Source organism: Brevundimonas sp. SS2672 (genome assembly GCF_059579685.1).
In genome coordinates this window covers 1,463,868-1,573,439 of record NZ_CM184201.1, presented here as the reverse complement: position 1 = coordinate 1,573,439, position 109,572 = coordinate 1,463,868, and the positions used below count along the sequence as shown (strand labels likewise).

Annotated in this window: 109 protein-coding genes, 3 tRNA genes and 3 pseudogenes (2 of these 115 running past the window's edge); 62 read left to right on the top strand and 53 right to left on the bottom strand. The window is 66.3% G+C overall.

Annotated elements, in window-relative coordinates:
- From AC52GN_RS08055 to AC52GN_RS08045, 3 genes are all read right to left on the bottom strand, one after another.
- A protein-coding gene (locus AC52GN_RS08055; protein ID WP_496528720.1) for a translocation/assembly module TamB domain-containing protein crosses the window boundary here: on the bottom strand, positions 1 to 253 show its 5' portion. It extends 3,986 nt beyond the left edge of the window; only the first 253 of its 4,239 coding nucleotides appear in the window; the start codon lies at positions 251 to 253; its stop codon lies off the left edge, out of view.
- On the bottom strand, positions 250 to 1,998 hold the full coding sequence (locus tag AC52GN_RS08050) for an autotransporter assembly complex protein TamA (protein WP_496528719.1): 1,749 nt from the start codon (positions 1,996 to 1,998) through the stop codon (positions 250 to 252). The genes AC52GN_RS08055 and AC52GN_RS08050 overlap by 4 nt, the downstream gene beginning before the upstream one ends.
- 95 nt (positions 1,999 to 2,093) lie before the next feature.
- The gene (locus tag AC52GN_RS08045) at positions 2,094 to 2,570 is read right to left on the bottom strand and encodes a hypothetical protein (RefSeq protein WP_496528718.1); all 477 of its coding nucleotides are present in this window, start codon (positions 2,568 to 2,570) and stop codon (positions 2,094 to 2,096) included.
- Positions 2,571 to 2,604: 34 nt separating this feature from the next.
- On the opposite strand from AC52GN_RS08045, the gene AC52GN_RS08040 reads away from it, so the two are divergent.
- A tRNA-Lys gene (locus tag AC52GN_RS08040) sits at positions 2,605 to 2,681 on the top strand.
- A gap of 24 nt (positions 2,682 to 2,705) precedes the next feature.
- On the opposite strand, the gene AC52GN_RS08035 is transcribed toward AC52GN_RS08040, so the two are convergent.
- On the bottom strand, positions 2,706 to 2,912 hold the full coding sequence (locus AC52GN_RS08035) for a hypothetical protein (RefSeq protein WP_496528717.1): 207 nt from the start codon (positions 2,910 to 2,912) through the stop codon (positions 2,706 to 2,708).
- A gap of 83 nt (positions 2,913 to 2,995) precedes the next feature.
- Here AC52GN_RS08035 and AC52GN_RS08030 point away from each other — a divergent pair, with 83 nt between their 5' ends.
- Entirely contained in the window at positions 2,996 to 3,544 is a 549-nt protein-coding gene (locus tag AC52GN_RS08030) for a hypothetical protein (protein WP_338574738.1), read from the top strand.
- Here the strand turns inward: AC52GN_RS08030 and tgt are convergent.
- Positions 3,541 to 4,653, bottom strand: coding sequence for a tRNA guanosine(34) transglycosylase Tgt (gene tgt / locus AC52GN_RS08025; protein ID WP_496528716.1), 1,113 nt, complete (start codon positions 4,651 to 4,653; stop codon positions 3,541 to 3,543). The genes AC52GN_RS08030 and tgt overlap by 4 nt on opposite strands.
- 197 nt (positions 4,654 to 4,850) lie before the next feature.
- Here tgt and AC52GN_RS08020 point away from each other — a divergent pair, with 197 nt between their 5' ends.
- Positions 4,851 to 7,457: a TonB-dependent receptor gene (locus tag AC52GN_RS08020; protein ID WP_496528715.1), complete on the top strand. Its 2,607-nt coding sequence runs from the start codon at positions 4,851 to 4,853 to the stop codon at positions 7,455 to 7,457.
- Positions 7,458 to 7,464: 7 nt separating this feature from the next.
- Here the strand turns inward: AC52GN_RS08020 and AC52GN_RS08015 are convergent, their stop codons facing one another.
- Entirely contained in the window at positions 7,465 to 7,941 is a 477-nt protein-coding gene (locus AC52GN_RS08015) for a hypothetical protein (protein ID WP_338574746.1), read from the bottom strand.
- Positions 7,938 to 9,032, bottom strand: coding sequence for a tRNA preQ1(34) S-adenosylmethionine ribosyltransferase-isomerase QueA (gene queA / locus AC52GN_RS08010; RefSeq protein WP_346487056.1), 1,095 nt, complete (start codon positions 9,030 to 9,032; stop codon positions 7,938 to 7,940). Before queA ends, AC52GN_RS08015 begins: the two co-directional genes overlap by 4 nt.
- Before the next feature lie 114 nt (positions 9,033 to 9,146).
- Here queA and AC52GN_RS08005 point away from each other — a divergent pair, with 114 nt between their 5' ends.
- The 3 genes from AC52GN_RS08005 (at position 9,147) to AC52GN_RS07995 (ending at position 12,323) form a co-directional block, all read left to right on the top strand.
- A complete protein-coding gene (locus tag AC52GN_RS08005; RefSeq protein WP_343829681.1) occupies positions 9,147 to 9,605 on the top strand; it encodes a MaoC family dehydratase in 459 nt (152 codons plus the stop codon).
- A gap of 49 nt (positions 9,606 to 9,654) precedes the next feature.
- Positions 9,655 to 11,328 carry a lysine--tRNA ligase gene (locus tag AC52GN_RS08000; protein WP_496528714.1) on the top strand — a complete coding sequence of 558 codons (1,674 nt, stop codon included), beginning with the start codon at positions 9,655 to 9,657 and terminating at the stop codon, positions 11,326 to 11,328.
- A gap of 515 nt (positions 11,329 to 11,843) precedes the next feature.
- Entirely contained in the window at positions 11,844 to 12,323 is a 480-nt protein-coding gene (locus AC52GN_RS07995; RefSeq protein ID WP_496528713.1) for an SH3 domain-containing protein, read from the top strand.
- 63 nt (positions 12,324 to 12,386) lie between these two features.
- Here the strand turns inward: AC52GN_RS07995 and AC52GN_RS07990 are convergent, their stop codons facing one another.
- The 5 genes and pseudogenes from AC52GN_RS07990 to AC52GN_RS07970 all read right to left on the bottom strand — a co-directional run bounded on the left by AC52GN_RS07990 (position 12,387) and on the right by AC52GN_RS07970 (position 14,937).
- Positions 12,387 to 12,947: a S24 family peptidase gene (locus AC52GN_RS07990; protein WP_496528712.1), complete on the bottom strand. Its 561-nt coding sequence runs from the start codon at positions 12,945 to 12,947 to the stop codon at positions 12,387 to 12,389.
- Positions 12,948 to 13,082: 135 nt separating this feature from the next.
- The gene (locus AC52GN_RS07985; protein WP_343829686.1) at positions 13,083 to 13,517 is read right to left on the bottom strand and encodes a hypothetical protein; all 435 of its coding nucleotides are present in this window, start codon (positions 13,515 to 13,517) and stop codon (positions 13,083 to 13,085) included.
- 91 nt (positions 13,518 to 13,608) lie between these two features.
- On the bottom strand, positions 13,609 to 13,956 hold the full coding sequence (locus tag AC52GN_RS07980; RefSeq protein WP_343829688.1) for a hypothetical protein: 348 nt from the start codon (positions 13,954 to 13,956) through the stop codon (positions 13,609 to 13,611).
- Positions 13,957 to 14,061: 105 nt separating this feature from the next.
- Positions 14,062 to 14,470: pseudogene (locus tag AC52GN_RS07975) on the bottom strand (PaaI family thioesterase).
- Positions 14,467 to 14,937: a PaaI family thioesterase gene (locus AC52GN_RS07970; protein WP_496528711.1), complete on the bottom strand. Its 471-nt coding sequence runs from the start codon at positions 14,935 to 14,937 to the stop codon at positions 14,467 to 14,469. Before AC52GN_RS07970 ends, AC52GN_RS07975 begins: the two are co-directional and overlap by 4 nt.
- A gap of 72 nt (positions 14,938 to 15,009) precedes the next feature.
- Between AC52GN_RS07970 and AC52GN_RS07965 the strand changes: the two genes are divergently transcribed.
- A complete protein-coding gene (locus tag AC52GN_RS07965; RefSeq protein WP_496528710.1) occupies positions 15,010 to 16,044 on the top strand; it encodes a ligase-associated DNA damage response exonuclease in 1,035 nt (344 codons plus the stop codon).
- A 19-nt stretch (positions 16,045 to 16,063) separates the two neighbouring features.
- Here AC52GN_RS07965 and AC52GN_RS07960 read toward each other — a convergent pair whose 3' ends face one another.
- Entirely contained in the window at positions 16,064 to 17,659 is a 1,596-nt protein-coding gene (locus tag AC52GN_RS07960; protein WP_312217880.1) for a response regulator, read from the bottom strand.
- A 205-nt stretch (positions 17,660 to 17,864) separates the two neighbouring features.
- On the opposite strand from AC52GN_RS07960, the gene queC reads away from it, so the two are divergent.
- Both queC and queE read left to right on the top strand, forming a co-directional pair.
- Complete coding sequence (queC, locus tag AC52GN_RS07955) at positions 17,865 to 18,575, top strand: 7-cyano-7-deazaguanine synthase QueC (RefSeq protein WP_430824318.1); 711 nt, start codon at positions 17,865 to 17,867, stop codon at positions 18,573 to 18,575.
- Entirely contained in the window at positions 18,572 to 19,207 is a 636-nt protein-coding gene (queE, locus tag AC52GN_RS07950) for a 7-carboxy-7-deazaguanine synthase (protein WP_496528709.1), read from the top strand. Before queC ends, queE begins: the two co-directional genes overlap by 4 nt.
- A gap of 3 nt (positions 19,208 to 19,210) precedes the next feature.
- On the opposite strand, the gene AC52GN_RS07945 is transcribed toward queE, so the two are convergent.
- The 4 genes and pseudogenes from AC52GN_RS07945 to AC52GN_RS07930 all read right to left on the bottom strand — a co-directional run bounded on the left by AC52GN_RS07945 (position 19,211) and on the right by AC52GN_RS07930 (position 21,896).
- Complete coding sequence (locus tag AC52GN_RS07945) at positions 19,211 to 19,474, bottom strand: hypothetical protein (protein ID WP_496528708.1); 264 nt, start codon at positions 19,472 to 19,474, stop codon at positions 19,211 to 19,213.
- A gap of 96 nt (positions 19,475 to 19,570) precedes the next feature.
- Positions 19,571 to 20,266 (bottom strand): pirin family protein, encoded by a 696-nt coding sequence (locus AC52GN_RS07940; protein ID WP_496528707.1) that lies wholly within the window; start codon positions 20,264 to 20,266, stop codon positions 19,571 to 19,573.
- A gap of 86 nt (positions 20,267 to 20,352) precedes the next feature.
- Positions 20,353 to 21,439 (bottom strand): annotated as a pseudogene (gene aroC / locus AC52GN_RS07935) (chorismate synthase).
- A gap of 10 nt (positions 21,440 to 21,449) precedes the next feature.
- A complete protein-coding gene (locus AC52GN_RS07930; RefSeq protein WP_496528706.1) occupies positions 21,450 to 21,896 on the bottom strand; it encodes a hypothetical protein in 447 nt (148 codons plus the stop codon).
- A gap of 400 nt (positions 21,897 to 22,296) precedes the next feature.
- Between AC52GN_RS07930 and pdxH the strand changes: the two genes are divergently transcribed.
- Positions 22,297 to 22,965: a pyridoxamine 5'-phosphate oxidase gene (gene pdxH, locus AC52GN_RS07925; protein WP_496528705.1), complete on the top strand. Its 669-nt coding sequence runs from the start codon at positions 22,297 to 22,299 to the stop codon at positions 22,963 to 22,965.
- Between the two features lie 9 nt (positions 22,966 to 22,974).
- Here the strand turns inward: pdxH and AC52GN_RS07920 are convergent, their stop codons facing one another.
- Positions 22,975 to 23,589, bottom strand: coding sequence for a TetR/AcrR family transcriptional regulator (locus AC52GN_RS07920; protein WP_338574772.1), 615 nt, complete (start codon positions 23,587 to 23,589; stop codon positions 22,975 to 22,977).
- Positions 23,590 to 23,677: 88 nt separating this feature from the next.
- Entirely contained in the window at positions 23,678 to 24,322 is a 645-nt protein-coding gene (gene udk / locus AC52GN_RS07915; RefSeq protein ID WP_496528704.1) for a uridine kinase, read from the bottom strand.
- A gap of 173 nt (positions 24,323 to 24,495) precedes the next feature.
- Between udk and AC52GN_RS07910 the strand changes: the two genes are divergently transcribed.
- Positions 24,496 to 26,127 (top strand): long-chain-fatty-acid--CoA ligase, encoded by a 1,632-nt coding sequence (locus tag AC52GN_RS07910; RefSeq protein WP_291774948.1) that lies wholly within the window; start codon positions 24,496 to 24,498, stop codon positions 26,125 to 26,127.
- 16 nt (positions 26,128 to 26,143) lie between these two features.
- Positions 26,144 to 26,824: a DUF1499 domain-containing protein gene (locus AC52GN_RS07905; protein WP_496528703.1), complete on the top strand. Its 681-nt coding sequence runs from the start codon at positions 26,144 to 26,146 to the stop codon at positions 26,822 to 26,824.
- A gap of 3 nt (positions 26,825 to 26,827) precedes the next feature.
- Here the strand turns inward: AC52GN_RS07905 and AC52GN_RS07900 are convergent, their stop codons facing one another.
- Together AC52GN_RS07900 and AC52GN_RS07895 are read right to left on the bottom strand one after the other, a co-directional pair.
- Positions 26,828 to 27,745, bottom strand: coding sequence for an MBL fold metallo-hydrolase (locus tag AC52GN_RS07900; protein WP_496528702.1), 918 nt, complete (start codon positions 27,743 to 27,745; stop codon positions 26,828 to 26,830).
- Positions 27,746 to 27,781: 36 nt separating this feature from the next.
- A complete protein-coding gene (locus AC52GN_RS07895; protein WP_343829705.1) occupies positions 27,782 to 28,324 on the bottom strand; it encodes a hypothetical protein in 543 nt (180 codons plus the stop codon).
- 274 nt (positions 28,325 to 28,598) lie between these two features.
- Between AC52GN_RS07895 and AC52GN_RS07890 the strand changes: the two genes are divergently transcribed.
- Both AC52GN_RS07890 and AC52GN_RS07885 read left to right on the top strand, forming a co-directional pair.
- On the top strand, positions 28,599 to 31,430 hold the full coding sequence (locus tag AC52GN_RS07890; protein WP_496528701.1) for a TonB-dependent receptor plug domain-containing protein: 2,832 nt from the start codon (positions 28,599 to 28,601) through the stop codon (positions 31,428 to 31,430).
- A complete protein-coding gene (locus tag AC52GN_RS07885; RefSeq protein WP_496528700.1) occupies positions 31,402 to 31,635 on the top strand; it encodes a hypothetical protein in 234 nt (77 codons plus the stop codon). Before AC52GN_RS07890 ends, AC52GN_RS07885 begins: the two co-directional genes overlap by 29 nt.
- A 202-nt stretch (positions 31,636 to 31,837) precedes the next feature.
- Here AC52GN_RS07885 and AC52GN_RS07880 read toward each other — a convergent pair.
- The 3 genes from AC52GN_RS07880 to AC52GN_RS07870 form a co-directional block, all read right to left on the bottom strand.
- A tRNA-Asp gene (locus tag AC52GN_RS07880) sits at positions 31,838 to 31,914 on the bottom strand.
- A 102-nt stretch (positions 31,915 to 32,016) separates the two neighbouring features.
- On the bottom strand, positions 32,017 to 32,574 hold the full coding sequence (locus AC52GN_RS07875) for a GNAT family N-acetyltransferase (protein ID WP_496528699.1): 558 nt from the start codon (positions 32,572 to 32,574) through the stop codon (positions 32,017 to 32,019).
- A complete protein-coding gene (locus tag AC52GN_RS07870) occupies positions 32,571 to 34,793 on the bottom strand; it encodes a S9 family peptidase (RefSeq protein ID WP_496528698.1) in 2,223 nt (740 codons plus the stop codon). Before AC52GN_RS07870 ends, AC52GN_RS07875 begins: the two co-directional genes overlap by 4 nt.
- Before the next feature lie 73 nt (positions 34,794 to 34,866).
- On the opposite strand from AC52GN_RS07870, the gene AC52GN_RS07865 reads away from it, so the two are divergent.
- Positions 34,867 to 35,700, top strand: a complete 834-nt coding sequence (locus tag AC52GN_RS07865; RefSeq protein ID WP_496528697.1) for a trypsin-like serine peptidase — start codon at positions 34,867 to 34,869, stop codon at positions 35,698 to 35,700.
- Here the strand turns inward: AC52GN_RS07865 and AC52GN_RS07860 are convergent.
- The 3 genes from AC52GN_RS07860 to AC52GN_RS07850 form a co-directional block, all read right to left on the bottom strand.
- On the bottom strand, positions 35,655 to 36,371 hold the full coding sequence (locus tag AC52GN_RS07860) for an energy transducer TonB (RefSeq protein ID WP_496528696.1): 717 nt from the start codon (positions 36,369 to 36,371) through the stop codon (positions 35,655 to 35,657). The genes AC52GN_RS07865 and AC52GN_RS07860 overlap by 46 nt on opposite strands.
- A 21-nt stretch (positions 36,372 to 36,392) precedes the next feature.
- The gene (locus AC52GN_RS07855; RefSeq protein ID WP_496528695.1) at positions 36,393 to 37,160 is read right to left on the bottom strand and encodes an energy transducer TonB; all 768 of its coding nucleotides are present in this window, start codon (positions 37,158 to 37,160) and stop codon (positions 36,393 to 36,395) included.
- A 65-nt stretch (positions 37,161 to 37,225) separates the two neighbouring features.
- Positions 37,226 to 39,010, bottom strand: coding sequence for an acyl-CoA dehydrogenase (locus AC52GN_RS07850; RefSeq protein WP_496528694.1), 1,785 nt, complete (start codon positions 39,008 to 39,010; stop codon positions 37,226 to 37,228).
- 137 nt (positions 39,011 to 39,147) lie between these two features.
- Between AC52GN_RS07850 and AC52GN_RS07845 the strand changes: the two genes are divergently transcribed.
- Complete coding sequence (locus tag AC52GN_RS07845) at positions 39,148 to 40,086, top strand: L-threonylcarbamoyladenylate synthase (RefSeq protein ID WP_496528693.1); 939 nt, start codon at positions 39,148 to 39,150, stop codon at positions 40,084 to 40,086.
- Here the strand turns inward: AC52GN_RS07845 and AC52GN_RS07840 are convergent.
- The 4 genes from AC52GN_RS07840 to AC52GN_RS07825 form a co-directional block, all read right to left on the bottom strand.
- A complete protein-coding gene (locus AC52GN_RS07840; RefSeq protein WP_496528692.1) occupies positions 40,083 to 41,108 on the bottom strand; it encodes a patatin-like phospholipase family protein in 1,026 nt (341 codons plus the stop codon). The two genes, AC52GN_RS07845 and AC52GN_RS07840, sit on opposite strands and share 4 nt — an antisense overlap.
- A 40-nt stretch (positions 41,109 to 41,148) precedes the next feature.
- Positions 41,149 to 41,946, bottom strand: coding sequence for a 3-hydroxybutyrate dehydrogenase (locus AC52GN_RS07835; protein WP_496528691.1), 798 nt, complete (start codon positions 41,944 to 41,946; stop codon positions 41,149 to 41,151).
- 66 nt (positions 41,947 to 42,012) lie between these two features.
- Positions 42,013 to 42,786, bottom strand: coding sequence for a peroxide stress protein YaaA (gene yaaA, locus AC52GN_RS07830; protein ID WP_312217891.1), 774 nt, complete (start codon positions 42,784 to 42,786; stop codon positions 42,013 to 42,015).
- 95 nt (positions 42,787 to 42,881) lie between these two features.
- The gene (locus tag AC52GN_RS07825) at positions 42,882 to 44,285 is read right to left on the bottom strand and encodes an FAD-binding oxidoreductase (protein ID WP_496528690.1); all 1,404 of its coding nucleotides are present in this window, start codon (positions 44,283 to 44,285) and stop codon (positions 42,882 to 42,884) included.
- Between the two features lie 77 nt (positions 44,286 to 44,362).
- Between AC52GN_RS07825 and AC52GN_RS07820 the strand changes: the two genes are divergently transcribed.
- From AC52GN_RS07820 to AC52GN_RS07810, 3 genes are read left to right on the top strand one after another with little or no spacing between them, the layout of a single operon-like run.
- Positions 44,363 to 44,815, top strand: a complete 453-nt coding sequence (locus AC52GN_RS07820) for an NUDIX hydrolase (protein ID WP_496528784.1) — start codon at positions 44,363 to 44,365, stop codon at positions 44,813 to 44,815.
- Positions 44,816 to 44,867: 52 nt separating this feature from the next.
- Positions 44,868 to 45,836 carry an SPFH domain-containing protein gene (locus AC52GN_RS07815; protein WP_434735051.1) on the top strand — a complete coding sequence of 323 codons (969 nt, stop codon included), beginning with the start codon at positions 44,868 to 44,870 and terminating at the stop codon, positions 45,834 to 45,836.
- Positions 45,837 to 45,839: 3 nt separating this feature from the next.
- Positions 45,840 to 46,298, top strand: a complete 459-nt coding sequence (locus AC52GN_RS07810) for an NfeD family protein (protein WP_291774997.1) — start codon at positions 45,840 to 45,842, stop codon at positions 46,296 to 46,298.
- Here the strand turns inward: AC52GN_RS07810 and rnhA are convergent.
- Positions 46,295 to 46,747, bottom strand: coding sequence for a ribonuclease HI (gene rnhA / locus AC52GN_RS07805; RefSeq protein WP_291775001.1), 453 nt, complete (start codon positions 46,745 to 46,747; stop codon positions 46,295 to 46,297). The genes AC52GN_RS07810 and rnhA overlap by 4 nt on opposite strands.
- 113 nt (positions 46,748 to 46,860) lie before the next feature.
- On the opposite strand from rnhA, the gene AC52GN_RS07800 reads away from it, so the two are divergent.
- From AC52GN_RS07800 to AC52GN_RS07785, 4 genes are read left to right on the top strand one after another with little or no spacing between them, the layout of a single operon-like run.
- Complete coding sequence (locus AC52GN_RS07800; protein ID WP_003166998.1) at positions 46,861 to 47,076, top strand: twin-arginine translocase TatA/TatE family subunit; 216 nt, start codon at positions 46,861 to 46,863, stop codon at positions 47,074 to 47,076.
- A 23-nt stretch (positions 47,077 to 47,099) separates the two neighbouring features.
- A complete protein-coding gene (gene tatB / locus AC52GN_RS07795; RefSeq protein WP_496528689.1) occupies positions 47,100 to 47,693 on the top strand; it encodes a Sec-independent protein translocase protein TatB in 594 nt (197 codons plus the stop codon).
- Positions 47,690 to 48,577 carry a twin-arginine translocase subunit TatC gene (gene tatC / locus AC52GN_RS07790; protein WP_496528688.1) on the top strand — a complete coding sequence of 296 codons (888 nt, stop codon included), beginning with the start codon at positions 47,690 to 47,692 and terminating at the stop codon, positions 48,575 to 48,577. The genes tatB and tatC overlap by 4 nt, the downstream gene beginning before the upstream one ends.
- A 52-nt stretch (positions 48,578 to 48,629) precedes the next feature.
- The gene (locus AC52GN_RS07785) at positions 48,630 to 49,277 is read left to right on the top strand and encodes a CatB-related O-acetyltransferase (RefSeq protein WP_312217847.1); all 648 of its coding nucleotides are present in this window, start codon (positions 48,630 to 48,632) and stop codon (positions 49,275 to 49,277) included.
- A gap of 55 nt (positions 49,278 to 49,332) precedes the next feature.
- Here AC52GN_RS07785 and glnA read toward each other — a convergent pair whose 3' ends face one another.
- Positions 49,333 to 50,742 carry a type I glutamate--ammonia ligase gene (gene glnA, locus AC52GN_RS07780; RefSeq protein ID WP_343829726.1) on the bottom strand — a complete coding sequence of 470 codons (1,410 nt, stop codon included), beginning with the start codon at positions 50,740 to 50,742 and terminating at the stop codon, positions 49,333 to 49,335.
- Positions 50,743 to 50,802: 60 nt separating this feature from the next.
- Positions 50,803 to 51,141, bottom strand: a complete 339-nt coding sequence (locus AC52GN_RS07775; protein ID WP_121482972.1) for a P-II family nitrogen regulator — start codon at positions 51,139 to 51,141, stop codon at positions 50,803 to 50,805.
- A 118-nt stretch (positions 51,142 to 51,259) separates the two neighbouring features.
- Between AC52GN_RS07775 and AC52GN_RS07770 the strand changes: the two genes are divergently transcribed.
- Complete coding sequence (locus tag AC52GN_RS07770) at positions 51,260 to 52,087, top strand: NAD(P)H-hydrate dehydratase (RefSeq protein WP_496528687.1); 828 nt, start codon at positions 51,260 to 51,262, stop codon at positions 52,085 to 52,087.
- A gap of 6 nt (positions 52,088 to 52,093) precedes the next feature.
- Here the strand turns inward: AC52GN_RS07770 and AC52GN_RS07765 are convergent.
- Both AC52GN_RS07765 and AC52GN_RS07760 read right to left on the bottom strand, forming a co-directional pair.
- Positions 52,094 to 52,178, bottom strand: a tRNA-Leu gene (locus AC52GN_RS07765).
- Positions 52,179 to 52,323: 145 nt separating this feature from the next.
- Positions 52,324 to 53,982, bottom strand: a complete 1,659-nt coding sequence (locus tag AC52GN_RS07760) for an amino acid permease (protein WP_453988620.1) — start codon at positions 53,980 to 53,982, stop codon at positions 52,324 to 52,326.
- 158 nt (positions 53,983 to 54,140) lie between these two features.
- Here AC52GN_RS07760 and hrpB point away from each other — a divergent pair, with 158 nt between their 5' ends.
- Positions 54,141 to 56,576 (top strand): ATP-dependent helicase HrpB, encoded by a 2,436-nt coding sequence (hrpB, locus tag AC52GN_RS07755; RefSeq protein ID WP_496528686.1) that lies wholly within the window; start codon positions 54,141 to 54,143, stop codon positions 56,574 to 56,576.
- A gap of 63 nt (positions 56,577 to 56,639) precedes the next feature.
- Positions 56,640 to 57,929 carry an MFS transporter gene (locus AC52GN_RS07750; protein WP_496528685.1) on the top strand — a complete coding sequence of 430 codons (1,290 nt, stop codon included), beginning with the start codon at positions 56,640 to 56,642 and terminating at the stop codon, positions 57,927 to 57,929.
- Here AC52GN_RS07750 and AC52GN_RS07745 read toward each other — a convergent pair.
- The 4 genes and pseudogenes from AC52GN_RS07745 to AC52GN_RS07730 form a co-directional block, all read right to left on the bottom strand.
- A complete protein-coding gene (locus AC52GN_RS07745; protein WP_496528684.1) occupies positions 57,926 to 58,738 on the bottom strand; it encodes a TrmH family RNA methyltransferase in 813 nt (270 codons plus the stop codon). The two genes, AC52GN_RS07750 and AC52GN_RS07745, sit on opposite strands and share 4 nt — an antisense overlap.
- On the bottom strand, positions 58,738 to 59,634 hold the full coding sequence (locus AC52GN_RS07740; RefSeq protein WP_496528683.1) for an RsmD family RNA methyltransferase: 897 nt from the start codon (positions 59,632 to 59,634) through the stop codon (positions 58,738 to 58,740). Before AC52GN_RS07740 ends, AC52GN_RS07745 begins: the two co-directional genes overlap by 1 nt.
- Before the next feature lie 17 nt (positions 59,635 to 59,651).
- Entirely contained in the window at positions 59,652 to 59,963 is a 312-nt protein-coding gene (locus AC52GN_RS07735; RefSeq protein WP_496528849.1) for a hypothetical protein, read from the bottom strand.
- A gap of 307 nt (positions 59,964 to 60,270) precedes the next feature.
- Positions 60,271 to 60,891: pseudogene (locus tag AC52GN_RS07730) on the bottom strand (glycosyltransferase); the annotation flags it as partial.
- A gap of 299 nt (positions 60,892 to 61,190) precedes the next feature.
- On the opposite strand from AC52GN_RS07730, the gene AC52GN_RS07725 reads away from it, so the two are divergent.
- Genes AC52GN_RS07725 through AC52GN_RS07710 form a run of 4 tightly spaced genes read left to right on the top strand, consistent with a single transcriptional unit; the run spans position 61,191 to position 64,364 of the window.
- A complete protein-coding gene (locus tag AC52GN_RS07725; RefSeq protein ID WP_496528682.1) occupies positions 61,191 to 61,823 on the top strand; it encodes a TetR/AcrR family transcriptional regulator in 633 nt (210 codons plus the stop codon).
- A gap of 5 nt (positions 61,824 to 61,828) precedes the next feature.
- On the top strand, positions 61,829 to 62,623 hold the full coding sequence (locus AC52GN_RS07720) for an ABC transporter substrate-binding protein (RefSeq protein ID WP_496528681.1): 795 nt from the start codon (positions 61,829 to 61,831) through the stop codon (positions 62,621 to 62,623).
- Positions 62,620 to 63,609, top strand: a complete 990-nt coding sequence (locus AC52GN_RS07715; protein WP_496528680.1) for a FecCD family ABC transporter permease — start codon at positions 62,620 to 62,622, stop codon at positions 63,607 to 63,609. The genes AC52GN_RS07720 and AC52GN_RS07715 overlap by 4 nt, the downstream gene beginning before the upstream one ends.
- Positions 63,597 to 64,364 carry an ABC transporter ATP-binding protein gene (locus tag AC52GN_RS07710; protein WP_496528679.1) on the top strand — a complete coding sequence of 256 codons (768 nt, stop codon included), beginning with the start codon at positions 63,597 to 63,599 and terminating at the stop codon, positions 64,362 to 64,364. The genes AC52GN_RS07715 and AC52GN_RS07710 overlap by 13 nt, the downstream gene beginning before the upstream one ends.
- Here the strand turns inward: AC52GN_RS07710 and AC52GN_RS07705 are convergent, their stop codons facing one another.
- On the bottom strand, positions 64,365 to 66,395 hold the full coding sequence (locus tag AC52GN_RS07705; protein ID WP_496528678.1) for a lytic transglycosylase domain-containing protein: 2,031 nt from the start codon (positions 66,393 to 66,395) through the stop codon (positions 64,365 to 64,367).
- Positions 66,396 to 66,509: 114 nt separating this feature from the next.
- Here AC52GN_RS07705 and dapA point away from each other — a divergent pair, with 114 nt between their 5' ends.
- The 4 genes from dapA (at position 66,510) to prfB (ending at position 71,545) form a co-directional block, all read left to right on the top strand.
- Positions 66,510 to 67,394, top strand: a complete 885-nt coding sequence (dapA, locus tag AC52GN_RS07700; protein ID WP_496528677.1) for a 4-hydroxy-tetrahydrodipicolinate synthase — start codon at positions 66,510 to 66,512, stop codon at positions 67,392 to 67,394.
- Positions 67,394 to 67,864 carry an SsrA-binding protein SmpB gene (gene smpB / locus AC52GN_RS07695; RefSeq protein WP_291775056.1) on the top strand — a complete coding sequence of 157 codons (471 nt, stop codon included), beginning with the start codon at positions 67,394 to 67,396 and terminating at the stop codon, positions 67,862 to 67,864. Before dapA ends, smpB begins: the two co-directional genes overlap by 1 nt.
- A 101-nt stretch (positions 67,865 to 67,965) precedes the next feature.
- Positions 67,966 to 70,356, top strand: coding sequence for a penicillin-binding protein 1A (locus AC52GN_RS07690; RefSeq protein WP_496528783.1), 2,391 nt, complete (start codon positions 67,966 to 67,968; stop codon positions 70,354 to 70,356).
- A gap of 75 nt (positions 70,357 to 70,431) precedes the next feature.
- Positions 70,432 to 71,545 (top strand): peptide chain release factor 2 gene (gene prfB / locus AC52GN_RS07685; RefSeq protein ID WP_496528676.1). Its coding sequence is split into 2 segments (ribosomal slippage): positions 70,432 to 70,500 and positions 70,502 to 71,545, totalling 1,113 coding nucleotides; the frame shifts between segments, so codons are not numbered across the junction.
- Positions 71,546 to 71,621: 76 nt separating this feature from the next.
- On the opposite strand, the gene AC52GN_RS07680 is transcribed toward prfB, so the two are convergent.
- The 3 genes from AC52GN_RS07680 to tyrS form a co-directional block, all read right to left on the bottom strand.
- The gene (locus AC52GN_RS07680) at positions 71,622 to 72,182 is read right to left on the bottom strand and encodes a bactofilin family protein (protein WP_496528675.1); all 561 of its coding nucleotides are present in this window, start codon (positions 72,180 to 72,182) and stop codon (positions 71,622 to 71,624) included.
- A 132-nt stretch (positions 72,183 to 72,314) separates the two neighbouring features.
- Positions 72,315 to 72,782, bottom strand: a complete 468-nt coding sequence (locus tag AC52GN_RS07675; protein WP_496528674.1) for a peroxiredoxin — start codon at positions 72,780 to 72,782, stop codon at positions 72,315 to 72,317.
- Positions 72,783 to 72,915: 133 nt separating this feature from the next.
- Positions 72,916 to 74,196: a tyrosine--tRNA ligase gene (tyrS, locus tag AC52GN_RS07670; RefSeq protein ID WP_496528673.1), complete on the bottom strand. Its 1,281-nt coding sequence runs from the start codon at positions 74,194 to 74,196 to the stop codon at positions 72,916 to 72,918.
- Between the two features lie 179 nt (positions 74,197 to 74,375).
- On the opposite strand from tyrS, the gene AC52GN_RS07665 reads away from it, so the two are divergent.
- The 3 genes from AC52GN_RS07665 (at position 74,376) to AC52GN_RS07655 (ending at position 77,556) form a co-directional block, all read left to right on the top strand.
- On the top strand, positions 74,376 to 75,515 hold the full coding sequence (locus AC52GN_RS07665) for an anhydro-N-acetylmuramic acid kinase (protein WP_496528672.1): 1,140 nt from the start codon (positions 74,376 to 74,378) through the stop codon (positions 75,513 to 75,515).
- A complete protein-coding gene (locus AC52GN_RS07660; protein ID WP_496528671.1) occupies positions 75,515 to 76,471 on the top strand; it encodes a DMT family transporter in 957 nt (318 codons plus the stop codon). Before AC52GN_RS07665 ends, AC52GN_RS07660 begins: the two co-directional genes overlap by 1 nt.
- 107 nt (positions 76,472 to 76,578) lie before the next feature.
- Positions 76,579 to 77,556 carry a TerC family protein gene (locus AC52GN_RS07655; RefSeq protein WP_496528670.1) on the top strand — a complete coding sequence of 326 codons (978 nt, stop codon included), beginning with the start codon at positions 76,579 to 76,581 and terminating at the stop codon, positions 77,554 to 77,556.
- Between the two features lie 11 nt (positions 77,557 to 77,567).
- Here the strand turns inward: AC52GN_RS07655 and AC52GN_RS07650 are convergent, their stop codons facing one another.
- Positions 77,568 to 78,218 carry an alpha/beta hydrolase gene (locus AC52GN_RS07650; protein WP_338574874.1) on the bottom strand — a complete coding sequence of 217 codons (651 nt, stop codon included), beginning with the start codon at positions 78,216 to 78,218 and terminating at the stop codon, positions 77,568 to 77,570.
- A 161-nt stretch (positions 78,219 to 78,379) separates the two neighbouring features.
- Between AC52GN_RS07650 and AC52GN_RS07645 the strand changes: the two genes are divergently transcribed.
- From AC52GN_RS07645 to AC52GN_RS07595, 11 genes are read left to right on the top strand one after another with little or no spacing between them, the layout of a single operon-like run.
- Entirely contained in the window at positions 78,380 to 78,847 is a 468-nt protein-coding gene (locus AC52GN_RS07645; RefSeq protein ID WP_291775083.1) for an Rrf2 family transcriptional regulator, read from the top strand.
- Positions 78,844 to 79,980, top strand: a complete 1,137-nt coding sequence (locus tag AC52GN_RS07640; RefSeq protein WP_496528669.1) for a cysteine desulfurase family protein — start codon at positions 78,844 to 78,846, stop codon at positions 79,978 to 79,980. The genes AC52GN_RS07645 and AC52GN_RS07640 overlap by 4 nt, the downstream gene beginning before the upstream one ends.
- A 3-nt stretch (positions 79,981 to 79,983) precedes the next feature.
- A complete protein-coding gene (gene sufB / locus AC52GN_RS07635; protein ID WP_338574876.1) occupies positions 79,984 to 81,450 on the top strand; it encodes a Fe-S cluster assembly protein SufB in 1,467 nt (488 codons plus the stop codon).
- A 21-nt stretch (positions 81,451 to 81,471) separates the two neighbouring features.
- Positions 81,472 to 82,221, top strand: coding sequence for a Fe-S cluster assembly ATPase SufC (sufC, locus tag AC52GN_RS07630; RefSeq protein WP_346486910.1), 750 nt, complete (start codon positions 81,472 to 81,474; stop codon positions 82,219 to 82,221).
- Positions 82,218 to 83,240: a Fe-S cluster assembly protein SufD gene (sufD, locus tag AC52GN_RS07625; RefSeq protein ID WP_496528668.1), complete on the top strand. Its 1,023-nt coding sequence runs from the start codon at positions 82,218 to 82,220 to the stop codon at positions 83,238 to 83,240. The genes sufC and sufD overlap by 4 nt, the downstream gene beginning before the upstream one ends.
- Positions 83,219 to 84,487: an aminotransferase class V-fold PLP-dependent enzyme gene (locus AC52GN_RS07620; protein ID WP_496528667.1), complete on the top strand. Its 1,269-nt coding sequence runs from the start codon at positions 83,219 to 83,221 to the stop codon at positions 84,485 to 84,487. Before sufD ends, AC52GN_RS07620 begins: the two co-directional genes overlap by 22 nt.
- 5 nt (positions 84,488 to 84,492) lie before the next feature.
- Complete coding sequence (locus tag AC52GN_RS07615; RefSeq protein ID WP_338574881.1) at positions 84,493 to 84,891, top strand: SUF system Fe-S cluster assembly protein; 399 nt, start codon at positions 84,493 to 84,495, stop codon at positions 84,889 to 84,891.
- Between the two features lie 10 nt (positions 84,892 to 84,901).
- A complete protein-coding gene (locus AC52GN_RS07610) occupies positions 84,902 to 85,300 on the top strand; it encodes a HesB/IscA family protein (RefSeq protein WP_291776127.1) in 399 nt (132 codons plus the stop codon).
- Between the two features lies 1 nt (position 85,301).
- On the top strand, positions 85,302 to 86,291 hold the full coding sequence (locus AC52GN_RS07605) for a methionine ABC transporter ATP-binding protein (protein ID WP_496528666.1): 990 nt from the start codon (positions 85,302 to 85,304) through the stop codon (positions 86,289 to 86,291).
- The gene (locus AC52GN_RS07600) at positions 86,291 to 86,947 is read left to right on the top strand and encodes a methionine ABC transporter permease (RefSeq protein ID WP_024352729.1); all 657 of its coding nucleotides are present in this window, start codon (positions 86,291 to 86,293) and stop codon (positions 86,945 to 86,947) included. Before AC52GN_RS07605 ends, AC52GN_RS07600 begins: the two co-directional genes overlap by 1 nt.
- Before the next feature lie 19 nt (positions 86,948 to 86,966).
- On the top strand, positions 86,967 to 87,776 hold the full coding sequence (locus tag AC52GN_RS07595; protein ID WP_496528665.1) for a MetQ/NlpA family ABC transporter substrate-binding protein: 810 nt from the start codon (positions 86,967 to 86,969) through the stop codon (positions 87,774 to 87,776).
- On the opposite strand, the gene AC52GN_RS07590 is transcribed toward AC52GN_RS07595, so the two are convergent.
- Positions 87,773 to 88,570 (bottom strand): lysophospholipid acyltransferase family protein, encoded by a 798-nt coding sequence (locus AC52GN_RS07590; RefSeq protein WP_496528664.1) that lies wholly within the window; start codon positions 88,568 to 88,570, stop codon positions 87,773 to 87,775. The genes AC52GN_RS07595 and AC52GN_RS07590 overlap by 4 nt on opposite strands.
- Positions 88,571 to 88,648: 78 nt before the next feature.
- Positions 88,649 to 89,791 carry a bifunctional 2-C-methyl-D-erythritol 4-phosphate cytidylyltransferase/2-C-methyl-D-erythritol 2,4-cyclodiphosphate synthase gene (locus AC52GN_RS07585; protein WP_496528663.1) on the bottom strand — a complete coding sequence of 381 codons (1,143 nt, stop codon included), beginning with the start codon at positions 89,789 to 89,791 and terminating at the stop codon, positions 88,649 to 88,651.
- A gap of 65 nt (positions 89,792 to 89,856) precedes the next feature.
- On the opposite strand from AC52GN_RS07585, the gene dusB reads away from it, so the two are divergent.
- The 7 genes from dusB (at position 89,857) to AC52GN_RS07550 (ending at position 98,741) form a co-directional block, all read left to right on the top strand.
- Entirely contained in the window at positions 89,857 to 90,906 is a 1,050-nt protein-coding gene (gene dusB / locus AC52GN_RS07580; protein ID WP_496528662.1) for a tRNA dihydrouridine synthase DusB, read from the top strand.
- Positions 90,906 to 93,158: a sensor histidine kinase NtrY-like gene (locus tag AC52GN_RS07575; RefSeq protein WP_496528661.1), complete on the top strand. Its 2,253-nt coding sequence runs from the start codon at positions 90,906 to 90,908 to the stop codon at positions 93,156 to 93,158. The genes dusB and AC52GN_RS07575 overlap by 1 nt, the downstream gene beginning before the upstream one ends.
- 10 nt (positions 93,159 to 93,168) lie before the next feature.
- On the top strand, positions 93,169 to 94,575 hold the full coding sequence (gene ntrX, locus AC52GN_RS07570) for a nitrogen assimilation response regulator NtrX (protein ID WP_291775116.1): 1,407 nt from the start codon (positions 93,169 to 93,171) through the stop codon (positions 94,573 to 94,575).
- Positions 94,575 to 95,435, top strand: a complete 861-nt coding sequence (locus AC52GN_RS07565; RefSeq protein WP_346486920.1) for a D-amino-acid transaminase — start codon at positions 94,575 to 94,577, stop codon at positions 95,433 to 95,435. The genes ntrX and AC52GN_RS07565 overlap by 1 nt, the downstream gene beginning before the upstream one ends.
- Positions 95,436 to 95,545: 110 nt before the next feature.
- Entirely contained in the window at positions 95,546 to 95,791 is a 246-nt protein-coding gene (gene hfq / locus AC52GN_RS07560; RefSeq protein WP_003164861.1) for an RNA chaperone Hfq, read from the top strand.
- Complete coding sequence (gene hflX / locus AC52GN_RS07555; RefSeq protein WP_346486923.1) at positions 95,792 to 97,105, top strand: GTPase HflX; 1,314 nt, start codon at positions 95,792 to 95,794, stop codon at positions 97,103 to 97,105.
- A gap of 7 nt (positions 97,106 to 97,112) precedes the next feature.
- Positions 97,113 to 98,741, top strand: a complete 1,629-nt coding sequence (locus tag AC52GN_RS07550; protein ID WP_496528660.1) for a Na+/H+ antiporter — start codon at positions 97,113 to 97,115, stop codon at positions 98,739 to 98,741.
- On the opposite strand, the gene AC52GN_RS07545 is transcribed toward AC52GN_RS07550, so the two are convergent.
- Genes AC52GN_RS07545 through AC52GN_RS07535 form a run of 3 tightly spaced genes read right to left on the bottom strand, consistent with a single transcriptional unit; the run spans position 98,738 to position 101,583 of the window.
- Positions 98,738 to 99,412, bottom strand: a complete 675-nt coding sequence (locus tag AC52GN_RS07545) for an HAD family hydrolase (protein WP_496528659.1) — start codon at positions 99,410 to 99,412, stop codon at positions 98,738 to 98,740. The genes AC52GN_RS07550 and AC52GN_RS07545 overlap by 4 nt on opposite strands.
- Positions 99,409 to 100,197, bottom strand: coding sequence for a nucleoside triphosphate pyrophosphohydrolase (mazG, locus tag AC52GN_RS07540; RefSeq protein WP_291775126.1), 789 nt, complete (start codon positions 100,195 to 100,197; stop codon positions 99,409 to 99,411). The genes AC52GN_RS07545 and mazG overlap by 4 nt, the downstream gene beginning before the upstream one ends.
- Positions 100,198 to 101,583 (bottom strand): MFS transporter, encoded by a 1,386-nt coding sequence (locus tag AC52GN_RS07535; RefSeq protein ID WP_496528658.1) that lies wholly within the window; start codon positions 101,581 to 101,583, stop codon positions 100,198 to 100,200. It lies immediately after the preceding gene.
- A gap of 119 nt (positions 101,584 to 101,702) precedes the next feature.
- Here AC52GN_RS07535 and AC52GN_RS07530 point away from each other — a divergent pair, with 119 nt between their 5' ends.
- The 4 genes from AC52GN_RS07530 to ygiD all read left to right on the top strand — a co-directional run bounded on the left by AC52GN_RS07530 (position 101,703) and on the right by ygiD (position 104,476).
- Entirely contained in the window at positions 101,703 to 102,560 is an 858-nt protein-coding gene (locus AC52GN_RS07530; RefSeq protein WP_496528657.1) for a D-alanyl-D-alanine carboxypeptidase family protein, read from the top strand.
- Complete coding sequence (locus tag AC52GN_RS07525; RefSeq protein WP_496528656.1) at positions 102,557 to 103,015, top strand: hypothetical protein; 459 nt, start codon at positions 102,557 to 102,559, stop codon at positions 103,013 to 103,015. The genes AC52GN_RS07530 and AC52GN_RS07525 overlap by 4 nt, the downstream gene beginning before the upstream one ends.
- A 98-nt stretch (positions 103,016 to 103,113) precedes the next feature.
- The gene (gene wrbA / locus AC52GN_RS07520; RefSeq protein WP_343829769.1) at positions 103,114 to 103,716 is read left to right on the top strand and encodes an NAD(P)H:quinone oxidoreductase; all 603 of its coding nucleotides are present in this window, start codon (positions 103,114 to 103,116) and stop codon (positions 103,714 to 103,716) included.
- A gap of 4 nt (positions 103,717 to 103,720) precedes the next feature.
- Complete coding sequence (gene ygiD, locus AC52GN_RS07515) at positions 103,721 to 104,476, top strand: 4,5-DOPA-extradiol-dioxygenase (protein WP_496528655.1); 756 nt, start codon at positions 103,721 to 103,723, stop codon at positions 104,474 to 104,476.
- Between the two features lie 21 nt (positions 104,477 to 104,497).
- Here ygiD and AC52GN_RS07510 read toward each other — a convergent pair whose 3' ends face one another.
- Both AC52GN_RS07510 and AC52GN_RS07505 read right to left on the bottom strand, forming a co-directional pair.
- A complete protein-coding gene (locus AC52GN_RS07510; RefSeq protein WP_291775137.1) occupies positions 104,498 to 104,908 on the bottom strand; it encodes a DoxX family protein in 411 nt (136 codons plus the stop codon).
- An 82-nt stretch (positions 104,909 to 104,990) separates the two neighbouring features.
- Positions 104,991 to 106,547, bottom strand: a complete 1,557-nt coding sequence (locus tag AC52GN_RS07505) for an AMP-binding protein (RefSeq protein ID WP_496528782.1) — start codon at positions 106,545 to 106,547, stop codon at positions 104,991 to 104,993.
- Positions 106,548 to 106,749: 202 nt separating this feature from the next.
- On the opposite strand from AC52GN_RS07505, the gene lipA reads away from it, so the two are divergent.
- The 3 genes from lipA to AC52GN_RS07490 are packed head-to-tail and all read left to right on the top strand — an operon-like array spanning position 106,750 to position 109,307.
- Positions 106,750 to 107,724: a lipoyl synthase gene (lipA, locus tag AC52GN_RS07500; RefSeq protein WP_291775141.1), complete on the top strand. Its 975-nt coding sequence runs from the start codon at positions 106,750 to 106,752 to the stop codon at positions 107,722 to 107,724.
- Positions 107,725 to 107,728: 4 nt separating this feature from the next.
- On the top strand, positions 107,729 to 108,181 hold the full coding sequence (locus AC52GN_RS07495; RefSeq protein WP_291775143.1) for a type II toxin-antitoxin system RatA family toxin: 453 nt from the start codon (positions 107,729 to 107,731) through the stop codon (positions 108,179 to 108,181).
- Positions 108,182 to 108,185: 4 nt separating this feature from the next.
- On the top strand, positions 108,186 to 109,307 hold the full coding sequence (locus AC52GN_RS07490; RefSeq protein ID WP_496528654.1) for an NAD(P)/FAD-dependent oxidoreductase: 1,122 nt from the start codon (positions 108,186 to 108,188) through the stop codon (positions 109,305 to 109,307).
- Positions 109,308 to 109,316: 9 nt separating this feature from the next.
- On the opposite strand, the gene AC52GN_RS07485 is transcribed toward AC52GN_RS07490, so the two are convergent.
- On the bottom strand, positions 109,317 to 109,572 hold the 3' end of the coding sequence (locus AC52GN_RS07485; RefSeq protein ID WP_496528653.1) for an NHL repeat-containing protein. 734 nt of this gene lie beyond the right edge of the window; only the last 256 of its 990 coding nucleotides appear in the window; its start codon lies beyond the right edge, outside the window — the gene reads right to left on this strand; the stop codon is at positions 109,317 to 109,319.

Genomic DNA, 109,572 nt, shown 5'->3' with positions numbered 1-109,572 from the left:
CGACGTTGATCCGGCCATAGCGGCTGATCTTCTTGCCCGCGACGAAACTGGTGATCAGTTCGCGCCCCGCGTCGGACACGAGGTACATCCGTCCTCCCACCAGGGCGACGACGATCAGGGCCAGCAGACCGGCGAAGGTCGCGCCCGCGATGAAGGCCGCCAGTTGCAGGCGCGTACGCTTGCGCTTGGCCTTCTTGGCCGGCGTGTCGGCGACGTCTGCGCCCGTTTCGTGAGGCGGAGGAGTGTCGGTCAAAACGCCTGGCCGATGCTGAGATAGAGCTGGAACCCGGAGTCGCCCTCGCGCTTGTTCAGCGGGAAGGCGATGTCGGCGCGGACGGGGCCGAAAGGCAGCTTGTAGCGGACGCCGACGCCGGCGCCGTATCGCATGTTGCTGAGGTTGGGCGTTTCCTGGAAGCCGACGGCGCCGCCGTCGACGAAGGCCACGGCCTGCAACTTCTCGCCAATATCGCGTCGCACCTCGACGGAGGTTTCGAACAGCGACAGGCCGCCGCGCGGTCGGTTGTTGGGCAGGCGCGGGTTGATGCTCTGATAGGAATAGCCGCGCACCGAGCCGCCGCCGCCTGAATAGAACAGACGATCCGACGGCACGGTCAGTTCCTCGCCGCCTATGATGGAGCCGATGCGCGCCCGCCCGGCCAGCACGGTCTTGGCCCCGTCCTGAAGCGGCAGATAGGCGGTCGCCTGGCCCTCGGTGCGCAGGAACAGCACCGTATCCTCGCCCGCCACTGCGGTCGGTTGCGTCGACAGCGACAGGCGATAGCCCGAAGTCGGGTTCAGAGGATCGTTCGAGCGATCCATGAAGGCGCTGCCGCGCAGGGTGACGATGGCGAGATCGCGGTCGAAGGTGATCGGCTCCTGCGTCACCGGGTCGAAGCGGTATTCGGTGTAACGGCCTGCGTCGACGCCCAGGCCGTAGCTGAACCAGGACGTCTTGCCGAGGCGCTGTGACAGGTCGGCGGCCGCAGTGATGGCGCTGCGGTCGTAGGCGTCGGTCTGCTCGTTGACGATGAAGGACGACAGCTTCAGCGTCCGTCCGGCCCTGCGCCAGTGCGGCTGGGACCATTCACCGCCGATGCGGCTGTCGATGCTGGCGATGCGCGCGCCGTAGCGCAGGGTGTCAGCCCGACCGAAGCGGTTGTATCGGGTGCGGAAGATGTCGACGCCGACGCCTTCATAGGTTGAATAGCTGGCGCCGGCCTCCAGCAGGCTGACCGGGCGATCCGCCAATGTGACTACGACGGGGCGAAGGCCGTCCGGGCGGACATCGTCCAGGGGAGATAGGGCCACGCCCACACCGTCATAGACTCCGGTGTCCAGCAGTCGGCGCTCCAGTTCGGCGACGTCTTCCGGATCGTAGCGGTCGCCCTCGGACCACGGGATGAGACTGTTGAGCCAACTCTCCTTGGTCGGCCCTCGGGTCCGAAGCTGGACGCCGTCCAGGCGTACCAATTCACCGGATTTGATGTTGAAGCCCGGCTGGACCAGGAAGGTGGCGTGATCCACCACCACGCGGCGGGGCAGGGCGGTGGCGTCGGCATATCCTCGGCGGGTCAGGTCGGCGACCACGCGGCCCTCCGCCTCCAGAATATCAGCCGCCCGGCCGGGCGCGCCGGGTTTCAGCCGAATGTCTTCAATGACGGCCGCGCTGGTTTCCGAATCGGGCTCGGGCGCCGTCCAATTGACCGAAGCCTCGCCCAGGACGAAGCGGCGACCCGGAACGACCTGCACTACGGCGACCGGATTTTCCTCGCCCTCCACCTGATCTTCCACGGTGGCTTGATAATAGCCTTCCGACCGGAGCAGGGCCTGGGCCGAGGTCAGGGCCGCGCGAGCGCGACGACGCGCCTCGAAGCGATTGGAAGGCGCTCCGTCGACCTGCCCGATAGCGCGTTCGAGCTGGCTCTTGAGGTCGCCGTCGATCTCACCGCGAATCTGAGCACGGGGTTCGGCGGCGGCCTGGCTTGCAAGGGCGCACAAGGCGGCGCCAGCAAGAAGGAGGGGGAGCCTCGACGTCAAATCCGAACCCTGGTTGCGAGACGATCAAGGGCGCTTAGCCCTGTTCGTCAGGAGAATCAGTAAAACAGCGTATCGCTCTCGGGTTGGACTGTCTCTTCGGAGGACCGTTGGTCCGGCGGCAGAGCCTCGACCGGCGCAGCCGTTTCGACGGGCGCGGGAGCTTCGGCGACAGTCGGCGCGGCGGCGTCTTCGGCGGCGGGCGCTTCGATCGGAGCGGGCGCTTCGACGGGCGTCGGTTCGCTGTAGGGTTGTTCACAGGCGGCAAGGAAGCCGGAGGCGGCCAGCGCCGCCCCGATCAACAGGCGATTCAACATGGATCGATTCATCGTGGGTCCCCCTTCTAGGGGTTGAAAACGTGGAGAAGCGAAGCCGGTTCCTTCGCCGGATCGTCTCCGCGCCTTAGCGAGTTCACGTGAACCTGCAATGAATCGACGCTGGCGGCGGTCGTTTTCAGGGGATCCAGGCTTCATCAGCGCCTTGTTTGCGCGTGGGAAAATTACCTGAAATTTCCACTTGCCCGTCCCGAAGCTCATCCGTATGTTCCGCGCCTCTTCGCAGACGCGATGTGCGCCCCTAGCTCAGTTGGTTAGAGCATCTGACTTTTAATCAGAGGGTCCTCGGTTCGAGCCCGAGGGGGCGTACCACTCCCTTAAAAATCCAAAACGCGTCTAGCGCCGCTGGTTCTTGTTGCGGACAGCGCGTTCGAGTTTTGTCAGGCGTTCGTCCAGCCAACTGACATATGAGGTTCCGACCCCACGCCGCCGCAAGGGGCCGTGGAGCCGCCAGGCGGCCGCGAGCAACGCCGCCAGTACGATTGCGGTGATCACGAAATCCAGCCACGTCAGATTATAAAGCGGGGCGTTCAGCGTGCGCATGACGTCAGCCTAGGCGGGCTTCGAACCTGGTGTCGAGGGAGGCAGGCTTGGCTTTGGGGAGCCGGGCGTGATTAAACGCGCTCATGCGCCAGATTTCCTTGTCCGCCATCGCCGTGTCCCTGTTGCTTGCCGGCTGCAACGCCGGCGCCTCCGCTCGGGATGGGGTGGATCAGGTGGGAACGGGGTTGGGCGACGCCGTGACCGCGCCGCTCGAGGATCTCAACCTCAAGCGTCAGGAAATTCCGACCGTTCTGTTACAGGCGGAATCCAATCCCTATGACGTGCGGAACATGACCCGTTGCTCTGTCATCGCCGCTGAAATAGCTCGGCTGGATGAGGCGCTGGGGCCAGATACGGACGCCGCGCCTACGGATGACGGCACGCTGGCGAGCGAGCGGGCCGCCGATGCTGCGGCTGGGGCGACGCTGGACGCCGTGCGCGGCACCGTGACGGATTTCATTCCCGCCCGCAGCTGGGTGCGCCGCCTAACCGGCGCCGACGCGCACAGCAAGCATGTCCAGTCGGCCATTCAGGCGGGGCTGCGCCGCCGGTCCTTCCTGAAAGGCGTGGGGATGCAGCGCAACTGCGCGCCGCCGGCGGCGCCGGCCGGCTTCGTGCCGCGCCGCGGCTAGGCCTTGAGATGCCGCGCGCGGAAGTCGCGGCGGAACTGGTCGAACCGACCTTCGGCGATGGCCGCGCGCATGGCGGCCGTCAGCGCCTGGAAGAAGGCGATGTTGTGCCAGCTGAGCAGTATCTTGCCGAGAATCTCATCGGCGCGGATCAGGTGGTGCAGGTAAGCCTTTGAATAGTCCTGCGAGGCCGGGCAGGGGACTTCCACATCCAGCGGGTCCTGATCCTCGGCGAAGCGGGCGTTCTTGAGATTCAGCGGGCCGTCCCAGGTCCAGGCCTGGCCGTGGCGTCCCGCGCGGGTCGGCAGGACGCAATCGAACATGTCGACGCCGCGATAAACCGCTTCGACCAGATCGATCGGCTTGCCGACGCCCATAAGATAGCGGGGGCGGTCCTTCGGCAGGAACTCGGGCGCATAGTCCAGCACCTCGCACATGGCCTCATGGCCCTCGCCGACGGCCAGGCCGCCGATGGCGTAGCCGTCGAATCCGATCTCCTGCAGGCGTTCGGAGGACTCGCGGCGCAGGTTTTCATAGGTCGAGCCCTGCTGAATGCCGAACAGGGCCTGCGCGTCGCGCGCGCCGAAGGCGTTCTTCGAGCGCTGGGCCCAGCGCGCGGACAACTCCATGCCTTCGCGGGCGCGCTTTTCCTCGGCGGGCCAGGCGACGCATTCGTCCAACTGCATGACGATGTCGGAGCCCAGGCGGTCGGCCTGAATCTGGATCGAGCGCTCCGGCGTCAGGACGTGCTTGGACCCGTCGATGTGGCTGGAGAAGGTGACGGCCTCCTCGGTGAGCTTGGAGATTCCCGACAGGCTCATGACCTGGAAGCCGCCGGAGTCCGTCAGGATCGGCTTGTCCCAGCGCATGAAATTATGGAGGCCGCCCAGGCGCTCCATCCGCTCGGGACCGGGCCGCAGCATCAGGTGATAGGTGTTGCCCAGAATGATGTCCGCGCCGGTCTGTTTGACCTGATCCACCGTCATCGCCTTGACCGTGGCGGCGGTGCCGACGGGCATGAAGGCGGGGGTGCGAATGTCGCCGCGCGTGGTTTTCAGCACGCCGGTGCGGGCGCGGCCTTCGACGGCGGAAATCTCAAACGGGAAAGGCATGGGCGTTCCTTGCAGGGACGCGCGTCTTAGGCCGAACGGCGAAAGGCCGCCAGCCCTGGGCCGGTTCCTGTCTCAAGGCGGTTCTGTGGCCGTAATCCGGCGCACACGCCTTTGTTTGAATAGCGACGGTTAGTTTGAAACCGAACGATCACGCGGCTGTTAGGGCAGCGCACGAAACCGTGAAAGTCGCCCGATTAATGTTGCTCCGTTCTGGAACCCTGGGTTCCGTTTCCCTGCTTGCGCTCGCCGTCGCTCACCCTGCCTGGTCCCAGGATTCCATTGTAGTCACGCCGCCCTCGACCGCCGCCGGCGGTCCTGTTCAGGTGCAGGATGTGGTGGTGACCGGACTACGCGGAAGCCTGCGCTCGGCCCAGGCGTTGAAACGCAACGCTGACGAGGTGATGGACGCTGTCGTCGCCGAAGACATCGGCAAGCTGCCGGACGTGAACGCCTCGGAATCCCTGGCGCGGGTCACCGGCATCCAGGTCGAGCGAGGTGGCGGGGAAGCGTCGCGCGTGATCGTGCGCGGACTGCCCGATGTGGCCACCACCTATAACGGCCGCGACATCTTCACGGACCAGGGGCGTTCGGTCGCCATGCAGGACTTCCCGGCGGCGGCCATCGCCGCGCTGGAGGTCTACAAGTCCAGTTCCGCCTGGCGGCTGGAATCGGGCATCGCCGGTCTGATCAATGTAAGGTCGCGGCGGCCGTTCGACTTCGACGGTTTCGAGTTGTCGGCTTCGGCGAAGGGCTCCTACGCCACCCAGTCGGAAAGCTATGATCCGAACGGCGACATCCTGATCAGCAACCGGTGGAACACAGGTGCGGGCGAGGTCGGAGCCTTGCTGAACCTGTCATACACCAGCCTGCGCTATCTCGACTCCGTGCGCTGGGACAGCGGCGGAATCGTCGCCGTGGACGGACAGTCGGCCGATCCGGCGGTTCAGGGGGCGCGTTATCCTGACGCCGTCGGCATCTTCTACGGAACCGGCGACCGCTGGCGTCCGTCAGCCAATCTGGCGCTGCAGTGGCGGCCGAACGACCAGTGGGAATTCTATGTCGACGCCCTTTACCAGGGCTATCGGGCAAAGATTTCGGACCGTCAGTTCATCGTGCCGCTGAACCATGAGACGACACGTTTTGACGACGTGACGCTGCGCGACGGCCGCAATGAAATCCAGAGCCTGACCCAGATCGCCGGCCGTCGTCCGGAGCAGTGGCAGGGCGCCTCGACCGGCAAGACGAACACCTGGCAGGCGGCCGTGGGCGGGAGCTACAACGCCGGGCCGCTTCAGATCGCCTTTGACCTGGCGCGCACTGACAGCACCTATGAGTTCTCGAACTACAGCTTCGATACGGCCTTCACCTATGCGCCGGTGACGCTGATCGACTTCGATACGCCGGGGGAGGATGGCGGAGCGACCTTTGACTTCCAGGACTTCGACGTCACAGACCCGAACAACTACGTCTATCGCGGCCTGTTCGACCGCCACTTCATCGGCGCGGGCGACGATTGGCAGGCGAAGGTCGACCTGACTTATGACACGGGCAACAGCCTGATCCCGCAGTTGAAATTCGGGGTGCGTTACGTCGACCGCAACGGCTCCTATCAGAACGGCGAGCGGTATCAGGATCAGGAAAGTCTCGGCTTGCCGTTGACCGCCATCCCGGTGGAGTTGGCCCTCATCCCGGCAGGTTTCAACGGCAGCGACATTCAGGACATGCGCGCCTGGGTGTCGCCGACCTATGGCGGCCTGCGTCAGAACATGGACGCCCTGCGCGCCCTGGCCGGGTTCGAGCCGGGTCGTCCGCCCATCAACCCAGTTCAAACCTATGAGGCGTCGGAGAGGGCCTACACCGCCTATGGTCAGGCGGACTTCGCCATCAACACCCGCATTCCGATCGAAGGCGAACTGGGTCTGCGGATCGTCGCCACCGATTTCAGCGTGCGCGGAACCAGCCGTTCGATTGAGGGCGAGGAAGAGGTGTTTACGCCGGTCGATCAGGGCGGGCGCTATACGGACCTGCTGCCCAGCCTGGGGGTCCGCTTCATGCTGGATGACGACCTGATCCTGCGCATGGCGGCGAACCAGACGCGGACGCGCCCGGCGTTCGGCCAGTTGAATCCAAGCCTGTTCATCAGCCCTTCGGCCGACACCTCGGGACGGCAGACGGCGTCGGGCGGCAACCCTGACCTGAAGCCGATCGAATCGACCAACTATGACCTGACGCTGGAACGCTACTTCGGTGATGCGGGCGCGGCGACGCTGGCGCTGTTCCGACGCGAGATTTCAGGCTTCATCGCCGATCAGACGATGGACATGGACGATCCTGTCTATGGCGTCCTGCGCGTCACGCGGCCCGTCAACCTGAACGACGCCGTGCTGCAGGGCGTGGAAACGTCCTTCACGACCTTCTTCGACTATGAGTTCGTGCCGGAATGGGCGCGGTCGTTCGGGGTGCAGGCCAACGCCACCTATATCGACGGGGCGCTGCCCTATGTGTCGAAATACTCCTACAACCTGACCGGCATGTATGAGAACGGGCCGTGGACGGCGCGGTTGGCCTATAATCTGCGGACCAAGTTCGGCAACGGCGTCATCGGCGAGCATGTGGACGACGTGGCGCGGCTGGACTTCTCGGCGGGCTGGTCGCCGACCGAGCGGATCACCGTGACCTTCGACGCCACCAATATCCTGGGGCAGCCGTTCCGATCGTTCTTCGACTATGGCGAGGGCGTCTATCCGCGCGACGTGCGTTACGAAGAGAGCCTTTATACCGTGGGGCTGCGCTTCCGGTATTGAGCCGGGATCAGCGCAGGAGCGTCTCGAGACGCTCCGCGCGTTGCAGGTCCTTGGGACGGCCGAACAGGCGGCATTTCTCGATCTGCTCGGCGACGCTGGGGATGTAGAGCGTCCCCCCGTCCAGTTCGATCGCCTGACGGGTGGTGAAGATGACCGGCGTCCAGTCGGCGCCTGCGCGAACGTCCATCATCGCCATGACCTCGACCGGGACCGGCGTGGTCAGGATCTGGCCGAAGACCTGCGACCGGAACAGGCCCTCGCCGGGGTCTTCCACGGTTTCGCCGTGGAGGGCCTCGATCAGGCGCCGGGCATCGCGAGGACTGGTCATCACGTCGACATCGGGCACGTGCCATTCCGACAGGCCCGACAGCGCCATGCCCGCGCCCCCGAACACCCACCAGGGATCCTGCAACTCGCTGGCCGCCGAGGCCAGGATGTCGAAGGTCGCGGCCAGGTTTTCGGGCAGGTCGTCGATGTGGCTCATTGGGCGTCTTCCCGAAACAGCAGGCTTCCGTCGCCATAAGAATAGAAGCGATAGCCGCTGTCGATGGCGTGGGCGTAGGCGGCCCGCATCGTCTCCAGCCCGGCGAAGGCGCTGACCAGCATGAACAGCGTCGATTTCGGCAGGTGGAAGTTGGTCATCAGCACGTCGCAGGCGCGGAAGCGATAGCCCGGCGTGATGAAGATGGCCGTGTCGCCGTGGAAGGGCTGGACCACGCCGTCTTCGGTCGTGGCGCTCTCCAGCAGGCGAAGCGAGGTGGTGCCGATGCAGACGATGCGCCCGCCCGCCGCGCGCACGGCGTTCAGGGCGGCGGCTGTCTCGGCCGAGACCTCGCCCCACTCGGAGTGCATCTTGTGATCGGCCGTGTCGTCCGCCTTGACCGGCAGGAAGGTGCCCGCCCCGACGTGCAGGGTCACGGCGTGGGTCGTAACGCCGCGCGCGCGGATGGCGTCCAGCAGGGCAGGGGTGAAGTGCAGACCCGCCGTCGGCGCCGCGACCGAGCCGTCATGCTCGGCGAAAACGGTCTGATAGTCTGATCGGTCCTGATCATCCTCGGCCCGTTTTGCTGCGATATAGGGGGGCAAAGGCATGACCCCGACCTCGCGGATGGCGTCGTCCAGCACAGGACCGGCCAGATCGAAGCGCAGGGTGACGAGGCCGTCCTCGCCCTTGGCGGTGATCTCGGCGTCGACCTGGCCCAGGAAACAGGCGTTGTCCTCCTCGCGCCCGAAACGCACTCGGTCGCCGACCTTCAGCCGCTTACCGGGCTTCATGAAGGCGCTCCAGACGTCGGGCGCGTCGCGGTGGTGCAGGGTCGCCTCGACCGGCACCGACAGAAGCTCGCCTTCAGGCCCGGTGCGGTGGCGCACGCCCGACAGACGGGCGGGGATCACGCGAGTGTCGTTGAAGACCAAGGCGTCGCCGGGCTGCAGGAAGTCCGGCAGGTCGCGGATGATCTTGTCCTGAAGATCGCCGCCCTTCACCACCAGAAGGCGGGCCGAGTCGCGCGGGTCGGCGGGGCGCAGGGCGATGCACGCCTCGGGCAGGTCGAAGTCGAAATCGGATGTCCGCATGAGGCGGGCAATGCTCACGCCCCGCCTTTGCGGTCAAGCGAGGCGCAGCCGAAAGTCGACTGGCGAAATTCGGCCCAGCCGCTATGTCAGGCGCAGCCAATGGGAGTTGAGTGCATGACCGACCGCTATCTGGACGACCTGACCGTCGGCGAAAGCTGGGACAGCGAACCCTTCACGATCACGGAGGATGAGATCATCGCCTTCGCGACCGAGTTCGACCCCCAGCCCATGCATGTCGACAAGGCGGCGGCCGAGGCGGGACGGTTCGGCGGCCTGATCGCCAGCGGATGGCATGTCTGTTCGCGCGTCATGCGCCAGTTCGTGGACGAAGCCTATTTCGGCAAGACGCCTTTGCTGGGCATGAACGTCGACGCGCTGTGGTGGGTGCGGCCCGTGCGGCCGGGCGACATCCTGACGGTGCGCCGCGAGATCATCGAAATCCGCCCGTCGAAGAGCCAGCCCGACCGCGGCGTCGTCCGCACCAAGACGACCGTCACCAACCAGGACGGCGACCTGGCCATGAGCTTCGAGAACCAGATGCAGCTGCCGAGGAACGCCGAAGCGCGACTGTAGAACGCCGCCGCTGTTGACCCCGGGCCCTCAAGGCGTCAAAGCCCGGTGCATGCTACAGAACCTCGAAACCCTGTCCCGTGAGGCCCGTTCGTGGCCGTTTGAGCAAGCGCGCAACCTGCTGGCCCACGTGCTCAAAAAACGGCTGTCGGACGCGGAGCGCGACGCTGCGAAACTGCTGATCGACGCCGGCAAGACGGACGAGGCTCTGGCGACCTTCGAGGCGCTGAACAAGCCGGTGATCCTGGAGACGGGTTACGGTCCGTCGGGCCTGCCGCACATGGGCACCTTCGGCGAGGTGGCGCGCACGACCATGGTGCGCAACGCGTTTCGCGCCCTGACCGGCGATCACTGGGCCACGCGCCTGATCGCCTTCAGCGACGACATGGACGGCCTGCGCAAGGTGCCCGAGGGCATCCCCAACCCGGAGATGCTGCGCGAAGACCTGCACTTGCCGCTGACCAAGGTGCGCGATCCGTTCGGCACGCACGACAGCTTTGGCGCGCACAACAACGCCCGCCTGCGCGCCTTCCTTGACAGCTTCGGCTTCGACTATGAGTTCATGTCTTCGACCGAGACCTATCGGTCGGGTCGGTTCGACGCGGCTCTGCTGACCATGCTGGAGCGCTTCGATAAGGTCATGGGCATCATGCTGCCGACCCTGGGCGAAGAGCGCCGCGCCACCTATTCGCCCTTCCTGCCGATCAGCCCGATCACCGGCCACGTGCTGCAGGTGCCGACGCTGGAGCGCAACGTCGAGAAGGGCACGATCGTCTTCGACGACCCGGCTGGCGGTCGCACCGAGGTTCCCGTCACCGGCGGTCATGTGAAGCTGCAGTGGAAGCCCGACTGGGCCATGCGCTGGACCGCGCTGGACGTCGATTATGAGATGTCGGGCAAGGACCTGATCGAGAGCGTGCGCGAGTCGTCCAAGCTGTGCCGCGCCATCGGCGGCGTCCCGCCTGAAGGCTTCAACTACGAGCTCTTCCTCGACATCGAAGGGAAGAAGATCTCCAAGTCCAAGGGCAACGGCCTGACGATGGAGGACTGGCTGCGCTACGGCACGCCCGAGAGCCTGAGCTGGTACATGTTTCAGTCGCCGAAGTCGGCCAAGAGCCTGCACTTCAACGTCATTCCGCGCGCGACGGACGACTATCTGTCCTTCATCGAGCAGTACAAGACGCAGGAACCGGCCAAGCGGATGGACAACGCCGTGTGGCACATCCACTCGGGGAACCCGCCTGAGAGCGCCTCGCCGGTGTCGTTCGCCCTGCTGCTGAACCTGGTGGGCGTGGCCAACGCCTCGACCAAGGATCAGCTGTGGGCCTATTTCGCCAAATATCTGCCGGACGCCTCGCCTGAGAGCGAGCCCGTGCTGGATCGGCTGATGGGCTATGCGCTGAACTACTACGAAGACTTCGTGAAGCCCTCGAAGACCTATCGCCTGCCGGACGACAAGGAAAAGGCGGCGCTGCTGGACCTGGCGGAACGCCTGAAGGGCTTGCCGGCCGACACGACCGACGGCGAGGCTATTCAGTCCGAAGTTTATGCCGTGGGCAAGGAGCACGCCTTCGACCCGCTGCGGGCCTGGTTCGGCGCCTTGTATGAGGTGTTGCTGGGCGCCTCTCAGGGGCCCCGTTTTGGTTCGTTCGCCGCCATCTATGGCTTGCCGCAGACGATCGAACTGATCGAAAAAGGCGCTGCCGGCGGCTTGGCCGAGGGCTGAGGGTATTCGGGCCGTCGACGTTCTCGGCGGCCCGTTTTCGTTCTGGCTGTCAGGCGGCGAGGATAGCGCCGGCCAGTGAAACGACAGCCAAGGTCAGAAGCAGACCCTCAAACGGGGACGGCAGCCAGATCGATCTTCGATGGCGTCGGGTTCTTGTGCTGGGGACCATGATTTTCTCTCGCATTCCATAATGATCTGCAAGGCGAGCTCGGGAGAGCCGGAGAGCGGCAGCGGCTGGCCGTAAAGGCTGCGCCACAGCACATCCAGCGCTACGTCTGCTTTTCCAAGTGCGCCCATGAGGGTCATAGCGCCCGATATTGCAGGTCTTGCCCATCCCCCGAATGGGGGAGGAAATGAACAATATCTGTTTTTTCATATGCACTTGGGCGCACGAATCATCGGACCCGCTGCGTTCGGCAAGGAAGATGAACGGCATATAACGATCAGGCTCGGGGAGCCTTCAGCTTGGCCGAGGCATTCTCATTTCATCGACAACTCGATGACAGGAGAGACTTATGTCGAAGACCTTCAAGGCGGGTCTGGCCGCCACCGCCCTTTTCGCTGCTCTGGGCTCCGCCGCCGTGCCCATGGCCGCCGCCGCCATGCCCCAGGCCAACGGCGTCACCAACTGTGATGCGCCCGGCGGTCGTCAGCAGGCGGGCGCCGCCATCGGCGCCGTGCTGGGCGGTCTGGCGGGCAGCCAGGTGTCCAAGAACGAGCGCGCCCTGGGCGCCGTGGTCGGCGCGGGGGCCGGTGCTGCGGCGGGTTCCTACATCGGCTGTAACCAGCAGCGCACGCGCGCTGCGGCCCAGGCTAACGCCAACATGTATCGCGCCACGTCCAACCTGCGTATCCGGTCGGGCCCCGGCACCCAGTATCGTCAGGCCGGCAGCCTGTCCGCCGGGCAGCCCTTCACCGCCGTGGGGTCGCAGGGTGAGTGGGTGCAGATCGCCGGCGGCGGCTGGGTCAACGCCCGCTATGTCGCGCCGAACTGATCGACGGCTTTCTCCCCCACGTTGATCAAGGCAAGGGCCGTTCCCGAAAGGGGCGGCCCTTCGCTATTGGCTGACCCACAGGATGCGGGCCATCCAGAGAAGCTGATGGCGGGGCAGGGTGCGTGGGTCATAAAGCGGATTGGCCGAACTCAGGGTCACTTCGCGGCTGTTCAGGGCGGAGATTTCCTTGGCCAGCGTCTCGCCGTCGATCGTGCGGACGACCACGCGATCGCCGCGTCGGACCTCGGTCGCGTCCAGATCGACGATCACCCGGTCGCCGGGACGATAGATGGGCTCCATCGAGTCGCCGTCGATGGTCAGGCTGAAAAGGCTGTCCTTGTGAGCCGGCAGTTCGGTCTGGTCCCAGCCGTCGGCCATGGGCAGACCGGCGTCATCGAAGAAACCTTCATCCCCTGCGCGTGCGAGGCCCAGCAGCGGAATGGGGCGCGGCTGGGATGAGGAAACATCGGCGAGGCCGGCGAACTCTCCCAGACTCAGGCCGCTCGTCGCCAGCACCTGCATCAGGCTTTCTGTCGAAGGCCAGCGCGGGCGCGGCGGGTCGCCAGGTCCCAGTCGTTTCGATGGATTGAAGCTGGTCGCGTCCAGTCCGGCTCGACGCGCCAATCCCGACGCCGAGAGGCCCTCACGTCGCGCCAAGGCGTCGATCGCTTTCCAAAGCTGGGAGTGGGACAGAGGCAAGGGCGCAAATCCCGAGGAAATATGCGCCTCAGTCTATTCGAATTGAGTAGGAATATCTACCTATTCATCCGCAATACCGGCCGCGCGGCGTTCCTGCCATGCGAAGAAGGTTCCTACGCCCAAGGCGATGATGATGCCGTAACCCGACATGTTGATCACGGTGTAGAAGGCGGAAATCTCCGGGCGCAACTTCATCAGCACCATGACATGGCTGGCGATCGCCAGGAGTTGAAAGGCGCTGGCCCATACGGGCCAGGTGCGAGGAGACTTCCAGACCAGGGCGACGAATATAGTCAAGGCGGCTACGTCAATCAGCAATACCGGCCATTGGGCTGAAGCATAGCCAATATAGTGCTGCGCAAGAATGGATAGGAACCAACCGCTCAGCACTACGGCTGCGCCGATTCGCTCGGGCGGTCCGCCCTTGGTCAGCGCAAAAAGGCACACGAGGAACACCGTCGCCGCGCCAATATATTCAGAAACAAATCCGAACAACGAAAGCCCCCATCGTCGTCGCGACAATGGGGGCGATCATATATCAGTTGCTCAGAAAATCGGAGCGTAGTTCCCGAAGGTTACGTCGAATTCACGCAACGCGCAGGTGGCGCTCCTGGCTGCCCATCGGGCGGCTGTCCCATTCGTCGGGCTTGGCGAGCGGACCAAGCGCATAGGCGCCGTAACCCAGACGACGGTGATCCTTTTGCAGTTCAGCGTGGCACGCGATGACGGCCTCGCGAGCGGTGCTGAGGGCGGCGATCGCCTCCATGGCCTTGGTCTGGGATCCCGACGCGGCGACGGCGGAGAGGGAAAGGGCCGTACGAGCGCCGATCATGGCCTGAACCAGGGTGGTGGCGTGGGTGATGGCGTCATCCAGCGCTTTTTCAGTGGCGTGCAGTTCACCGGCGACGCCGGCGATGACTTCGTTGCGATCCATGGCTTTACCCCTCGCTAAAAGAACGATGGGAAAGGGTTAATACATGTTAACTCTTTTGGGTAGGGATTTCTTTACAATGTTTACAGTTGCCCTGTCGCTTCGTGGTCAGGTCCCGGCGGTTTCCGGATCAAGCAGGAAGTGGGCGGTAAGCGAGGCGATGGGCTCATGCCGTGCGTCTTGCCAGGCTTCTGCGACCACATGGGCGACGCGGCGCCCGGCCTTGTTGATCTCGTGCGCGGGCGTAGACGTCAACCGGGCGGCCCGAACGGAGATAGGCCACCGTGACGTTGATGGGGCGAGGCAGACGAAGGCGCGGATAGGTGAGGGAGACCTGGGCCATGGCCGTCATCTCCAGCAAGGCCGCGGTCGAGCCGCCATGCAGGGCGGGCAGCATGGGATTGCCGATCAATTTGTCGGTGAAGGGCAGGACGACGGTCACTTCGTCGCCATTCGCCTGGGTTCGGAGGTTCAGGAAGCGCGCATACGGCAGGCTGTCGAGCAGGGAAGCGGTCATGCGGCGGTCTTCGGTTTCAGATTGGCGCCGGTCCGATGCTCGCCTTCTGCGCTGACCATATAGGCCGATTGGGCGGCGGCGACGGGGTCGGTCGGGTCATCCTCGAACGCCCAGGCGCGGACGAAGGCGAGATTGCGCGTCAGGCGATAGCATCGGGCTTCGGCCAAGAGATCGCGCCCCGGCGCCGCCGCGCGCATATAGTCGACGCGAAGATCGAGCGTCGCCACCGGGCGGAATGCGCCCAGCCCGACCCAGACGGCCAGACCGCCGACGTGGTCCAGCAGGGTCGTGACGAGACCGCCGGCCAGCACGCCGGTCTCGGGGTCGCCGACCAAGTCCTCACGATAGGGAACGCGTATCCGCACGCGGTCTCCGTCCAGTCCTGCGAAGGCGAAGCCGAGAGCATGGGTATGGGCGGCGCCCGAGGCCAGCTGAGGCAATAGGGTGTCTAGGAACAAATCCGTCATCAAGGCGTCCTGTGTCTTGTCCCGCCTTGGTCGCCCGTCGGGGGCGCTCTTGTCCAGCGGGCGGATGATTTGATGATCCGACCTCAAGATCTTCTGCGACCCGCGCCGGCGGGCCTCTATTGCCCGATCGGCGACTTCTACGTGGACCCTGTGCGGCCGGTAGATCGGGCGGTGATCACCCACGGCCATTCGGACCATGCGCGGCCGGGCCACGGCGCCGTGCTGGCGACCGCCCAGACCCTGGCCATCATGGCCGAGCGCTACGGCCCTGACTTTGCGGGACGCACTCAGGCCGCCGCCTATGGCGAGACGACGCAGATCGGAGGCGTGAGCGTGCGGTTCGCGCCTGCCGGACACGTGCTGGGCTCGGCCCAGGCTGTGGTTGAGCGCGGCGGCCTGATCATGGTGGCGTCAGGCGACTACAAGCGGCGTCGAGACCAGACCTGCCTGCCGTTCGAGCCCGTTCGATGTCATGTCTTTATTTCGGAGGCCACGTTCGGCCTGCCGGTCTTCGTCCATCCGCCGGATGAAGAGGAGATCGCGCGCCTGATCCATTCGCTGACGCAGTTTCCCGAACGCGCTCATCTGGTCGGCGCCTATGCGTTGGGCAAGGCGCAGCGGGTGATCCGGCTGCTGCGCGAGGCGGGCTGGGACCGGACAATTCATGTGCATGGCGCGTTGGAGCGTCTGAACCGGCTCTATCAGCACGAAGGGGTTGATCTCGGATCCTTGGCGCCCGCCACAGGGCTGAAGGCGGGGGCTTTGGGCGGGGAGGTGGTGGTCGCGCCGCCTTCGGCCATTCAGGATCGCTGGGCGCGCCGGTTCGCCGATCCTGTGGCCGCCTTCGCTTCCGGTTGGATGGGGGTGAGGGCGCGAGCGCGCCAGCGCGGGGTGGAACTGCCGCTGGTCATTTCGGACCATGCGGACTGGCCTGAACTGATCCAGACCTTCGAGGAACTGGCGCCGGAAGAAATCTGGATCACCCACGGCCGTGAGGAGGGCCTGCTGCGCTGGGCGGAGCTGAAGGGGGTTAAGGCGAGAGCCCTGCGCCTTGTCGGCTATGACGAGGAAGACGAAGAGCGGTCCGGAGACGAGGTCGTGGTCTGATTTGGCCGACTGACGTCCGTCAGGCGACGTCACGCGCGCGGGCGGAGGCGGCCGCCGCAGCAGGTTCCAGCGCGGTGTTCATGGCCAGGCGCAGTCGCTCCGGCTTGATGGGTTTCTCCACCACGGCGGCCATGCCCGCGGCCAGATAGGCCTTGGCGTCGTCCGGGTCGGCGTTGGCGGTCAGGGCGATGACCGGAATGTCGCGTTGAGGCCCTTCCAGGGCGCGAATGGCCCGGGTGGCGCCGACGCCGTCCAGGCGCGGCATCTTGATGTCCATCAGGATCAGGTCAAACGGGCGCGACTGGACCGCTTCGACGGCTTCCTGGCCGTCCTCGACGGTTTCGGAGGTGCAGCCGAACATTTCGCACAGGGCCTGGGCGACCACGCGGTTGGTGGCGTTGTCGTCGGCGATCAGCACATGGGGGCGCGCCTGGAGATGGAGGCTGTCCAGATCGGCGACATTGGTCGGCTCTTCGCGTTCGATGAAGGCGATCGGAGCGAACAGGTCAAAGGCGAAGGTGGCGCCGCGCCCGGTGTTGTTCTCGGCCCAGATACGGCCGTCCATGCACTCGACGAGGCGGCGGCTGATGGCCAGACCCAGCCCGGCGTCGTCTGTGGCCGGATCAAGCAGATCGGCGGCGCGGCGGTCGTCGACCGGGCCGTCGTCGCGAATGCGAGCCTCGATCAGGACGCGATCGCCCTGGGCCTGAGCCCTCAGGCTGGCTTCAACCATGCCGTGACGAGCGAACCTCAGCGCATTGCCGATCAGATTGTTGAACACCTGGCGCAGGCGATCAGCGTCGACCATCGCCGCCAGCTCGGTGTCGCCTTCATAGCCGACCATCAGGGTGACGCCGTCCTGAGCCGCGCGCGGCGACCAATGGCTCTGCAACTCATCCATCAGGGTGCGCAAGGGAGTGGCGGTCGCGGCGATCTGCAGTTCGCCAGCCTCGGCGCGCGCCAAGTCGAGAGCATCGCGCAGATTGTCCAGCATGTCCTCGGCCGAATCCATGATGGTCCGGGCGTGGGCCTTGGCCGCCTCGTTCAGCGGCTGGCGATGCAGCAACTCGGCGACGGCCAGCACCCCGTTCATGGAAGTGCTGAGTTCGCGGTTGAGCAGCCCCATGAAACGGCTTTTATCGCGCGCCGCCGTTCGGACGGCGCGCTCGGCGGCGTCGGACGCGCGGAGTTCTTCGACAAGGCGCTGGTTCTCGTGGCGCTGGTCTTCATTGATGGCGCGAAGCAGGGCCACCGCCGTGCCGACGCCCCGATAGGCTCCGCCGCGCGTGACGATGAAGCCTCGCATCAGGGCGCCTGGTCCGCTTTTCAGGATGATGGAGGAGAAGGCGTCCACGCGAACGCCGGCCTCGATCACCGCCGGCTCCGGGTCCATCACGTGGATGACTTCGCGGGCCCCGTACAGGCTCTGGCCCAGCGGACCCGCCAGCTTCAGCAGAAAATCCCCACGCTCGATCAGACCGATCGGACGGTCGCCGTCGACTACCGGTATCACCAGGGTGTCTGGCTCGCGCTGGAACCGCGCAAGAATCTCGCCGGTCATGGCGGTTTTCGCCACCGGCTCGACGCGGTCGGTCAGCACTTCGATCGTCGGCATTCGGCCGGCTCCTACTGAGGTTCTTTTACAATCTCAGAGAATCTTTTGCGGAAGGGTTAAGCCGCCGCGATTATTCTTCAGTCTCGCCGCCTTTGCCGAGCCTGCGTCTCTGGCGTATAGGAGGCGGCGTCCCATCTATCCGACCCCGGTTTCTTTTTTGAATGCGCGCGGCCTGCCGGCCGACCGCAGATTTGTCATGAACGCAATCGCGCAACATTCTGAAAAAACAGCTCTTGTTCTCTTTTCCGGCGGGCAGGACAGCGCCACCTGCCTGGCCTGGGCGCTGGAGCGGTTCGATCGGGTGGAGACGGTCGGCTTCGACTACGGCCAACGTCATGCGGTCGAGATGCGGGCGCGCCAGGCGGTGCGCCAGGAAGTGGTTAAGGTCCTGTCGCAGTGGGCGCACCGGCTGGGCGACGACCATGTCGTCGATCTGATCGGCTTCGGCGCCATCGGCGAGACGGCGATGACCACCGAGCGCGCGATCGAGGCGGACGCGCGGGGCTTGCCCAACACCTTCGTACCGGGGCGCAACCTGATCTTTCTGGTCGCCGCGGCGGCTCTGGCTGACCGTCGGGGGCTGGAGGTCTTGATCGGCGGCATGTGCGAGACCGATTACTCCGGCTATCCGGACTGTCGAAACGAGACCATTCAGGCGACGGCGCGCGCCCTGTCGCTGGGGTTGGACAAGTCCGTGCCAGTCGAAACGCCGCTGATGTTCCTGACCAAGGCCCAGACCTGGGCGCTGGCGGACCGTATCGGCGGCTCCGCCCTGGTGGAGGCGATCATCGAGTTCAGCCACACCTGCTACCTGGGCGATCGGACGCATCGTCACGCCTGGGGTTATGGCTGCGGCGCGTGCCCGGCCTGCGAACTGCGCGCGGCGGGCTATGCCGAATGGGCGGTCGGCGCATGACCTATTCGGCCAAGGAAGTCTTCCTGACGGTGCAGGGCGAGGGCGGGCAGGCGGGGCGTCCGGCCGTCTTCCTGCGCTTCGCCGGCTGCAACCTGTGGAGCGGGCTGGAGCGGGATCGCGCCACGGCCGTCTGCACCTTCTGCGACACAGATTTCGTCGGCGTGAACGGCGATGGAGGCGGCAAGTTCAAGACCGCCGACTTGATGGCAGACCATGTCGCCGGGATGTGGCGCGGACGCGAGGGCGATCCGAAGCTGGTGGTCTGCACGGGCGGCGAGCCCTTGATGCAGCTGGATGCGCCCCTGATCGAGGCCCTGCATGCGCGCGGCTTCGAAGTCGCCATCGAAAGCAACGGCACCCTGGCAGCGCCGGACGGCATTGACTGGATCTGCATCAGCCCCAAGGCCGACGCGCCTGTGGTCCAGACCTCGGGCCAGGAGCTGAAGCTGGTCTTCCCTCAGCCGCTGGCCATGCCGGATCGCTTCGAGGATCTCGATTTCGAGCGTTTCTGGCTCCAGCCCATGGATGGCCCTGATCAGGCCGCCAACACCGCCGCCGCCATTGAATACTGCCTGACCCATCCGCAATGGCGGCTCAGCGTCCAGACGCACAAATACATCGGGGTGAGATAGCGATCAGCAGGCCTTGCCCTGACGCTGCCTCTGTTCGCAGCGGCGTTGTTCGCGCTCGTATTCACGCTGTTCGCGCTCGCGTTTGGCCTTGGTTTCCTCGTCCGAGGTGGTGACCGCGTCGAATCCGGCGCCGACAGCCGCGCCGGTTACCTTGGCCGCGCCGCCGACCACGGCGGCCCCGGCGCCGACGACGGCGCCCGCGACGCAACCCTGGAGCAACAGGACGCTTGCCAGGAAGAGGGCGAGAGGGGTGAGGCGCTGGATCATGGGGACAGTCTGCCCGCGCTCCGCGGTCCTGTCAGCGCGCAAAGGAAAGGGAGCGCTTTTTCAAGCGCCCCCTGTGATCTTTCGATCAGTCGCCTCTTACAGGCTGTCGACCATCACCAGTTCGGCGTCCTGCTGGGCCGTGATGTTGATCGTCGGTTCGTCGACGATGCCGGCGCCGTCGCGGGCGTTCAGCGCCGCGCCGTTGACCTCCACCTGGCCGACGGCGGGCACCAGATAGGCGCGACGACCGGCCGCCAGGTCATAGGACAGGCTTTCGCCCGCCTTCAGCGTGGCGGCCAGAACGCGCGCATCGGCGTTGATGGTCAGGGCCTCGTCCGCAGGATCGCCCGAGGCGACGATGGTGAACCGTCCAGAACGGTCGCTCTTCGGAAACTCGCGCTGACCCCAGGACGGCTGAGCGCCGGGCCGATCCGTCTCGATCCAGATCTGGAACAGGGTCGTGAGCTCGTTCTCCATGTTGTACTCGGCGTGGCGCACGCCGGTGCCTGCGCTCATCACCTGAACGTCCCCGGCTGCGGTGCGGCCCGTGTTGCCCATGGAGTCCTGATGGGTGATGGCTCCGGTGCGGACGTAGGTGATGATCTCCATGTCCGCGTGCGGATGAGGCGGGAAACCCGATTGAGCGGCGATCTCATCGTCGTTCCAGACGCGCAACCGGCCCCAACCCATGCGCTTCGGGTCATAGTAGTTGGCGAACGAGAAGTGATGCTTGGCGTTCAGCCAGCCGTGGTTGGCGCCGCCGAGCGTCTTGAAAGGTCTGACGTCGATCATGTTGGTTCTCCCATCTGAGGAATGCTTGAGACCTAGATAGGATCGCCGAAATCAATTGGCAACCGCACCTGTTTCATATTGAGCAGCTAACCCACTTGGGCCCGATGCCGCAGCTTGGCGTCGGCCAGCACGATGGCGGCCATGGCTTCGACCACCGGGACGCCGCGCAACGCGACGCAGGGGTCGTGGCGGCCCTTGGTGCGAAGGTCGACCTCTTCGCCGTCGCGGTTGATCGTCTGTCGCAGGGTCAGGATGGAGGAGGTGGGCTTGAACGCCACGCGCGCCGTCAGCGGCTGTCCGGTGGAGATGCCGCCCAGCACGCCGCCCGCCTTGTTCGACAGGAAGACAGGCAGGCCGTCGTCGCCCAGGCGCATCTGGTCGGCGTTGTCCTCGCCCGACAGCTCGGCCGCGCCGAAACCCGCGCCGATCTCGACGCCCTTGACGGCGTTGATGGACATCAGGCCCGCCGCCAGTTCGGCGTCCAGCTTGGCGTAGAGGGGCGCGCCCCATCCAGCCGGGACGCCGGTGACCTCCAGCGCCACCACGGCGCCGATGGAGGAGCCGGCTTTTCGCACGCCGTCCAGATACTGCTCCCACGCGGGCACGACCTCGGCCGAGACGGCGAACAGGGCGTTGTCATACACGGCGTCGAAATCAATCGCTTCGTCAGGAATACGGTGCGGACCGAGTTGGACCACCCCGGCGCGGATCTCGAACGTCGTCGCCCAGCACCTTCCTGGCCACGGCGCCCGCCGCCACGCGGCTGGCCGTCTCACGCGCCGAGGACCGGCCGCCGCCACGAGGATCGCGCACGCCGTATTTGGTCTGGTAGACGTAGTCGGCGTGGCCGGGACGGTAGGCGCGGGCGATTTCGCCGTAATCCTTGGACCGTTGGTCGGTGTTCTCGATCATCAGGCTGATCGGCGTGCCGGTCGTGACCGGGCCGTTCCCGTCGTCGAAGACGCCGGACAGGATGCGGACCCGATCAGCCTCCTGCCGCTGGGTGACGAAGCGGCTGCCGCCGGGCTTGCGCTGGTCCAGCCAGGGCTGGATGTCGGCCTCGGTCAGCTGGATCAGCGGCGGGCACCCGTCGACGACGCAGCCGATGGCCGGGCCGTGGCTTTCGCCCCAGGTGGTGATGCGGAACAGATGGCCGAAGGTGTTGTGCGACATGGCCTCTCGCTTAGGCCGCCATACGCTCCGGCGTCCAGACCCGAGTGAATCGAAGCAGCATGTCTTCCGCCGCCGACGGCAGGTCGTCCGACGGGATCAGCTTGACGAACAGGTCGCCTGCGGCGCGCTTGCCTCGGGCGGGCAGGCCGAGGCCGGGAAGGCGAAGCCGAACCGGCTCGACCATGTCCGGCACCAGCCAGGCGCTCTGGAGGCCGGCGTGCGTGTCGATCCCTATACGTCCGCCGTCCCGCATCAGGCGCGGCGCTATCGGCCAGTCCATGAACAGGTCGGCGCCCAGAACCGATAATCCGTCGGCGGGCCGGATCAAGACGCGCAACAATGACGGACCATCCTTCAGCCGGATGCGATCAGCGGTCCGCACGCCCGGCGGGACGTGAACCAGAAGGCTGCGTCCCCAGGCTTTGACGATAACGCTGCCCCCGGTCAGAGCCTGCATCGGCGTCAACACGACGAGCGGAGGGGGAAGGGGGCGGAACGGGCGCCCTGAGCATGAGAGGTTTCGGACCGCTTGCGCGGCGCCGGCAGCGCGCGAGTCTCCGTCTGCAGCAGACGGTAGGCGGCGATGACGCGACGAAACCGATCTGCGTCTCCGCCGGGCTGATCCGGACGAGAGGCCTTTACGGCTATACGAAATGCGGCGGCCAACGCCTGCGGGCCTGCCGGACCGTCGAGGCCGAGCAGGCGTCGAGCGTCCATGAATGAGGGGCTGTCCGCGCGCATGGCGGCCACTGTGCAGACCACATGGTCAAGACAGGGTTAACCTTGTTGCAAAGGGCTGACGCAGGTTTGAACGGCGTGCATGTGACGTGGGCCTGAAGCGGGACTATAGGGTCGGCATGACCCAGTCCGTGATCCCGCCCAGCCCGTCTCGGGAAGACTACGCCGCCCAACTCGAGGCGAATGCGGATGAGACCATCTTCGAGCGGGACGACCCCATCGCGCTGTTCGTGGAATGGCTGGAGGTCGCGCGGGGATCGGAACCCAACGACCCGAACGCCATGGCGCTGGCGACGGTCGACGCCGAGGGCCATCCCGATGTGCGTATGGTCCTGCTGAAGGATGTCGATGCGCGAGGCTTCACCTTCTTCTCCAATCAGGAAAGCGCCAAGGGAGGCCAATTGTGGGCCAATCCAAGCGCCGCCCTGCTGTTCCACTGGAAGAGTCTGCGTCGCCAGGTGCGGGTCCGGGGGCCGGTGGAGCCGGTCAGTGTTGAGGAGGCCGACGCCTATTTCGCCAGCCGTGCGCGCGAAAGCCGCATCGGCGCCTGGGCTTCGGACCAGTCGCGTCCCCTGGCGGATCGAGCGGCTCTCGTGGCCAGAGTGGCCGAACAGACCGCGCGTTTCGACGGCCATGAGGTTCCGCGGCCGGATCGCTGGACCGGTTGGCGGGTCAGGCCGGTCCAGATCGAGTTCTGGCGCGATCGTCCCTTCCGCCTGCATGATCGTCTACGGTTCGACCGGACGGCGGAAGATCAGGCGTGGCGTCGCGGCCGGCTCTGGCCCTGATCAAGCAGGTCAGGCGGCGTAACGGGCCAGGAAGGTCTCCACCGCATCTTCGGCGATGGCCGCAGGCGAGCGGGCGGGAAGAACCCGATCCCCGGTCACCGTCGGCACGAAGAACAGCGGGTGTTCGACCATGCCCATCAACTGACTGGCGGCCCAGGACGGCTTGTGAAGCTTCAACTCGCCCTTTGCGTTCATGTCGGCGAGGGTTGAGACGAGCACCGCGCCGAAATCCTGCTTGGCCTGTTCATAGAAGGCTGTCGCCAGACTCTCGAAGCGACGACGCTCGGTCATGACCAGGCGAAAAATGGCCCTGACGAACGGGTCGCTGATGAATTCGGCATAGGCGGTCAGAAAGCCGTTCAATCGCGGCCGAGGCGCGCCGGCGCAGGTCTTCACCTTGGCCATCCGCTCGGCGAAGTCCGCGGAGGCTTCGTCGATGACGGCGGCGAACAGCGCCGCCTTGTTCTCGAACATGGCGTAGAGGGTCGCCGTGGATACGCCGGCCTCCCTGGCGATCGGCTCCATCTTGGTGCCGGCGTAACCTTCTTCGACGAAGTGCAGCCGAGCCTGGCGCACTAGGGCGTCGCGTCGGGGGTCTTCGAGGGCGTGGACCGAGACGGTCATCGGATTGTCACCCAATCATTGGACGACGATCCTGCCTTTAATTTGCCACGATTGCAACGATCACGGTTAACGTCGTCAGCGACGCCGGTTAGCTCAACCAGGGTTCAAGCAACGGGTGGGCCAACACCGGCGCCGCCAGGCGCACCACGGCTTGAGGATCTTCCAGGCGAACCGCGGCGGTGGCGTCTGCGACGATGAAATCGGCATGGACCCGGGATGGTTCCGTCAGCCGCTCATGGCCGGGACGGACCGTGGTGAGATATTGCTGGATAACGGATTCGGCCGTGCGTCCGCGCTCGGTCTGGTCGCGCAGAAGGCGGCGGATGAAGCGGATGTCTGCGGGGGTGTCGACAAAGACCCGAATGTCGAACAGGGCCGCCAGGGCAGGGGTGCACAGCAGGTGCGTGCCTTCGACCACCACCACCTCAGCGGCCGGCACCGGCTCGCCGCCCGGCTCGCGTCCGTGGTGAATGAAGGAATAAAGCGGAGCGGTCACGCTGCGTCCGGCCTTCAGGTCGCTCAGATCGGAAATCAGCAGATCGTGATCACGCGCGGCGACATCGTCGAAATCGTGCGTCGCCGCATCAAAACCGGGGACGGAAGCCGCGTCGAGATAATAGGAATCTTCTCGCAAAAGGGTGGCGACGCCCTCGGGCAGCGAGGAAATCAGGGCCTCGGCCAGGGTGCTCTTGCCGGAGCCCGAGCCGCCGGTGATGGCGATCAGAATGGTCATGAGCGGCTCATTCACCTGGATGGCGCGCGATGCAAGCCTTGATGACGTGCAGGAACGGCGATCTGTCGCGGCCAGCCTTCCCTTGCGTCACGTTGCCTGTCGCGGTTCACCTGTCTTAGCGTGGATGCAAGCGCCGCTTTCAACCAAGGCGCATGGACGAGGGAAGACGCCGAATGCTGGGTATGATGCAGGACTGGCCGTTGACGGTCGACAAGATCCTCGATCACGCGAAGAACTGGCACGGACGGCGCGAGGTCGTGACGCGTTCGGTGGAAGGGCCGATCGTCCGCACCACCTACGCCGCCATTCACGAGCGCGCGCGTCGCGTGTCGAACGCCTTGCTGGCCTGGGGAATCAAGCCGGGCGACCGTGTCGCCACCCTGGCCTGGAACACCGGAAATCATATCGAGACCTGGTACGGCATCATGGGCATCGGCGCCGTCTGCCACACGCTCAATCCGCGGCTGTTCCCAGAGCAACTGGCCTACATCATCAATCACGCCGAAGACCGGATCATCTTCACCGATCTGACTTTCGTGCCGCTGCTGGAGGCCATCCTCCCGCATTGCCCGACCGTCGAACGCGTCATCGTGATGACCGACGCCGCTCATATGCCTTCGGCCAAGCTGCCGAAGGGCGAGGCCTATGAGGCGGTGCTGGAGCAGGCGTCGAGCGACGTGGTCTGGGGCGGGTTCGACGAACAGACGGCCTGCGGTCTCTGTTACACCTCGGGCACCACAGGCAATCCGAAGGGCGTGCTGTATTCGCACCGCTCGAACTTCATCCACACCTTGCTGGGCCTTCAGTCCACGGTGATGGGAGCGACGCCCAATGAGGTGATCCTTCCGGTCGTTCCCATGTTCCACGCCAACGCCTGGGGCATCGCATTCGGGGGGCCGGCGGCAGGCTCGAAACTGGTCATGCCGGGCGCCAGGATGGACGGCGCTGCGCTCTATGAGCTGATCGAGACTGAAGGGGTCACCTTCTCGGCCGCCGTGCCCACCGTATGGCAGGGGCTGTTCGGACATATGATCGAGAACGGACTGAAGTTCTCCACCTTGAAAAAGGTTCTGATCGGCGGCTCGGCCTGCCCGGAGGCCCTGATCCGCGGCTTCCAGGAGAAGTTCGGCGTCGAGGTGGTCCATGCCTGGGGCATGACGGAAACCTCTCCGATCGGCACCATCGCCAACCTGACGCCCGAACTGAAGGCTCTGCCTTATGATCAGCAGATGGCCTGGCGCATGAAACAGGGCACGCCGCCGCTGGGGGTCGAGCTCAAGATCAAGAACTACGGCGGTCAGGAGATGCCGCATGACGGCAAGACCTTCGGCCGGGTGATGGTCAAGGGGCCGACCATCGCCGGCGCCTATTTCAAGGGCGAGGGCGGCGACATCCTGGATCACGAAGGTTTCTTCGACACGGGCGACATCGCCAGCGTCGACCCGGAAGGCTTCATGCAGATCACCGATCGCGCCAAGGACGTCATCAAGTCGGGCGGGGAGTGGATCAGCTCCATTGATATCGAGAACATCGCCGTCGGCCACCCCAAGGTCGCCCTGGCGGCCGTCATCGGCGCGGCGCACCCCAAATGGGACGAGCGGCCGGTGCTGCTGGTCAAGCTCAAGCAGGGCGAGGTCGAGGACAAGCAGGAACATCTCGACTTCCTGCAGGGCAAGATCGCCAAATGGTGGATGCCGGACGATGTGGTCTTCGTCGACGACATCCCTCTGGGCGCCACGGGCAAGATCGACAAGAAGACCCTGCGTGAGCGAATGACGGACTACCGGCTGCCCACAGCCGGTTGATTCGACGGAGGACGCCGTGTCGACAACCCGCCCCAAGGGCCAGTCTCTGGCCGTGCTGTTGCTTCTGGTTGCCCTGCTGGCGCCGGCCTTGTTGCTGATCGCGGTCTGCGGCGCGCGCCTGGGCGTGTGGAGCGCGGAATTCAGCCTGGGCGTGCTGGCCCTGAAAATCGGTCGGATCCTGGCCTTCGCGGGATTGTCGGCCGCTCTGGTCGCCTGCCTTCTGGCGTTCCGTGAGCGGCGCTTGGCCGGGATCGCCGGCGCGGCTTTGGCGATCGCCGGGGTGACGGTAGGGGGCTATCTGGTTCAGGAGCGGCGTTTCACCGCCGCTCCGCTCGACGTCGCGACGGACCCATCGGATCCGCCCGCCTTCGCCCGCATCCTGGCGGCGGAGAGGCGCCTGGCGGGCGTGACGGAAAGACAGCCTCAGGGCTGCGAGGGCCTGACCCACGCGCCGACCCAGGTTGCGCCGGAGACGGCGGCCTGGGCGCTCGAAAAGGCCGGGTTCACTGTTCTGGGCACCGCGCCCTTTCGTGTGGATGGGCGCAAGGAAGGGGCCTGGTTCGGCCTGACGTATGACGTCAGCGTTCGTATTCGCCCTGGCCGCACAGATGTGCGTGTCGCGGGACGCGACGACCTGGAGGTCGGGGATGAGGCCTGTCGTCTAGCCAGGGCCGTGGTCGCGCACCTGGCGCCTTAAGCTTCAGAGCGCCGGGTCGACCAACCGCCAGGTCGCGGCCAGTTCAGCCCCGGGCGAGGCGCGAACTCGGCCTTCCTTCTCCAGCTTGATCAGGTGCGCCAGCACCGAAAGGCCGGCGGCGGGCCAGAGGCGCTGGTCAACCCCGGCGTAGAGGGCGGGAACCATGTCGGCGACCATCTGATCCCCTGAGGCCAGTCGAGCCATGATCTGAGCCTCTCGTTCCAGGCGGTGGGCGCGATAGGCCTTCAGGAAGGGCGCGACCTGGGTGATCGCCGGGCCGTGCGTGGGCCAGATCGTCGAGAACCCACGGGCGAGAACGGCGTCCAGGCTCTTCATATAGTCCGCCATGTCTCCGTCCGGCGGCGCCACTACCGTCGTCGACCAGCCCATGATGTGGTCGCCGCTGAACAGGGCGTTTTCCTCGCGCAGGACGAAGACCATATGGTTGGAGGCGTGGCCCGGCGTCGCCAGGGCCTCCAGCGTCCAGCCGTCCCCTTCGATCCGCTCGCCGCCGACCAGGATTACGTCCGGCTGAAAGTCGGCGTCGTCGTCCTCATCCAGAGCGCCCGAGGCGTGCACGGTCCGGTCCGGCGGACGAGCCGCCAGGATGGGCGCGCCGCCGACCGCCTCGGCCAGGGGGCGGGCGAGGGGCGCATGGTCCCGATGGGTATGCGTCACCAGGATATGGCTGACCGTTCGGCCTTCAATCGCGCGAAGCAGGGCCGAAAGATGAGCCTCGTCCATCGGCCCAGGATCGATCACAGCGACCTCGGCGCCCGGCCGGTCGCGTCCGACGATGTAAACGCCCGTGCCGGTGAAGGTGAAAGGCCCCGGATTGTCTGCGATCACGCGCTGGATCAGAGGCGAGACCTGATCCCGACGTCCATAGGCGAAATCGAACTGGCGGAGGTAGGGGATCATGACCGACCTTTGCGCGCCGTGAGCCTTCGGTTCAAGCTACTGTCTTTTGACGCGTACGGCGCGGCTTTTGCCGGCGGTCAACAGGTAGCTCCCCAAGGATGCGCGACGGACGCGCACGTCTGTTCCGTTCCGGTTCTGAAAACGGACCGGGGCCGAATCAATCTGTCGCCATTCGCTGCCGTCGGCCAACCGGAAAGTCCATTTTCCTTCATGATCCTGCCCGGCGCCCAGCAGGGTCGTTTCCACGGAATCGACCTCGGGTTCGCGGTCTGCTCCATCTCCGCCGCGGCTAAAGAGAGCGGGTAGGGCGGGCGCGCTGAAGCCGAACAACTGGCGACGCGCTTCGCGAATCTGTTGGCGCTCCATCACCACCAGTTCGCCTTGGCGTTCGGCCGTGTCCAAGGCGTCTGCGGTCCTGTCAAAACAGTCCAGCCGCGCGGCGGAATCCGTCATGGCTCGACAGTCCGACAGCGCGTTCAACAAGGCCGAACGTTCGGAGGTTTGAACTTGCGCCATAACGTCGCAGCTGAGGCTGAACGCGCCGATTGTCGCGGCGCAAAGGGTCAACATCGATCGCATTCTGAACTCTTCTGGAATTGAAGGTTTGATGGTCGAATGATCATGACATGCAAGGTGGGCTTAAGTCATGCGTGTCGTGGCGTGGCGAAATTGCGACATAGGGGGCGCAATCGTAACGGTCATGTAATTTGCATGGCCTCTAGTTGACCATCGTGCCTACCCTGCTGGTTGGGTATCGGCCGAACGTCCAATCGGGACAGTGTCCGAGATTATCCGTGATCGACGGGTGGAGGGGGACTTCGCCAGAGTCGGTCACCACTCAGGAGGATGAATCTTGAATCTTCAGATCAAACGCGAGCGTCTGCTGACGTCGACGATGATCGCGGGTCTCGCCTTGGCCGGCTTCGCCGCGCCGGCGCTGGCCCAGACCGCGCCGGCCACTCAAGCTGACCAGCCGAGCCAGGTCAGCGACATCGTCGTCACGGGGTCGCGTCTGCGCCAGCCGAACCTCACCACGACCAGCCCCGTGACTCAGGTGACGGGCGAGGACATCGACGTCCAGGGCGTAACCCGCGTCGAGGACCTGGTATCGCAGCTGCCGCAGGCCTTTGCCGCGCAGAACTCGACCGTCGCCAACGGCGCCTCGGGTACGGCGACCGTGTCCCTGCGCAACCTCGGCTCGTCGCGCACCCTGGTGCTGATCGACGGCAAGCGGATGGGCTACGGCTCGCCTCAGGATGACGCGGCCGACCTGAACCAGATCCCCGGCCAGATGGTCGAGCGCGTGGAAGTTCTGACCGGCGGCGCCTCGGCCGTCTATGGTTCGGACGCCGTCGCCGGCGTGGTGAACTTCATCATGCGCCGCAACTTCGAGGGCATCGAAATCGACGCCCAGTACGGCTTCAATCAGCACAACAACGACTATGACGGCGTTGGCAATCTGCGTAATGTCATCGCAGGACGCGCCGCGACCAATCCGTCTCAGTTCCAACTGCCGGACGACAACGTCTATACGGGATTCAGCCGCGAAGTGAACGTGTTGATGGGGATCAACGCGCCTGACGACCGTGGCAATATCACTCTGTATGCGGGTTATCGCAAGAACAACAAGGTTCTGGGGCGCGACTACGACTACTCGGCTTGTTCTCTGGGCGGGCAAGATGGGAATTCCTTCACTTGCGGCGGTTCCGGCACCTCGTTCCCCGGGCTGTTTACGGACTTTGATCAGTACGAATATACGGTTGATGATAGCGGAAATTTCATCCCGTACGATTCCAACCTGCACGCGTACAACTTTGGCCCGCTGAACTACTTCCAGCGCCCGGATGAACGTTACACCTTGGGCGCCTTCGGTCACTATGATGTCACTGACAAGATCGAGGTCTACACGCAGCTGATGTTCAGCGATTATTCGACGGTCGCTCAGATCGCGCCGTCGGGTAACTTCTTCGGCGAATTCTCGGACGGCTTCCGCACGACGGACGGCAGCGCGACGATCCGCTGTGACAATCCGCTGCTTTCCGCACAGCAGCGGGCAGCAATCGCGTGCTCGGCCGGCGATATCACGTCGGGCGCCGCCAAGTCGATGTTCATCGGTCGTCGTAACGTTGAAGGCGGCGGTCGTCAGTCCGACATGCGCTTCCAGTCCTATCGGGGCGTCATCGGCGCTCGTGGTGATCTAAACGACGCCTGGAGCTACGATGTCGCGATGCAATATTCGCGGACCCAGACCCGCGAGATCTATCGCAATGAGTTTTCCAACACGCGCCTGGCGCGTGCTCTGGATGTCGTGACCGATCCGGTCTCGGGCGAAGCGGTTTGTTCGTCGGTCCTGGCGGGCATCGATGCGGAATGCGTGCCTTACAACATCTTCCGTTCAGGCGGCGTGACGCAGGAAGCGCTGGACTATCTGCAGGTGCCGCTGGTCGCCACCGGTTGGACTACGCAGCAGGTCGTTACCGGCTCGCTGACAGCGGATCTGGGCGCCTATGGCGTCAAGCTGCCGTGGGCCACGCGCGGGGTGCAGGCGGCGTTTGGCGCCGAGTATCGTCGTGATGCACTCGACTTTTCGCCGGACGTGTCGTTCACGAGCGGCGATGGTGCCGGTCAAGGGGGACCGACGCCGGGCTTGAGCGGCGCGAACCAAGTTTACGATGTCTTCGTCGAAGCCCAGGTTCCTATTGCTGAGGGGATGGCCTTTGCTGACCAGTTGTCGGTCGATCTGGCCTACCGTCACTCGGAATACGAACTGGGTGGTGGCACTGATTCCTGGAAGATCGGCGGCGATTGGGCCCCGGTTCCTTCTGTTCGCTTCCGTGCCAGCGCCCAGCGCGCCGTTCGTGCACCGAACGTGATCGAACTGTTCACCGCTCAGGGCTTCAACCTGTTCGACATGGACGCTGACCCCTGCGACAAGAACGCCTCTGCTACCTATGTGGGTGATGCGGCCTGTATCGGCACCAACCCTTGGCAGGTCTCGCCCAACCAAGCGGTTAGCCCGGGGATCTCCAGCCCCTCCGGCCAGTATAACTTCCTGCAAGGCGGCAACACGGCCTTGACTCCGGAAGAGTCTGACACCCTGACGTTCGGCGTGGTCTTCACGCCGGAGTTCCTGCCGGGCTTCAACCTGACGGTCGACTATTTCGACATCAAGATCGACAACCTGATTTCGAGCGTCGGCGCGCAAAACTCGCTGGACGCTTGTTATACGGCTGGTCTGGCGGCGGCGTGCGCCAACATTGAACGCAACGCCAACGGCCAACTGTGGGTCGGCACCGGCAACGTCATCGACCTCAACACCAACATTGGCGGCCTGTCGACGTCGGGTGTGGATGTCGCGGCCAACTACAGCATCGATCTGGCCGACTTCGGCTGGGAACGCGCCGGCACCCTGGGCTTCGCCATGGTGGGCACCTGGCTGAGCGAGTTGAAGACCGACACGGGTCTTGGCTTCGCCAACTCGGAGTATGACTGCGCTGGCTTCTACGCTAATCAGTGCGGCGTGCCGAACCCGGAATGGCGTCACCGCCTGCGGGTGGATTGGGGTACGCCGATCGAGGGCCTCAACATCAATGGCACGTGGCGCTACTACGGTCCTGCCGAGATCGCCGTGTTGGGCGCGGACGGCAGCTTGAGCAATGCTCCGGCGAGATCGTCTGGATCGTGAGTTGGATGCACAGAACTACTTCGATCTGGCGGGAACCTGGCAGATGCGGGACAATATTTCGGTGCGCGCGGGGGTGAACAACGTCTTCGACTCCGATCCGCCGCTGTCCTACTCGGTCGGCACGACGGGTAACAACAACACTTATCCGCAACTGTACAACGCCATGGGTCGCTACTTCTTCTTTGGCGTCACGGCGAACTTCTAACCTCCACGGAGGTTTGAAGCAGGCGGCGAGCTTTCGGGCTCGCCGCCTTTTTCTTTGAGCGCTGCGATGGTCCAGGCGCACGCCGCAGACCGTTTAGGCGGGAAATGCAAAATCGCGACGCTACGCAGCGTCGATGGCTTCATCTCGATTGTCAGAAGAAAAGGGAAGGGGGTGCGCCACTCCCTCAGATCCCTGAGAGGAGTGGCGCGAGTGACGGGGCTCGAACCCGCGACCTCCGGCGTGACAGGCCGGCACTCTAACCAACTGAGCTACACCCGCGTTTCTCTCCCCACGCGGAGGAGAGGAGGGGCGAATACGGTTCGTCGCGCTTGGGGTCAAGCGCATTGTGGCGCTTCTACAAAAAATCTGCGAATTCAGGCTCTAGCGGCCGCAATCCAGGCCAGCGGCGTCGGGCGGCGTCGCCCCTCCGGGACCCAGCGCCTTCTGCATGAAGACGACATCGCGCCAGCCGTCGAATTTCCAGCCGGCGTCGCAAAAGGCGCCGACGTGGACGAAGCCTGAAGCCTCGTGCAGGGCGATGGAGCCGGCGTTGGCGCTGTCGCCGATCACCGCCACAACCTGACGCATTCCCAAGGTCGTGCAGGTCTCGAGCAGGGCGTCCAGCAGGGCTTTTCCGACGCCACGTCCCCGGCATGCTCGGGCGACGTAAATCGAGTCCTCGACCATGAAGCGATAGGCGGCGCGCAGGCGATAGGGAGCGGCATAGGCGTAGCCGGCGACCTGTCTAAGTCCGTCGGGGCCGTCGATTTCAGCGACCAGGACGGGCAGGCCTAAGGCGGCCGGCGCGGCCAGGCGCGTCCGCATCTCGTCGGCTGAGGGGACGTCCAGTTCGAACGTCCCTGTGCCGTTCAGCACGCTGTCGGCGTAGATGGCCGTCACGGCCGCCAGATCGGCTTCCGCAAACGGTCGGACGATCACGCCTTTTCCCATCCCTTCTCCACCGCCCAGACGGCGAAGGCGTAGTCGTGGGCGATGTCCTTCAGATAATCGAACCGGCCGGACGAGGCGAAGTGGCCTGCCTCCATATTGATCTTCAGCAGCACAGGCTTGCCCGATGTGGAGGCCGGGCGCAGCTTGGCCACCCACTTCTCAGGCTCCCAATAGGTCACGCGCGGGTCGGACAGGCCCCCGGTCGCCAGCAGGGCGGGATAGGGCTTGGCCTCGATCTGATCATAGGGGCTGTAGGAATACATGTAGTCGTAGGCGTCGGCGTCCTCGATGGGATTGCCCCACTCAGGCCACTCGGGCGGGGTCAGGGGCAGGGTGGTGTCGGACATGGTGTTGATCAGGTCGACAAAGGGGACGCCGCCGATCACACCGGCCCACAATTCCGGCCGCATATTGGTGATGACGCCCATCAACAGTCCGCCGGCCGACCGGCCTTCGGCGACGATATTGCCCGACCGGGCGTAATTCTCGGCGATCAGATGATCGGCGGCGGCGATGAAGTCGGTGAAGGTGTTCTTCTTGGTGAAGCGCCGGGCGTCCAGGAACCAGTTCCAGCCCTTGTCCGAGCCGCCGCGGATGTGAGCGATGGCGTAGATGAAGCCCCGATCCACCAGAGACAGCCGGTTCGTCGCGAAGCTGGCCGCCATCGGAATGCCGTAGGAGCCGTAACCGTAGAGTAGAAGCGGCGCCGAACCGTCGACCGGCGTGTCCTTGCGGCGCAGCACCGTCACCGGCACCAGTTCGCCATCCGAGGCGGGGGCGTTCAGGCGCTCGACCACATAGTCGGCCGGGTTATGGCCCGAGGGGATTTCCTGGACCTTGCGCAGGGCGCGCTCGCGCGTCCTCAGGTCGTAGTCATAGGTCGAGGTGGGGGTTGACGGCGAATTGTAGCCATAGCGCATGACCGTGGTGTCGAACTCCGACGCTCCGCCCAGCGACAGGGCGTAGGCCGGTTCATCGACGGCGATCTCATGCTCGGCGCCGGCGCGGTCGCGGATGACGATCTTGGTGTTGGCGTCGGCGCGTTCCTGACGGCCGAGATAGTCCTTGACCAGGGCCACGCCCTCGATGAAGCGGCCCGGCGTATGCGGGATCAGGTCCTTCCAGTTCGCCTTGGCGGGGGAGGCGGTCGGCGCCTCCACCACCTTGAAGTCGATGGCGTCGTCGGCATTGGTGCGGATCACCCAGCGGTCGCCCCAATGGTCCAGGTCGTACAGGCGGCCCACATGGCGCGGCTCGACCACCACGGGCGTCGCCGTCGGATCGGAAGCCGGAATGATGCGGCTTTCCGAGGTCTCCTGATTGGCGATGTTGATGACCAGGAAGGCGTCGTCGGCGGTGCGGCCGATGCCCTGGAACATGCCCTCGTCGGCTTCCTCGTTGACCAGGGCGGTCTCGCCGCCGCGCGCCGGGCGACGGAAGATCTTGTCCGGACGACCGTTGTCGTCGCGGTTGGTCCAGAAGATCCATTGGCTGTCCGGCGAGAAGGTGAAGTTGGCGCTGGCCGATTCGATCGGGTTGGGCAGCACCTCTCCGCTGGCCAGGTCCTTCACATAGATCTTGTAGACCTCCGAACCCTGGGCGTCCTCGGCATAGGCGAACAGGGCGTGGTCGGGGCTGTGCTCGGTCGCCGAGACCTCGGAATAGGCCTTGCCCTCGGCCAGGGCGTTGCAGTCCAGCAGCAGCTCAGGCGTCGGGGCCTTGACGAAGTTCTTGGTCACGGGCTGACCGTCGACCATCCAGGTCCCCTGGCGCTCGACCCGCATATAGCGGGGATGCTGCTCGCCGGTGCGGTACTCGGTGAAGTATTCCCACGGGCCGTCAGCGGCGGGCACGGAGCTGTCGTCTTCCTTGATGTGGCCCTTCATCTCTTCGAACATCGCGGCCTGCAGCGGCAGGGTCGAGGCCATCATGGCTTCGCGATAGGCGTTCTCGGCGGTCAGGTGTTCCTTGACGTCAGCCTTGATCAGCGATGGGTCGCGCAGCACCGCCTGCCAGTTGTCGTCCTTCATCCACTGATAGTCGTCAGTGCGGACCCGGCCCAATTGTTCGATGCGAACGGGGACCTTCTTGGCGACGGGCGGCGTGGGTTTGGACATCGAGGCTCCGGTAGTCTGGCGGGCAAGGGCGGGGGAGGCGGCGACCACGCCGATGGCGGCGGTCGAGGCGATCAGTTCGCGACGGTTCATGATGATGGCGTGCCCCAAGCGTATGATTTGAGCTGGACCTTGTGCCCGGCGACGCCCGGCGTCAAATGGCGTCATGGTCATTCAGGATCTTCCGCCCGAACAACCGGCTGTCGTCGCCGCGCCGCCGCCCGAATGGGACCTGACGGTCGGCGTCATCAACGCCACGGTGCAATTGGACCAGCCGATCAGCGGCAGTCAGAGGAAGGTCGGCACAGGCTTCCTGATCGCCGCGCCTAGACCTGACGGTGCGCCGCGCGTCGTGTTGGTGACGGCGCGGCACGTTCTGGACGTCATGCCGGGCAATGAGGCGCGGATCGGCTGGCGCACGGCCGAGGCCGACGGCGCCTGGAAGTTTACGCCCGGCACCCTGACCATTCGCGACGCGGGCGGCGCGCCGCTGTGGACCGCGCACCCTGAGCGCGACGTGGCGGTGATGGAGATCACGGCGCCGCTCGCTTTCGCCCAGGCGGCGATCCCGGTCGGCTGGCTGGCCGAGGCTGACGCCTTCGACCGCTGGCGGATGGGGCCGGGCGACGAACTTCTGGCGCTGGGGTATCCGCACGGCCTGTCGGCGGATCGAGCGGGCTTTCCGATCCTGCGCCTGGGCCGGATCAGTTCCTGGCCGCTGACCCCGATCCGGCATTTCCCGATCTTCCTGCTCGATTTCGTGGTGGCCCAGGGCAATTCCGGCGGGCCGGTCTTCTGGACCCCGGCGGCGCGGCGCGTGCCTGGCGCGCCCGTACCTGACCATCCCTTCATCGCGGGGGTGCTGGTGCAGGAGGTGCAGGGCGGCGGCGAAGGCCTGGACCTCGGCGTCGTGGCTCACGCCGACTATGTGCGCGAGACCATAGCCTTGCTGGATCAGTCGGCTGCCGCACCAGAAGCGCAGTCGAACGCTTCACAATAGCGCCGGCGCATCTCGTTCCTGATCAGAGCCGGGTCTTCCGGGCTGGCCTGTGTGACTTGAGCGTACCAGACATCCCATCCGATGGGTTTCTGGGTCGGCAGATAGTCCAGGCCGTGTCGAGCCAGAACGCGAGCGACCCCCGCGGCGTACAAGGCCTTCTCGGCTTCAAGGTCAGGGTATAGCTCGGCCATCCAGGCGCGTAGAAGCGCTGCCTTCTCAGGCGGCATTTCGTTGACCTTCCAGTCACGGATCGAGCGTTCGGCCGCAGACCGGCTGCCGCCATAGAAGCTGTCGGTAAAGGCTTGGGCGGCCTGGATATGTTCTGGGCCTGGTTCAGGGCCCTCCCACGGTTGACGCAGCGGTTCGTCGCCTTCGGTCAGGATGTCGAAGGGCAGTTCGATCATGAAAGGAACGCCGGCGGGCCGGGCGACGCGCCCGCGGAACACGATCGCCAGCGCCGCTTGCTGGAAACCCATGTCGGCGGGTCTGGCGAACACGGCGCCGCAACGGGTCAAGGCGCCGTCGTCGTTGTTGACGCATTCGAGGGTGACGGTTCCGTTGACTCGCAGATCCTTGGCCATGGGCGGATAATCGTGGCGTTCAACGATGGGACGTGTCTCCCACTGAACAGGCTCCGCCAATAGGGCCAGGCTCGCCAAAAGCGTGATCATCTAGAGGTTCCCCGTGGGATTTCAGGGCGCGACGCCAGCCGTCGGCCCACAGTCATATCGGGCGCAGTAGCGGCGACGAAGTTCGATCATCGGCTCGCGAGGATAAATATCGCGTCCGGCCTCTCGCAACTGCGGAGTCCAGGCTTCGCTCCAGTCATCGGGCTGCTTGGGCGGCAAGGCGTCCAATTCGCGAAGAGCCAGGACGCGCGCCATGACCAGGCCCCGCCTTTGGCGCTCTGTTTCCAGATTGCCGAACAGTTCGGCGATCCAGCCTTCGGTCGTCCTGCGCATCTCGAGCGGCATCCGGTCCAGCCGCCAATGACGTCTCAGACGAACGACAGGCTCGACGCTGCGTCGGGCGAAACGGCGGCCGCCTTCCATTTGCGCGGCGTTGGGCGTCGGACCGGACCAGGGCGTCGGCGCCTCCGTGTTGAATGGCGAAACGTTGAAGGGCACGCGCACCGTGAACTCGCGTTTTTCAGGCGAGGCGTCGGGTGCGGCGGGCGTTAGCCTTGCGCGCTCGATGATGCGGACCGCGGCTTCGGCGAAGCCCAGCCCGTCCGGACGCGCGCGCATGGCGGTGCAGGCGTTCGGCAGCCCTTCCGGCGTCACCAGGCAGTTTACCTCGACCCAGCCGCCGATGTGCATGGCGGCGGCGAAGGGTGGGAAATCTTCTGGCGTCGGAACAGGGCGCGTGACCCAGGCGACCGGCTCTTCCGTTGTCGCGAAAGAGGCTCCGCTGAAAAAAGCAGCCAGGATAAAACTGGCAGCGCCGACCGCTCGATTCATACGAAAACGCCTCCCGAGCCTAGCTGACACGGGAGGCGCTTCACGCTCAAGCCATAGAACGGCGATCAGCCGGCCAGTGCCTCCACACTCATGCGTTGCAGCAGGTCGCCGCCCTGGCCGACAGCGGCCAGGCGACTGGAGACGTGGCCCAGGACGTTGGCGGCGTAGACTTCATAGAGGTCCAGCTTGCCCTGCAGCCAAGTGGAGTCGCCGTCGCCAGCCTCCAGCTTGGCCTTGGCGGCCAGGGCGCCCTTGGCCAACATCCAGCCGCCGACTACATCGCCCATCAGCTTCAGATAGGCGTCGGCGCCCGCCAGCACGTCGGCCGCGCGGGCGGCGTCCGACTTGGCGTCCAGCAGCCACAGGGTGGCGTCCTCGACTGCCTCGATGGCGGTGGCGAAACGCTCGACCGGCTTGCCGGTATAGAGGCGATCGATCTGGGCCAGGGTGGTCTTCATCTCGGCGATTAGGGCCTTGGCCGAGTCGCCGCCGTCCATCGACAGCTTGCGCCCCACCAGGTCCATGGCCTGAATGCCGTTGGTGCCTTCATAGATCGGCGTGATGCGGGCGTCGCGATAGTATTGGGCCGCGCCGGTTTCCTCGATGAAGCCCATGCCGCCGTGGACCTGAACGCCCATCGAGGCGACTTCGCAGCCGACGTCCGTGGACCAGGCCTTGGCGATCGGGGTGAACAGGTCTTCGCGACCCTTCCACGCCTTGCGCTCTTCCTCGGTGGCGGCGTGACGGGCCAGGTCGGCAGCGACGCCCGTGGACAGGCAGATGGCGCGCGCGGCGGCGACCTTGGCCTTCATCACCGACAGCATCCGACGCACGTCGGGGTGGTCGAAGATCGGCGCGTCCTTCTCGCCGGTCCAGACGCTGCGGCCCTGACGGCGTTCCAGCGCATAGGCCAGGGCGTGCTGATAGGCGCGCTCGGCGACGCCGACGCCCTCGACGCCGACGGCCAGACGGGCGGCGTTCATCATGACGAACATGTGGGCCAGGCCCTGGTTCGGCTGGCCGACCAGTTCGGCGCGGGCGCCCTCATAGCTCATGACGCAGGTGGGGGAGGCGTGGATGCCCAGCTTGTGCTCGACGCCGACCGGGCGGAAGGCGTTGCGCTCGCCCAGCGAACCGTCGGCGTTGACTGCGAACTTGGGCGTCAGGAACAGGCTGATGCCCTTCGGCCCCGCAGGGGCGTCGGGCAGGCGAGCCAGCACCAGATGGACGATGTTGTCGGCCGCGTCGTGGTCGCCCCAGGTGATGAAGATCTTCTGGCCAGTCAGGGCGTAGGTCCCGTCGCCGTTGGGAACCGCCGTCGCCGTCAGGGCGCCGAGGTCGGACCCTGCGTGCGGCTCGGTCAGCACCATGGCGCCGGTCCATTCGCCGCTGACCAGCTTGGGCAGGTAGGTGGCCTTCTGATGTTCGTTTCCGACCTGCTCCAGCGCTTCGATGGAGGCCAGCGACAGCATGGGACACAGGCCGAAGGCCATGTTGGCGGCGTGGACGGTTTCATAGGCCGCCAGCTCCAGCGCCTTGGGCAGGGCCTGCCCGCCGGCCTCGACCGAGGCGGTCAGGCTGGTCCAGCCGCCCGCCGCGAACTGTTGATAGGCGTCGGCGAAACCGGGGGCGGCGGTCACGGCGCCGTTGGCGTATTTGGCGCCCGCCAGGTCGCCGGGACGGTTCAGCGGAGCCAGAACCTCTTCCGAAAACTGGCCGGCGGCGTCCAGCACGGCCGAGGCGACGTCGGCGTCGTAATCGGGAAAGGCGCCGGTCGCCGCCACCTGACCGATCCCGGCCACGGCGTCGAGGGCGAAGGCGATGTCACGGACGGGGGCGCGGTAGCTCATCGGTTATCCTCAGAAAGACGTCGCGCTTCTGTCGGCCGCCGCGCTTCGGGGCGCAAGCCCGCTTGGACTTTGGTCGAGTTTCCGCGCACTCTACGCGCCTGTTTGAACGGCTGACGCCGCGTAAGGAAAGAGCGACCGTGCCCGCCGACCGACCCGCCAGGGGCGACAGCCCCGAAATCGCCGCCGAGGCGTTGAAGACGGGACGCCTGGTCATCCTGCCGACCGAGACGGTCTATGGGCTGGCGGCCGACGCCTCCAACCCCCAGGCGGTGGCGCGTATCTTCGAGGCCAAGGGCAGACCGCGCTTCAATCCCCTGATCGCCCATGTCGCCAATGCGCTGGACGCCGAAGCGATCGCGGTGTTCGACGCGCGCGCGCGGGCCTTGGCCGAAGCCTTCTGGCCGGGGCCGTTGACCATCGTGGCGCCGGTGCGGGATCGCGATCGGGTATGCGACTTGGCGCGGGCGGGGCTGGACAGCGTGGCCGTGCGCGTGCCGGGCCATCCGCGCGCGCGCGCGGTCATCGGCGCCTTCGGCGGGCCGGTCGTCGCGCCATCGGCCAATCGTTCAGGGCGGCCCAGCCCGACGACTTTCGACGACGCCATGGAAGAGACGGGCCATGCCGTGGGCGCGGCGGTTGATGGCGGGCCCTGCGCCGTGGGGGTTGAGAGCACCGTCGTTTCGGTGCTGGACGGGCAGGTGGCTCTGCTGCGTCCCGGTTCCGTCACCCGCGAAGAGATCGAGGCGGTCGCCGGGCCGTTGGTCGAAGGCGGGCAAGGGCATCGCTCGCCGGGCCGCCTGGCTCTCCATTATGCGCCTGACGCGCCGGTGCGCATTGAGGCGGAAGGCGCCAGGGAGGGCGAAATCCTGCTGGGCTTCGGCGCCGGCGTCGGCGACCCACGCTGGAGCCTCAGCCCAAGCGGCGACATCCGGGAGGCGGCGGCCAATCTGTTCCGCCTGTTGCGCGAGGCGGATCGCGCCAAACCCGCCGGGATCGCCGTGTCGTCCATTCCAGCCAAAGGACTGGGCGAGGCGATCAACGACCGTCTGCGCCGTGCGGCGGGCTTCGTCGGCTAGAGGAAGCGCGCCTTCACGTCCACGCTGGACGCTTTGCCGACCTTGGGCAGGCAGTTTTCAAGCCATGTGTCGGCGGCTGTCCGGCCGTGCTGCTTCAGCTCGTTCAGATAGCTCCACTCCGTATCGAATTTGGAATGTAGCGACTGGCCGCCCAGCCATTCGTCGGCTTCGATGACGTGGATGCGGACGCCGCGTCGGCGATCCTCACCGGGTTTCAGCTTGCCCTCGGCGATCAGGTCCTGAACGAAGGCGACGGCCCGCAGTTCGGCGACGAGCGGGGCGTTGAAGACGATCTCATTCAGCCGGTCGTTGATCTCGCCCGCCTCGCGCGGCGCCTCATTACGCTGGAACGGATTGAGCGGCAGCAGCAGGATATCGTCCGGCGTGTCCGTATAGAACAGCGGCCACAACGCGGGGTTGGCCAGATAGCCGCCGTCCCAATAGGGTTCGCCCTCGATCTCCACCGCCTGGAACAACTGGGGCAGGCAGGCCGAGGCCAAGAGCACCTCGGGCGCCATTTCGTCGGATTTGAAGATGCGGGAGCGACCTGCGCGCACCGCCGTCGTCGACACGAACATCTGGATGTCGGAGGCGCGCAGGGCCTCGAAATCCACCGCCGTCTCCAGCACCCGGCGCAGCGGGTTCAGGTTGAAGGGGTTGAAGGAATAGGGGCTCATTGACAGGGCCAAGGTCTGACCCGCCTGCCACATCGGCGTCCCCTTCAGCCATTCGGGCGTCAGGGCCTTGGACCAGACGGCGCTGTCGCCGAAGACGTTGCGGCCGCCGGACTGGTTCACCTCGCGCCACAGGTGGTCCAGCGCCTCGCGCCCGCCCTCGGCTCCGCCGCGTTCCAGTCCGGTGATCAGGGCGGCGGCGTTCATCGCTCCCGCCGAGGCGGCGGTGACGGCGCGCACGTCCAGAACATCAGCTTCCAGCAACCGGTCCAGCACGCCCCACTGAAAGGCGCCGTGAGCTCCGCCGCCCTGCAGGGCCAGACAGACCGGTTTGCGTTTCGCTCCCATCAGCCTCTCCGTCTTCCGACCCGTGTGGCCGCGGTGAAGCCTATTGGGCTGTCCAGCCGCCGTCGACGGAGAAGTGGGCGCCGTTGGCCGAGGCGCCGAGGTCCGACGCCAGGTAGAGGAAGACGCCCGCCAGTTCATCGGTCGTGACGAAACGCTTGGTCGGCTGCGAGCCGAGAATGACGTTCTTCATCACGTCTTCCTCGCTCATGCCGCGGGTGCGCGCCTGGTCCTGGATCTGCTTGGCGACGATCGGCGTCTCGACGAAGCCGGGGCAGATGGCGTTGCAGGTGATGTTGTCCTGCGCCAGTTCCAGCGCCACCGTTTTGGTGAAGCCGATCACCCCGTGCTTGGCGGCGACATAGGCCGACTTGAACGGGCTGGCGACCAGGCCGTGGGCCGAGGCGATGTTGATGATCCGGCCGCGTCCTTGCGCCTTCATGATCGGGATCGCCGCCTTGGTGGCGTAGAAGGTCGAGGACAGGTTGATGGCGATGATCTTTTCCCACGCGTCGGCGGGGAAGTTCTCGACGGCCTCGACGTGCTGGATGCCGGCGTTGTTGACCAGGATGTCGAGGCGGCCCAGTTCGCGATGCGCCGTGGCGATCATGTCCTCGATCTGATCCGGCCGGGTCATGTCGGCGGGGTGATAGAGGACGCGCACGCCGGTTTCAGCGGCCAGATCGGCGCGCGTCTTCTCGATGGCGTCCGCGTCGCCCAGACCGTTCAGCACCACATCGCCGCCGCACAGGGCCACGGCCCGCGCCAGCGCCAGCCCGATGCCCGAGGTCGAGCCGGAAACGACCGCGACGCGGCCCTTGAGATCGTTCATCGCGAACATGACAGAAAGAACCCGTTGGATGGTGATGCTGCAACGCAACCTAACCGCAGTCGTTCAATCTGGCGATCAGGAATTTCCTTCCCTGATGAATATCCAGTCCGTATCCGTCGAAAGATTTTTGTCGAAGCGGTAGCCGTCGCGGTCGTAGGCCTTCAGGTCCTCGACCTTTTCGAGGCGGTTCTCGATGGCGAAGCGGGCCATGCCGCCGCGCGCCTTCTTGGCGTAGAAGGAGATGATGCGGGCTTCGCCGTCCTTCTTTTCCTTGAAGTGCGGGGTCACGACCGGCAGCTTCAGCGCCTTGGCGTCCACCGCGCCGAAATACTCGTGGCTGGCCAGGTTCACCAGGGTGCGTTCAGACAGCTTCTCGGCGTCTTCGTTGAGGCGCAGGGAAATCCGCTCGCCCCAGAAATCATAGAGGGTGGCGCCGCGCTTGGTCTTCAGCCGGACGCCCATCTCCAGGCGGTACGGTTGGATCGCATCCAACGGCCGCAGCAGGCCGTAGAAACCCGACAGGATGCGCAGGTGATCCTGGGCCCAGTTCAGGTCGTCGGTCGACAGGGTGCGCGCCGACAATCCCTCGTAGACATCGCCGGCGAAGGCGAAGACGGCCTGAAGCGCGCCGTCCGAGGTTTCGTTGTCGAAGGCCTGGAAACGTTGGTAGTTCAGTTCGGCCAGGGCGTCGGAGATGGACATCAGGCGCCGCAGATCGGCCCGGCTGAGCTTCTGCGTCACCTTGGCCAGTTCGGCGGTCTCGTCGGCGCATCGCCGCTGCGTCACGGGGGCGTCGATGGCGGGCGGGTTGAAGTCCAGCTTTTTGGCCGGGGACAGGACGATCAGCAAGACGATCGACTCCCTATGCGTCTCAAGAGCGGGCCTCATAGGCCGCTTCCATGACGTTTTGAACCGCCTGAAACGTCACAGACGGTCGCAAGTCATCAGAAGAGGACCGCCGGATTCATGATGCGCCTGGGGTCGAGGGCCTGTCGGATCGCTTGCATGGTCGCGATCTCGAGCGGGGATTTGTATCGCCGCGCCTCACCGGTTTTCAGCCGTCCCAGGCCGTGTTCAGCGGAAATCGACCCGTCGTAACGGGCGACCACATCGTGGACGACTTCTGACCCCTCCATCCAGCGGGCGATGAAGGCCGAGACATCCTCGCCCACGCCGGGGATCACATCATAGTGAAGATTGCCGTCGCCGACGTGGCCGAACACCGACACGCGGCAGCCTGGATGGAAGCGTTCGACTGCGGCGGTCGCCTCGTCGATGAAGTCGGCGATCTGCGATACTGGGACGGACACGTCGTGCTTCCAGCCGCCGCCTTCGGGCTTGAGGGCCGCAGAGTGTTCTTCGCGCAGACGCCAGAACTCGGCCTTCTGGGCGTCGTTCTGGGCGATGGCGGCGTCGACGATCAGCCCTTCCTCGAAGGCGGTTGTCAGCAGCCGCTCCATCGCAGCCTCGGCGCCGTCCGGCTCGCCCGAGGCCAGTTCGATCAGCACATACCAGGGCGGCGTGGTCTCCAGCGGTTCGCGCGTGTCGGGGATGTTTTTCAGCACCAGGCTCATGCCCAGCCGCTTCATCAGCTCGAACGCCTCGACTCCGCCGCCGGTCTCGGCCTTGGCGCGAGCCAGAAGCTCCACGGCGTCGTGGTGGCTCTCCAGGCCGACGATGGCCGTGGCGCGGCTGCGCATGATCGGAAACAGCTTCAGCGTCGCAGCCGTGACGACGCCCAGGGTGCCTTCGGCGCCGATGAAGAGCTGCTTCAGGTCGTAGCCGGTGTTGTCCTTGCGCAGCCGCTTCAGGCCGTTGAACACCTGACCGTCGGGCATGACGGCCTCGATGCCCAGCACCAGGTCGCGCATCATGCCGTAGCGCAGAACCGCCGTGCCGCCCGCGTTGGTCGAGATGACGCCGCCGATGGTGGCCGAGCCCTCGGCCGCGAGGCTGAGCGGGAAGAAGCGGTCCTTCTCCTTGGCCAGTTCCTGCGCCTCCAGCAGGGTCACGCCCGCCTCGACCGTCATGGCGTCGTCCAGCGGCGTCACGTCGCGCACAGTCCGCAACTTGCGCGTGGACAGCAAAACCTCCCCATAGGGAATCTGGCCGCCAACCAGGCCGGTGCCGCCGCCCTGCGTCACCACGGCGACGCCGTGTCGGGCGCAGATCTCGACGGCGCGGGCGACCTCTTCGGTCGTGCGCGGTTGCAGCAGAAGCGGCGTCTCGCCCGTCCAGCGGCCGCGCCATTCGGTCAGCCACGGCGCCATCTCGGCGGCGTCCCGGGTCCAGGCGCCGGGCAGGGCGGCTTTGAGTTCAGCGAGCGATTCTGGCGTCGGGAGGGTCATATCGGCCTTGTGGCAAAAGGCGTGCCGTGGTGGAAGCGCAAAACCTTGCCTTCTGGCGGTCAATTCAAGGGCAAAACATGATTCCAACGCCGGCTGTGGGCGTGGTGTGCCTGAAAGGCGATGAGGTGCTGCTGATCCGTCGCGGCACGCCGCCGCGCGTGGGGGAATGGAGTCTGCCCGGCGGGCGTCTGGAGCCGGGCGAACGTCTGGCTGACGCAGCGCTGCGCGAACTGCGGGAGGAAACCGGCGTCGAGGCGGAATTGATCGGTTTGGTCGATGTGGTGGACGGGCTCTTTCCGGAGGCGGGACGACATTACGTTCTGATCGATTATGCGGCCCGGTGGCTGTCTGGAGCGCCAGTCGCGGGCGACGATGCGGCCGAGGCGGCCTTCTTTCCGTTCGAGACCGCCCTGGCCATGGTGGACTGGGAAGAGACGCGCCGCATTATCGGGATCGCGGGCACGATGGCTGACGCGGATGTCATGCTGACGGAACCGGATTCTGTAGCGCGCCGTCGCCGGGGCGGTTAAGCTCTCCTTCCAACTGGAGGGCCTTATGAATTTTTCGCTGATATTCTTTGTGATGTTCGCGGTCTTCGCGCTCATCTTCCTGTTCAGCGTGATCAAGATCGTGCCGCAAGGCCGTGAATTCACGGTGGAACGGTTCGGCAAATACACCAAGACCCTGACGCCGGGCATCCACATCCTGACTCCGTTCGTCGAGCGTATCGGCCGTCGCATGAACATGATGGAGCAGGTGCTGGACGTGCCGACGCAAGAGGTCATCACCCGCGACAACGCGATGGTGAAGGTCGACGGCATCGTCTTCATCCAGGTGATGGACGCGGCCAAGGCGGCCTATCGCGTCGACGACCTGACCTACGCCATCGCCCAGCTGTGCATGACCAACCTGCGGACCGTGGTCGGCTCGATGGAGCTGGACGAGGTGCTGAGCCAGCGCGACAGCATCAACACCCGCCTGCTGCACGTCATCGACGCCGCGACCGAGCCGTGGGGCATCAAGGCCAACCGCATCGAGATCAAGGATCTGACGCCGCCGGTCGACATCACCAACGCCATGGCCCGTCAGATGAAGGCCGAGCGCGAGCGTCGCGCCGTCATCACCGAGGCGGACGGCGAGAAGCAGGCCGCCATCGCCCGCGCCGAGGGCGCCAAGCAGGCCGCGATCCTGGAAGCCGAGGGCCGGCGCGAAGCCGCGTTCCGCGACGCCGAGGCCCGCGAACGTGAAGCCGAGGCCGAGGCCAAGGCCACCGCCATGGTGTCGGAGGCCATCGCCCGCGGCGACGTCAACGCCATCAACTACTTCGTGGCCCAGAAGTATGTGGAGGCCTTCGCCGAACTGGCGCGCAGCCCGCAACAGAAGACGGTCATCGTGCCGTCGGAAATGGGCGCCCTGGTCGGCACCATCGCCGGCGTCGGCGAATTGGTCGGCCTGGCCAAGGAGCAGCAGCAGGTCCGCACGGACGCGCGTCAGGCCGCGCCGCGCGCTGCGCAGCGTCGTTCGGGCGGCGCCGTGCCGACGACGGAGTAGTCCATGGACTGGTTCGTCTCCCTCTACGCCGCCCAGCCGTTCTGGCTATGGCTGGCGGTCGGCGTGGTCCTGCTGGGGATCGAGGCTACGGCTTCGACCGAGTGGCTGTTGTGGCCGGCGGTGTCGGCGGGGCTGACGGCCCTGCTGTCGGCGCTGGCGCCGCAACTGGGCCTGCCGGTCGAGATCGGCGTCTTCGCCGCGTTGACCGTGGCGTCCACCGTTCTGTCGCGTCGTCTGATCAAGCGGGTGAACCCCAAGGATCAGCCCGACATCAATGATCGCGACATCCGTCTGGTCGGCGAACGCGCCCGCGTGGTCGAAGCCTTCGTCGGCGGTCGCGGCCGGGTCTTCGTGTCCGGCTCGGAATGGCCGGCTGAAATCGAGGGCGCCTCGCCCCTGGCGGGCGAGAGCGTCATCATCGAATCAGTATCCGGTCCCCTGCTGAAGGTGCGGGCGGTCTAGCGCCCGCGCATCTCCGCCACCCCGCGATTGGCCAGGCCGTCGGCGCGTTCGTTCAGAGCATGACCGGCGTGGCCTTTGACCCAGTGCCATTTCACCTCGTGGCGGCTGCGGGCTTCGTCCAGGCGCCGCCACAGGTCCTCGTTCTTGACCGGTTTCTTGTCGGCCGTCTTCCAGCCGCGCGCTTTCCAGCCGCGAATCCACTCGGTCACGCCCTGCATGACGTATTTGCTGTCGGTGTGCAGGTCGACGCGGCAGGGGCGTTTCAGCGCCTCCAGGGCCATGATCGCCGCCATCAGCTCCATGCGGTTGTTGGTCGTCAGGGGCTCGCCGCCCCAGAGTTCCTTTTCGTGCCCGCCGGCGGTTTGCAGGATCGCCCCCCAGCCGCCAGGGCCGGGATTGCCCTTGCAGGCGCCGTCGGTATGGATGATGACGTGATCGTTGAGACTCATGGCCGCGATGCGTACAGCGTCCCTTGGCGCGTCGCCATCACTCAGCCTATATGACGCACAACAATCAGTTGGTGGGGCCGCGTCTCGGTGAGTCCCCTTGAGGAGGTATCGCCATGGGCTCCATGAGCATCTGGCACTGGGCCATCGTCGTCGTCGTCGTGCTGGTCCTTTTCGGCGGCCGCGGCAAGCTGTCGGGCATCATGGGCGACGCCGCCAAGGGCATTCGCGCCTTCAAGGACGGCCTGAAGGACGACACGGACGCCAAGGGCAAGGAAGCCCCGGGCGCCTTGCCGCGCACCGAGGCCGAAAAAGAAGAACTGAACCGCTGATCCTCGCCGAAAGACGCTGAATCATGGGTGGTCTTGGCCCCGGAATCGGCGGGTTCGAAATCCTTGTCATCGGTCTGGTGGCCCTGCTTGTCGTAGGGCCAAAGGACTTGCCTGTGCTGATGCGCAAGGTCGGCCAGTTCGTCGCGAAGGCGCGCGGCATGGCCAATGAATTCCGCGCCAGCTTCGACGAGATGGCGCGCCAGTCCGAGTTGGACGACCTGCGCAAGGAGGTCGAGGCGCTGCGATCGGGGCAGGGGATGTACGCCCTCGGCGCCGAGGCGGACGAAGCCTTCAAGGATATCCGCAAGGAGCTGGAGGCGCCGATCGAGACGCCGGCCGTCGCCACGTCCGCCGCAACCAAGACGGACGAGGCGGCCCAAACCGTGGCCACGGGCGTCGACGAGTGGCCGGATACGGCGGCGGCGCCTGCCGTCCTGAATCCTGAGCCCAAGTCCGCTCCAAAACCGCGCGCCAAGAAGGCGAGCGCCGCTTCTGCGGACGGCGGCGCCAAGGCCAGGACGCGAAAGCCGGCCGCAAAGCCTGACGCTAAGACATCCTCGCTGAAACCGCCGGCTTCACGACCCAAGGTCGCGCGTACCAAGAAGGTCGACCTATGAGCCGCGCCGACCACGATGAAGCCGATATCGAGGCTTCGCGCGCGCCCCTGATGGATCACCTGATCGAGCTGCGTTCGCGGCTGATGATCTGCGTGGTCGCCTTCATCATCGCCTTCATCGGCTGTTTCGCCTTTTCGGAGACGCTCTACCTGTTCCTGGTGAAGCCATATGTGGTTTCGGCCGCCTTTCATCAGACGGTAGGCGCGCACGGCCATGTGTCGCCGTTCAACCTGATCCTGGGCACCGCCGGTCTGATCCCGGTGCCGGACGTGGACCACAACAGCGTACGCCTGATCTACACCGCGCCGCTGGAGATCCTGTTCACCAAGATGAAGCTGGCGGGCCTGGGCGCCGTCATCGTGGCCTTCCCGGTTCTGGCCTGGCAGCTGTACCGCTTCGTCGCGCCGGGCCTTTACCGCAACGAGAAGGGCGCCTTCCTGCCTTTCCTGATCGCAGCGCCGGTGCTGTTCCTGCTGGGCGCGGCGCTGGTCTATTACGTCATGCTGCCCTTCGTGATGTGGTTCTCGTTGAGCCAGCAGATCATCGGCGAAGGCGTGGCGGCTGAATTGTTGCCCAAGGTGTCGGATTATCTGAACCTGGTGACGGCGCTGATCCTAGCCTTCGGCCTGTGCTTCCAGTTGCCGGTCGTGATGACCCTGCTGGGTCTGGCGGGCCTGATCAACAGCCAGATGATGGCCAAGGGCCGTCGATACGCCATCGTCGCCGTGGTCGTGGTCGCCGCCGTGGTGACGCCGCCCGATCCGATCAGCCAACTGATGCTGGCGGTGCCGATGGTCCTGCTCTACGAGGTCTCCATCTGGTGCGTCCGCATCATCGAGCTGCGCCGCAAGAAGGCCGATCAGGCTGAGGGACTGGCGGTCTGATCCGTGGAGCGGTGAGGCGTCCGGACGCTGACAAGCATCTTGAGGTCGCTTCATGTCCCATACCGCCCCGGACCGGCACTGGTCCAAGGTTGAGCTGCTGCACGAGACGGTCGCCAACCCGAACATCCACATCAAGGGCCGGCGCAGCTACTACAGCAACGCCTGGAGCGGCTCCTTCGAGGAAAGCGTCGTCCGCTATCTCTATGGCGATGCGTACAGCCTCAAGGCGTGGACGCCGCAGTGGCCGATCGACCAACTGTTCATCGGCGATTGCGTCTGCATCGGCGCAGAGGCGGTGATCCTGCTGGGCGGCAACCATACGCACCGAACAGACTGGTTCAGCCTCTACCCCTTCGCAGAGGTCATCCTCGACGCCTATCAGGGCAAGGGCGACACTGTCATCAAGGACGGCGCCTGGATTGGGATGCGCGCCATGATCATGCCCGGCGTGACGATCGGCGAGGGCGCAGTCGTCGCCTCAGGAGCCATCGTCACCAAGGACGTGGCGCCTTACGCCATCGTGGCGGGCAATCCGGCGGTTCCGATCCGCAAGCGGTTCCCGGACGCCGTGATCGAGGCTCTGCTGGCGCTCGACGTCTATGGCTGGTCCGAAAGGAAGTTCGAGGCCCTGCGCCCCCTGTTGTGTGCTGACGACATTGAGGCTCTGATCGAAGCGTCTGCCCGCTACGACCAAGCGTAAGAAAAAGCCCCGGCGGCGAACCGTCCGGGGCTTCTGCATCAGGCTGATCCGAGGATCAGCAGCTATAGTACATGTCGAACTCGACCGGATGCGGGTGCAACTGCAGCCGGGCGACTTCCTGCTGCTTCAGCTCGATGTAGGCGTCGATGAAGTCGTCATCCATGACGCCGCCCTTCTTGAGGAAGGCGCGGTCGGCGTCGAGGGCGTCTAGGGCTTCCCGCAGCGAACCGGCGACCTCCGGGATCGAGTGACGCTCTTCCGGCGGCAGATCGTACAGGTTCTTGTCGGCGGCCGCGCCGGGATCGATACGGTTCTCGATGCCGTCCAGGCCCGCCATCAGCAGCGCGACGAACGTCAGATAGGGGTTGCCCATCGGATCGGGGAAGCGGGCCTCGATACGCTTGGCCTTGGGCGACGAGACATGCGGGATGCGGATCGAGGCCGAACGGTTGCTGGCGGAATAGGCCAGCTTCACCGGCGCCTCATAGCCGGGCACCAGACGCTTGTAGGAGTTGGTGGTCGAGTTGGCGAAGGCGTTGATCGCCTTGGCGTGCTTGATGATGCCGCCGATGTACCACAGACATTCCTGCGACAGGCCGGCGTACTTGTCGCCGGCGAACTGAGGCTTGCCGTCCTTCCAGATCGACATGTGGACGTGCATGCCCGAGCCGTTGTCGCCGAACATCGGCTTGGCCATGAAGGTCGCCGACTTTCCATAGGCGTGGGCCACATTGTGGATCACGTACTTATACAGCTGCATCCGGTCGGCCATGGTCAGCAGGTCGCTGAACTTCAGGCCCAGCTCGTGCTGCGCGGGGGCGACCTCGTGGTGGTGCTTTTCCGGATCCAGGCCCAGGTCCTTCATGACCGCCAGCATCTCGCCGCGCAGGTCCTGACCCGAGTCGACCGGATTGACCGGGAAATAGCCGCCCTTGGCGCCCGGGCGGTGCCCCAGGTTGCCCTCGGCGTATTCAGCGCCGGTGTTGGCGGGCAGTTCGGTCGAGTCGAAGCTGTAGCGGGTGTCGTGCGCGGCCGTGCTCCAGCGCACGTCGTCGAAGACGAAGAACTCGGCTTCGGGGCCGAAGTAGACGGTGTCGCCCACGCCCGACGATTGGACGTAGGCCAGGGCCTTCTTGGCCATGGAGCGGCTGTCCCGGTTGTAGGGCTCGGCCGTGTCGGGGCTCAGCACGTCGCAGAACAGGAACAGCGTCGTCTGCTGATAGAAGGGATCGATGAAGGCCGTCGTCAGGTCGGGCTTCAACAGCATGTCGGACTCATTGATGGTCTTCCAGCCGGAGATGGAGGAACCGTCGAACATGGTGCCTTCTTCGAGGAAATCCTCATCGACCATGCCGATGTCGAAGGTCACGTGATGGACCCGCCCACGCGTGTCGGTGAAACGGAGATCGACGTACTGGACGTCCTTGTCCTTGATGTCTTGCAGGATCTTTTGGGCGGCGCTCATGGGGAGGAGGTCCTGTGGCTGGAGAATTGAAATCGGCCGCCCCGAGAGGCGGCCGTTGGTCTAGATGGCCTGGGCGCCGGTTTCACCGGTGCGAATGCGGATGACGTCTTCAAGGGTGGTGATGAAGATTTTGCCATCCCCGATCTTGCCGGTGCGGGCGGCGTTTTGAATCGTCTCGACCACGGCGGGGGCCAGGTCATCCGACACCACGACCTCGATCTTGATCTTGGGCAGGAAGTCGATGACGTACTCGGCGCCGCGATAGAGTTCCGAATGGCCTTTCTGGCGGCCGTATCCCTTGGCCTCCAGCACGGTCATGCCCTGCACTCCGATATCCTGGAGAGCGTCTTTTACTTCATCCAGCTTGAATGGCTTGATGACGGCTTCGATCTTCTTCATGGCGGATCCCGAGGCGGCTCCTTGTTTGGTCCGACGCTCGGGCGGTAAAGGGACATTGCATCGCACAATTTGGCAAGCGATTTTCGTACCCAGAGGCCATCCGTGAACGGAAATCCACATGAAGTTCGGTAACACCCCTTCGGAATGGCGCCATCTGCTCCCTCAGCCGGGGCCGCAGAGCCATAAACACGCGCGTGGGCGGCTGGGCGTCGTCTCGGGCGGCCCCTTGTCCACCGGCGCGGCTCGGCTATCGGCCAGGGCCGGGCTGAGGATCGGCGCAGGTCTGGTCAAGGTCTTCTGCCCGCCGGACGCGGCTGCGGTTCTGGCGCCCACGCTGGAGGCGGTGATGCTGGCCAGTTTCGCGACGCCGGACCAGCTTCAGATCATGGCCGACCCGATGGACGCCGTCGTGATCGGCCCGGCCGCCGGGTTGCATGAGAGCACGGCGCTGAACCTGGCGGCTCTGGCGCGTACGGGCGCAGCCCTGGTGGTCGATGCGGACGCGCTGACGCTGTTTCGCGACAGGCCTGAGCAGTTGTTCGCCTGGCTGGACCGAGACGATGTCCTGACGCCTCATGAAGGCGAATTCGAGCGGCTGTTTCCCGGCCTGCTGGAGAGACTGGGACGGGAAGGCGCGGCGCAGGAGGCGGCGCGGCTAGCAGGCGCGATCATCGTGCTGAAGGGCGCCGCGACGGTCATCGCTGCGCCGGACGGCCGCCTGGCGGTCAACGGCGACGGCTCCCCCTGGCTGGCGACGGCGGGCAGCGGCGATGTGCTGGCTGGGATGATCGGGGGGCTGATCGCCCAGCACATGGACAGCTTCGACGCGGCGCGGGCGGCGGTGTGGATGCATTCGGAGGCCGCGCGACGCTTTGGACCGGGGCTGATCTCCGAGGATCTGCCGCAAGGGCTTCCGGCGGTCCTGGCTGATCTTATGAACGGCTGAAAAGTCTGGTGCGGATGAGAGGACTCGAACCTCCACGCCTCTCGGCGCCAGAACCTAAATCTGGTGCGTCTACCAGTTCCGCCACATCCGCATAGGTTCGCCGGAGGCTGTAGGCGAGGGCGGCGGTTTCGGCAATCCCGCGCGAGCATGAAAAAGGCCCCGGATCGCTCCGGGGCCTTTCTCATTATTTGGCCTATCGCGCTCCGCGATGCCTGAGGCCGAAGGACCGACCGGGATCAGTCCTTCTTGTTGTCGACGCCGTGGCCGAAGGCTTCCGACGCTGCTTCCAGCGCGGTGTCCTCGGTGATGTCGATGCCCTTGGCCAGCTTGGAGTGCCAGAAGCCGTAGGCGGCGTAGATGACGGCGCCGATCGCCGCGTAGCCGCCCAGCAGCATCAGCGGCAGGGGGTTGTCCTCTGCAGCGTGCTGGAACATCGGAATCAGGTTCTGGCTGGCCAGGAACAGGCAGGCGCAGATCCCCAGGAAGGCCGTGACCATGCCGCCCGGAACGCGGAAGGGACGTTCCATCTCCGGATGCTTGATGCGCAGGACGATCACCGACAGGCAGACGATTGCGAAGGCCGTGGCCGTGCCCAGCGACACTAGGTCGCCCAGGATCGAGATCGGCAGGAAGGCCGCCGCGATGGCGATCAGGATGCCCAGGACGATGGTGCCGATCCAGGGCGTGCGGAACTTCGGATGCACGCGCGAGAACGCTTTAGGCAGAAGGCCGTCGCGGGCCATGGTGTAGAAGACGCGGGTCTGGCCGTAGCACAGCACCAGCATGACCGAGGACAGGCCGGTGATCGCGCCGATCTTGATCAGGAAGGCGACCAAGTTCAGTTGCCCGCCCGGCGCGGCCGCCAGCGGCACATTAGCCCATTCCAGGCCCATACGGTCGATGGCGACGGCGATGGGAGCCGGCGAGGCCAGCTCAAGATAGGGCACGACGCCGGTCATTACGGCGGCGACGCACATGTAGATCAGGGTGCAGACGAACAGGGCGCCCAGGATGCCGATCGGCACGTCCTTGGACGGGTTCTTGGCTTCGGCGGCGGCGGTCGAAACCGCCTCGAAGCCGACGTAGGCGAAGAAGATGATCGCTGCGCCGCGGAAGATGCCGCCGACGCCGAACTGACCGGCCTGGCCCGTCGGCTCGGGAATGAAGGGGACCCAGTTGTCTGGATTGATATACTGGATGCCCACCGCGATGAAGGTCAGCAGGACGACGATCTTGATGACGACGATGGCGTTGTTGATGTTCGCCGATTCCGACACCCCGAGGACCAGCAGGCCGCAAACCGCGGCGATGCCGACGGCCGCGACCAGGTTGAAAGTGCCCGTCATCGGGAAGGAAGCGCCAGCTTCGGACTGCACCAACTGGACCAGCGGAGTCGCCCATTGGGGACCTTCGCCGCCTGGATAGCTGATTGCTGGGAACAGGCTGGCGCTCAGGCCGAAGTCGCTCATGATCGACACGACATAGCCGGACCAGCCCACGGCGACCGTGGACGCCGCCACGCCATACTCCAGCACCAGCAGCCAACCCATGACCCAGGCGAAGACTTCGCCGAGCGTGCCATAGGCGTAGGTGTAGGCCGAACCGGAGACCGGCATGGTGGACGCCAGTTCGGCGTAACAGAGGCCCGCCAGGCCGCAGGCGATGCCGGCGACGACGAACGACAGCATGATGGCCGGACCGGCGTTGGCCGAAGCCACCTGACCCGTCAGCACGAAGATGCCCGCGCCGATGATGGCGCCGATGCCCAGGCTCATCAGATTGAGCGGACCGAGGGTCCGTTTCAGCTCACTCTTGGCGGCTTCCTTCTGAATCTGGGCGATGGATTTTTTAAGAAATAGCCGGTTTCCGGCAGGCTTTACGCCGTCTGCAGACATGCAGGTGCGCCCCCAACATTTATGCGACGACCCCTCCCGGGTCGCCTTCTTGGGCGGGGACGCTAGCCATCTGAGGGCCTCGGCGCAACGCGGTTTACGAAGGATGACGCGCCGACGACGCTTTCGTGACCTAGGCTGAAGGCGCTACAGCCCGTGTCATGTTGCCGATTCACGCCGTTCTGGAGCCCCTCAAGGCCGCCCTGGCTCAGACCTCTGCGGTCGTGCTGGCCGCGCCGCCGGGCGCGGGCAAGACGACGGTCGTGCCTCTGGCGTTGCTGGATCAGCCGTGGCTGGGCGGCGGCAGGATTCTGGTGCTGGAGCCGCGACGACTGGCCGCGCGCGCCGCCGCCGACCGCATGGCCGCCAGCCTGGGCCAGAAGGCGGGAGGAACCGTCGGATACCGCACTCGCCTGCAAAGCCGGATCGGCCCGGACACCCGAATCGAGGTGGTGACCGAAGGCGTCTTCACGCGGATGATCCTGGATGATCCGGGGCTGGAAGGCGTCGGCGCCGTCCTGTTCGACGAATTCCACGAACGCAGTCTGGACGCTGATCTGGGGTTGGCGCTGGCGCGTGACAGCCAGACCGTGCTGCGCGACGATCTGCGCCTGTTGGTCATGTCGGCGACGCTCGACATCGCGGGCGTGTCCAAGCTGTTGGACGGCGCCCCCGTCATCGAGGCCGAGGGGCGGATGTTCCCGGTCGAGACCCGCTATCTGGGCCGCAACCCGGTCGAACGATTCGAGGACGCCATGGCCAAGGCCGTGGTTCAGGCCCTGCATGACGAGACCGGCTCGGTCCTGGCCTTCCTGCCGGGGCAGGGGGAGATTCACCGCACGGTCCAGCGCCTGAAAGAGCGGCTGCGTGATCCGTCGGTCGACGTGGTCGCCCTGTATGGCGCGCTGGACAAGGACGAGCAGGACCGGGCCATCGAGCCCGCCGCACATGGTCGCCGCAAGGTGGTGTTGGCGACCTCGGTGGCCGAGACCAGCCTGACGATTGAGGGGGTGCGCGTCGTCATCGACGGCGGCCTGTCGCGCGTGCCGCATTTCGAGCCGTCCAGCGGCCTGACCCGCCTGGCTACCGTCAAGGTCAGCAGATCCTCGGCGGAGCAGCGGCGCGGCCGGGCGGGGCGTGTCGAGCCCGGCGTCTGTTACCGCCTGTGGGACGAGGAGCAGACGCGTGGTCTGGTCGCGCATCAGCGGCCTGAGATTCAGGAGGCGGACCTGACCGCGTTCGCCCTCGATCTGGCGCGCTGGGGGGCGAAGTCGGTGGAAGGGCTGGCCCTGCTGGACCCGCCGCCCGCCGGAGCGATGGCCGAGGCGCGCAAGGCGCTCACACGTCTCGGCGCGCTGGACGCCAAGGGGGATCTGACGGCCCATGGTCGACGCCTGACTCGCATCCCCTTAGCGCCGCGCCTGGCGCATATGGCGGCCGTCGCCTCGGATCAGGGTGATGCGCTTGGCGGAGCGAGGATCGCGGCGGTGCTCAGCGAGCCGGGCCTGGGCGGAAACGGGGTCGATCTGCACGACCGGCTCAGGGGGCTGGAGCGGGACCGGTCGCCGCGTGGACGCGATGCGATGAAGCTGGCCGAGCGCTGGGCGAGGGCCGCAGGCGCAGGGCGGGACGGGGAGGTCGATGCAGGGCTGCTGCTGGCTGAGGCTTTTCCCGAACGCATCGCCCGCGCCAGGGGCAAGTCGGGCGAGCTGTTGCTGGCCTCGGGGCGCGGCGCCTTCATCGAACCCACGGATCATCTGGCGCGCGAGGCCTGGCTGGCCGTGGCGGAACTGGGCGGCGGCGACACGCGTGATCGCGTCCGCCTGGCGGCGGCGCTGGACGCGGCGACGCTGGAGCGCAACCTGGCGCATCTGATCGAGGTCGAGGATCGGCTGACGCGCGAGCCGTCAGGCAAGCCGGTGATCCGCCGCATTCGCCGCATCGGCGCCCTTGTGCTGGATGAAAAGATCGTCGGCGCGCCGGATCGGGCGACGATGACGGCGGCGCTGAAGGCGGAGATCGAGACGGACGGCCTCGGCGTCCTGAACTGGGGCGAACAGGCGAAGGCGCTGCGGGCGCGCCTGGCTTTCCTGCGGGGGCTGGATGAGGCTTGGCCTGACATTTCGGACGAAGGTCTGCTGGCGTCGCGCGAGGAGTGGCTATGGCCGCTGTTGGACGGCGCACGGTCGTTGGCCGACATCAGCGATGGCAAACTTGCTGAGGCTCTGCGGAATCTGATCCCATGGGACCTGCAGCGCAAGCTGGATGATCTGGCACCCACGCGCCTGACCACGCCGCTGGGCAGCGCGGGCATCGACTATGCCGCCGAGGGCGGGCCGCGCGTCGAAATCCGCGTTCAGGAGTTGTTCGGAGTGAAGGCCCATCCGACCGTTGGCGGCGGGCGTACGCCTCTGACGCTCAGTCTGCTGTCGCCAGCCCGCCGGCCGGTTCAGGTGACGAAGGACCTGCCGGGCTTCTGGGCTGGATCGTGGTCGGCTGTGCGTAGCGAGATGCGTGGCCGCTATCCGCGCCACCCATGGCCGGAAGACCCGGCCAATGCGACAGCCACCAGCAGGGCCAAGCCGCGCGGAACCTGATGTCCGCTTGACGCCTGACGGCGGCGCGCCGCAATGATCGTGCGTCAACCGTAAGGATTTCGCGTGACCGACGCCGCTGTTTCACCGCCGTCCGCCTCCAAGCGGCGCGTTCTGTTCGCCAGCCTGATCGGCACGACGATCGAGTTCTACGACTTCTACATCTACGCCACGGCGGCGGTGCTGGTCTTTCCGGATCTGTTCTTCCCCGGCGGCGACCGGATGACGGCCATGCTGGCCTCGTTCGCGACCTTCTCCATCGCCTTCTTCGCCCGGCCGGTCGGCGCTGTCGTCTTCGGCCATTTCGGCGACCGGGTGGGACGCAAGGCGACCCTGGTGGCGGCCCTGATGACCATGGGCCTATCGACCATCGCCATCGGCCTGTTGCCGACCTGGCATTCGGTCGGGGTTATGGCGCCCCTGCTGCTGGCTCTGTGCCGGTTCGGTCAGGGCTTGGGCTTGGGCGGCGAATGGGGCGGGGCGGTCTTGCTGGCGACCGAGAACGCTCCGCCGGGCAAGAAGGCCTGGTTCGGCATGTTCCCGCAACTGGGCGCGCCGATCGGCTTCATCCTGTCGACGCTGTCCTTCATCGTTCTGGGGCAGCTGATGAGCGAGGGCCAGTTCATGGCCTGGGGCTGGCGCATCCCCTTCATCGCCAGCGCCCTGTTGGTCATCGTCGGCCTGTGGATGCGGCTGAAGATCACCGAGACGCCCGAGTTCAAGCGCGCCATCGATCGCGCCGAACGGGTCCAGGCTCCCGCCCTGACCCTCGTCGCACATCATAAGTTCGCCTTGCTGACCGGGACGCTGGCCGGGCTGGCGACCTTCGCCCTCTTCTACCTTATGACCGTCTTCGCCCTGGGATGGGGCACGACGGCGATGGGCTACACGCGAGAACAGTTCCTGCCGACCCAGCTGCTGGGCGTCTGCTTCTTCGGCCTGTTCATTCCGCTGGCGGCGCTGGCGGCGGATCGCTGGGGGCAGAGGCGGACGTTGCTGGCGACGACGGTCGCCATCGCCCTGTTCGGCCTGATCCTGGCGCCCCTGTTCGGGAGCGGAGGCATGGTCGGAGTGATCGCCTTCTTCATCATCGGCTTCAGCCTGATGGGCTGCACCTACGGCCCGCTGGGCGCGGCGCTGGCGCGGCCGTTTCCGACGGCGGTGCGATACACCGGCGCGTCCATGACCTTCAATCTGGCGGGCATCCTCGGCGCCTCGCTGGCGCCCTACGCCGCGACCTGGCTGGCGGGCCATTACGGGCTTCAGGCGGTCGGCGCCTATCTGACGGTCGCGGCCCTGCTGACGGCTCTGGCCCTCATCGGCATGGGCCGCATCAGGACCGAGGGCGAGGCCTAGAGGCTGGAGCCGTAGGCCGCGTCGGTCACGGCATAGACCATGATCCCCGTGGCGACGGCCAGGTTCAGGCTGTCGGCGCGGCCGCGCATGGGGATCTTGACGTTCACGTCGCAGGCGGCGGCCAGGTCGTCGGTCAGGCCCGCCTGCTCGTTACCCATCAGGATCAGCGCCGGATGGCGAACCGGGCTGTCGCGATAGCCGTGGGCGGCGTCCAGACGGGTGCCGATCACGCTGCCGGGCCATGAGGCGCGCCACGCCAGGAATTCCTCGCGCGTCGTCTTGCTGATGGTGACGGCGAAGACCGAGCCCATGGTCGCGCGCACCGCCTCGACCGAGAAGGGATCGACGCAGTCGCCGATCAGGATCACGCCGCCGCACCCGGCCGAGTCCGCCGTGCGGATGATGGTGCCCAGATTGCCGGGATCGCGCACCTGCTCCAGCGCCACCCAGCAGGGCTTGGCCTCAGGCCGGATGGCGTCCAGCGGCGTATAGACCTGTTCGAACACGCCCAGCACCGTCTGCGGATTGTCGCGACGGCTGATCTTTTCGAGGATGGCGTGGGTGACGACGATGATCTGGCCGCCGGCCTTCTTCGTCTCGGCCTTGGCGCGGTCCAGCAGGGGGTGCGGCCGGGCGTCCTGGCCGACCAGCAGCATGACCGGGGCGCGGCCCTGATCCAGCGCCTCGCCGATGAATTTCAGCCCCTCGGCCAGAAAGCGGCCCGTCGCCTCGCGCTCCTTGCGCATGTGCAGGGCGCGCACGGCCTTGATGGTGTCGTTGGTCAGGGAGGTGATGAGACGTTCGGACATCAGGCGCTCCATCTGGCGAAGAAGCTGAGGCCGATCGCGCGAGCCCTCTCGCCGTCCTCCGACAGCGCCAGTTCGCCCCAGTCGATGCGGCCGCCGCGATCTTGCGTCGCCTCGGCCATCATATGCGCCAGCGACAGGCCGGAAATCCGCGCCGCATAGGCGTTCAGCAGCAGGAAGGAGGCGTCGTCGGACAGCAGGCTGGCGCAGTCCTTGAGCAACTCCGGCATGTCCTCGAACAGGCGCCAGACCTCGCCGTTGGCGCCGCGTCCATATTTCGGAGGATCAAGAATGATGCCGTCATATTGGCTGCCACGCCGGACCTCGCGAGCCACGAACTTGCGGGCGTCCTCGACGATCCAGCGGATGGGACGATCAGCCAGGCCTGACAACTCGGCGTTTTCGCGGGCGTAGGTCACGGACTTCTTCGAGGCGTCGACGTGGGTGACGTGCGCGCCTGCCGCCGAACAGGCCAGGCTGGCGACGCCGGTATAGCCGAACAGGTTCAGGATCTTCGGCTGCTTCAAGGTGCGGACGCGGGCGTCCAGCCATTCCCAGTTGGCCGCCTGTTCGGGGAAGAAGGCCAAGTGCCTGAACGGGGTGAACCGGCCCATGAAGCGCACGTCGCGCCATTTAAGCGGGAAGGCGTCGATCGGGCCATGGACGTCAAAGCGCCAGCGGCCGGAATCCTCTTCCTCTTGCTGCGGATCGAACATGGCGTTGGAGCGCTCGAAGGCGCTTTCGTCATGGGCCTTCCAGAAGCATTGCGGCTCGGGGCGCACTACGGTGTAGCGGCCGTAGCGCTCCAATTTGCGGCCGTCGCCGCTGTCCAGAAGGGCGTAGTCCGACCACCCGCGCGTGACGAGGGTTTCGGGCGTGGGGGAAAGAACCGGAGCCATGGGCGCTGATTAGGCGCTCAGGCAGCCGCTCGTCCAGCGTCTGCGCCGTCGATCGCGCTTATCTCTGGATCGGGCTCCGCATGATGGGGCGTCTTGTCCCAGTGATGAGGTTCCAAGATCAGCCGGATGACGGCATGGGCGAAGGCCAGGCTGAGCAGGCACCAATAGGCGAGGGAGGCGGCCATATCGCCGAGACCATAGGCGCCGCCCGCCTGTCGCGCTCCTCGATGCTTCAAAAGCCATGCGGCGGCGATGCCCGACACAAGCACGACGCTGCCTTGCGGCGAGAAGTGAGGCAGGCCTCCTGCCACGATGGCGGTCAGGGCCACGCAGAACACCCAGGCGGCGCAGACGGCGTGGATGGCGGCGGACGCAACGCCGGCGCCAACCGTCGCGGCCAGCGCGGTCCAGCCTCTCCAGCCCATCCCTTCCGCATAACGCGTATGAACGGCCAGGGTCTGCAGATAGCCCTTCAGCCAACGCGTGCGTTGCGGAAGCCAGAGACGCAGGGGGCCTGGCGGAGGCTCGTAGGTCGGTCTCTCGATGACTCCCAGCCGATAGCCGGCGCGCCAGATCTCGAAAGCCCAGGTCCGCGTCCTCGGTGACGTTCCAGGCGTCCCAACCTCCTAGTGCTCGCAGCACCGGGACGCGGAAATGGTTGCTGGTGCCGCCTAGTGGAAAGGGCAGGCCGAGGCGGCTCATGGCCGGCAGGGTGACTTCGAACAGGGCGGCGTATTCGGCTGCGAATTGTCGGTCGAGGAAGGGGCTGGCGCTGTCCTTGCCCCGGCGCCGAATGCGAAGCGGCGCCTGAAGGCAAGCCAGGCCTTCTCCCTCTTGGCTGAACCGCGCCGCCGCCTCACGCAGTTGGAACGGATCCGGATCATCCTCGGCGTCATAGATGGTGATGAGGTCGCCGGTGCAGCGGGACAGGGCGTGGTTCAGCGCGCGAGGCTTGGTCTTCGGCGCGCCCTGCGGCACGATCAGAACCTGAAGCCAGTCGGGACGGGCCAGATCCTGCGCCGCCCTGATCGTCTCGACGTCGTCGGCCTCGAGCGCCAGATAGCCCTCAAGCCGGTCGCTGGGATAGTCGATCTCGGAAAGCCGCTCGATCAACTGCGGCAGGATGGCCGTCTCCTGATACAGGGCGGCCACAACGGTGTAGCGCGGCCATTGATCCGGCGGTTGGGGCGATGCCTCAGGCTGCCTCCAACCCCGGCTGGTCCAGAGCAGGAAGAGTCTCCAGGCGGCCAGGCTCATGAAGCCGATCTGCAGGCCCAGCAACACGGCCGAACCGGATATGGGCGCGAGGGCGGCAGCGACCAGGCCGCTGGCGAGGAACAAGGCCAAGCTCGCGGCCTGACCAAGCGTCAGCGTGATGCGCGCGGACCTTAGAGCATCGCCGTCCGCTGGAACGATCGTTCCCCTTCGCATTCTCGCCCTCCCTGATAGATATCAAGGTTATATTGACAAGGCTGTAAAGTGAAATATTTGGCCTGAACGGGCATTTGCGGCTATCACGGCCCTCTCACAGGAGTTCCAGGTTGGGGAGCACTCAAGTGTCGGTCGCACCTGCCGCATCGTCGCGTTCGACCCGCAAGCCCAAGGGCGAAGGGCACGAGCGCCGCGCGGAAATTCTGGCGGCGGCGGAGGGCATTTTCGTCGAGCAGGGCTATGAGGGCGCCACCATCCGCAAGATCGCGGATGAAGTGGGGCTGTCGTCGACCGCCCTCTACATGCACTTCGCGGACAAGGGCGAGATTCTCAATGAGATCTGCCGCAACGCCTTCGACACCCTGGCCGAGGAGCACCGTCGAACCCTGGCGGAAGACGCGCCGCCGCTGGCTCGGTTGCGTCGGATCATCGAGAACTACATTGCGTTCGGTTTCGCTAATCCCAACGCCTATCGCCTCGCCTACCTGACACCGCCGGTGCAGACGCGCCACGGCGCCGAGACCGTGGCTCAGCAGAGCGGCGCGGAGCTGTTCAGGGCTTTCGTCAGCGTGGTGGAAGAGGCGGTCGATCAGGGCGCGTTGCGGGGCGAGCCGCGCACTCTGGCGCAAGTCATCTGGGCCAGCGCCCATGGCCTGGTCTCCATCATGACGACCAAGCCTTACTTCGACTGGGCGGACCGCGAGACGCTGGTTCGCACGCAGATGGACGCCCTGTTCGCGGGACTGACCGCCTCGTGAGGTCCATGATCGGGGCGGTCGCCCTGGCCTTGGCGATTTCCGGCTTCGGCGGTGACGAGGCGATCGCCGCTCCCCTGCGCGTCATGGCTCTGGACCAATGCGCTGATCAGTTCGTCCTTGCCTTGGCCCCGGATGCGGAACTGGGCCTGTCGCCCAGGGCTGACGACCCGGACTCCTGGCTGCGCGCGCAGGCCGAAGGACATCGGCGGGTCCGCCCGACCTTGGAGGCTGCTGTCGGGTTCGGGCCGGACGTGGCGGTGCGCTACTGGGGCGGAGATCCGCGCCTGCTCGCGGCCTTGAAGCGGGATGGGGTTCGCACGGTGACGATCACCGATGCTGCGGACATGGATGGGGTTCGCGCCAACATCCGCGCCGTAGCCAAGGCCGTGAGCGCCGCCGAACGCGGCGAGGCGCTGATCGCGCGTATGGACTCTCAACTGGCGAAAGCAGAAGGGACGGGGCGGGGGCGGAAGGCCGTCTATGTCACTGCGGGCGGATTCACGACCGGGCCAGGCTCCCTGATGGACGCCGTTCTGCGCGCCGCAGGGTTTCGCAACGGCGTTGAGCGGCCCGGCTATCAGCCGTTGGGGCTGGAGGGGGTGTTGCTGACGCCGCCCGCCCTGTTCGTGAAGGGCTTCTTCGATCTGGCGCGCTCCGACTGGCGCGGGGCGGGGCGGCATCCGATGATGCGTCGCGCCATGCAAGGACGGACGGCGGCGGAGCTGCCTGGCGCGGTGCTGACGTGTCCCGCCTGGTTCGCAGCGGACGCCGCCGCCCAGCTGGCCGTACAAGCCTCATGAGCAGGGTCTGGGTGTTGAACCTCGTTCTGGCGGGCGCGATCGTGCTGGCCGTCGCGCTGGCTGTGACGCTGGGCGAGACCCGGTTCAGCGCCACTGACTACGCCGAAGCCTTGAGCCATCCCGCTTCCGGGCCCGGCGAGGTGCTGTGGCTGGTGCGGGCTCCGCGCGCCATCGCCGCTCTCTTCGTAGGAGCCGCCTTGGGGTTGGCCGGTGCGGTGATGCAGGGCTTGTTGCGCAATCCCCTGGCCGAGCCTGGCGTGCTGGGCGTATCGGCCGCCTCAGCCCTGGCTGCGGCGACGGCCATCGTTCTGGGGTTGGCGGCCGTTCCCGGCGCGGTCGAGGTTTCGGCGCTGTTCGGCGCCGCGGTGGCCGGCGGGCTGCTGATCGCCCTGGCTGCGCGGGTGCGGACGCCCGAGGCGCTGATCCTGTTCGGCGTGGCCTTGTCCAGTTTCGCGGGCGCGCTGACCGCTCTGATCTTCAACCTTTCGCCGTCGCCCATCGCCTCGGCCGAGGTGATGAACTGGCTGCTGGGGTCGGTCGAGAACCGCAGCTGGATCGATGTCGCCTGGGTCGCGCCGGCCGTCCTGATCGCCGCCCTGCTGGCGCGAAGCGCGTCGCCCGGCCTGCGGATGCTGACGCTGGGCGAAGAGGCGGCGAGGGCGTCCGGCCTGTCGATGGGCCGGATGCGGATCCTGGCGCTGGCGGCGGCGGCCCTGGCGGCGGGCGCGGCGGTGGCGGTGGCGGGCATCATCGGCTTCGTCGGCCTAGCGGCGCCGCATCTGGTGCGTGCGGCGGTGCGCGGCGATCCGGGCAGGCTGCTGCCGCCCTCGGCGCTGGCGGGTGGCCTGATGCTGGTGATCGCCGATCTGGCGGCGCGGATGCTGCCCACGGATCAGGAGTTGAAGCTCGGCGTCTTCACCGCCCTGGTCGGCGCGCCCCTGTTCGCCCTGATCGCCTGGCGCGCCGCGCGGGAGTGGCGGCTGTGACGGCGGCGCTGCTGGAGCTTGCGAACGCGCACGCCCGTGTCGGCGGCGCGGAAGTGCTGAAAGGCGCTTCCCTGTCCGTGCGGCCGGGCGAGGTCGTGGCCCTGTGCGGGCCGAACGGTGCGGGCAAGTCGACGGCAGTGCGCGCCGCATTGGGGCTGGTCCGACTGACGCAGGGCGCCGCGCGTCTGGGCGGCGACGAGGCGCGACGGCTGTCCGAGCGTCAGCGGGGCGAGCGCGCGGCCTATCTGCCGCAGGACCGTTCCATCGCCTGGAACCTTCCGGCGGTCGAGCTGGCGGCGCTGGGCGCGCCGTTCATGGCGGGCGCCGCCGCCCTGGACCGGGCTCGCGCCGCGCTGGACGAGGTGGGAGTCGGCCATCTGGCGGATCGCGGCGTCGCCGAGATGTCGGGCGGTGAGCGGGCGCGCGTCCTGCTGGCCCGCGCCCTGACGGCTCCAGCGCCCTTGCTGGCGGCGGACGAACCGATCGCGGGACTGGACCCCGACGCCCAGCTTCTGGTGCTGGAGCGGCTGCGTGCCCGGGCCGATGCTGGACGCGGGATCCTGGTCAGCCTGCACGATCTGACCCTGGCGGCCCGTTTCGCCGACCGGGTGGTGGTGCTGGATCAGGGGCGCACGGCGGCTGAAGGCGCGCCGACCGAGGCCCTGTCGCCGCGCATTCTGAAGACCGTTTTCAACCTCGACGCCGTTTGGCTGGAGGCGTTGGACGGGCCGATTCTGGCGGCCCGCCGCCTGTAGTCAGGGTTGATAGGGTCGCGGGCCTGCGTTCGGGGGCGTACCGCGCGCCAGATCCGCTGACGGGGTCAGGGGAGCCGAGCCGCCGTTCAGCCGAGCGCGATAGACCTGCATGTTCTCCATCACCCGCATCATGTAGTTGCGCGTCTCGGTGAAGGGCGCGCACTCGATGAAGTCGATGGGATCGACCTGGGCCTGACGCGGATCGCCGCAGCGGGCGGTCCATTGCGGCGGACGCGCCGGTCCGGCGTTGTAGCCGACGGCGGCCAGCAAGGGCGATCCGCCGAAATTGTTCATCAACTCGCCCAGATGATAGCTGCCCAGAGTCATATTGATCTCGGGATCCCACAGCTGTTCGGCGCTGAATGCGCGGCCCATGCGGCGCGCCACCCCCTGCGCCGTGGCTGGCAGAAGCTGCATCATCCCCCGCGCATCGGCGCCCGAACGAACCAGAGGGTCGAAGCTGGATTCCTGACGGGTGATGGCCAGGGCGAACTCATTGGGGGCCATGCCCGGAACCTGCTGCGGAAGGCGGATCGGATACATCCGCTCGGGCATGACGAAGCCACGCTGGCTGGCCGCGCGGCCGACCATCATCGATCCGAACTGATCGCCATAGCCCTGCATCAGGTCGAACAGCTGCGACAGATCGTAGGGCGAGGGCAGGGTGTCATCCAGGTGGTAGGCGAAGACCCGCATCAGGTTCTTCTCGCCGATCTGGCCCAGGATGCGGGTCGCCCGCACCACCTCATTGCCCTCGAAGCGATTGACGTCCTCGGGCGAGGGAGTGGGCTCGCCGGGCAGGGTCAAGGTGGTCGCGCCGGCCTTTTCCGCGGCAAGCTGGCCGTAGAAGGTCTGCCAGTGCGCGGCGCCCGCCTGATACCAATTCTGGGCGCCCTGTCGGTCGCCGCGCGCCTCGGCCGCACGACCCAGCCAGTAGAGGGCGCGCCCCTGGGTGATCGGGGTCGAGGAGGCGTTGCGCAGCGCCTCGAAATGTTGGGCGGCTGTCGCCGGGTCGTTCAGCTTGGTGAGAGCCACCCAGCCAGCGAAGAATTCGGCGTCGACCTTGCGTTCGCCCGACGGGAAGCCGTGGCCGTTCATCGCGGCGTAGGCGGCGCGAGCGTTCCCCTGTTGCAGCGCGTCGAGGAAATAGTTGCGGCGTTCGCTCCACAGGGTGTTCTGGCCGTCCGCGTGCGAGGGGGCGGCGGGCAGGGCGGACAGGAGCGGGAAGGCCTCGGATTGACGACCTGCGGAGCGCAGCAGGCGCACCCGCTCCAGCACCACGGCCGGGTCGTTGGCCTGAGCGGGCGACAGGCCGGCGACGATGGCGTCCGGGGCGTAGGCCGTTCGAAGCGACATCACGGCGTTGGCGACGGCCTGGCGGTCGGCCGGAACCAGGGCGACCATGGCGCGCGTCGCCGGGCCGTGCGGTCCCAGCAGCAGCATGTCCAGCCGCGCCACATGGTCGTCGCTGGTCAACCAGCCGCTCCAGCGCGAATAGATCCGGCTTTGCTGGGCTTCTTCAAAGCTTTGGGTGCGCCACCAGTCGCGAATCAGGGCCTGGGCCTCCTGGCGGCGGCCCGTCTGCTCCAGCGCGCCGGCCAGGGCGATGGCGCCCTGGGCCGTGGTGGGGGCGGTTCCGTTGAAGAAGGCCAGGACGGCGTCCGGCGACTGGCCCGCCATGTCCAGAGCGCGCTCGCCCGCCGCTCGACGAGAATCGCCGCGGGGCCAGCTCGCCAGATCGGTCTGAGCCAGCGCCAGGTCGCTGTAGGACATCTGCTTGTCCGAGGTGTCCACCAGGGCCCATTCGACCAGCTTGCGTGCGGTCGGATCGGAAATGCGGGCCATGATGGACTGGGTTCCTACGACGTCGCGCGCCCGCGCGGCCGTCAGGCCCTGCTGCACCAGGGCGGCGTCCTGGCTGTTGATGATTCCGCCCTGACTGGCGGAGTAGGGGACCGGCGCGCTGTTCAGCACATCCTGAGCCGGTGGAGTCAGTATCGCCAGGGCGGCGGCCACGGTCGTCGCGATCATCAGATATCTGATCCTCATTCATCTTTGGTTGCGGCCAAGCGGCGGGCAACCTACCCTTTGCCGATTAGTGACGGGCGGACCGCCGCCCATTCTCCGCGCAGGTATGTTGTTCCCATGACCGCCCCCTTGTTCAAGGGCGTGATCACCGCCCTGATCACACCTCTTCGTGACGGAAACGTGGACGAGGCCGCTTTCAGGCGTCTGTTGGAACGCCAGATCGCCGCCGGGGTTCACGGCGTCGTGCCGATGGGCACCACGGGCGAAAGCGCGACCTTGCACCTGGACGAGCACAAGCGCGTGGTCGAACAGTGCGTGGAGATCGCCGCCGGGCGCATCCGCGTCATCGCCGGCGCTGGTTCTTCAGCGACGGACAAGGCGATCGAACTGACCCGTTTCGCCAAGACGGTCGGCGCCGACGGCGCCCTGGTGGTCACGCCCTATTACAACCGCCCCTCGCAGGCCGGGATGCAGGCCCATTTCGAGGCCGTGGCCGATGCGGTGCAACTGCCGATTCTGCTCTACAACGTGCCCGGTCGTACCGGCGTGGACCTGTCGAACGAAACCGTTGCGGCCCTGGCGGCGCATCCGAACATCGTCGGCATCAAGGATGCGAGCGCGGATGTGGCGCGGGCCAGTTGGATGCGAGCGAATATCCACGGCGCCTTCGACCTGATCTCGGGGGATGACTCCAGCTATCTTGGCTATGCCGCCCACGGGGGCGTCGGCGTCATCTCGGTGACCTCGAATGTCGCGCCCGAGGCCATGGTCGCCCTGTATGATGCGATTCAGGCCGGCGACTTCGCCGTCGCCCGATCCTGGCAGGACCGCCTGATCGGCCTGCACAAGGCGCTGTTCCTCGACAACTCCCCGTCGCCGGCCAAATACGCCCTCGCCAGGCTGGGGCTATGCGAGGAAGAGGTCCGGCTGCCGCTGTCGCTGACGGCCGACGCCGTGAAGCCCGCCATCGACAAGGCGCTGACCGAGGCCGGGGTCGCCTGATGGCCGCTGACGCGCCCAAGCAAAAGACGATCGCCGAAAATCGGCGCGCACGCTTCGACTACTTCCTCGAGGACTACATCGAGGCCGGAATCCAGTTGTTGGGCACCGAGATCAAGGCCCTGCGCGACGGGCGGGCGAACATCGCCGAAAGCTATGTCTCGCCGGAGGGGCGCGAGATGGTGCTGATCAACGCCGACATCCCGCCCTACAAGATGGCGAACCGCTTCAACCATGAGCCGCGCCGCCACCGGAAGCTGCTGCTGCACCGCAAGCAGATCGACAAACTGATCGGCGCCGTCCAGCGCGACGGCCGCACGATCGTCCCGGTGCGCCTGTATCTGAACGAGGCGGGCAAGGCGAAGCTGGAAATCGCCCTGGCCAAGGGCAAGAAGCTGCACGACAAACGCGAGGTTTCGGCCGAACGGGACTGGCAGCGAGACAAGGCGCGCCTGCTGCGCGACAAGGGATAAGTGCGGTTCCGCTTTGCGCGCCGCGCGACGCGCGATAAACGAGCGATGATGGGGTGCGTCTTGCGGAGTTCACGGTGAAGATAGCCGAACGCTGGTTCGTCATGGCGGGCGTGGCCCTGCTGGGCGCCATCGCCGTGGCCGGGGTGGTGGTGGCGATCTACGCCGCCTGGGTCCTGCACGATATGCCCGACGCGTCCGAGCTGGCGGACTATCGCCCGGCGACGGCGACGCGCGTCTACGCCGGCGACGGCACCCTGATCGGCGAGTTCTCGGATCAGCGCCGGATTTACGTCACCTATGACCAGGTGCCGCAGACGGTCGTTCACGCCTTCCTGGCGGCCGAGGACCAGAACTTCTTCAGCCACGGCGGCATCGACGTGTCCGGCATCGGCCGGGCCATGTTCAAGAACGTCTTCAACGTGCTGTCCGGTCGTCGCCTGGAAGGCGGCTCGACCATCACCCAGCAGGTGGCCAAGAACGTCCTGCTGACCAGCGAGACCAGTCTGAACCGCAAGCTCAAGGAGGCCGTCCTCTCCAGCCGTCTGGAGGCGACGCTGAGCAAGGAGCAGATCCTAGAGCTGTATCTGAACGAGATCTACCTGGGCTATCGCTCCTACGGCGTGGCCTCGGCGGCCTACAACTATTTCGGCAAGTCGCTGGATCAGCTGACGCCGGACGAGGCGGCCTTCCTGGCGGCCCTGCCCAAGGGGCCGACCAACTATCACCCCAAACGCTACCCTGAGGCCGCGCTGGGGCGGCGGAACTGGGTGCTGGGCGAAATGGCCGACAACAAGTGGCTGACGGACGTGCAGTTGCAGACCGCGCTGGCGCGTCCCTTGAACACCCGTTCGGCGCCGCGTCGGGCCGAGTACGCCGACGCTGACTTCTTCGTGGAGGAGGCGCGTCGTCGCGCCATCGCCCTGTTCGGTCAGGAAGAAGTCAATCGCGGCGGCTACTACCTGCGCACCACCCTGGACCCGCAGCTGCAGTCGGCGGCGCGCGACGCCCTGATGCGCGGCCTTGAAGACTACGACCGTCGCCACGGTTGGCGCGGCGCCTGGGGCACGACCGACTTCGCCGACGGCTGGCAGGCCGAGGCCCAGAAGCGCACGACCCCGCCCGAGCGCCGTTCGTGGCAGGCCGCCGCCGTCGAGAACGTCAGCGGAAGCACGGTTCGGGTCCGCACGGCCAGGGACGATCAGACGGGCGCGCTGCGCGCCGCCGACGTGGCCTGGTCCAACGCTGGACGTCGTCCCCTGAAACGCGGCGATCTGATCTTCGTGGAGCGGCAGGGCGGACAGTTCGCCCTGAAACAGGTCCCCGCGGTCAACGGCTCCTTGGTCGCCATCGAGCCGCAGTCGGGTCGCGTCCTGGCGATGGTCGGCGGCTATTCCTACGCGCTGTCCAGCTTCAATCGTGCGACGCAGGCGCGTCGTCAGCCGGGTTCGGCCTACAAGCCCTTCGTCTATGCGGCGGCGCTGGAAGGCGACTTCACTCCGGCCTCCATCGTGCTGGATGCGCCCATCAGCTTCCCCGGCGGCCCCGGCGGCCGCGCCTGGACGCCACAGAACTACAGCCGCCAGTTCTATGGCCCTCAGACGCTGCGGCGCGGGTTGGAGCTGTCGCGTAACGTCATGACCGTGCGCCTAGCCCAGGCGGTCGGCATGAAGAACGTCGTCGACCTGTCCAAGAAGATGGGCGTGGTCGATGACATGTCGCCGAACCTCGCCATGTCGCTGGGCGCGGGCGAGACCACCCCCTATCGCATCACTGCGGCCTATGCCGCCTTCGTCAACGGCGGCCGGCGGATCGATCCCTATCTGATCGAACTGGCTCAGGATCGGAACGGCCAGACCATCCATCGCGCCGATCGACGCCAATGCCGCGACTGCGGCCGTGGCTTCAGCGGCCAGGAGTCGCCGCGCCTGCAGGATCGTGGAACCCAGGTGATCGACCCGATCACCGCCTATCAGATCACCTCGATGCTGGAGGGCGTGATTCAGCGCGGCACCGGCGCCAGGGCGCGCAGCCTCGGCCCCTGGGTCGGCGGCAAGACCGGCACGACCAATGAATACCGTTCCGCCTGGTTCGTCGGCTTCTCGGCGGACATCGTCGTGGGCGTCTTTGTCGGATTTGACGACAACCGCTCGCTGGGCGGCGGCGAGGCGGGCGCCTCGACCGCCGTGCCGATCTTCATCGACTTCATGGAAGACGCGCTGAAGGAACGTCCCGCGCGGCCCTTTGTGAAGCCGAAGAACGCCATCTTCCGCACCGTCAACGGCATCGAGGAAGCCTTCCGACCCGGCACCGAACGCCAGTTGCGCGAAGAAGCGCCGCGCCCGGTCCAGCCGGAGGGGCCGCAGAACTATTACGACGTCATCCGTCGTGAGCAGGAAGCCAGGTCTCAGGCTCCGGCGCCGGTCGCGCCGCCGCCCGTGGCTCCGCCGCCGCCCAAAAAGCAGCCGGCCGAGGACTTGAGCGACCTCTACTGACGCTCTAGTTACACCCTCTTCGGCGCGCCGGATGCCCTGGCGCGCCCTTTCACCCCCGTATCGCTGGAGATTGCGATGAGACCGGATGTCGAGGCCATGAAGGCCGACATCGAGCAGAGCGTCGCTCTGCTCAGGAGGCGACTTTGACTGGGATGTCGCTCTAAGAAAGCTCGATGAGCTGAACGCGCGGGTCGAGGATCCGACGCTGTGGGACAATCCCGAACAGGCCCAGGCCGTCAGCCGCGAACGCTCTCGCCTTGAAGCCCAGGTCAGCGCCGTTAAGGACATGGAGCAGGGTCTCGAAGACGGGATCATGCTGGCCGACATGGCGGACGAAGAGGGCGACGAAGCCGCTCTCAACGAAGCCCGTGAACAGCTGAAGGCGATCAAGGACCGCGCCGCGCGCGCCGAGCTGGAAGCCCTGCTGTCCGGCGAGGCCGACGGCAATGACGCCTATCTGGAGGTCAACTCGGGCGCTGGCGGCACGGAGTCGAACGACTGGGCCGGAATGCTGCTGCGCATGTACAGCCGCTGGGCGCGCTCTCACGGGTATGAGGTCGAGCTTCAGGAAGAGGAATCCGGCGAACAGGCGGGCATCAAGTCGGCGACCCTGCTGGTCACCGGCCCCAACGCCTATGGCTGGCTGAAGTCCGAATCGGGCGTTCACCGTCTGGTCCGCATCAGCCCCTATGACGCAGCGGCCAAGCGGCACACCTCCTTCGCCTCGGTCGGGGTGTCGCCGGTCGTCGACGACAGCATCGAGATCGACATCAACCCGTCGGACGTCCGCACGGACACCTATCGCGCGTCAGGCGCGGGCGGCCAGCACGTCAACAAGACGGACTCGGCCGTGCGCCTGACCCACATTCCAACCAATACCGTGGTGGCTTGTCAGGCGGGCCGCTCGCAGCACCAGAACCGCGATCAGGCGTGGAAGATGCTGCGTGCGCGTCTGTATGAGCTGGAGCTTCAGAAGCGTGAAGCCGCAGCTCAGGCCCTGGCCGACGCCAAGACCGACATCGGCTGGGGGCACCAGATCCGATCCTACGTCCTGCAGCCGTATCAGATGGTGAAGGACCTTCGGACAGAGGTCGAAACCTCCGACACCCAGGGGGTTCTGGACGGCGATCTGGATCCGTTCATGGGCGCCGCCCTGGCGGCCCGCGTGGGCGAGACCCGCGAGGGCTGATCGACTCCGCTCGATCGATACTAAAAAAGGGCGGCCTTTGCGGGCCGCCCTTTCTCGTTATCAGTGTCCGCACCGATCAGGCGGCGGGCTTGGCCTCGACCTTGGCGTCCGTCTTGGCGGGCGCAGGCTTTTCGGCGGGGGCGGGGGCTTCCAGCATATTGGCGCCCGGCGTGTCCCGCTTGGCCTGGGTGCAGCGGCCCTGGAACCAGGCGCCCTGTTCGATCGACAGCTGCTCCTGGGTGATGTCGCCCTCGACGCGAGAGGTGGCGAACAGCTTGACCTGCTTGGCGACGATAGCGCCCGAGACGCGGCCGCGCACCTCCAGGATGTCGGCGTGGACCGTGCCCTCGACCGCGCCGCCTTCACCGATCACCACGCGCACCACGCGGATGTCGCCCTTCAGAGAGCCGTCGACCTGAAGTTCGCCCGCGCCGGAGATATTGCCCTCATACTTCACGCCCGCCGACAGAGTCGAAAGGCTGGATGAGCGGGCGGCGGCCGGTCGCGCCGGTTCAGGTGCTCGAGCAGGCGTGGCGGCGGCGGCGGGCGCCGGGGTCGGAGCGGCGGGCTCCGGCGGCTTCGGAATGCCCAACCCGCTCGAAGGGTTGCTGTCGAGGGGTTTGTTCTTGTTGAACATCTTTACTCTCCGCGTCACGCCGGGACGACCGGCGTTTGGTCAATGTCAGCCCCTGAGGATACAATCCCTGACAATACTTAGGGGGGCTGAGACGGAGAGGTCAAGCGGGGCCTTCCGAACCCCGCTCGCCGATCAGAGCGTTTCGACGGCGGCCAGCACCTCTTCGGCGTGCCCCTTCACCTTGACGTTCCGCCAGGCGCGACGAACCACGCCCTGGCCGTCGATCAGGAAGGTGGCGCGTTCAATGCCCATATATTCGCGGCCATAGAGCTTCTTCAGCACCCACACGCCCCAAGCCTCGGTGACCACCCCGTCTTCGTCCGAGCCGAGCACGACCTTGAGGTCGTGCTTGGCCTTGAAGCGGTCCAGCTTCTTCACCGTGTCGCGCGACACGCCGATCACCACGGCGTTAGCTGCCGTGAACCGCTCGATCAGGACCGAGAAGTCCTGTCCCTCGGTCGTGCAGCCGGGCGTGTCGGCCTTGGGATAGAAGTAGAGGACGACGTTCTTGCCCTTCAGGTCGGCCAGGGACAGGCGGCCGTCACCATCGGTCGCCAGGTCGAAGGCGGGGGCGGGGGTGTTTTCGGTGATGTCGACCATCAATCTCTCCGTTCATCCCGGCGGACGCCGGGACCCAGTAAGAGCCCCGGCCGCGCCGATTGAAAGCAGCAAGACGTTCTCGCCGCGCTTGAAGCCAAAGCACTGGGTCCCGGCGTCCGCCGGGATGAGCGAGTTAAACGGGCCGCACCAGCACGATCTTCTTCTTGCCGGCGCCGAGTTTCAGCACGCCGTCTGCGTTCAGGTCGGCCTCTTCGATCAGGCGGGCGCCGTCGTTGACCACCTCGTCGTTCAGACGAAGGCCGCCGCCCTGGGCCAGACGACGCGCTTCGCCGTTGGAGCCGCTGAGACCGGCCTTGGTCGTGACGGCGGCGATCATGGCGCCGATGACCTCGTCCCTCGGCAGTTCGACGGTCGGCAGGTCGGCGGACAACTGGCCTTTCTCGAAGGCGGCCTCGGCGGCGGCGCGGGCGGCCTGTGCGGCCTCGACGCCGTGCAGCATGGAGGTGGTGGCGTCGGCCAGCGCCTTCTTGGCGTCGTTGATCTCAGCGCCTTCCAGCGCCTCATAGCGTTCGATCTGATCCAGCGGCAGGTCGGTGAACAGGCGCATGAAGCGGCCCACGTCGCCGTCCTCGGTGTTGCGCCAGTACTGCCAGTAGTCGAACGGCGACAGGGCGTCGGCGTTCAGCCACACGGCGCCGCCGACCGTCTTGCCCATCTTCTGGCCAGAAGCGGTGGACAGCAGCGGCGTGGTCAGGCCGAAGGCGGCCTTGTGGTCCACCTTGCGGGTCAGTTCGACGCCGTTGATGATATTGCCCCACTGGTCCGACCCGCCCATCTGCAGCGAACAGCCATAGCGGCGGTTCAGCTCCAGGAAGTCGGTCGCCTGCATCAGCATGTAGTTGAACTCGAGGAAGGTCAGCGGCTGCTCGCGATCCAGGCGCAGCTTGACCGAATCGAAGCTCAGCATCCGATTGATGGTGAAGTGGGTGCCGTAATCGCGCAGGAACTGCAGGTAGCCCAGTTGCGACAGCCACTCGTCGTTGTCCAGCATGACGGCGTCGGTCGGGCCGTCGCCGAAGGTCAGGAATTTCTCGAACACGCCTTTGATTCCGGCGATGTTCTCGGCGATCTTTTCCTCGGTCAGCAGGGGGCGCTGGGTGTCCTTGAACGAGGGATCGCCGACCTTGGTCGTGCCGCCGCCCATCAGGACGATCGGCTTGTGCCCGGCCTGCTGAAGACGACGCAGGAGCATGATCTGGATCAGGTGGCCGACGTGCAGCGACGGCGCCGTCGCGTCGAAACCGATATAGCCCGTGACCACGCCGGCCGCCGCCGCCTCGTCCAGTTCCACCGGGTGGGTGATCTGGTGGATATAGCCGCGCGCCTTCATCAGGCGCAGGAAGTCCGACTTGAAGGCGGTTTCGGAAACGGTTTGGGTCGTGGGCTCGGTCATGGTCGGGTCCGTAGCATCAGAACCGGCGGCCGTCTTCCGAGGAATAATGCCGCCGAGGGAAGGGCGGCAAGGATCGCGGCCGCTCTCTAGTAGAGGCCGTAGTAATAGGCGGCGAAAAGGGCCGGTTGCGCGATCATGGGCGCTAGCTACGTCGCGCACGACGTGGCAGTCAAGCCGCCATGACGACCTCCCCGAAAAAGACCCTTCGCGTGCTCGGCTTCATGACCGGCACCTCGCTGGACGCCGTGGACATGGCGGTGATCGAGACGGACGGCCACGACATCCTGTCCTTCGGCCCCGCCGGAGAGATGAAGCTGGACGGCGAAACCCGCGCCATCATCGAGGACGCGATCGAGGACGCCTTCGACTGGGAACGCGACGAAGAGGAACCGGACAGCTTTGAGGACGCGCGCATGGCTGTGGCCGACGCGCATCTGGCCGCCGCGCTCGGCTTCATGGCGGTGAATGGAGTAAAGTCCACCGCGCTGGATCTGGTCGGCGTCCACGGCCAGACCGTGCTGCATGAGGCGCCGACGCCGGAGCAGCCGGGCCGCACCATCCAATTGATCGACGCCGCCAGCGTGGCCGAAGGCCTGGGCGTGCCAACGGCCTTTGACTTCCGCAGCGCCGACGTGGCGGCGGGCGGGCAGGGCGCGCCGTTGGCGTCCGTCTATCACGCGGCGCTTGTTCGCAAGGCGGGCCTGTCAGGGCCGGTCGCCGTGCTGAACCTGGGCGGCGTGGGCAACATCACCCTGATCCGCGCCGACGGGGAACTGGAGGCCTTCGACACCGGTCCGGCCAACGGCATGGTCGATCTGCTGGTCCAGTCCCGCATGAAGAAGCGGATGGACGAGGGTGGCCGTCTGGCGGCGGCCGGGACGGTCGATCAGGCCGTGCTGGACGCCTATCTGGCCCATCCCTATTTCGCGGCGATCGGGCCGAAGTCGCTGGATCGTTTCGACTTCTCGCTGGATCCGGTTGCAAGCTTGTCGCTTGAGGACGCTGCCGCGACCCTGACAGCCTTCGCGGCGCAGGCCGTGGCGTTGGGCGTCGCCCGTTGTTCGGAGCAGCCGAAGGAGATCGTCGTCTGCGGCGGCGGTCGCCATAATCCGGTGTTGCTGGCCGCCATTCGTGATCGCGTGGGCGCCCCCGTCTCGACGGCCGAGAACAAGGGCTGGCGCGGCGACTCCATTGAGGCCGAGGCCTTCGCCTTTCTGGCGGCGCGCTGCCGTCTGGGCCTGCCGATCAGCTTCCCCGGCACGACAGGCGTTCCGGCGCCGATGACCGGCGGCCGGATCGTCGAGCCGGGAGCGGAATAGTGGCGGCCTCGTCTCGTTTCTGGGGCGTCGCCAGCGGTCTGGCGGCGGGCGCTCTGTGGGGGCTGGTCTTCCTGGCGCCCAAGGTCGTGCCCGAGGCCTCGCCCCTGCTGCTGACGGCGGGGCGTTACCTCGCCTATGGCCTGATCGCGGCTCTGTTGATCGCGCCGCGCTGGCGTCGGGTGACGGCGGCCCTGACGCGCAAGGCGTGGGGCGCTCTGGTCTGGCTGAGCCTCGCGGGGAATCTCGTCTATTTCGCCTTCCTGGTGGTCGGCGTGCATTACGCGGGCGTCGCGGCCTCGGCCCTGATCGTCGGCATGGTGCCCGTGGTGGTGGCTCTATGGGGCCTGAGAGACAAGGAGTCGCCGCCGCTGTCCCGTGTCGCTCCGCCCATCGCCGTGGCGGCGCTGGCCGTCGGCCTGATCGGGTGGGAGTCGCTCAGCCAGGGCGGCGGCGCAGCGGCGCAGAGCGGTAGCGCGACCCTGATCGGCCTGGTCTGCGCGGTTGCGGCCCTGCTGTCCTGGACCGCCTTCGCCGTAGGCAACAGCCGCTGGATGGGGCGGTTGCCCGACATCACCCCGCATGAGTGGTCGCTGCTGACCGGCGTGGTCACCGGCGCTCTGGCGCTGGCGCTGGTCATTCCGTCGTTGTTCATGCTGGGAGGCATGACGGATGACGCCTGGATGCGCCTGATCGGGGTCAGTGCGGGCGTGGCCATCTTCGCCTCGGTCATCGGCAACGCCTTCTGGAACCAGGCCAGTCGTCTGCTGCCGCTCACCATGCTGGGCCAGATGATCGTGTCTGAGACCCTGTTCGCCTTCATCTACGGCTTCATCTGGGAACAGCGCGGTCCGACTGTGATCGAGGTCGTCGCCATGATCCTGATGATCGTCAGCGTCGTCTGGTGCGTCCGCGCCCACCGACCGGCGGCCCTGGCCGCCGCTGAAGGTGATCATTGAGCAACGCCCGCAGGCCTCAGGCGTTGGGGTAGGGCGGACCGGGCCCCTCTGGCGACCCTTCATCGCGATGTCGGCCGCGTCGTTGGAAACGGCTCGCGAAGGCGTCGATGGAACTGTTGCTGTTGGAGTGGTTGGGCAAGCCCGTCTGGATGTGGGCGGGCTTCCTGACGATCGTCGTCGGCCTGCTGGCGCTGGATCTGGGGCTGTTCAATCGGCGCGATCATGAAATCGGCGTACGGGAAAGCCTGGGGCTCTCCGCCTTCTACATCGCCGTGACCCTGGCTTTCGGGGCGTGGCTGTGGTCGTGGCTGGGGGCCGACAGCGCGATCGACTACCTGACCGCCTACGCCGTCGAGAAAAGCCTGGCGATGGACAATGTCTTCGTCATCGCCTTGATCTTCAGCGCCTTTTCCGTGCCCCGGCTTTATCAGCATCGCGTGCTGTTCTGGGGCGTGCTCGGCGTCATCGTCCTGAGGGCGATCATGATCGGCGGCGGTGCGGCGCTGGTCGCCCGCTATCACTGGGTGCTGTACCTTTTCGCAGGCTTCCTGATCCTGACCGGCGTGCGGATGTTCTTTGCCCGCAACGAGGAAACGGATATCGCCGATAATGCGCTGCTGAAGTGGTTCCGGCGGCGGATGCGGGTGACGAATGATCTGAACGGCCACGCCTTCTTCGTCCAGGCGCCAACCCGTTCGGGCGAGATGAAGTTGCATGCCACGCCGCTGTTCCTAGCCCTGGTGACGATCGAGATCGCCGACGTGATCTTCGCGGTGGACTCCGTGCCGGCGGTCTTCGCCATCACGACGGACGCCTATGTCGTCTACACGTCCAACATCTTCGCCATATTGGGGCTGAGGGCGCTCTATTTCGCCCTGGCGGCGGTGATCCACCGCTTCGCCTATCTGAAGCAGGCGCTGGCGGTCCTGCTGGTCTTTATCGGGGCCAAGGTGTTCGCCGCGCCTCTGCTGGGGATCGAGAAGACGCCGCCCGTTGTCTCATTGTCGGTGACAGCGGCGATCCTGGCGACGGGGGTGGTCTGGTCTCTGTGGCGGACCCGCGCGGAGGCCCGACCTCCGCGCTGATCGTCAGGATGTCAGGCCGGCTTTTCGGCCAGGCGCTTGTCCAGATAGGCGCCGACGCGACGCTCGACGGCGCCGATATGATCCTGCCAGAAGTGGGTCGCGCCTTCTTCCAGCTCATAGTCGATGACGATGCCCTTCTGGGTGCGCAGCTTGTTGACCACGCGCTCCACCTCGGCCGGGGGCACCACGGTGTCGGCGGTGCCGTGCAGGAACAGGCCCGAGGCCGGGCAGGGGGCCAGGAAGCTGAAATCGTAGATGTTGGACGGCGGCGACACCGAGATGAAGCCGTCGGTCTCGGGGCGGCGCATCAGCAACTGCATGCCGATGTAGGCGCCGAACTGATAGCCCGCGACCCAGGTCTGGGTGGCGGCCGGGTTGTTGGCCTGCAGCCAGTCCAGCGCCGTGGCGGCGTCGGCCAGTTCGCCGATGCCGCTGTCGAACTCGCCCTGCGACTTGCCGACGCCCCGCGAATTGTAGCGCAGGGTGGCGAAGCCGCGCTGAACGAAAAGCTGGTGCATCGTCAGAGCGACCGGATTGTTCATGTGCCCGCCCGCCTTCGGGTGCGGGTGCAGGATCAGGGCGATCGGCGCGTCGGGGCGCTTGCCGGGCGAGTAACGGCCTTCGATGCGGCCAGCGGCGCCGGGCAGGATGACTTCAGGCATGGATCGCGATCCCTACAATCAACAGAGGTTTCGCCGGACGGATAATACTTGACCAGGGAGGTAGGACTTTCTAAGTCCCCGGTGCGCGACGCACTCGCCAGCGAGGCCGGGGGTCTTAGCATGACCGCTCCGAAAAGCGTTAGAATTTTGAGGTTATAGGGATGCGCCTGTCGACAAAGGGACGTTACGCCGTGATGGCGATGGCCGATCTGGCGAAAAACGGCTCGGGCCGGGCCGTGTCCCTGGCTGAAATCGCGGCGCGTCAGGAGATTTCGCTCAGCTATCTGGAACAGCTGTTCGCGCGACTGCGCAAGGGCGGCCTGGTCAAGAGCATTCGCGGGCCGGGCGGCGGCTATCGCCTAGCCAAGGGGCCGGACGAGACGGTCGTGGCCGACATCGTCCTAGCCGTCGATGAGCCGATCCGCGCTACCCGCTGCGCCGCACATGGCACGCCGCGAGGCTGCATGAACGGCGGGGCGCGCTGCATCACTCATGATCTTTGGGAAGACCTCGGCGCCGAGATACATCGCTATCTGGCCGGGGTCAGCCTGGAGGACGTGATCGAAAAGCGGACCAGCCGTGCTCGTATGGGACAGAAGGACGTCGGGTCCATGGAGGCGGCGGCGTGAGCGTCTATCTGGATTACAACGCTTCCGGCCTGGTTCGTCCTGAAGTTCAGGAAGTCATGGCCAAGGCCTTGGCTGACAACGGAAACCCTTCGGCCGTTCATGCCGCCGGCCGCCGTGCGCGTGCGCGCGTCGAGACGGCCCGTGCTCAGGTGGCCGATCTGGTCGGCGCCGATCCGACGGCGATCATCTTCTCCTCGGGCGGAACCGAATCCAACGCCCAGGCGATCCACAGCGCCCTGGCCGCCGGCTGCGAGCGGCTGATCGTCGGCGCGACTGAGCATCCGTGCGTGGCCGAAGCCGCTACGGCGAGCGGAGCGCAGGTCGAAGTTCTGCCGGTGGACGCCAATGGCGTGGTCGATCTGGCCTGGCTGGCTGAGGCGCTGGCGCGTCCGAGGCGAGCCGTCGTCGCCATTCATCACGCCAATAACGAAAGCGGCGTGATCCAGCCGATCGCTGAGGCGGCGGCGCTCGTCCGCGCGGCGGGCGGCTGGCTGCACGTCGACGCCATCCAGTCCGCAGGCAAGATTCCGGTGACGATGCGTGCGCTCGGCGCCGACAGCCTGACCCTTTCGGCGCACAAGCTGGGCGGGCCTCAAGGCGTGGGCGCCCTGGTGCTCAAGGACGGCGTATCCGCCGTTCGTATTCTGCACGGCGCCGGTCAGGAGCGCGGCCTGCGCGCTGGGACCGAGAACGTTCCGGGCATCACCGGTTTCGGCGTCGCCGCCGACTGCGCGGCCCGTGATCTGGACGCCGCCGGGGCTCATGTCGTCTGGCGCGACGCGGCCGAGGCGAAGGTCAAGGCCGCGGGTGCGACCATCATCGGCGGCGCAGTCGAGCGGCTGCCCAACACCCTGTTCATGGCGGTCGAGGGCTGGGACAGCCCGCAACAACTGATCACCCTGGATCTGGTCGGGGTCATGGTTTCGGCCGGTTCTGCCTGCTCGTCGGGCAAGGTCAAGCCGTCCAAGGCGATCAGCGCCATGGGCCTGCACCATCTGGCGACCGGAGGCGTGCGCGTCTCCGGCGGTTGGGGCACGACCGAGGCCGACTGGACCCGGTTCGCCGACGCCTGGGTCGCGGCCTGGGACAAGCACAAGGCGCGCTTGCAAGGGCGCGTAAAGGAAGTCGCGTAAGTTATGGCTATCGTTCAGGAAACAATCGATACGGTCGCGGAGCTGGAGCGGTACAAGTACGGCTTCACCACGGACGTCGAACAGGAGTTCGCCCCCAAGGGCCTGAACCCGGACATCATCCGCTTCATCTCCGAGAAGAAGGGGGAGCCGGAGTGGATGCTGGAGTGGCGCCTGGCCGCCTATGAGCGCTGGCTGGCCATGGAAGAGCCGACCTGGGCGGCGGTGAAGTACGATCCCGTCGACTATCAGGACCTCTACTACTACGCCGCGCCGGTGAAGAAGGAAGGGCCGAAGTCGCTGGACGAGGTCGATCCCGAACTGCTGGCCGTCTACGAAAAGCTGGGCATTCCGCTGAAGGAACAGGAAGTCCTGGCCGGCGTTCAGGGCGCGCCCAAGGTGGCGGTCGACGCCGTGTTCGACAGCGTCTCCGTCGTCACCACCTTCAAGGAGGAGTTGGCCAAGGCGGGCGTGATCTTCATGCCTATTTCCGAGGCCTTGCGCGAATATCCTGATCTTGTGCGTCAGTATCTGGGCACGGTCGTCCCGGTCAGCGACAACTATTTCGCGGCCCTGAACAGCGCGGTCTTTTCCGACGGCAGCTTCGTCTACATTCCGCCGGGCGTGCGCTGCCCGATGGAGCTGTCGACCTATTTCCGCATCAACGCCAGCCAGACCGGCCAGTTCGAGCGGACCCTGATCATCGCCGACAAGGGTTCCTACGTATCCTATCTGGAGGGCTGCACCGCGCCCATGCGCGACGAGAACCAGTTGCACGCGGCGGTCGTGGAGATCATCGCCCTGGACGACGCCGAGGTGAAGTACTCGACCGTTCAGAACTGGTACCCCGGCGACGCCGAGGGCAAGGGCGGCATCTACAACTTCGTGACCAAGCGCGCCGACTGCCGCGGCGACCGTTCCAAAGTCAGCTGGACCCAGGTCGAGACCGGCTCGGCCGTCACCTGGAAGTACCCGTCCTGCATCCTGAAGGGTGAGGAAAGCTCGGGCGAATTCTACTCCATCGCCATCACCAACGGCCATCAGCAGGCCGACACCGGCACCAAGATGCTGCACCTGGGCAAGAACAGCCGCAGCCGTATCATCGCCAAGACGGTCTCGGCGGGTAAATCGGACTCGACCTATCGCGGCCTGGTGTCGATCCATCCCAAGGCGACCGGCGTGCGCAACTTCACCCAGTGCGACAGCCTGCTGATCGGCAAGGAATGCGGCGCCCACACCATCCCCTACATCGAGGTCCGCAACGGCTCGGCCCAGCTGGAGCACGAAGCGACCACGACCCGCCTGTCCGAAGCTCAGCTCTTCTACGCCCAGCAGCGCGGCCTGTCGGAAGAAGAAGCCGTGGCCCTGCTGGTCAACGGCTTCGTCCGTGACGTCCTGCAGGAACTGCCGATGGAGTTCGCCGTCGAGGCCCAGAAGCTGGTGGCGATCAGCCTTGAAGGCTCGGTCGGCTGAGTGAGTTGAAGAAGAAAAACAATGCTTAAGATCAATAACCTCCACGTCTCCGTCGCCGATAAGCCGATCCTCAAAGGTCTGACGCTCGATGTGCCTGCGGGCGAAGTTCACGCGGTCATGGGGCCGAACGGGGCGGGCAAGTCGACGCTGGGTTACAGCCTGTCGGGCCGCCCCGGCTATGAGGTGACGGACGGTTCCGCCTCGTGGAACGGCATCGACCTGCTGGATATCGAACCGGCCGAGCGGGCGGCGGCGGGCCTGTTCCTGTCGTTCCAGTATCCGATCGAAATCCCCGGCGTGCCGGCCATGACCTTCATCCGCACGGCCCTGAACGCCCAGAAGCGCGCGCGCGGTGAGGAAGAGGTTTCGGCCCCCGCCTTCCTGAAGCTGGTCAAGGCGGCGTCGCAGTCGCTGAAGATGGATTTCGACATGCTGAAGCGGCCGCTGAACGTCGGCTTCTCCGGCGGGGAGAAGAAGCGGATGGAGATCCTGCAGATGGCCTTGCTGGAGCCGTCGCTGCTGATCCTGGACGAGACCGACTCCGGCCTCGACATCGACGCTCTGCGCATCGTCGCCGATGGGGTGAACGCCATGCGCAGCCCGGAGCGGTCGATGCTGGTGATCACCCACTATCAGCGCCTGCTGGACTACATCAAACCGGACCGCGTCCACGTCCTGGCGGGCGGCCGCATCGTCGCCTCGGGCGGACCTGAGCTGGCGCATGAGTTGGAAGCGGAAGGCTACGACAAGTTCCTGCCGGAGGCGGCATGAAGGCGCTCGCCCGGCTGGACCTGACCGACGCCGCGACCTTTCCCTCGCGGCGGGTCGAGGAGTGGAAATACAGCGACCTGAAGCGTTTTCTTCGTGAAGCGCCTGAGCCGTCCGGCACCGCCGTCGTGGGCGCGCCGGGGCCGTTCTATGATCTGGGCGGCGACGCCGTCGTCTTCGCCAACGGCCGCCCGGTCGGGGTGAAGGACTACATCGCCTCGGGCGATCAGACGCTACGCCTGCGCTTCATTTCGGATGCAACGGGCACCGGTCATACGGCGGCGGCGCGCATCGTCGCCCGGCCCGGCGCGCGCCTGCTGCTGCTGGAGACGCACGAGGGCAAGGGCTCGGCCTATGTCGCTCACAACAAGGTCGAGATTGACGTCGCGGCCGACGCCGAGGTGACCCGCATCGTCCTGACCGACGAACCCGCCGACGCCATTTCCGTGGCCGAGGCTGAGGTGCGGCTGGAGGCGGGCGGCCGTTATCGCCAGACCATCGTCGCTACCGGCGCCAAACTGCAACGCCACGAGACCCGCCTGCGGCACGGGGCCGAAGGCGCCGATGCGCGCGTGGACGGCCTCTATCTTCTGAACGGCGCGCGCCATTCGGATCAGACCTCGGTGATCGACCACGTCGCGGCCAGCGGCACGACCAGCCAATTGATCAAGGGCGTGGTCCGCGACGAGGCGCGCGGCGTTTTCCAAGGCAAGATCCTGGTCCAGAAGGGCGCGGACGAGACCGACGCCCGCATGGGGCACCATGGCCTGATCGCTTCGGATCGCGGCGAGATCGACGTGAAGCCCGAGCTGATCATCTACGCCGACGAGGTGCAGTGCGCCCACGGCGCGACCGTCGGGACGCTGGATGAAAGCGCCCTGTTCTACATGCAGCAGCGCGGCATTTCGGCTGATGAAGCCCGCGCCCTGTTGACCCACGCCTTCCTGATCGAGGTTGTCGACCGCATCGAGCATGAAGGCGCCAGAGAGGTGGTGCGGGAATGGCTGACGGCTCGCCTGTGACCAACGTACCTATGAACAAGGTTGGCGTGACGGGGTTCGACCCCTATGCCGCCCGCGCGCAGTTCCCGATCCTGTCGCGTCAGGTGAACGGCAAGCCGCTGGTCTATCTGGACAGCGCCGCCTCGGCCCAGAAGCCGCGCGCGGTGATCGACGCCCTGGTCGCGTCGATGGAAGGCTCCTACGCCAACGTTCACCGCGGTCTGCACACTCTGTCGAACGAGGCGACCGAGGCCTATGAGCGTGCGCGAGAGATCGTCGCCCGCTTCCTGAACGCGCCGTCGGCCGAGACCATCGTCTGGACCAAGGGCGGCACCGAGGCGATCAACCTGGTGGCCAACGGCGTCGGCCTGTCGATCCAGCCGGGCGATGAAATCATCGTCACCGAGATGGAGCACCACTCCAACATCGTGCCCTGGCACATCCTGCGCGAGCGGCGCGGGGCGGTGCTGAAATGGGCGCCGATCAAGGATGACGGCTCGCTGGACATGGAGGCCTTCGCCGCCCTGCTGGGGCCGAAGACGAAGCTGGTCGCCGTCACCCACATGTCAAACGTGCTGGGGACCATCAATCCGGTCGCCGAGATCACCCGTCTGGCCCATGCGGCCGGGGCGCGGGTGCTGATCGACGGCTGTCAGGGGGCGGTCCACGCGGCGCCGGACGTCCAGGCCATTGGTTGCGACTACTATGTCCTGACCGGCCACAAGCTGTTCGCACCCACGGGCATCGGCGTCCTGTACGGCACGGCGGAGGCGTTGGAGGCCCTGCCGCCTTATCAGGGCGGCGGCGAGATGATCGAGACCGTGGAGAAGGAGCGCGTGACCTATGCGCGTCCGCCGCACCGGTTCGAGGCCGGCACCCCGCCGATTCTGGAAGCGATCGGCCTTGGCGCGGCGATCGAGTGGCTGGCGCAGTATGAGCCAGCGGCGATCCAGGCGCATGAGAAGGCTCTATATCATCATGCCGTCGAGCGTCTGCGCGAGTACGGCTGGCTGCGGATTCTGGGCGAAGCAGAAGGGAAGGGCGCCATCCTGACCTTCGCCGTCGAGGGCGCGCACGCTCATGACGTCGCCCAGATCATGGACCGATACGGCGTCGCCGTCCGGGCCGGTCTGCACTGCGCAGAACCGCTGGCGAAAAGACTGGGCGTGACCTCGAGCACGCGCGCCTCCTTCGCCCTATATAACACCATGGAGGATGCAGACGCCTTCGTGGACGCGCTGATCAAGGCGCGCAACTTCTTCGTGTGACGAGTATGGACGCTAAGACCGACAACGCGATCAGCGACAGCGACGCCTTCGCCGCCAGCTGGGATGAGCCGCAGAAGAGCGCCCTGTCTCAGGCCGAGCTGGACAAGCTGACGGACGACCTGATCGAGGCGCTGAAGACGGTGTACGACCCGGAAATCCCGGTCGACATCTATGAGCTCGGCCTGATCTACAAGGTCGACGTGTCCGACGATCGCGACGTGCTGGTCGAGATGACGCTGACGGCGCCGGGCTGCCCGGTCGCCGGCGAAATGCCCGGCTGGGTCGAGACGGCGGTGTCCAAGGTCGAGGGCGTTCGCAGCGCCAGGGCCAATCTGGTGTTCGATCCGCCGTGGGACGCCTCCAAGATGAGCGACGAGGCCAAGTTGGCCCTGAACATGTTCTGACGAGGCCATGATGACCGAGCTTCAGACCACGACCCGACCCCGACGCCCCCGGCCCAAGGCGGTGACCCTGACGGACGCCGCCGCCGCGCGCGTGCGCGAAATCATGGACAACGCTGAAAAGGATTACGTCGGGCTACGCGTCGGCGTGAAAAACAGCGGCTGCGCCGGGCAGGAGTACACCTTCGCCTATGCCGAAGAAGCCCTGCCGCTGGACGAGGTGGTCGAGGACAAGGGCGTCACCATTCTGATCGAGCCCAAGGCAGTCCTGTTCCTGATCGGAACCGAGATCGACTATGAGGTGACGAAGCTGGCCTCCAAGTTCGTCTTCCGCAATCCGAACGAGACGGACGCCTGCGGTTGCGGCGAGAGCGTCACCATCATCCCCGCCGCTGCTCTGGACGCCGACTGACATGATCCGACTGGAGGGGGTGACCCGGCGCTATCGCAGCGCGGCGGGCGACCGCACGGCGCTGGACGCCGTCGATCTGCACGTCGCGCGTGGCGAGGTGTTCGGCGTGGTCGGGCGTTCGGGGGCGGGCAAGTCCACCCTGATCCGCGCCATCAACCGACTGGAGACGCCTGACGCGGGCAGGGTCTTCGTCGATGGGCAGGAGATCACCGCCCTAAACCCCGCCGACCTACGCGCTGCGCGTCGCGGCATCGGCATGATCTTCCAGCACTTCAACCTGCTGAACGCCAAGACGATCGAGGACAACGTCGCCTTTCCCCTGCGGCTGGAAGGGCGGCCGGAGGCGGAGGTGAAGGCGCGCACGGCGGAACTGCTTGCTCAACTGGGGCTGGCTGATCATGCCAAAAAGCACCCGGCCCAGTTGTCGGGCGGCCAGAAGCAGCGCGTCGGCATCGCCCGCGCCTTGGCCTGCGGCCCCAGCGTCCTGCTGTGCGACGAGGCGACCAGCGCCCTCGACCCTGAGACGACCGAGGACATCCTGACCCTGCTGGACGGGTTGAACCGCGACCTGGGCCTGACCATCGTCCTGATCACCCACCAGATGGAGGTGGTGCGCCGCGTCTGCGACCGGGTGGCGGTGCTGAAGGACGGCAGGATCGTGGAGCAGGGCGCGACGGCCGACGTCTTCCTGCATCCGCAGCACGCCGTGACCCGCGCCATGCTGGCCGAGGGCGAGGAGGCGGTCGACGCCTCGGTCGCGCCCGCCGGGGCGCGCATGGCCCGCCTGACCTTCCGCGGCCCTTCGACCTATGAGCCGGAATTGAGCCGCGTCGCGCGCACGGCGGGCGTGGACTATTCCATCCTGTCGGGTCGCATCAGCCGCATCCGGGGCGAGCCCTATGGCCAGATGACGGTGGCCTTCACCGGCGGAGACGCCGAGGCGGCCCTGGCGCAACTGGCCGCGCGCGGCGTCGTGGTGGAGGCGGTCTGATGTTCGCCAATGTGGATTGGGCCGATATCGGCAAGGCGACGATCGACACGCTGCTGATGCTGGGCGGATCGATGGTTCTGACCGTGATCCTGGGCGTGCCGCTGGGCGTGCTGCTGTATCTGTCGGGCAAGGGGCGGCTGGCGGCCAATCCGGTGCTGAACGCCGTTCTGTCCTTTGTGGTCAATGTGCTGCGCTCGGTGCCCTTCATCATCCTACTGATCGTCATGCTGCCGGTGACGGTGCTGCTGGTCGGCACCTCGCTGGGCGTGGCGGGCGCCATTCCGCCGCTGGTGGTCGGGGCCGCGCCCTTCTATGCGCGCCTGGTCGAGACGGCCCTGCGCGAGGTGGACAAGGGCGTGGTCGAGGCGACCCAGGCCATGGGCGGTTCGACCTTCCAGATCGTGACGCGGGCCCTGCTGCCCGAGGCTATGCCGGGCATCATCGCCGGCGCGACCGTCACCGCCATCGCCTTGGTCAGCTACACCGCCATGGCGGGCGTGGTGGGGGCGGGCGGTCTGGGCGACCTGGCCATCCGCTTCGGCTATCAGCGTTTCCAGACCGACGTCATGGCCGTGACCGTAGTTCTGCTGCTGATCCTCGTACAAATTCTGCAGATGATCGGCGACCGTCTGGTCGCTAAGGTCTCGCACCGCTGATTTTTCGAAAGCCCGCCTCATGATCCGCCGTTCGCTGCTGCTGTCCGCCGCCGCTGTTTTGACGCTCGCCGCTTGCGGTCAGGGCGCGGGCAAGAAGGCGGGTGGCGAGGGCGCGCCTCTGCTGGTCGGCGCCACCGCCGTGCCCCACGCTGAAATCCTGAAACAGGTGAAGCCGATTCTGGCCGCTGAAGGCGTGCCGATCGAGATCAAGGTCTTCAACGACTACGTTCAGCCTAACGTGCAACTGGCTGAAAAGCGCTTGGATGTGAACTACTTCCAGACCAAGCCCTATCTTGACGAGTTCAACACGGCGCGCGGCACGACCCTGATCACAGTCGCCGGCATCCACGTCGAGCCGCTCGGCCTCTATTCGCGCAAGCACAAGACCTTGGCCGAGTTGCCGAACGGCGCCCAGGTGGTGTTGCCCAACGACGCCTCCAACACCGGCCGCGCCCTGCTGCTGCTTCAGGCGGCGGGCCTGATCACCCTGAAAGACCCGCAGAATCCGCTGCAGACCGTTCGCGATATCGCCGCCAATCCGAAGGGCCTGAAGTTCCAGGAGGTCGAGGCCGCGACCATCCCGCGCATCCTGCCTCAGGTCGATGGGGCGGTGATCAACACCAACTATGCTCTCGACGCCGGGCTGAAACCCAAGACAGACGCCCTTCAGCTTGAAGGCGCCGACAGTCCCTATGTGAACTATCTGGTCGCGCGACCGGACAATCAGAATGACCCGCGAGTCCAGGCCCTGGCCAAGGCCCTGCGCGGCCAGGCGATCAAGGATTTCATCGCCTCCAAATACGAAGGCGCGGTGATCCCGGCGGCCTAGGCCGCGGCGCTGACCGCCTTGGCCGCTGCGGCGGCCTTGGCGCCTTCATCGTCGGAGGCGACGAGGACGGCGGGCGTGACCGGCTGTCCGGTCGCCTCGGCGATCAGTTCGGCTGTCCTGCCCTCCACGGCGGCTTCCAGGCGTTCCAGAAACTCGGCCTTGGGCAGCCCGGTCGGAATGGGCTCGAGGAATTCCAGCGTCGCCGTGCCGGGGTTCTTGTGGAACTCTTCCAATGGCCAGAACAGGCCCAGATTGGTCGCCAGCGGCACGACCGGCATGTCGAAGTCGCGATACATGTGCCAGACGCCCGAGCGGTAACGGAACTTCTCTCCGACCTTGGCCAGATGTCCTTCCGGATAGATCAGGATCTTGCGCCCTTCGCGATGGGCGTCGGCGGCGCGTTCCTTCAGGGCGGCGCGGGCGGCGTGGCCGCCGCAGTTGTTGACGACGATGGCGCCCAGCTTCTTGAGCACCGTTCCCAACAGGGGGAATTTCTCCAGATGGTCGCCGGTGACGAAGGCCACGTCGTCGAACTGGTCATAGGTGGCGAAGCCGTCGCCCCAGCTCTGGTGCTTTGAGGCGATGATGAAGGCGCCCTGCGGCAGGCGTTCCTTGCCGCGCGTCTCGATGCGGATGCCCGCGAACAGGCTCATGGCCTGCACCATGCGCCGGACATAGCGGCGGATGATCCAGCTTGTGGCCTTGCGGCCGGGCGCTAGGGCCGCAAAGGCGGCGGCCAGGCCGTAGGTGATGGAAAGCGCCCAATAGGCGATGTTGAAGAGCAGGCTTCGCATCAGGCGACTATGCCAGCCTGACATTCAGAGGCGAGCGTAAAGTGAAGCCTGGCGACGGAGGCCGCCTCGGTCCTGAATTCAGGCGGGCAGTTCGATCGAAACGGCGGCCTGGGCGGCCAGGCCCTCGCCACGGCCGGTGAAACCCAGGCCTTCGCTGGTCGTGGCTTTCACGCTGACGGCGTCCAGCGGCAGCTTCAACAGGGCCGCCAGCCGTTCACGCATGGCCTGGCGATGGGGCTTCACCTTGGGCTGTTCGCAGATCAGGGTCACATCGACATTGACGATGCGCCCGCCGCGCAGCGCCACCCGTTCGGCGGCATGAACCAGGAAGCGGTCCGATGACGCCCCCTTCCACTGAGGATCGCTGGGCGGAAAGTGGTCGCCGATGTCGCCGTCGGCGATGGCGCCGAGGATGGCGTCCGTCAGGGCGTGCAGTCCGGCATCGGCGTCCGAATGGCCGATCAGGGTCTGGTCATGCGGAATCTCGACCCCGCACAGCCAGACCGACGTGCCCGGTCCCCAACGATGAACGTCGAAACCCTGGCCGATGCGGATGGTGGTGCGAGCAGGGGACAGGGCCTCGGCCATGGCGAAATCCTCAGGATAGGTCAGTTTGGTCAGGCGCGCGTCGCCTGGGATCAGTCGGACGCGGCCGCCCGCGCGCTCGACCACGGCGGCCTCGTCGGTGGCGGCTTCATCGGCGGGCCACACGGCATAGGCGTCGCGGATGGTCTTGAGTCGAAAGGCCTGCGGCGTCTGGGCGCGCCACAGGTTCTCCCGATCGACGGCGCCGCTGACCATGCCCTCACGCCCTCGGCGCAAGCTGTCGGCGACAGGCAGGGCGGGCAGGACGCCGTCGGCGTCGACGAGACCCGTCAGCAGGCGCGCGATCACCTCGGCGCTCAGGAAGGGGCGGGCGGCGTCGTGGATCAGCACCGGCTCGTCGTCAGCGCCGCCCAGAGCCGCGAGGCCGGCGCACACTGACGCGGCGCGTGTCGCGCCGCCGAAAACCGCGCGCCATCCGTCCAGACCGGCCAGGGCCGCGTCGGCCTCTTCGCGGGCGTCAGCGGCGATCACGACGACGACTTCGCGCGCGCCGGCGTCCAGCAGCGCCTCGACCGACCAGCGCACGACCGGCTTGCCGGCCACCCTGCGCCACTGTTTGGCGCCGCCCGCCCGAGAACCCGAGCCGGCGGCCACGACGATCGCTGAGAATCCCATGCGGGTCTTCTAGGCGTCCCGGTTCCGCTTGACGAGAGGGGCCTTCTTCGGCGCTAAGGAGCCTCATGACGATCGGGTTGCAGATTGGCGATGTGAAGATCGCGGGGCGGGTGCTGATGGCGCCCATGACCGGGATCACGGATCTGCCGTTCCGTGTGCTGGCGTCAAGGCTGGGCGCCGCCTATGTGGCGACGGAGATGGTGGCCGCGGCCGAGCTGGCGCGCGCCCGTCCCGACGTGGTGCGCCGCGCCGCCGTAGGCGGGGGCCTGCCGCTGACAGTGATCCAGCTGGTCGGCGGCGATCCGGCCGCCATGGCCGAAGGCGCGCGCATGGCTGAGGCGGCGGGCGCCGACATCATTGACCTGAACTTCGGTTGTCCCGCCAAGGAAGTCACCGGCGCCGCCTGCGGCTCGGCCCTGATGCGCACGCCGGATCAGGCGGCGCGGATCATGGAGGCCGTCGTTCAGGCCGTCAGCCGCCCGGTCAGCGTGAAGATGCGGCTGGGCTGGGACGAGAACAGTCATAACGCCCCCGACCTGGCGCGCCGGGCCGAAGACCTGGGTGTCGCCGCCGTCACCGTGCATGGCCGCACCCGCAAGCAGTTCTACACCGGCGTCGCCGACTGGGATGCGGTGGCCGAGGTCAAGCAGGCGGTCGCCATACCCGTCATCGTCAATGGCGACATCATCACGGCCGAACAGGCGCGCGAGGCGCTGAGCCGATCCGGCGCCGACGCCCTGATGCTGGGGCGCGGGGTTTACGGGCGGCCGTGGCTGGCGGCGCATCTCGAGCGCGCCCTTGCGGACGGGACGCGCCTTCAAGAGCCGGATCGCGAAGAACGACTGGCGATCGTCATCGAGCATCTGCGAGCGTCGGTCGCCTTCTATGGCTTGCCGCTGGGTCTCAAGATGTTCCGCAAACATCTGGGCTGGTACATCGAGCAGGCCCCCTGGCCCGCCGATCCAGCCCAGCGTCGGGCCGCCAAGGCCAGGCTGTGCCGGCTGGAGGCGCCGGACGAGGTCGAAACGGCGCTGGCGACCTTGTGGCGAGATGTGACGTATTTGGGCAACTTCGCTGTTGAAAACGAGACACAGGTGTCCGAAGTTGCGGCGTAATGTCGGACACGCCCGTCGCCCCGGTTGAAGAACAGGTCTCAGAGCGCTCGCTCTGGGGGCGTCTCGCTGACGGTCGGGCGCGAGCCTTGTTCGGAACCGCCTATGTCGTCGCCTTCCTGGTCACGGCGGCGGCCATCTGGCTGGTGGCCATTGCGCCGGGAGCCGCCGCAGGCGGGGACGCCCGGACGGCGGCCAGTCGCGCGGTTCTCTATGTCCTTCTGGCCAATCTGGTCCTGATTGCAGGACTCGCGACGGTGATCGGCGGACGGGTGCTGCGCCTGACGCGCAATCGGAACGATCCGGGCGCACGTCTGCATCTGCGGTTCGTCACCCTATTCTCTCTCGTTTCGGTCGTGCCGGCGGTGCTGATCGCCCTGGTCTTCGGCCTGCTGGTCAACCGGGGGGTGGATCAGTGGTTCAGCACCAACGTCCGTTCAGCTGTCGAGAACGGGGCCGAGATCGGCCGCGCCTATGTCGCGGACGTGGGCGCCGGGCTTGAGGTGGACCTGGAGACGATGGCGACCGAGTTGGGCGGCGTCCGGGATCTGTTCGACAATCGGATCCAGTTCTCGCGGGCTCTGTCGCAGATCGGCGACTTCTTCGGCTACCCGGCCCTCTATATTCTGGATGAGCAGGGACGCGTCCTGGCCAGCGGCGAGCAACCGGGCGCGCCGCCCTATGTCGCCCCGCCGCGCGATGCCTTCGAGACGGTGGCGGGCGGCGAGGTGGCTCCGACGACGGTGACCGAGAACCCCGACATGGTGCGGGCGCTCTATCCGCTCCCGGATTACGGTCACGCCTATCTCTATGTCGTGCGGCCGCTGGCGCCGGGCCTGATCCAGCGAATGCGCAACGGCGAGGAGTCCATCACCGCCTATCGCGCCGCCGAGGAAAGCCGCGCTCGCATCCAGGGAGCCTTTGCGCTCAGCTATCTGGAAACGGCGCTGCTGGTGCTGGTCGGGGCGGTCTGGCTGGCCATGTCGGCCGCCAGTTCGATCTCGGCGCCGATCGGTCGGTTGGTGAGGGCGGCGGATCAGGTGGCGGGCGGCGACCTCGATGCGCGCGTCGATAACGACGGCGCGCCGTCCGAGATCATCGTCCTGTCCGAAGCGTTCAACCGGATGACCGAGGACATCAAGACCCAGCAGGCGGCGCTCAAGACCGCTTCGGACGAAGCCCAGGGACGCAGCCTCTTCATTGAAACGGTCCTGTCGGGCGTCAGCGCGGGCGTGATCGGCCTGGACCGCCAGCGACGGATTTCCGCCATCAACGACAGCGCCAGCCAGCTGCTGGGCCTCGATCCGGAACAGGTCCAGGGCCGGCGTCTGGCCGAGGTGGCGCCCGAACTGGGCGAACTGTCGGAACGGGGCGAAGCCCATATCGAGGAGGATATCGACGTCAGCCGCGACGGCGAGGCCCTGCGCCTGCGGGTTCGCATCGAGGGCGGGCAGGGCGGTGAGATGGTGCTCACCTTCGACGACATCACCCGCCTGGTCACGGCCCAGCGTAATGCGGCCTGGCGTGACGTGGCGCGCCGCATCGCCCATGAGATCAAGAACCCGCTGACGCCGATCCAGCTCTCGGCCGAGCGGCTGCGCCGCCGCTATCGCGAGCGGGTGGGCGATGATGTCGAGGTGTTCGATCGCTGCACCGAGACCATCATCCGTCAGGTGGGCGACATCGGCCGGATGGTGGACGAGTTCTCGTCCTTCGCCCGGATGCCGGCTCCGCGCTTTTCAATGGAGAATCCTGCGGAAATGCTGCGCGAGGCGGTCTTCGCCCAACGTGTGGCCATGCCCGACATCGGCGTGGATCTGATCGAACCTCTCCCGGAGGTCGTGCTTCAGTGCGACGGTCGCATGGTCGGTCAGGCCCTGGCTAACATTCTGAAGAACGCGGGCGAGGCCGTAGGCGCCAAACGTGCGCTCGAGCCGGTCGCCGAAGGGACGCTGGGCGTTATCGCCCGGCTGGATGTCGAAGACGGACGCGCCGTCTTCGTGATTGAGGACGACGGCGTCGGCCTGCCGGCCAAGGATCGCGACCGGCTGACCGAACCCTATGTAACCACGCGCGAGAAGGGCACGGGCCTCGGCCTGGCCATCGTCAAGCGCATTTGTGAGGACCACGGCGGCGAGCTGCGGCTGGCTGACGCGGAGACATTGTCGGGCGCGCGCGTATGCCTGATCTTCCCCCTGACCCAGGACCACAAGTCCGCCCATCGCGCCTCTGGCGTGGCGGCTGCGGCGAGTTAAGCGAGGCGTCATGCGTAATACGGGTGCTGATATTCTGGTCGTCGACGACGAGGCCGACATCCGCGAACTGGTGTCCGGTCTGCTGGAGGACGAGGGCCATTCGGTCCGCACGGCCGCCAATTCGGACGAGGCGCTGGCCGCCATCCGCGCGCGCAAGCCTTCCCTGGCCGTACTCGACATCTGGATGCAGGGCGGCGGGCTGGACGGGCTGGAACTGCTCGATGTCGTGCGCGAGCTGGATGAGGACCTGCCGGTCGTCATGATCTCGGGCCACGGCAACATCGAAACGGCGGTCAGCGCGCTGAAGCGCGGCGCCTATGATTTCATCGAGAAGCCGTTCAAGTCCGACCGCCTGGTCGTGGTGGTGGAGCGGGCCCTGGAAGCGGCCGCGCTGAAACGCGAGAACCGGCGCCTGCGCGCCCAGACGCTGACTCCTACCGGACTGATCGGCAAGTCGGTCGCCGCCCAGGTGCTGCGCACCACCATCGCCAAGGTGGCGCCGGCCAACAGCCGCGTCCTGATCTCGGGCCCTCCTGGTTCGGGCAAGGAACTGGTGGCCCGGCAGATTCACGAAGCCAGCCCCCGGGCCAAGGCGGAGTTTGTCGCCATCTCGGCCGCCGGCATGACGCCCGAGCGCCTGGACGTCGAACTGTTCGGCGAGGAGGGCGGCGACGGCCGCCCGCGCAAGATCGGCGTCTTCGAGCGGGCTCATAACGGCACTCTCTACCTGGACGACGTGGCCGACATGCCCCGCGAAAGCCAGAGCCGCATCCTGCGCGTTCTGGTCGAACAGAGCTTCCGCCGCGTCGGCGGCGAGCAGGACGTGCAGGTGGACGTGCGCGTCGTCACCTCCACCGCCCGCGACCTGCGCACCGAGATCGCCGAGGGGCGTTTCCGCGAGGACCTGTTCCACCGGCTGAACGTCGTGCCGATCCGCGTGCCGCCGCTGTCGGAGCGACGCGAGGACATCGCCGAACTGGTCGAGTATTTCGTCGACAATCTGTCGGCCTCCCAGGGCCTGCCGCATCGTCGCATCGCCGACGACGCCCTGGCCGTGCTGCAGGTTCATCCGTGGCCGGGCAATGTCCGCCAGTTGCGCAACAACATCGAACGTTTGCTGATCCTGGCCACCGGCGGGCCGGACGAACCCATCACCGCCGATATGCTGCCGCAGGAGGTGGCTTCATCCGCCAGCCCGGCCTCGCTCAGCGCGGACCGCATCATCGCCCTGCCGTTGCGTGAGGCGCGCGAGGTGTTCGAACGGGAATATCTGTCGGCCCAGATCATGCGGTTCGGCGGAAATATCTCGCGCACGGCCGCTTTCATCGGCATGGAGAGATCTGCGCTGCATCGCAAGCTTAAGTCGCTGGGCGTATCGCCTGCACGCGGCGGAGACGAGGAAGGAGAAGGCGCCTGATGTCCAGGGTCGCCTATGTGAACGGCGTCTATCAGCCGCACGGCCAGGCCGTGGTCCATATCGAGGATCGCGGGTTCCAGTTCGCTGACGGCGTCTATGAGGTCTGGTCGGTCTTCGACGGCAGGCTGGCCGATTATCAGGGGCACCTGAGCCGGCTGGCTCGCAGCCTGACCGAGCTGCGGATCGACATTCCCATGTCGGCCGAGTCGCTGGGCATCGTCCTGCGCGAGACGATCCGCCGGAACCGGGTGCGCAACGGCATCGTCTATATCCAGATCACGCGCGGCACGGCGCCCCGCGATCACGCCTTCCCGACGGACGTGGCGCCCAGCGTCATCATCACCGCCAAGTCGATCGACCTAAGGAAGGGCGAAGCTCTGGCCGCCAGGGGCGCGGCCGGCGTCACCCACCCCGACATGCGCTGGGGCCGCTGCGACATCAAGACGGTCGGCCTTCTGCCCAACGCCCTGGCCAAGCAGGCGGCGCGTGAACGTGGCGCTTACGAAGCCATCCTGTTCGATGAAATGGGCATGGTGACCGAAGGCTCCTCGACCAACGCCTGGATCATCGACGAGAACGGCAAGCTGCGGACCCGCGACACCCAGGCCAACATCCTTCGCGGCATCACCCGCGCGGCGATCCTCAAGCTGGTCGAGGCGGAAGGTATCGAGTTGGAAGAGCGCGCCTTCAGCGTCGAGGAGGCCAAGCGCGCGCGCGAAGTCTTCGTCACGGCGGCCAGTTCCTTTGTCATGCCGATCGTTTCGCTGGACGGAACCCGCATCGGCGACGGCAAGCCGGGCCCGGTTGCGACCCGTCTGCGCGAGATTTATCTGGAACAGGCGCGTCGCGAAGCCATTTAAGGCGTTGCCGCACCGGCGGGGGCTTGGCTAAGGTCGTGGATGCGGGCGATGTTCCGCCTCGCGGCCATTCCGCCGCTGATGAAAAAGACCAAGAACAGGATCAACCTGCCATGTCGCAAGACAAACGACAGAACCTCCAGGACACCTTCCTGAACAGCGTCCGCAAGACGAAGACGCCGCTGACCATCTTCCTGGTGAACGGCGTCAAGCTTCAGGGCATCGTCACCTGGTTCGACAACTTCTGTGTGCTGCTGCGTCGCGATGGCCAATCGCAGCTGGTCTACAAGCACGCCATCTCGACCATCATGCCGTCCGCGCCCGTGCAACTGTACGAGCCCGACGCCGAAGAAGACTGATTGACCTCCAAACTCATTGACCACGCCGTCCCGCTGATCCGGGCCGTCGTCATCCATCCTGACCGTCGTGGCGACAATGCGCGCCATGCGTCTGAACGCCTGGAAGAAGCCGTGGGCCTGGCCCAGGCGCTGGACCTTGACGTGCGGGCGCAGGAAATCGTGCGCCTGCGCTCCGTCACGCCCGCCACCCTGATCGGTCGAGGCAAGCTGGAAGAGATTTCGGCCCTGATCCTGGCCGCCGACGCCGAGGCGGTCGTCATCGACGACCAACTGACCCCGGTGCAGCAGCGCAACCTGGAGCGTTTCTGGGACATCAAGGTCATCGATCGCACCGGTCTGATCCTCGAGATCTTCGGCCGCCGCGCTCGCACGCGCGAAGGCCGGCTGCAGGTCGAGCTGGCGCGGCTTGAGTACGAACGCTCGCGCCTCGTCCGCACCTGGACCCACCTGGAACGCCAGCGCGGCGGGACGGGCGGCACGGGCGGCCCCGGCGAAACCCAGATCGAGTTGGACCGGCGCATGATCGCCGACCGCATCGTGCGGCTGAAGGCCGAGCTGGAAGAGGTGCGCCGCACGCGCGGCCTGCACCGCAAGGCGCGTCGACAGGTTCCGTTCCCGTCGGTCGCCCTGGTCGGCTACACCAATGCGGGCAAGTCGACGCTGTTCAATCGGCTGACCGGGTCGGAGGTGCTGGCCAAGGATCTGCTGTTCGCCACGCTGGACACGACACAACGCACCATTCGTCTGCCCCAGGGGCGGCCGGCCATCATCGCCGACACCGTGGGCTTCGTCTCCGACCTGCCGCACGAACTGGTGGAGAGCTTCCGCGCCACCCTGGAGGAAGTCGGCGAGGCGGACCTGATCCTGCATGTGCGCGACATCGCCTCGCCCGACAGCGCGGCCCAGGCCAAGGACGTCGAGGCGGTGCTGGAGCAGATTCCAACGCCCGAGGGCAAGACGCGCCGCATCCTCGAAGTCTGGAACAAGATCGACCTGTTGGAGCCGGAAACCCGCGAATCCATCGTCGGTCAGGCCGAGCGTCTGGCGCGCGACGGTCAGGCTGTCGCCGTGTCCGCGTGGACGGGCGAGGGGATCGAGACCCTGCGCGAGACCATCGCCGGTCTGATCGACGACGATCCGGAGACTCATCTGACGGTCGAGCCGCATCGCGGCGACCTGCTGGCGTGGCTGTACGCCAACGGCCGTGTGACGGGGCGCGAGACGGATGATGACGGCCGGGTCCATCTGACGGTCCGACTGCATCCCGCCGCGCTGGGGCGACTTGAACGGCTGTATCCGGACGTGATCGACTGATCCTGTCATGCACCTGATCGAGACCATCCTCTTCCTGTTGCTGGCCGTGGTGCTGTCAGGGTGGTTGGCTCGGATCACGCGCATCGCCCTGCCGCTGGTGCAGATCGCGCTTGGGGCGGGGGTGGTGCTGATCACCGGCGAGTCGGTCGATCTGAAGCCGGATATCTTCTTCCTGCTGTTCCTGCCGCCCCTGCTGTTCGTGGACGGCTGGCGTATCCCCAAGGAGGCGCTGTTCCGGGACAGGGTGGTGATCTTGGAGCTGGCTCTGGGACTGGTGGTCTTCACCGTCCTGGGGCTGGGTTTCCTGATCCATTGGCTGATCCCGGCCATGCCGCTGGCCGTGGCCTTCGCCCTGGCGGCCATCCTGTCGCCGACCGACCCGATCGCCGTCCAGGCCATCGCCGGGCGGGCGCCGATCCCGAAGCGGCTGATGCACATACTGGAGGGCGAGTCGCTGCTGAACGACGCCAGCGGCCTGACCTGCATGCGGATCGCCGTGCTGGCGGCGACGACCGGCGCCTTTTCCCTGAGCAGCGCTTTTGGAACCTTCGCCTGGCTGGCCTTGGTCGGCGTGGCCGTCGGCATCGTCGTGACCCTCGCCATCGGCCTGGTGAAGGCCTTCATCAGCCGCCGCTGGGGCGAGGACGTCGGCGGGCAGATCCTGATCAGTCTGCTGATGCCCTTCGCGGCCTATCTGGCGGCGGAAGCCATCCACGCCTCGGGCATTCTGGCGGCGGTGGCGGCGGGCGTGACGATGAGTTTCACCGAGCGTCAGGGCTCGGCCCTGGCTGCGACCCGCATTCGGCGCGCCGTGGTGTGGGACACGGTGCAGTTCGTCGCCAACGGCCTGATCTTCGTCATCCTGGGCGAGCAGATGCCGTCCATCATGGCGCGTGCGGCCGAGGTGATCCGTTCCACCGATCATGACGAGATCTGGTGGTTGGCCGTCTATGTCTTCGCCATCGTCGCGGCCCTGGCGGCCTTGCGTTTCGTCTGGGTGTGGACGTCGCTGAAGCTGACTCTGTTCCGTCGAAAGGGCCGCAGCGCCCCGCCCAAGGTCGGGCTGCGGTTGGTGGCCGTCATGTCGCTGGCGGGGGTGCGCGGGGCGATCACCCTGGCGGGCATTCTGACGCTGCCCTTCTACCTGAGCGACGGTTCGCCCATGCCGGCGCGGAACCTGGCCATCTTCCTGGCGGCGGGAGTGATCATCGTCTCCCTGGTGCTGGCCACGATCGCCCTGCCTCGTCTTTTGAGGGGCGTGCAGCTTCCGCCGGAGGATGACCATCAGGCCGAGGAGAACCGATCCCGCGTAGCCGCCGCTTGGGCCGCAATCCGAGCCATTGAGGACGCTCAGCACGCCATGGCCGAGGGCAAGGTCGATCCCGACTTCTATGCCGAAACCGCCACGCGAGTGATGGAGGTCTATCGCCACCGCATCGACATGCGCGCCAGCATGGAGGAGGACGCCGTGGTCCAGGCGCGCCGCGCCGATGACATCGAGCGCCGCCTGCGCCTGACCGGCCTTGCGGCGGAGCGTGAGGAACTGGTGCGCCTCGGCCGCCAGAGACTGATCGACGAAGAGACGGCGCGCAAGCTGATCCGCGAGATCGACCTGCAGGAATTGCGCTACGTCTAGGCCGTCTCGGCGATCCAGCCTGCCAGGTCGGCGTAGCTGTCGAACACCTGGTGCGCGCCGGCCTGTTTCAGGCGTTGAGGGTGATCGCCGCGGACATGGCCGCCCGCGCACAGGCCGACGATTGTCATGCCCGCCGCCACACCCGCCAGCACGCCGGTCGGACTGTCCTCGATCACCAGGGTGCGCTCCGGCGCGGCCTTCATCGCCTCGGCGGCGTAGAGGAACAGGTCGGGATGCGGCTTGCCCCGGCTGACATGAACGGCGGCGCTGAAGATCGGGCCGCCGAAGACGTCATGAGCCCCGAAATGGCGCAGACCCAGCTCGATCCAGTCGGGCGGACTGGAGGAGGCGACGCAACGCGGCTCCTCGCGTCCCGTCAGGAAGGCGTCGAACCCCGCGACGGACGTCAGGTCGCGCCGGGCGCGATCGTGACAGCGCCGCGTCCATTCGTCTTGCAGGCCAGGCGGGCAAGGCGCGCCCAGTCGTTCCGAAATAAGCGCCTCGCAGTCCAGCCAGCGCTTGCCCAGATAGGTCGCCAGGGCGTCGTCCAGCGTGGTCGGCAAGCCGATTTCGCTGAGCAGTTCGGCCATGACCGCATTGTTCAGCAGTTCGCTGTCGGCGATGACCCCGTCGTAGTCGAAGATGATGAGGTCGAACGGACTTCGGTTCACGCCCGCTCGGCGGCCTTGGCGGCGTCCCACAGGGCGTCCATTTCGGACAAGTCGGACTGCTCCGGCGTGCGGCCGTCTTTCTTCAGTTCGGCCTCGATGAACTCGAAACGACGAACGAATTTGGCGTTGGCGGCGCGCAGGGCGTCTTCCGGCTCGACCTCCAGCTTGCGGGCCAGATTGGCGACGACGAACAGCAGGTCGCCCAATTCCTCGCGGGCCTTCTCCTTGTCGCCGGCGGCGATCTCGACGCGCAGTTCCTGAACCTCTTCGGCCAGTTTGTCGAAGACTTCGTCGGTGGAGGGCCAGTCGAATCCGACACGCCCCGCGCGCTTGGTCAGTTTGGCCGCGCGGGTGAGGGCAGGCAGGCCGACCGGCACGTCGTCCAGCACGCCGTGCTGTTCCTTGGCCTTGCGCTCGGCGGCCTTGATGTCTTCCCAGCGGTCCTTCTGGGCCGGGCCGGTGGCCTTGGCGGCTTCGTCGCCGAAGACGTGCGGATGGCGGCGAACCAGCTTGTCAGCCATGGCCTCGGCCACGTCTTCCAGCTGGAAATGCCCTGCTTCCTCAGCCATGCGCGAGTGGAAGACGACCTGGAACAGCAGGTCGCCCAGTTCCACCCTCAGTTCGTCCATGTCGCCGCGCTCGATGGCGTCGGCGACCTCATAGGCCTCCTCGATCGTATAGGGAGCGACGGTCTGGAAGGTCTGCTCCACGTCCCAGGGACAGCCGCCGTTCGGATCGCGCAGGCGAACCATGATGTCTTTCAGGCGGTCGACGGGGTGAGTCATTCAGGCGTGTCCGGCGTCTCTTTGCGCCAGGGCGGCGCGGATTTCATCGTGCCTGCGTGCGGTCAGGGGATAGCCCTTCAGCACCCAGGCCGTGGCCGCCAATAGCAGGCCCGGCACGGCGATGAACAGGATCTGCAGGATCAACAGCGAGAAGTCGCTATTCCCCTCCGGCCCCGGCAGCGCCTTGAACCCCACCAGCGGCAGGATAGCGTAAGGCAGCAGGGCGAAGACGTGACCCATCTTGGTCGTGGCCGACAGGATGGAGAACATCAGGCCGGTGCGATCCACGCCGGTTTCCAGCCGCACCTCGTCGCCCGCATCCGCCATCATGGCGCGCAGCAGGAACAGGCCCGCGGCATAGGGCAGGCCGGCGATGAACATCGCGACCGCTGTCAGGGCGAAGTTCCCGCCGGGGACCAGGGTGGCGCCGACGTAGAAGACGGCGAAGATCAGGCTGGCGACCGCCAGGGCGCGATCCTTGCCGATCCTCGTCGCCAGCCAGGCCCAGACGGGCGCCCCGACCAGGCCGGCCATGAAGTAGATCAGCATGAACAGCGACGCCTGGGTGTGGTCGTAGCCCTTGATCTGGCCGAAGAAGAAGAACAGCAGCGACCCCGTAATGCCCGGCGCGATGCCCAGCAGCAGGTCCGCGATCAGCAGCTTGCGCACCGTCTTCATCCTGAACAGGGCCAGATAGGCGCGCGGTCCGCCGTGCGGCGCGGCGCCCGCATTGACGGGCTCGGGCACGGCGACCATGGCCAGGCCGATGGTGAGGGGCAGGGCGATGATGATGGCCCAGCCCATGATGCGCACCCCGTCGACGTAGTTCCCCAGGCCCGTCTTCACCACGATGGTCGGCAGGATCAGGATCAGGATCACGCCGATGATGTTGAACACCTGCCACCAGCCATAGACGCGGCTGCGCTGGTCATACTGCGGCGCCAGCACGGCGGCCCAGCCCAACTGCCCCAGCGTTCCCATTGAGAAGCCGAGGTAGAGCACCAGCAGCCAGGCGAACAGATAGATCGGCCCGGCGCCCGGCTGGACCCTCACGAACATCATCAGCGCCGCCAGCATCAGGATCGGCGTCGCCACCGCCATCCACGGGCGATAGCGGCCCAGGCGCGTGCGCGTCCGGTCCATGCCCCAGCCGATGAAGGGATCGAACAGGATGTCGATCAGCCGCACCGCCATGAAGACGGCGGCCACCATGCCCATCTCTATGCCGACGTGGGTGGCGTAGAATTCCGGCAAGGTGACGGGCAGGGCCACGCCGAAAGCCGCCAGCGGCAGGCAGGGGCCTGAGAAGGCGGCCAGGATGGCGTTGGAACGGCGCGGCGCGTCGGGCGCGGCGAGAGCGGACGAAGGCGCTGCGGTTGCGGTCATGCGGTCACGGCCTGTTCGCGGCGCGAGTCGGCCGCAACGGTCACCATGCAGGTTTTCGGCGCAGGCGCGAAGACCGCGGAGGGCTTGCGGCGACTCTCAACCTGAGGCCTGCTGTGGTCATGTGGAAAGCGTCCGCCTTCGTTATCGCCGCCTTGATCGCCGCCTTCGCCGGACAGGCTCACGCCGAGGCTCCGGAACCTGCGCCGACCGCCCAGATCTGCGACCGGGCGTCCGGCGCCTGGGACGATACGGCCGAGGCGAACGCCATCTCCCTTTATGCGCTGGAGTGGGTTCCGTTCGGGCCGTCCGAGTTGGGCTGGGAAGCCTATGTCCCGTTGATCCAACAGGAGGTCGGTTCGCCCTGCGATCCGACATCGGCGGGCTTCGCCGAAGCCCTGGCCGCGTTCCAGGCGCGCTATGGGGTCACGGCCAGCGGCCGGTTCGACCAGGCGACCTTTCAGGTGTTGCGGGGCCTGTGGCAGGAGCGGCGACCCTTCGTCATGGCGCGGGTGAGGGGAGAATGCCCGGATCCGCCTCCCGTCGCCGACCTGGCCTATCTGACGACAGGAGAGGAACACGCCGAACGCCTGACGCGTCTGCTGCGTCGCGACGTGCTGGACGCTTATCGCGCCATGGCGGCGGCGGCCCGCGCCGAAGTTCCGGAGATCGCCGCCGAACCGGAACTGCTGCGCATCTTTTCCTCTTTCCGCGATCCGGAGGCCGACGCGGCGCGATGCGCGCGCGACGGCAACTGCGACGGCTTGAGACGCGCCGTCTGCTCGCCGCACCGGACCGGCACGGCCGTCGACCTCTATGTCGGCCACCTGCAGGGCATGGGCGTCGATTCCACTGACGTTCACAGTCGCCGCTACATGAGCCAGACGCCGACCTATCGTTGGCTGGTCAAGAACGCCGGGCGGTTCGGCTTCGTCCCCTATGTCTATGAGCCTTGGCACTGGGAGTGGGTCGGTCGATGATCCGACCGCTTGCGCATGGCGAGGCGGCGCTGGCGCGCGAAGTGTTCGGGCGTGACTTGCGGTTGGACGACATCCGCTTCCTGGGCTCGCCCTGGCCGTTCAACCGGGCCTTCGTGCCGGGACGCTGGTTCGGCCGCAACTGGATCGTCTGGCCCAGGGCGACCTTGGCGCCGGATTTGTCGCAGGCGTCGCTGCGAACTCAGGCGGTCTTCATTCACGAACTGGTCCATGTCTGGCAGGCCCAGAACGGCGTCAATCTGCTGACCGGCAAGCTGAAAGCGGGCGACGGGCCGGGCGCCTACGCCTATCCGGTCGATGAGCGCTGCGAATGGATCGGCCTGAACATCGAGCAGCAGGCCATGGTGGTCGAACACCGCTTCCTGCTGTCGCGGGGCGCGCGGGTTCCAGGCGAAAGCGCCTTTTACGATCGTGTTTGTCCGATCGGCGATCGTTGAGAAAATTGACAAGAAGGCCTTGCGGCGCCGCAACATGACGTTAAATCAGGCACTGATGCTGTTGCTGTATGCATCGTTTCAGTTTTGCCGGAGCGGCCATGCCTAAGATTCTCGTCCTCTACCACTCGACCTACGGCCATATCGAACAAATGGCCGAAGCCGTCGCCGAAGGCGCGCGGCAGGTCGAAGGCGCCGTCGTGGACATCAAGCGCGTCCCCGAAACCGTGCCGGAAGAGCTGGCGCGCAGTTCAGGCTACAAGATGGATCAAGCCGCGCCGATCGCCACGGTGGCGGAACTGGCCGACTATGACGCTATCATCCTGGGCGCCGGGACCCGCTTTGGCACCGCCGCCTCGCAGATGCGCGCCTTCCTGGATCAGACGGGCGGCATGTGGGCGCAGGGCAAGCTGGTCGGCAAGGTCGGCAGCGCCTTCAGCGCCTCGGCCACCCAGCACGGCGGCCAGGAGACGACCTTCCTCGGCCTGCATCATTATTTCATGCACCAGGGAATGGTTGTCGTCGGCCTGCCGTACGCCTTCGCCGGCCAGATGAACATGGACGAGATCACCGGCGGCACCCCATACGGAGCCACGACCCTGACCAAGGGCGACGGCTCGCGCATGCCGAGCCAGAATGAACTGGACGGCGCCCGCTTCCAGGGCAAGCATGTCGCGGAAATCGCCAGGAAGCTGCACGGTTAAGAACATGCGCCAGCCCGCACTCTTCTTTGGTCACGGCTCCCCCATGAATGCGCTGGGCGGTCCCTTCGCGGACACCTGGCGCGCGTTGGGGCAGGAGATCGGCAAGCCGAAAGGCGTCGTCATGGTCTCGGCTCACTGGGAGACGCGCGGGCTGGGCGTGACGGCGCAGGAGCTGCCGGAAACCATCCATGATTTCGGAGGCTTCCCGGCCGAACTTCACGCCATGCAGTATCCCGCGCCCGGCTCGCCCTCGCTGGCGAACCGGGTGGCGCAACTGACAGGCGCATTGCAGACGACGCAGTGGGGGCTGGATCACGGGACCTGGTCCGTCCTGGCCCATGTCTGGCCGGACGCCGACGTGCCCGTGGTGCAATTGTCGCTGGACCGCCCCCTCGACGCCCGCGCCCATTATGAACTGGCCCAGCGCCTGCGCCCCTTACGGGACGAAGGCGTCATCGTCGCCGGTTCGGGCGATTTCGTGCACAATCTGCGGACGTGGAAACGGGCGGGCGGCGAGCCCTATGACTGGGCCGTCGATTTCAATGAGGCGGTCAAGCGCGCCCTCATGGCGGGCGACCACGACGCCCTGATCGACTGGGTCCACTTGGCCGAACAGGCGCAGCTCAGCGTTCCGACGGACGAACACTATCTGCCGTTGCTTTATGTCGCCGCGCAGCAGGCGTCGGGCGAGTCCGTCCGCTTCTTCAATGATGTGATCGAAGGCGGATCGATCTCGATGACGGGCGTCCGGATCGGCTGACCGGACGCCGCGTTTCGTTTCTTAGCGTCGGCCGCCGCGCAGGGCGTTGTCCAGCGACCACGGCCCCGGCCCGGCGAAGACCAGGTACAGGAAGACAAAGCAGTAGAGGGCCGCCAGCTCTCCGCCGTTGTTGATGGGGTAGGGGCTCTGCGGCGCGTGAACCATCCAATAGGCCACGGCGGTGAAGCCTGACAGGATGAAAGCCGTCGGACGGCTGAACAGGCCCAGCGCCAACAGGACGCCGCCGACCAGTTCAATGGGACCGGACCAACCCGCCAGAGTCGACAGATCGACTCCGCCGCCGCGACCGCCCGGCGGAAAACCCAGAATCTTCTGCGCGCCGTGCTGAAGCAAAAGCAGGCCGGAGACAATTCTCAGAAGGCTGAGAAAATGCGGCTCCCAGCCGGCCAGGGATGTCGAACGTCGGGCCATGAAACCTCCTCGGCCGTTGCGCCCCGCGAGCGGGACCGGACGGCCGAGGTTATGACACTGGCGTCGAACGGCAAGCGCCTTGTCAGGCGCTCTTCAATTCATCCTCGACCTTCTTCTGGATGGTCACATAGTCGGTCTTGCCGGTGCCCAGGACCGGAATGCTTTCGACCTTGATGATCTTCTTCGGCACCGCCAGTTCGGGCGCGCCGTTGTCACGCGCCCATTCGGTCAGGCGTGAGCTCTCGGCCTCCGCGACGTCGGTGACCAGGACCAGGCGCTCGCCCTTCTTGCTGTCAGGCACGGCGACGACGGCGTGGTGGCCGGTCGGCCAGACGGCGCCGGCCATGCCTTCGACCGCCGTCAGAGACACCATCTCACCGCCGATCTTGGCGAAGCGCTTCACCCGGCCCAGGATGGTGATGTAGCCCTCGGCGTCGATATCGACGATGTCGCCCGTATCGTGCCAGCCGTCCGCCAGAGGCTCCAGATTGTCCGGGTCGTTCGGCGAGATATAGCCTTCCATCACGTTCGGTCCGCGCAGATACAGGCGCCCCCCGACCTCGATGCCTTCAACCGGTTCGATGCGGTATTCCATGCCCGGCAGTATCTGGCCCACCGTGCCCGGCCGGTTGCGGTCGGGATGGTTCACGGCGACGACCGGCGCCGCCTCGGTGGCTCCATAACCTTCCAACAGGGTCAGGCCGCCGAACTTGGCGTCGAAGGCGGCGCGAGTTTCCTCGCGCACCTTCTCGGCTCCGGCGACCGCGAACTTCAGGGTGGCGAAGTCGCCCGGCTCGGCCACACGGGCGTACTGGTTCAGGAAGGTGTCGGTCGCGAACAGGATCGACGCCTTCACCTGGGGCAGAAGATCGGTGATCTGCTTGGCGTGCAACGGCGAGGGATATTCAAACGCCTTCAACCCCTGCAGCAGCGGCAGGATGACCCCGCCTGTCAGGCCGAAGCAGTGGAAGGTCGGCAGCGGATTGAACATCACCCAGTCGGGGTCCAGGTCGATGTGGGCCGCCACCTGGCGCGCATTGGCGACCAGGTTCTTCTGGCTCAGCACCACGCCCTTGGGCGCGCCGAAGCTGCCCGAGGTGAACAGGACGACGCCCGCCGAATCCGGGTCGGTCTTCACGCGAAACCGCTTGGGCGCCATGCCGGCGCTGAGGCCGTACAGTTTGTCGGCCAGGCCGATGGTCTTGCGGATATCATCCAGCCAGACGATCTCGGAAACCTCGCCCAGGGCTTCCATCAGGTCGTCCAGCTTGGCCTGGGTGACGAAACGCTTGGCCGACAGGATCTTCTTCACGCCCGCCGTCTTCAGCGCCGCCTTCAGATTGGCTTCGCCCGAGGTGAAGTTCAGCATGACCGGCACGCGTCCGAAGGCGTGCAGGGCGAAGAAGGTCACCACCACGCCTGCGCTGGACGGCAGCAGCACGCCGACGCGTTCTCCCGGTTGGGTCAGTCTGGCGATCTTGCGGCCCAGCACGAAGGCGGCGCGGATCAGGCCGGTATAGGTCAGGGGGTGGCGATCCTGGTCCTCCAGAATCTCCTTGTCGCCATAGCGGGCGCGCGCATCGATCAGCGCGTCGAACAGGGTCTCTTCATAGACCTTGGGGTCCAGGGCTGCCCGCAGCAAGCACGTCCTCCTTCGGAGAGCTCTGGCGCGGCCCTCTCGGTTACAAGAGGCCGGAACCTAGTGACGTAAGGTCGCCTTGAAAAGATGCGTAACGTCGCGTGAGGCCGTTCCGATGTCGGACTGAAACCGACTGTGCCTTGCCTTTGCACATCGGAAGGCCGACATACCGCCTTCAGAAACAGGAGCCAGACCGCCGGCGATGGTCACGCTGATCGACACCCTGCAGAAGAAGCCGTCTGAGCTTCGTCACCCTGAAAAGCAGAACCGCCCGGAATCGGCGGTGCTGAAGAAGCCTGACTGGCTGCGCGTCAAGGCGCCTGGCTCGGGCCAGTACAACGCCACCAAGGACATCGTGCGCTCCAAGGGGCTGCACACCGTCTGTGAAGAGGCCGCCTGCCCGAACATCGGCGAATGCTGGAGCCAGAAGCACGCCACCCTGATGATCATGGGCGACACCTGCACGCGGGCCTGCGCCTTCTGCAACGTCAAGACCGGCCTGCCGCAGCCGCTGGACCCGGAAGAACCGGCCAAGGTCGGTCTGGCCGTGGCGCAGATGGAACTGAACCACGTCGTCATCACCTCGGTGGACCGCGACGACGTGTCGGACGGCGGCGCCGCCCACTTCGCCGAGGTGGTGCGCCAGATTCGCATCCAGGCGCCGAACACCACCATCGAAATCCTGACGCCCGACTTCCTGCGCAAGGACGGCGCGGCCGAGGTGATGATCGACGCCACGCCCGACGTCTTCAATCACAACCTCGAGACGGTTCCGCGCCTCTATCTGAAGATCCGGCCGGGGGCCCGCTACTTCCACTCCCTGCGCCTGCTGCAGATGGTCAAGGAGCGCGACCCGAACCAGTTCACCAAGTCCGGCATCATGGTCGGTCTGGGCGAGACCAAGGAAGAGGTCATGCAGGTGATGGACGACATGCGGTCCGCCGGCGTCGACTTCATCACCATCGGCCAGTATCTGCAGCCGACCCGCAAGCACGCGGCCATCGACCGCTTCGTCACGCCCGAAGAGTTCAAGGCCTATGAGGCGATCGCGCGGGCCAAGGGCTTCCTGATGGTGTCGTCGTCGCCGCTGACGCGCTCGTCGCACCACGCAGGCGACGACTTCGCTCGGCTGCGGGCGGCGCGTGAGGCCCAGTTGTCGTCCCGGAACGGCCGCTGAACCCTTGGCCGTCCATCGCGTAACGCGCATCCTGCCCTATGCGCCCGAGCAACTGGCCGCCATGGTGGCGGACGTGCGCGCCTATCCCGACTTCGTGCCGTGGATCACCGCCATGCGCGTCTGGAACGTGCGGGACGAGGCGCCGGGCGTGCATCTGCTGGACGCCGAGGCCGGGGTCGGATTCGCCTTCCTGACCGAGAAGTTCTCAACCTGGGTGCGTCATGACGTGCACGCGCCCAAGGTCGAGGTCGGCCTGATCCGCGGCCCGTTCAAGCACCTGAAGAACCGCTGGGAGTTCCATCCGCATCCGCAGGGGACGCGACTGGAATTCTCCATCGACTTCGCCTTCAAGTCGCGCATGCTGGACATGATGCTTCAGGCGAACTTCGACCGGGCGGTCGACAAGCTGATCCAGTGTTTCGAGAGCCGGGCCAAGGCTCTCTACGGCAAGAGGTAGAACCATGGGCGCGCCTTTCGACTTCGATGCGACGGTCGTGGGCGCGGGAGCTGTGGGGCTGGCCTGCGGCCGGGCGCTGTCGCGACGCGGCCTGACGGTGTTGGTGCTGGAGAAGGAGCCGCACATCGGTCAGGGCGTCTCCTCGCGCAATCCCGAGGTGATTCACGGCGGACTCTATTATCCGACCGGCTCGTTGAAGGCGAAGTTCTGCGTCGAAGGGCGACGCGCCCTCTATGATTTCCTGGAAAGCCGAAAGGTCGACCACTGGAAGTGCGGCAAGCTGGTCGTGGCGACCGAGGAAGCCGAGGTGGAGCGCATCGAGACCATCTTCCAGCAAGCGACGACCAACGGCGTCGAGCGGTTGGAGCATCTTACCGGCGCCCAGGCGCGGGCGCTTGAGCCGGAACTGAACGCCCACGCCGCCATCCTGTCGCCCGAAAGCGGCGTGTTCGATAGTCACGGCTATATGCTGGCTCTGCAGGGCGAGATCGAGGACGCGGGCGGCGCGGTCGTGATCTCCGCGCCTTTCGAGGGGGCGGAAGGCTTGCCGGGCGGCGGCTTGTCCGTTCGCGTGGGTGGGGAGGGGGCGATGACCGTGACCAGCCGCCTTCTGGTCACGGCGCCTGGCCTGTCGGCTCAAGACGTCGCAGCTCGAATCGACGGCTATCCCGCCGCTGATATTCCCGCGCGTCATCTGGGCAAGGGGATCTACTTCCGTCTGACGGGCGCGGCGCCGTTCAACCGCCTGATCTATCCGCCGCCGATCCCCGGCGCGCTGGGCACCCACTACCGCAAGGATCTGGGCGGGCAGGGGGTGTTCGGCCCCGACCTGGCCTATGTCGAGACCGAGGACTATTCCGTCGATCCGGCCAAGGCGGAAGAGTTCGCCCGCTACATCCGCCGCTTCTGGCCCGGCGTGACGGTCGAGCGGCTGACCCCCGACTACGCGGGCATCCGGCCCAAGCTGCATGGGCCGGGCGAGCCGCAGCCGGATTTTCAGCTTCATGGCCGAGAGCATCACGGCATCGACGGCCTGATGGCCCTGTTCGGCATCGAAAGCCCCGGCCTGACCAGTTCCCTGGCGATCGGCGAGGCGGCGGCCGAGACCTTGGCGGGCTCGGCTTGAGCCTGACGATCAGTCGAACGCCGACAGCGGGATTGAGACGAGGCTGAACGGCAGGACGGGATCTCCCGGGCCGCGACGGTTCAACTGACTGTTGGCGACGATGAGGCGGTCGCCGCGCACGGCGGCCGTGGCGGGCCAGGCCAGTTCGGCGAACGCCAGCCGCTTCGCCTCTGTCGCCGTGGTGAAATCGGACGACAGATCCAGGGCCACGATCTCCTCGGACCACTGACGCACCACGAACAGCCTCTGACCGTGCAACGCTAGG

What these genes read in the sequence shown, in the direction of transcription:
- AC52GN_RS08045 (WP_496528718.1), bottom strand. Translation starts at nt 2,570, where the DNA reads ATGAGCTTCGGGACGGGCAAGTGGAAATTTCAGGTAATTTTCCCACGC.
- AC52GN_RS08035 (WP_496528717.1), bottom strand. Translation starts at nt 2,912, where the DNA reads ATGCGCACGCTGAACGCCCCGCTTTATAATCTGACGTGGCTGGATTTC.
- AC52GN_RS08030 (WP_338574738.1), top strand. Translation starts at nt 2,996, where the DNA reads ATGCGCCAGATTTCCTTGTCCGCCATCGCCGTGTCCCTGTTGCTTGCC.
- tgt (WP_496528716.1), bottom strand. Translation starts at nt 4,653, where the DNA reads ATGCCTTTCCCGTTTGAGATTTCCGCCGTCGAAGGCCGCGCCCGCACC.
- AC52GN_RS08020 (WP_496528715.1), top strand. Translation starts at nt 4,851, where the DNA reads ATGTTGCTCCGTTCTGGAACCCTGGGTTCCGTTTCCCTGCTTGCGCTC.
- AC52GN_RS08015 (WP_338574746.1), bottom strand. Translation starts at nt 7,941, where the DNA reads ATGAGCCACATCGACGACCTGCCCGAAAACCTGGCCGCGACCTTCGAC.
- queA (WP_346487056.1), bottom strand. Translation starts at nt 9,032, where the DNA reads ATGCGGACATCCGATTTCGACTTCGACCTGCCCGAGGCGTGCATCGCC.
- AC52GN_RS08005 (WP_343829681.1), top strand. Translation starts at nt 9,147, where the DNA reads ATGACCGACCGCTATCTGGACGACCTGACCGTCGGCGAAAGCTGGGAC.
- AC52GN_RS08000 (WP_496528714.1), top strand. Translation starts at nt 9,655, where the DNA reads ATGCTACAGAACCTCGAAACCCTGTCCCGTGAGGCCCGTTCGTGGCCG.
- AC52GN_RS07995 (WP_496528713.1), top strand. Translation starts at nt 11,844, where the DNA reads ATGTCGAAGACCTTCAAGGCGGGTCTGGCCGCCACCGCCCTTTTCGCT.
- AC52GN_RS07980 (WP_343829688.1), bottom strand. Translation starts at nt 13,956, where the DNA reads ATGGATCGCAACGAAGTCATCGCCGGCGTCGCCGGTGAACTGCACGCC.
- AC52GN_RS07970 (WP_496528711.1), bottom strand. Translation starts at nt 14,937, where the DNA reads ATGACGGATTTGTTCCTAGACACCCTATTGCCTCAGCTGGCCTCGGGC.
- AC52GN_RS07965 (WP_496528710.1), top strand. Translation starts at nt 15,010, where the DNA reads ATGATCCGACCTCAAGATCTTCTGCGACCCGCGCCGGCGGGCCTCTAT.
- AC52GN_RS07960 (WP_312217880.1), bottom strand. Translation starts at nt 17,659, where the DNA reads ATGCCGACGATCGAAGTGCTGACCGACCGCGTCGAGCCGGTGGCGAAA.
- queE (WP_496528709.1), top strand. Translation starts at nt 18,572, where the DNA reads ATGACCTATTCGGCCAAGGAAGTCTTCCTGACGGTGCAGGGCGAGGGC.
- AC52GN_RS07945 (WP_496528708.1), bottom strand. Translation starts at nt 19,474, where the DNA reads ATGATCCAGCGCCTCACCCCTCTCGCCCTCTTCCTGGCAAGCGTCCTG.
- AC52GN_RS07940 (WP_496528707.1), bottom strand. Translation starts at nt 20,266, where the DNA reads ATGATCGACGTCAGACCTTTCAAGACGCTCGGCGGCGCCAACCACGGC.
- AC52GN_RS07930 (WP_496528706.1), bottom strand. Translation starts at nt 21,896, where the DNA reads ATGCAGGCTCTGACCGGGGGCAGCGTTATCGTCAAAGCCTGGGGACGC.
- pdxH (WP_496528705.1), top strand. Translation starts at nt 22,297, where the DNA reads ATGACCCAGTCCGTGATCCCGCCCAGCCCGTCTCGGGAAGACTACGCC.
- AC52GN_RS07920 (WP_338574772.1), bottom strand. Translation starts at nt 23,589, where the DNA reads ATGACCGTCTCGGTCCACGCCCTCGAAGACCCCCGACGCGACGCCCTA.
- udk (WP_496528704.1), bottom strand. Translation starts at nt 24,322, where the DNA reads ATGACCATTCTGATCGCCATCACCGGCGGCTCGGGCTCCGGCAAGAGC.
- AC52GN_RS07910 (WP_291774948.1), top strand. Translation starts at nt 24,496, where the DNA reads ATGCTGGGTATGATGCAGGACTGGCCGTTGACGGTCGACAAGATCCTC.
- AC52GN_RS07900 (WP_496528702.1), bottom strand. Translation starts at nt 27,745, where the DNA reads ATGATCCCCTACCTCCGCCAGTTCGATTTCGCCTATGGACGTCGGGAT.
- AC52GN_RS07895 (WP_343829705.1), bottom strand. Translation starts at nt 28,324, where the DNA reads ATGCGATCGATGTTGACCCTTTGCGCCGCGACAATCGGCGCGTTCAGC.
- AC52GN_RS07885 (WP_496528700.1), top strand. Translation starts at nt 31,402, where the DNA reads ATGCTCCGGCGAGATCGTCTGGATCGTGAGTTGGATGCACAGAACTAC.
- AC52GN_RS07870 (WP_496528698.1), bottom strand. Translation starts at nt 34,793, where the DNA reads ATGAACCGTCGCGAACTGATCGCCTCGACCGCCGCCATCGGCGTGGTC.
- AC52GN_RS07865 (WP_496528697.1), top strand. Translation starts at nt 34,867, where the DNA reads ATGGTCATTCAGGATCTTCCGCCCGAACAACCGGCTGTCGTCGCCGCG.
- AC52GN_RS07860 (WP_496528696.1), bottom strand. Translation starts at nt 36,371, where the DNA reads ATGATCACGCTTTTGGCGAGCCTGGCCCTATTGGCGGAGCCTGTTCAG.
- AC52GN_RS07855 (WP_496528695.1), bottom strand. Translation starts at nt 37,160, where the DNA reads ATGAATCGAGCGGTCGGCGCTGCCAGTTTTATCCTGGCTGCTTTTTTC.
- AC52GN_RS07850 (WP_496528694.1), bottom strand. Translation starts at nt 39,010, where the DNA reads ATGAGCTACCGCGCCCCCGTCCGTGACATCGCCTTCGCCCTCGACGCC.
- AC52GN_RS07840 (WP_496528692.1), bottom strand. Translation starts at nt 41,108, where the DNA reads ATGGGAGCGAAACGCAAACCGGTCTGTCTGGCCCTGCAGGGCGGCGGA.
- AC52GN_RS07835 (WP_496528691.1), bottom strand. Translation starts at nt 41,946, where the DNA reads ATGTTCGCGATGAACGATCTCAAGGGCCGCGTCGCGGTCGTTTCCGGC.
- AC52GN_RS07825 (WP_496528690.1), bottom strand. Translation starts at nt 44,285, where the DNA reads ATGACCCTCCCGACGCCAGAATCGCTCGCTGAACTCAAAGCCGCCCTG.
- AC52GN_RS07820 (WP_496528784.1), top strand. Translation starts at nt 44,363, where the DNA reads ATGATTCCAACGCCGGCTGTGGGCGTGGTGTGCCTGAAAGGCGATGAG.
- AC52GN_RS07815 (WP_434735051.1), top strand. Translation starts at nt 44,868, where the DNA reads ATGTTCGCGGTCTTCGCGCTCATCTTCCTGTTCAGCGTGATCAAGATC.
- AC52GN_RS07810 (WP_291774997.1), top strand. Translation starts at nt 45,840, where the DNA reads ATGGACTGGTTCGTCTCCCTCTACGCCGCCCAGCCGTTCTGGCTATGG.
- rnhA (WP_291775001.1), bottom strand. Translation starts at nt 46,747, where the DNA reads ATGAGTCTCAACGATCACGTCATCATCCATACCGACGGCGCCTGCAAG.
- AC52GN_RS07800 (WP_003166998.1), top strand. Translation starts at nt 46,861, where the DNA reads ATGGGCTCCATGAGCATCTGGCACTGGGCCATCGTCGTCGTCGTCGTG.
- tatB (WP_496528689.1), top strand. Translation starts at nt 47,100, where the DNA reads ATGGGTGGTCTTGGCCCCGGAATCGGCGGGTTCGAAATCCTTGTCATC.
- tatC (WP_496528688.1), top strand. Translation starts at nt 47,690, where the DNA reads ATGAGCCGCGCCGACCACGATGAAGCCGATATCGAGGCTTCGCGCGCG.
- AC52GN_RS07785 (WP_312217847.1), top strand. Translation starts at nt 48,630, where the DNA reads ATGTCCCATACCGCCCCGGACCGGCACTGGTCCAAGGTTGAGCTGCTG.
- glnA (WP_343829726.1), bottom strand. Translation starts at nt 50,742, where the DNA reads ATGAGCGCCGCCCAAAAGATCCTGCAAGACATCAAGGACAAGGACGTC.
- AC52GN_RS07775 (WP_121482972.1), bottom strand. Translation starts at nt 51,141, where the DNA reads ATGAAGAAGATCGAAGCCGTCATCAAGCCATTCAAGCTGGATGAAGTA.
- AC52GN_RS07770 (WP_496528687.1), top strand. Translation starts at nt 51,260, where the DNA reads ATGAAGTTCGGTAACACCCCTTCGGAATGGCGCCATCTGCTCCCTCAG.
- AC52GN_RS07760 (WP_453988620.1), bottom strand. Translation starts at nt 53,982, where the DNA reads ATGTCTGCAGACGGCGTAAAGCCTGCCGGAAACCGGCTATTTCTTAAA.
- hrpB (WP_496528686.1), top strand. Translation starts at nt 54,141, where the DNA reads ATGTTGCCGATTCACGCCGTTCTGGAGCCCCTCAAGGCCGCCCTGGCT.
- AC52GN_RS07745 (WP_496528684.1), bottom strand. Translation starts at nt 58,738, where the DNA reads ATGTCCGAACGTCTCATCACCTCCCTGACCAACGACACCATCAAGGCC.
- AC52GN_RS07740 (WP_496528683.1), bottom strand. Translation starts at nt 59,634, where the DNA reads ATGGCTCCGGTTCTTTCCCCCACGCCCGAAACCCTCGTCACGCGCGGG.
- AC52GN_RS07720 (WP_496528681.1), top strand. Translation starts at nt 61,829, where the DNA reads ATGATCGGGGCGGTCGCCCTGGCCTTGGCGATTTCCGGCTTCGGCGGT.
- AC52GN_RS07715 (WP_496528680.1), top strand. Translation starts at nt 62,620, where the DNA reads ATGAGCAGGGTCTGGGTGTTGAACCTCGTTCTGGCGGGCGCGATCGTG.
- AC52GN_RS07705 (WP_496528678.1), bottom strand. Translation starts at nt 66,395, where the DNA reads ATGATCGCGACGACCGTGGCCGCCGCCCTGGCGATACTGACTCCACCG.
- dapA (WP_496528677.1), top strand. Translation starts at nt 66,510, where the DNA reads ATGACCGCCCCCTTGTTCAAGGGCGTGATCACCGCCCTGATCACACCT.
- smpB (WP_291775056.1), top strand. Translation starts at nt 67,394, where the DNA reads ATGGCCGCTGACGCGCCCAAGCAAAAGACGATCGCCGAAAATCGGCGC.
- AC52GN_RS07690 (WP_496528783.1), top strand. Translation starts at nt 67,966, where the DNA reads ATGGCGGGCGTGGCCCTGCTGGGCGCCATCGCCGTGGCCGGGGTGGTG.
- AC52GN_RS07680 (WP_496528675.1), bottom strand. Translation starts at nt 72,182, where the DNA reads ATGTTCAACAAGAACAAACCCCTCGACAGCAACCCTTCGAGCGGGTTG.
- AC52GN_RS07675 (WP_496528674.1), bottom strand. Translation starts at nt 72,782, where the DNA reads ATGGTCGACATCACCGAAAACACCCCCGCCCCCGCCTTCGACCTGGCG.
- tyrS (WP_496528673.1), bottom strand. Translation starts at nt 74,196, where the DNA reads ATGACCGAGCCCACGACCCAAACCGTTTCCGAAACCGCCTTCAAGTCG.
- AC52GN_RS07665 (WP_496528672.1), top strand. Translation starts at nt 74,376, where the DNA reads ATGACGACCTCCCCGAAAAAGACCCTTCGCGTGCTCGGCTTCATGACC.
- AC52GN_RS07655 (WP_496528670.1), top strand. Translation starts at nt 76,579, where the DNA reads ATGGAACTGTTGCTGTTGGAGTGGTTGGGCAAGCCCGTCTGGATGTGG.
- AC52GN_RS07650 (WP_338574874.1), bottom strand. Translation starts at nt 78,218, where the DNA reads ATGCCTGAAGTCATCCTGCCCGGCGCCGCTGGCCGCATCGAAGGCCGT.
- AC52GN_RS07645 (WP_291775083.1), top strand. Translation starts at nt 78,380, where the DNA reads ATGCGCCTGTCGACAAAGGGACGTTACGCCGTGATGGCGATGGCCGAT.
- sufB (WP_338574876.1), top strand. Translation starts at nt 79,984, where the DNA reads ATGGCTATCGTTCAGGAAACAATCGATACGGTCGCGGAGCTGGAGCGG.
- sufC (WP_346486910.1), top strand. Translation starts at nt 81,472, where the DNA reads ATGCTTAAGATCAATAACCTCCACGTCTCCGTCGCCGATAAGCCGATC.
- sufD (WP_496528668.1), top strand. Translation starts at nt 82,218, where the DNA reads ATGAAGGCGCTCGCCCGGCTGGACCTGACCGACGCCGCGACCTTTCCC.
- AC52GN_RS07620 (WP_496528667.1), top strand. Translation starts at nt 83,219, where the DNA reads ATGGCTGACGGCTCGCCTGTGACCAACGTACCTATGAACAAGGTTGGC.
- AC52GN_RS07615 (WP_338574881.1), top strand. Translation starts at nt 84,493, where the DNA reads ATGGACGCTAAGACCGACAACGCGATCAGCGACAGCGACGCCTTCGCC.
- AC52GN_RS07610 (WP_291776127.1), top strand. Translation starts at nt 84,902, where the DNA reads ATGACCGAGCTTCAGACCACGACCCGACCCCGACGCCCCCGGCCCAAG.
- AC52GN_RS07605 (WP_496528666.1), top strand. Translation starts at nt 85,302, where the DNA reads ATGATCCGACTGGAGGGGGTGACCCGGCGCTATCGCAGCGCGGCGGGC.
- AC52GN_RS07600 (WP_024352729.1), top strand. Translation starts at nt 86,291, where the DNA reads ATGTTCGCCAATGTGGATTGGGCCGATATCGGCAAGGCGACGATCGAC.
- AC52GN_RS07595 (WP_496528665.1), top strand. Translation starts at nt 86,967, where the DNA reads ATGATCCGCCGTTCGCTGCTGCTGTCCGCCGCCGCTGTTTTGACGCTC.
- AC52GN_RS07590 (WP_496528664.1), bottom strand. Translation starts at nt 88,570, where the DNA reads ATGCGAAGCCTGCTCTTCAACATCGCCTATTGGGCGCTTTCCATCACC.
- AC52GN_RS07585 (WP_496528663.1), bottom strand. Translation starts at nt 89,791, where the DNA reads ATGGGATTCTCAGCGATCGTCGTGGCCGCCGGCTCGGGTTCTCGGGCG.
- dusB (WP_496528662.1), top strand. Translation starts at nt 89,857, where the DNA reads ATGACGATCGGGTTGCAGATTGGCGATGTGAAGATCGCGGGGCGGGTG.
- AC52GN_RS07575 (WP_496528661.1), top strand. Translation starts at nt 90,906, where the DNA reads ATGTCGGACACGCCCGTCGCCCCGGTTGAAGAACAGGTCTCAGAGCGC.
- ntrX (WP_291775116.1), top strand. Translation starts at nt 93,169, where the DNA reads ATGCGTAATACGGGTGCTGATATTCTGGTCGTCGACGACGAGGCCGAC.
- AC52GN_RS07565 (WP_346486920.1), top strand. Translation starts at nt 94,575, where the DNA reads ATGTCCAGGGTCGCCTATGTGAACGGCGTCTATCAGCCGCACGGCCAG.
- hfq (WP_003164861.1), top strand. Translation starts at nt 95,546, where the DNA reads ATGTCGCAAGACAAACGACAGAACCTCCAGGACACCTTCCTGAACAGC.
- AC52GN_RS07550 (WP_496528660.1), top strand. Translation starts at nt 97,113, where the DNA reads ATGCACCTGATCGAGACCATCCTCTTCCTGTTGCTGGCCGTGGTGCTG.
- mazG (WP_291775126.1), bottom strand. Translation starts at nt 100,197, where the DNA reads ATGACTCACCCCGTCGACCGCCTGAAAGACATCATGGTTCGCCTGCGC.
- AC52GN_RS07535 (WP_496528658.1), bottom strand. Translation starts at nt 101,583, where the DNA reads ATGACCGCAACCGCAGCGCCTTCGTCCGCTCTCGCCGCGCCCGACGCG.
- AC52GN_RS07530 (WP_496528657.1), top strand. Translation starts at nt 101,703, where the DNA reads ATGTGGAAAGCGTCCGCCTTCGTTATCGCCGCCTTGATCGCCGCCTTC.
- AC52GN_RS07525 (WP_496528656.1), top strand. Translation starts at nt 102,557, where the DNA reads ATGATCCGACCGCTTGCGCATGGCGAGGCGGCGCTGGCGCGCGAAGTG.
- wrbA (WP_343829769.1), top strand. Translation starts at nt 103,114, where the DNA reads ATGCCTAAGATTCTCGTCCTCTACCACTCGACCTACGGCCATATCGAA.
- ygiD (WP_496528655.1), top strand. Translation starts at nt 103,721, where the DNA reads ATGCGCCAGCCCGCACTCTTCTTTGGTCACGGCTCCCCCATGAATGCG.
- AC52GN_RS07510 (WP_291775137.1), bottom strand. Translation starts at nt 104,908, where the DNA reads ATGGCCCGACGTTCGACATCCCTGGCCGGCTGGGAGCCGCATTTTCTC.
- lipA (WP_291775141.1), top strand. Translation starts at nt 106,750, where the DNA reads ATGGTCACGCTGATCGACACCCTGCAGAAGAAGCCGTCTGAGCTTCGT.
- AC52GN_RS07490 (WP_496528654.1), top strand. Translation starts at nt 108,186, where the DNA reads ATGGGCGCGCCTTTCGACTTCGATGCGACGGTCGTGGGCGCGGGAGCT.